The sequence below is a fragment of the Streptomyces sp. NPDC005791 genome, assembly GCF_042871485.1.
In the GTDB taxonomy this organism is placed as follows: domain Bacteria; phylum Actinomycetota; class Actinomycetes; order Streptomycetales; family Streptomycetaceae; genus Streptomyces.
Map to the genome: position 1 here is coordinate 1 of NZ_JBIAIP010000010.1, position 114,163 is coordinate 114,163.

Here is a 114,163-nt window from a genome sequence, read left to right on the forward strand (position 1 = left end):
CGACCACGACCGCCACGGAGTCAGCCCGTCCTCGGAAATCCCGTACGAGGCCTCGGCCTTGCGCTGCCACCACACAGCCGTGACATGGGCCACCGTCCAGTTGTACGCGGCCCGCGCCCCACCCGCATGCGCATGCAGACGGCCCATAGCGGTGGCGTTCGGATCCAGCGCCAGCTTGTATGCCAGGACAGTGAAGCCCGGCTGTGGCGTGAACCTCTTCACACGCTCACCCCCACGGGCCATGGCAATGGCAATGGCAACGGATCTTCACGACATTACGGTATTCACAGACAACACCACATACCCACTGAAAAAAATAGGAACAGTTGTTTACCCCTCGACCGTCCGCGACCACCGAGAGGTGCGGGCGTAGCCTCGGGGGATGGATCTGCGACTGGCGGCGTACGCCGTGTGCGTCGAGGACGGGCGGGTGCTGCTCGCTCATGCCGTACGGCCGGACGGCGACAGGACCTGGACCCTTCCGGGCGGCCGGGTCGAGCACGCCGAGGATCCGTTGGCCACGGTGATCCGGGAGGTCGCCGAGGAGACCGGTCTGAACGCCGTGGTCGAGCGTCTGCTGGGCGTGGACTCAAGGGTGGTCCCCGCGGCAGAGCGTCGCCTGCCCGGCCGGCCCGAGCTCCATAACGTCGGGATCTTCTACCGCATCCGTATCATCGGCGGCCGGCTCAGGCCCGAGCCGAACGGTGAGACCGCCGAGTCGGTCTGGACCCCGATCCCCGAGGTCGCTCGCCTCGGCCGGTCCTCGCTTGTCGACATCGGCCTCGCCCTGGCACAGACCGTTCCTCCGACCGGACACGTCGAGTCCGTCCCGGTCGGCGGCCTGATCCGGCACTGAGGCCACCTCCGCGACCATGCCGCCCGGCTCACACGGTGGCCGGGCGGCTCCGGAACTCCGGGGCGATCTCGGCCCACACGGTCTTCCCCGACGGCGGGAAGGGCCGCACACCCCGGTCCGCGGCGAGCGCGTCCACGACGGCGATACCGAGACCGCCCGCACGCCTGGCCGGGAGGCGTTCCCCGCGCGGATCGGTGACCTCGATCCTCAGCCCCGCGCCCGGCAGGTGTACGGGCGTCAGCCGGAAGCCCCGCCCCTCCAGCCGCCCGTGCCGGACCGCGTTGGAGGCCAGCTCCGCGACCACCAGGGCGGCGGCGTGGATGGCCTCGCCGTCACGGAGCCATCCCCACGCGACGAGTTGCTCCACCGTCAGCAACCGCCCGAGCCGGGCGCCTCGCCGGGTGGCGCTGAGCAACTGCGTGAACTGCTGTGCGGCCAAGGGGGTCTGTGCGGATTCGCTCTTCACACCACCCAGCGTCGTCGTGTGACCGTGCGCTTATCAGGGGGGATGGCGGTACGTGACCAGCACGTACCGGTACGCACGGCGACGGGTACCGGAGGTACCGGTGGTTCTGGACAACACGATCGGCGACGACGACGGCCCGGAGGACGCGGCGGACCTGTTCCGCGTCATCGGCCGCCAGGTCCGGCTGCTCAGGGAGCGGGCGGGCCTCACCCAGCGGGAGCTGGGCGAGCGGCTCGGCTACAGCGAGGACCTCATCCGGTCCCTGGAGGGGGGCCGCCGCACGGCGCAGCCCGCATTCCTGGACGCGGCCGACGAGTTGCTCGGAGCGGGCGGGCTGCCGCGTGCCGCGAAGGACGACGTGGCCAGAGCGAAGGCTCGGGCGCGGGTGAAGCATCCGGCGTGGTTCCAGGACTACGCGCGACTGGAGGCGGGTGCGGTGGAGATCGCCTTCTTCAGCACACTGACATTCCCAGGTCTCCTTCAGACGGAGGGCTATGCACGCACCACATTCATGTCGCGGCAACCACCGCTGGACGAGGCAACCGTCGAGCAGCGTGTCAGCGCGCGGCTGGCACGCCAGGAGACGCTCACCAGGTGGCCGTCACCGATGGTCAGCGCGGTCATTGACGAGTCCGTCCTGCGCAGATCGGTCGGCGGACACGACGTGCGCATCGGTCAGCTCAAGCACATGCAGTACCTGGCCCGACTGCGCAGCACGACGATCCAGGTACTGCCCATGGCATGCGAAGACCATTCCGCACTGGAGGGCCCGTTCATCCTGCTCACACCGAAGGGGAGGCCACAACTCGCCTACCTTGAGGTGCAGAGCGCGAACCGACTGGTCGTCGACGCCGAAGAGGTACGTATCCTGGCCGCACGATTCGGAAGCATTCGCGGTCAGGCCCTCAGTCCTCACGAGTCCCTGGCGCTGATCGAGGAGTTGCTGGGAGAGCGATGAGCACCGAACACAAGGCGACCACCGGACTCAGCTGGTTCAAGACCAGCTACAGCGCCGGCGACGGTGGCGAGTGCGTCGAGGTCGCCCCCACCGATCACGCCGTCCTCGTCCGCGACTCGAAAGACGTCGCCCGCCCCCCACCTGGCCCTCGCCCCCGACAGCTGGGCCGACTTCGTGCGGTACGCCGCCGGGGTCTCGGCGTAGGTGCCGACGCAGCAAAAGGATCTTGGCGCACGCCGCAGGACGCGCCCACGGGCGAAGGGCCCAGAACCCGAGCTCGGATCCGGGCCCTTCGCGCGGTACACGTGGTCCGTCAGCTGCCGTCGCGCAGGTCGCCCGGCCCGGTGGGCCGGAAGGCGATCCGGTCGAACGTCGCCGTGCAGCCGTCGCCGGTCGGTGACTGGACGAGGAAGCCGATACGGGCGGCCGCCCGCTCCTGCTCCGTACCGAGGGTGAACACCCGGACGAAGGTCCACCGCTCGCCGTCCGCCGAGGCGTGGAAGGCGAAGGCTCCGCCGACGCGGCTGAGCCGCAGCCAGCAGCTGTTCCCCTCCACCTCGGCGGAGTTCACGTCGTCGGACTGACCCCGCGTGACGACGGTGCAGACCGTGGGGCGTTCCGGGGAGAGCTCCAGGCAGAGCTTCGCCCACTCCCGCTCCCCGACGTGGAGGTAGAGCACCCCCGCGTCGAAGGCGGCGGCGAAGCCGACGCGCACCCGGGCGATCAGCTGGAAGTCGCCCTCCGGCGCCACGCCCAGCAGGCGCGGCGCGTCGGTGGCCGGCTCCAGGGCGTCACCGCCCGGCGGGACGAAACGGTCCTGCTTCGCACCCGCCGTACCGGTCAGCACGCCGTCCGCGTACGTCCATCCGCCCTCGGGTCCGACGGGCTCCAGGTCGAAGGGCAGCCCGTCGGGCCGCACCGCCGTCATGCGCTGCGCCCGTCGACCCGGCGCGGCAGGTTCTGCGGGTTCGCCTCACGGAGCTCCGGCGGCAGCAGCGCCTCGGGGGTCGACTGGTAGCTGACCGGGCGCAGCCAGCGCTCGATCGCGGTGGCGCCGACCGAGGTGGAGGTGGAGGTGGTGGCCGGGTAGGGGCCGCCGTGGTGCTGGGCGGGAGCGACGGCGACACCGGTCGGCCAGCCGTTGACCAGGACGCGGCCGGCCACCGGGGTGAGCTCGGCGAGCAGTCCGGCGGCGCTGCCGTCGGCCTCCTCCGTGGCGATCTGGAGGGTGGCGGTGAGGTTGCCCGGCAGGCGGGACAGCACGGCGGTGATCTCGTCCGCGGAGTCGTAGCGCGCGACGACGGTGACCGGGCCGAAGCACTCCTCCAGGAGCGCGTCGTGCGGCCCCTCCTGGGCCAGCCGCTGCGCCGGTACGGTGAGGAAGCCCGCGGCGACCGTGTGCTCGCCGCCCGCGCCCGGGGTGACCGGGGCCTCCACGTCCGGGAGCGCGGCCCGTTCGGCCACTCCGTGGACGAAGGCGTCGCGCATCCGGTGGTCGAGCATGACCCCGGCACCCGTACCGCTCACCGTCTCGGTCAGCGACTTCAGCAGCCGGTCGCCCGCCTCACCGGTCGGGGCGAACACGAAGCCGGGCTTGGTGCAGAACTGTCCGGCGCCCATGGTCATCGAGCCACCGAGTCCGGCACCGATCTGCTCGCCGCGCTCGGCGGCCGCCGCCTCGGTGACGACCACGGGGTTGAGCGAACCGAGCTCGCCGTGGAAGGGGATCGGGGTGGGCCGGGCGGCCGCGGCGTCGAACAGGGCGCGGCCACCGCGGATCGAACCGGTGAAACCGGCGGCGGAGACGAGCGGGTGCTTGACCAGCTCGACGCCCGCCTCGAAGCCGTGGACCACGGTCAGGACGTCCTCGGGCAGACCGTGCTGCGCAGCGGCCCTGCGCAGGAGCGAAGCGCAGATCTCCGAGGTCGCAGGGTGGTCGGGGTGCGCCTTGACGACGACCGGGCAGCCCGCGGCGAGCGCGCTCGCGGTGTCGCCGCCGGGGACGGAGAAGGCGAGCGGGAAGTTGCTGGCCGCGTAGACGGCGACGACGCCGAGCGGGATCTTGTAGCGGCGCAGGTCCGGCCAGGGCGGGGTGCGGCTGCCGTCCTCGTGGTCGATGTGGATGTCGAGGTACGCGCCCTCGTCGACGACCTCCGCGAAGGCCCGCAGCTGGGCCGCCGTGCGGGCGAGCTCACCGGTCAGCCGGGCGGGGCCGAGGGCGGTCTCCGCGTCGGCCGCCTCGATGACGTGCTCCTGGGCCTCGGCGAGGAGGTCGGCCGCGGTACGGAGGAACGCGGCGCGTACGGTGCGGTCGGCCAGCGCCCCGCGGACGGCGTGCGCCGCCCGGACCGCACGGTCGACCTCCTCCGCTGTAGCCTCCACCGCAACCTGCTCACGCGGGTTCCCCGTCCGGGGGTCGACGCTCCAGACTGGTGCTGCTGCCACCGTGTTTCCTTCCGGTTCCACTGCCACACAGGAGAAGTTGTTCGGTATTCTGAACAGAGTTCCTGATCGTGAATACATGGGGACTCTATTTCCGGGCGCTCAGTGTTGGCAAGAAGTCACAGGGTCGTACAAGAAGGCTGGAAGGGGCATACGGCATGTCGGTAGGCGAGTCCGGTGGGGCACAGGTCAAGTCCGCGGTACGGACGGTGGAGCTGCTCGAATACTTCGCGGGGCGCCCCGGTATGCACTCGCTGGCCGCCGTGCAGGAGGCCGTCGGCTATCCCAAGTCCAGCCTCTACATGCTGCTGCGCACACTGGTGGAGCTCGGCTGGGTGGAGACCGACGCCACGGGCACCCGGTACGGGATCGGCGTACGCGCCCTGCTCGTCGGTACCTCGTACATCGACGGCGACGAGGTCGTCGCCGCCGCCCGCCCCACCCTGGACCGGCTCTCCGACGACACCACGGAGACCATCCACCTGGCCCGGCTGGACGGGACGAACGTGGTGTACCTCGCCACCCGCCAGTCACAGCACTATCTGCGCCCCTTCACCCGCGTCGGCCGCCGGCTGCCCGCGCACTCCACCTCGCTCGGCAAGGCGCTGCTGGCGACCCACAGCGACGAGCAGGTCCGCAAGATGCTGCCCGAGACGCTGCCGGCGCTGACGGAGCACACCCTGACCGACCGCGAGAAGCTGATCGAGGAGCTGCACCTCATCCGCGAGCAGGGTTACGCGGTGGACCGCGAGGAGAACACGCTGGGGCTGCGCTGCTTCGGCATCGCGATCCCGTACCGCACGCCCTCTCGCGACGCCATCAGCTGCTCGGTGCCGGTCGCCCGGCTCACGCCGGCGCACGAGCAGATGGTCAAGGACTCCCTGTTCGACGCCCGCGACCGGCTCACCCTGGCGACCCGCAGGCTCTGAGCTCCGGGCCGGGCGGCGCGCCGCATCTGAGAAACCGGTGAGAAGGAACACGGACGGGAACGCCCCCTGCGTCCCCGTTCGTCCCTCCAGCGGGATGAACAAGACGATCAGGCGCGCCTCGGTCTTCTGTCTGCTCATGGTCCTCGCCCTGCTGGTGCGGGCGACCTGGGTGCAGGCGTACGAGGCCCGGGGGCTCGCAGACGACGAACACAACCGGCGGAACACGATCGCGCAGTACGCGCAGCCGCCCGGCGACATCATCGTGGCCGGATCCCCGGTCACCGGTTCGAAGGAGACGGACGACGACGACCTCCGCTACGAACGCACCTACGCCCAGGGCGAGCTGTACGCGGCGGTCACCGGCTACAGCTCGCAGGCCTACGGCGCCACCCAGCTCGAAGGCATCTACAGCGATGTCCTCGACGGGACCGACGACCGGCTCAAGAACCCCGCCGACGTGATCACCGGCGAGCCGGCGGCCCCCGGTGACGTGCTGACGACCATCGACCCTGACGTGCAGAAGGCGGCCTTCGAGGCACTCGGGGACGACCGGGGCGCGGCGGTCGCGATGGACCCGGAGACCGGACGCATCCTGGGGATGGTCTCCTCGCCCTCGTACGATCCCTCCGACATCAGCGGGACGACGGACGGCGACGCCTGGCAGAAGCTGCTCGACGACGAGACCAAGCCGCTGCTCAACCGGGCGCTGCGACAGCCGCTGCCACCCGGCTCGACGTTCAAGCTGGTGGTCGCGTCGGCAGCGCTGGAGAACGGCCTGTACGGCTCCGTCGACGAGCCCACGGACAGCCCCGACCCGTACACCCTGCCGAACACGAGCACCGTCCTGTCGAACGAGAACCCCGCGGCGCCCTGCGAGAACGCCACGCTGCGCACCGCGCTCCAGTACTCGTGCAACAACGTCTTCGCGAAGGTGGCGGCCGATCTCGGCCAGGACGAGCTGAAGGCGATGGCGGACGCCTTCGGTTTCGACACGGAGGAACTGGACGTGCCCGTGCGGGCGTCCGAGAGCGTCTACCCGACCGGTATGGACGAGGCCCAGACGGCGCTGACCGGGATCGGGCAGTTCGAGGTGACCGCGACCCCGATGCAGATGGCCATGGTCTCGGCCGCCCTCGCCAACGGCGGTGAGCTGGCCTCGCCGCACATGGTCGCGAAGGTGACCGACGCCGACGGCTCCACCTTGCAGGAGTACCCGGACGGTGACACCGAGCGGGTCGTGAAGGAATCGACGGCCGAGCAGCTGCGCAGCGCGATGGTCACCGTCGTGGAGGAGGGGACCGGCAGCAACGCGCAGATCGACGGCGCCGAGGTGGGCGGCAAGACGGGCACCGCACAGAACGGCGTGGACAACAGCAACACCCCGTACGCCTGGTTCACCTCGTACGCGAAGGACGACGCCGACGGGAAGCAGGTCGCGGTCGCGGTGGTCGTCGAGGACTCCGGAGCGGCCCGCTCCGAGGTCAGCGGCAACGGCCTGGCGGCGCCCATCGCGCAGAAGATGATGAAGGCCGCCCTGGGGAACTGAGGAAGCGGGAAGCGTCGCGGCTCCACGACTCCGCCCGCCCGGGCGCCGCCCGGGCGGGCTTGCGCACCCGGTGGCTCGCGGAGCCCGGCACCACGTGGCCCGCAACGGTATTTCGGTACCGGGGGTTCACGTCCTCGCCGTGTTGCGCCTTACTGGGAGTCTCACACGCGCCGAAGCGCCTCCCGGTACACATTGGTACGCTCTCGCCCCGTCGACGGAGTTGGGAACGTACACAACCCCTTCGAGCGCGCAGGGATCCCGTGCAGAGAAGAGGTACCCGTGGGCACAGTCCTGGACGACGCCGCTGCCGCCGAGTTCCACGCGTTCTTCGAGGCGCACTACGCCGAACTCGCCCGGCTCGCCCACCTGCTGACGGGTGAGGCCGACGCTGCCGACGACCTGGCCGCCGACGCGCTCATGGCGCTCTGGCACCGCTGGGACCGGGTCAGAGGTGCCGACCACCCGGCGGCCTACGCGAGAGGCGTCGTGGCCAACCTGGCTCGTACGCGCATCCGCAGCGCGGTGCGCGAGCGCCGGCGGATCGCGCTGTTCTGGCCACCCCGGGGGGCCGGGGACGGCTACGCGGCGGACGGGCCCGACGTGTCGGCCGTGGTGGACGTACAGGACGCCCTGCGCCGGCTGCCGTTCCGCAAGCGCGCCTGCGTGGTGCTGCGGCACGCCTTCGACCTGTCCGAACGGGACACTGCTCTGGTCCTCGGCATATCGGTGGGTACGGTGAAGAGCCAGACCTCGCGCGGTGTGGCGGAACTCCAGCGTCTGCTCGGGCCCCGGTCGCCGGCGGCACAGGTACAGGTGGCGGCCGCCGGGCAGCGCACCGGAGGAAGGCAGTGATGGACGAGGACCTGCGGGAGCGGCTGCACAGGGCCGCCGCGTCGCACCGGCCCGACAGGGCACGGATGCTGGCCCGGATCGAGCGCGGCATGGCGGAGGAACCGCCGGCCCGTCCCGCCCGCGCCCCCCGCACGCCGATGCCCTGGTTGCGGGTCGTCGGCGCGACGGCGGCGGTGTGCGGGGTGCTGACGGCCGGCGCGTTCGCGGTCACCTCGGCAGGCCAGGAGGAGCCGGCGGGCGGGCAGCGGGTGGCCGCCGGGCCCGCGTCGCCTTCCGCGGCGGAGAGTGCGCCACCGTCCCCGGACCGCGGCGGTGAGCTGCCCGCCGGAAAGGGCCCCCTGTGGTCGGACGGTTCGCTGAACCCCAACAGCAACACGTACTGGGCGCAGAGCGAAGTGACGGTCAAGACGGACCGGACGCTGACCGCGCTCACCGTCGAACTGCGGATCGCGCTGAACGGCGGGGTCGACACCACCGGGTCCTGGCGCTCCCTGCCGGAGCAGGACTTCGCGGCGTCGGCGCGCGAGGAGGACGGTTTCCTCGTCTACCGCTGGACCCTGAAGCCGGGGCGGAGCGTTCCGACCGGTACGCACACCTTCGCTGGCCAGTACAACCACGCCTCGGGCGCCCGTGACACCGGGCGGGACGACTACACGGCGCGTGCGGTCGCGGCAGGTGGACAGACGTCGGTGGGCGGCGGCTTCACGCAGACGCACTGAGGCGCGGAGACACCGAGAGAAACAGACGCGGAACACAGCAACCTTTTCCCCGGCGGTGGCGACCTATGAGCGCGACACACTGCCCCCCACCCCCTAGGAAACGGGACCGACGAACATGAGCGAACGAGCGCACACCCACCGGCGCAGGCCCGGCAAACGCCGTATGGCCGCCGCCCTCACCGCGGCCCTGGGCCTCACCGGCGCCGCTCTGGCCACCAATGTGATGCTGCAGCCCGCCGGGGCGGCGGCCGCCGCGGTACCCGCCTGGCCCAGTGCCACCGGCACCCAGGCCGTCTCGAAGACCATCGCGGTCTCGGGGACGTACGACGGATCGCTGAAGCGCTTCCATGGCAGCGGTGACCTCGGCGGCGACGGTCAGGAAGAGGGCCAGGACCCGATCTTCAAGCTGGCCGACGGAGCGACGCTGAAGAACGTCATCCTGGGCACGCCCGCCGCCGACGGCATCCACTGCTCCGGCAGTTGCACGATCCAGAACGTCTGGTGGGAGGACGTCGGCGAGGACGCCGCGTCCTTCAAGGGCACGTCGACCGGCTCCGTCTACACGGTGTACGGCGGCGGCGCCAAGAAGGCCTCCGACAAGGTCTTCCAGTTCAACGGCGCGGGCAAGCTGGTCATCACGAAGTTCCAGGTCGCGGACTTCGGCAAGCTCGTCCGGTCCTGCGGCAACTGCTCCAAGCAGTACAAGCGCGAGATCATCGTGAACGACGTCGACATCACGGCGCCGGGCAAGTCCCTGGTCGGCATCAACACCAACTACGGGGACACCGCGGCGCTGCGTTCGGTGCGGATCCACGGTGACAGCAGCAAGAAGATCAAGCCCTGCGTCCGCTACACGGGCAACAACACGGGCGCCGAGCCGAAGGAGACGGGCAGCGGTCCGGACGGCACGTACTGCCGGTACACCGCCTCGGACCTCAGCTACGGCTAGGGCGTGTTTCGAAAGTAGCGCCGTCCGCCCGAAGGGCGGGCCTGGCGGCGTCTGGTGCGTGCGATCGCAAGGCGGAGGGTCGCCCCGATACTGGATGTACCGGGGTGATCCCGACAACGCGGCGAGCGTGCGTGCCAGGCGTCGCCAGGCAGGCGGGACTTTCGAAAAGCGCCCTTGCGCGCGACGCGGGTCCGGCGGACGCCAGGTGTACGAGGCGGGGACGCGGGGCAGGGGCCATGATGATCACCCCTCCCGAACGCCGGGGTGAGAGGGCGCGCCGAAACCTGGGGAGGTCGAGGCGCGCCCTTCCGCCCGCCGTCGGGCCGCTCGTTTCCGGCCCTTCTCACGGCAAGAAAGATGACAGGGGCATGATAAGTACGGCTGAGGGCATGCATCTGAAGCCCCTGGAGATCCCGCGGTCGGCTGCCCCGCCGCCGCGGCCCCTCCGCCCCACTCCCGGTTCCGAAGGTGAGCCGGGTCCCCCACGAGTGAAGGGACAGCAATGCCACACTCCTTATGGTTGAAGGCAGCCGGAACCGCCGCCGCGCTCACCCTGGCCGCGACGACAGCGGCGCACGCCGTACACATACCGGAGGCGGCCGCGGCGAAGAACGCGGCCGCGGTCGTGACGCTTTATTACGACGACAGCCGAGCAGCCGGCTGGGAAACGGCGATCACCACCGGAGTCGCCTCGTGGAACCGGAACGTAGACAATGTCAGGCTGGTGGAAGCCGCGCCCGGCACCCGGGCCGAGATCCAGATCGTCGCCACCAGCGGCTGGCCGCAGGCGACACTCGGACCGGTGCGCCCGGGCGGCCTGGCGCGTGTCGAACTCGGCAGTCAGGCGGTGTCCCAGGGCCATGACAAGGCCCGGATCGCCGCCCACGAGCTGGGGCACAGCCTGGGTCTGCCCGACACCAAGCCCGGCCCGTGCTCCCAGCTGATGTCGGGGTCGAGCGCGGGCACCGGTTGCAGGAACGCGGTCCCGAACGCGACCGAACAGGCCCGCGTCGAGTCCGCCTACGCCGGCGGCCTCGCCTCGCTTGCTCCTGCCGACGGCCGGACCCTGGTGGACGCGCCGTAGCTGACCCAGGCGCCTGTGCGGGAGGGGTGTGCTTCTTCACCCGACCCCGGAGTCGGTGGCTGGCCGGTTGCCTCCGGACCGTGTCGGATCCCGGGCGAGCCAGGTGTCCAGCCAGGCGTACACCGCCTCCTGCATGCCTGATGTGAAGACATGGCCCGTGTCCGGCCACACCGTGGTGGTGAGCCGGTCGCCCGCTCCCTGCGACTCCCAGACCGCGCGCAACTTCGTGTACGCCGCCGTCACGCCGACCAGGGGGAAGAGGTGGTCCCGCCCGCCCGCGAGGAAGAGCGCGGGCTTGGGCGCGGCGAGGGAGGCCACGTCCGGGATGTCGAGACGGCGGTGCAGTCCGGGGTGGAGCATGAAGTACGCGGACTGTCCACGCAGCGCGTTGTCGCCCGGGACCATCATCTCCTTGACCCCCGTCATCCAGCAGACGGCGGCAGCCGCCGCGATGTCGTCGGACAGGGCGGACAGCTGCCAGGCGCGGTAGGCACCCATGGAGAAACCCAGCGCGCCGACGCGCCGTTCGTCCACTTCGGGCAGTGAGGCGAGGAAGGCGGCGGCCCGGATGTCCTCGTGGGCGGCGAGGCCGGCCGGGGACGTGCCCAGCTGGTAGAGGTTGGCGGCCAGGGCCTGCTGGTCCTCGTACGCGAGCGGGCCCCTGTCGCCCCAGCCGAGGGTGTCCACGGCGAGCACGGCGTAGCCGCGGGCGGCCAGTTCGTCACCGACGAACCGGCCGTCGTAGTGCCGCTCGGCCCACACGGTGGCTCGTGCGAGACGGTCAGTGGCCGAGCGCGGCCGTACGGCCTTCTCCCGGCCGATGGTGAACTCGGACCCGTGGTCGTGCAGGACCAGCACCGCGGGGAAGGGCCCGGACCCGTGCGGCACCAGCAGGGAGCCGCGGGCCCGCCCGTAGCGGCTGAGGGCGAACTCCACGGTGCGCGAGGTGTACGGGCCCGCGTCGCACACGTCGACGGTCTCCGGGTCGAACGGCTCCGGTCCGGAAGCCGGAGGCTGCAGCAGCGCCTCCCCGACCACGGCGCGCGCCTCTTCGCGCCAGGCCGGGAAGTCACGCGTCGCGGACCTCCCCCAGGCGAGCGGGAAGGTGAGTTCGTCCCTCAGCCGCTCGTAGAAGGAGGGGAGCACACCTCGGGTGAGGCCCAGGGTCATGCGTGGGGGCGCCAGTCGCCCAGGTAGCCGGCCGGGGTGTGCGCGCGGGAGTCGGACGCGGTCAGCTGCGGACGGTTGGCGGGGACGGTGACGCGCGCACCGGGGCCGGTGTTGCGGTACTCGGCGAAGCGCTGGTCCTGCCAGGGGAAGCCCGAGGACATCGTGCCGTACGGCGTGACGGCGTCGATGCCCGCGCCGAGGTGGCTGTCGCGGACCGTCAGCATCGGGTGTGCGGTGAGGTCCGAGGAGGGCACCCAGGGACGGGCCAGCTTGTAGTACGCGTCGGGGGCGGTGCTGGTGACCCGGGAGCGCAGGACCAGGTAGCCGCGCGGATTGGCTCCGGCGGTGCTGGGCGCGAAGACGAAGCCGTACGGGGCCGATGTCAGGTCGGTGCGGGTCAGGGTGCGGAAGTGACAGCGGTCGTAGACGGCGGTGGCGCGGCCGAAGACGAAGTCGACGTCTCCCTCGACGTAGCAGTCGCGGTAGTACTGGCGGGCGAAGGCGGTGAGGGCGAGGGAGTCGGCGTACAGGGTGTCCTGGTGGCCGAGGAAACGGCAGCCGTAGAAGGCCGACCGGTCGCCCTGCACCTTGATCGCGACGGCCTGGGTGCCCGTGTACTCCGGATGGTCGGAGCGCAGCCAGTCGTTGGCGAACGTCACGTCGCGGGCGGTGAATCCGGCGGCCTGGACGGTGACGGTCGCCGAGCCGCTCGTGCCGTGGGTGCCGGAGCCGTCGGGTTTGGGCGTGCCGGCCGCGTTGTCATGGACGATGACGGTGTCGCGGGGGTCGCCGCTCGCGCCGATCAGTGTGAGCTCCGCCCGGGCGGCGGTGACCAGGACCGTGCCCCGGTAGGTGCCGGGGGCGAGCACCAGGGTGCGGCCGGTGCCGGTTGCCGCGTCGACGGCGGACCGTACGTCGGTGTGGTCGCCCCTGCCGTGCGGGTCGACGTACAGCGTCAGGGCGTCGAGCCGCCGGGACGGTGAACCGTAGCGGCCGAAGGGGCGGGGGCGCGGGGGCCGGGCGTGTGCGGTGGGTGTGCCGAGGGCGAGGGCGGTGCCCGCGCCCGCGAGCAGGGTCAGCGCACTGCGTCTGCTGGGCATGGCGGTACTCCTTGCGAAGAGGGGCGGGCCGGAGCGGCGCCTTCCGGGATGGTGGAAGGGTGCGGTGCCGCTCCGGCCGGTTCGGGGGTGGGTCAGCGGACCGACGTCTTGCCGGCCCCCGCCTTGAGCCCCACCAGCAGGGGTACGGCGAGCGGGTGGTCCACCTTCTTACGCAGTTCCGGGGTCCAGCCGGCGCCCTCGGTGAGCTGCTCGGCGGGCACGCCCGCGTTGTGCACGGCGATCAGGTCGGTCTTCCGCCCGTTGACGTAGTTGTTCTCCGCCGTGAGGGAGGACTCGGACCACTTCTTGAGGATGGCCGCCTTGTCGAAGCCCTTGGGCACGGTGAACGCGTTGTGCTCCGCGACGAGACGGGACTCGGCGCCGATGCCGTACGTGTAGCCGTAGGCGGCGTCCTTTCCGGCCACGAAGTGGTTGTTGTACGAGTCGACCTGGCCGAAGCGGACGCGCGGCGCGCGCTCCTTCACGTCCTTGAAGAGGTTGTGGTGCAGGGTGACGCGGAGCTTGCCCCGGTCGCTGGCCCCGGCGCCGTCGCTGTTGCCGATGAGCATGGTCTTGTCGTGGTCCTTGAGGACGTTCCACGACACGGTGACGAGGTCGGCGCCGCGCACGATGTCGAAGAGGCCGTCGTGCTGCTGGTACACCTGCCCGAAGTAGTGGGGCTGGCCGGCGTCGGGGCGGTCGCCGTCGCTGAAGGTGTTGTGGTCGACCCAGACGTGGCTGGCTCCGTGGACGACCAGGTTGTCGTACTCGGAGTTCCAGGCGCCGTTGTCACCGTCGGTGGGGTCCCACTGGGGGAAGCAGTCGTAGGTGTCCTCGAAGGAGATGTTGCGGACGATGACGTTGGAGACGTTCCTGACCTGGAGGCTGGCGCCGACGATGGTGGCGTCCTTGCCGACACCCACCAGCGTGGTGTTGGACGGGACGTTCACGTTGACCGCGGCCGCCTGCAGCTTCGCGGACGCCGCGCGGGCGTCCTCCAGCGGGCCCGACGGGACCTCGTCCGTGCCCCAGACGGCCGGGTCGTAGGCGGCGAGGTACTTCTCCAGGGTGTAGCCGTCCTGCTGGTACGCCTCGCAGCCGATCGGGGTGCCGGCGGCGTCGGAGTTGCCGTGGACGGTGCCGTCGATCCTGATGATCTTCGGCGCGTCCCCCGCCTCCTCGAAGGCGGCGATGAGCTCGGCCCGGTTGCTCACGGTGTAGACGTGGTCGGGGGTGGCGGCCGCCCCGCCCGTGGTGGAGCCGTCGGCGGCGGCCCAGCCGTCGCCCGCCGGGAGTACGGAGCGCTCGATCCCCTTGCCGTGGTACTTGGGGGACGCCTGGGCGGGGAGGGTCACGGCGAGGACCAGCGAGGCGCAGCCCGTCACCACGGCGGTGGCGCGGACATGTCTCATGCGTGCGGGCATGGCGAATCCTTAACTGTCGTGCGCGGGAGGAGGGGAAGAAGAGCGGGGCGGGCGCGGATCAGGCCTGCGGCCAGGTGATCCACGACCCGGGCACCGGCTCGTCGAGCCGGCGCACGTCGCGCGGGGCGAGCACACGCCCGGACCTCAGGGCGCGTGCGGTCATGCGGGCCACGTCGACGGCTCCGTCGGGCCGGAAGTGCGTGTTGTCCTGCTTGCCGTCGGGGTAGTTCGGCGACTCGCCGGGCTCCAGCCAGTTGAAGTACGCCTGGGTCCCGTCCGGGCCGAGTTCCTGCCATCGGGCGAGGGAGAGCGCCTGCATGTCGAGCAAGGTCACGCCCTCCTCGGCCGCCAGGGCGCGCATCGCGGCGGGGTACTCCCCGTGGGTGGGCCTCGCGGTGCCGTCCTCGGTGAAGCGGCGGCGCTCGACGGAGGTGATCAGCACGGGTTCCGCGTGCCGGTCCCGGGCGCCCTTGATGTACTGGCGCAGGTATCCCTGGTAGGTGGTGTACGGGTCGGTGCCGCGGGTGGGGTCCTCGGTCTTCTCGTCGTTGTGCCCGAACTGGACGAGGACGAGATCGCCGGGGCGGACGCCGTCCAGGAGGGCGGTGAGACGGCCCTCGTCGACGAAGCTCTTGGAACTGCGCCCGTTCACCGCGTGGTTGGCGACGGTGAGCGTACGGCCGAGGAAGAAGGGCAGGGCCGTGCCCCAGCCGGTCTCGGGTGCGGCGGCGGCGTACTTCTGGGCCGCCGTCGAGTCCCCCGCGATGTGGAGGGTCCGGGCCCTGGGCCGGCTTCCGCCGCCGTGCGCGAGTGCGGGGGTGGCGCTGAGGGCGAGGGGCAGCGCGAGGAGCGCGGCTGCCGTCTGTCTACGGGTGAGTGACACAGGATGACTGCCTCTCTCAAAGGACGAACGCGAGGTGGTGCGCCAGGAGAGGGACCGGCGGCGGGGTGCGACCCGGACCGCCGCCGGTCCCCCGCTCATGGGGGGGTGCCGCTGGGGTGGTGGGACGGCCGGGGTCAGCCGTTGCCCAGTTCCGTCCACTCCTTCTGTGCGGCGTTCAGCTCCTTGGCCATCTTGTCCAGGAAGTCCTTGGCCGTGACCTTGCCGAGGAGCAGCTTCTGGAACTCCGGCTCGTTGTCGGCCTTGCTGATGTTGTTCCAGTCGGGCAGGTAGTACGGCAGGTCGACGATCTTGGTGGAACCGTCGGTGAGGGCCTTCGCGGCGAGCGCGGTCGGCTCGGTCTCGTTGATCCACGGGTCCTTGGCCGCTTCGGTGTTGGCCGGGATGGCGCCCGCGGCCTTGTTCCACTTGCTGTTGGACTCGTGCGAGGCCGCGAACTCGATGAACTTCCAGGCCGCGTTCTTGTTCTTGCTGGAGCGGAACAGCCCGAGACCGTCGACGGGGTTGGAGACCTGGACGCGTGTGCCGCCCTCCCCGATGGGGGCGGGTATCCCGGCGAACTTGTCCTCGCCCAGCGCCTTCAGGTGGTCCTGGTAGGAGCCGAGGTTGTGGCTGAGCATCCCGATGGTGCCGGTGTCCCACTGGGCGACCATCTTGGTGAAGTCGTTGTTGACGTCGGCGGCCGGCGTCGTCTTCTTGAAGAGGGCGGCGTACTTCTCCAGGGCCGCGACGTTCTTCGGGTCGTTCAGGGTCGTCTTCTCGCCGTCCCAGAACTCCGTGATGCCGGTCTGGCCGTAGATCGCGTCCAGGGCCTGCGCGATGGAGCCGGCGCCGCCGCGGATCGTGTAGCCGAACTTGTTGTTCTTCGCGTCGGTGAGCTTGTCGGCGGCCTCGTAGAACTTGGGCCAGGTGGTGGGCGCCTCCAGCTTCGCCGCGTCGAACAGGTCGGTGCGGTACCAGAGCGCCCCGTTGTTCGCGGAGGTGGGCACGGTGTACATGTCGTCGCCACGGCCGGCCGCGGCTCTGACGCTCTCGACCATGCTCTCGACGAGCTTGCCCTTCAACGCCGACTTCTCCAGCCGGTCGCTGATGGGCTCCAGGGCCTCCTGGGACACGATGTTGGCCAGGTACGCGGTGCCGACGCCGCCCACGTCGGGCAGCCCGCCGCCCGCGATGGCCGTGTCGTACTTGGACTGGACGTCCGCGATCGGGATCGGGACGTACTTGACCTTGATGTCCGGGTTCTTCTTCTCGAAGTCCTTGATGATCTCGGTCCAGATCGCGGTGCGCGGGCCACCGTTGTTGTCCCAGAAGGTGATCTCGCCCTTTCCGCTGCCCTCCGTGCCTGAGCTGCTGCCGTCGTCGCCACAGCCGGTGGCCGCGAGTGCCAGGACCGCGGTGAGGGACACCGCGGTCGCGGTACGCCCCCGGAGCGTCTTCGAGATGTTCATGTCGGCTCTTCTCTCTCGGATCTGTGCGCGTGCGTGGGGGGAGGTCAGTGGTGTGTGCGGTGCGGCGCCGAGGTACTCGCGCACGCGGGGCGGGATCAGGTGGTGCGCGGTCCTCCGGTGGTGCGGAATGCGGTGAAGCCGGCGGTGCCGGACGGCCCGTCGCCGGCCGGTGCGGTGGCGAAGAGGCCCAGCAGCGCGCCGACCCAGCGCCAGGGGGTGGCGGCGAAGACCTGGCCGGAGGCCCGGAAGCCGGCCCCGTCGCCGGTGTCGGCGTGGAAGCGGCAGCGGGCGCCCCGGGTGACGTCGATCCGGACGCGGACGGAGGCTTCGGGGGCGGGGCGGGGGTGTTCGGCGTCCCGTTCGTGTTCGGCGACGCTCTCGGCGTACCGGTGCACGAGCCGGGCCGTCCCGTGGGGGCCGGCCTCCAGGCCGATCCACGAGAAGGCGTCCCCGAGGATGGCGAGTCCGGCCTTGGCCCCCGGCTCGTCGGTGTCCAGTGTGATGCCCACCTCGACGGAGAACTCCTCGGCGGGCAGCCGCTGCACGAGGACGCTGGGCAGGGCGCGCAGATCGTGCGCGTACGCGGTCCGTACGCAGCTGAGGCGCAGCCCGTCGTCGCCGTGCCCGACGGTCCAGCCGGGCCGGGGATTGGCCGTCCACTGCCACTGGCGGCCGTACCGCCCGCCGGGGAAGTCGTCGCTGGAGGCCGGTGCCTCGGCGGCCTGCTCCGGGGCCTTCGGCCGGCGGTGCGTGAGGACGGGCTCGCCCTCGTCGCCGATGACCGGCCAGCCCCCGTCGTCCCAGCGCATCGGCTGGAGGTGGACGACGCGCCCGTACGCCCCGCGGGACTGGAAGTGCAGGAACCAGTCCTCTCCGGCGGCGGTCCGGACCCAGGCGCCCTGGTGGGGACCGTTGACCTCGGTGCTGCCCTGGGCGAGGACGACCCGGTGCTCGTACGGGCCGTCGAACGTCCGCGAGCGGAAGGCGCCCTGCCAGCCGGTCTCCACTCCCCCGGCCGGGGCGAAGATCCAGAAGTAGCCGTCGTGCCGGTAGAGCTTGGGTCCTTCGAGGGTGAACCAGCCCGGGATCGTGTCGGCGTCGATCAGGGTCGTGCCCTCGTCGAGGAGCTCGCGTCCGTCAGGGCTCATCCGGTGGCCGGTGAGCCGGTTCTTGATGCCGGAGCGGGACTTCGCCCAGGCGTGCACCAGGTAGGCCTCCCCGGTCTCCTCGTCCCACAGGGGGCAGGCGTCGATCAGGCCCTTGCCCGGCTTGACGAGGTGCGGCGCGCTCCAGGGCCCCCGGATGTCCTCGGCGTTGATCTGCTGGATGCCGTGGTCGGGGTCGCCCCAGAAGATCCAGAAGCGTCCGGCGTGGTGGCGCAGCGAGGGCGCCCACACCCCGCAGTCGTGGCGGGGCACCGCGAATTCGGCTTCCGGTCCCAGCCGTTCCAGGGCGTGGCCGACGAGCGTCCAGTTGACGAGGTCGCGGGAGTGCAGCAGGGGCAGTCCGGGGGCGCGGCCGAAGCTGGACGCGGTGAGGTAGTGGTCGTCGCCGACGCGCACGACGTCCGGGTCGGACCAGTCGGCGTTCAGGACCGGGTTGCGGTAGGTGCCGTCCCCGAGGTCTGCCGTCCAGGGAAGCGTCATGCGGTGACCGCCTTACGGACGTGGGCGGCCGCGGTGTCCCGGTCGAGGCGTCCGTCGGCGACGACGGTGACGACGCGGCGTACGACGGTGGCACCGGCCGCGACGGGAAGCCGGCGGTCCGCCGCGAGGGAGGAACCGACCCCCGGGTATTGCGTGGTCCGTACGAACCACGGGTCGCGCCGGGTCTCCTCGGTCGCGCCGGCGAAGACCAGCGTCCAGCCGTCCCCCACGAGGGCGAGCCAGTCGGCGGCCTTGCCGTGCACGGCTTCCTCTCCGTCGAGCGTTCCGCTGAACACGGCGGGCGGAGCGGGCTCCTTGGGGGCGCGCCAGAAGAAGCCGCCGTATCCGGCGCCGGGGCGGCCGTTGGTGGCGGGGCTGCCGATGGAGAGGTCCGTGCCGCCGCGGTTGGTGAGGGAGAAGGAGAGGTCCAGCGCCCAGGCGGTGCCGGACAGTTCGGTCGCCGCGACCGTGCGGTGCTCACGCAGCAGCTCGGTGCCGTCGGCCTCCCAGCCGAGCTCCTCCACGAAGCCGTCCGGGTCGCGGAGTTTCCAGCCGAGGTGGCGCTGCACCCCGTGGTTGTCGAGCTCGGTGGGGCCCTGGTCGCGGACGTAGGTGCGCCCGCCCCAGAAGTTGCGTCCGGCCACGTCGGGCACCGCGACGGAGAGGCCCAGGTGGTGGATGTGGTCGGCGGGACGCTCCTCGGTGACGGGGGTGCCGGCGAGAGTGGTGACGGGATGCAGATACGGCCGGCTGCCCGCCTCCGGCCCGTAGCTGTAGCGGCCGACGGGGCGTCCGGCGCAGCTGAGGAGTGCGGTGGTCATGGGGTGCTCACCTCGCTGGGTCGCGCCCAGGAGGCGCCTAGTTCGGAGAAGAGGGTCAGGGTGTCGGCGGCGGCGGCGACCGTGCCGTCGATGCCGCGGACGATGCGCCGTACGCCGTCGCCCTGGTCGGCGGGCCGGGTGTGCCAGACCGTGTCGGGCAGCGCCGTGGGCTCGGGGGCGGTGCGTACGGCTTCGAGGACCCGCATGAACGCTCCGGTGCGCTCCGGCGGTACGAGGAGCGGGGTGCCGTGCTCCAGGTGGTCGACGAGGTTCTCCAGGAGGTCGGTCCGCCCGTGCACGGCCTCCTCGGGGCCGTGTCCGGCGCGCTGGACGAGGACCCGGTCCTGCTTGTACCAGAAGGTGATGCGTCCGCGGTCGCCGTGGACGATCACGTACGGCTCGCCCGCCTCCTCGGCGCAGAGGGTGACCGCGACGGTCACCGGCATGCCGTCGGTGGTGGTGACGCGGACGCAGCTGGTGTCGTCGGACTCGATGTCATGGGCCCGGAACAGCTCGGTCTCGATGGACGCGACGTCCTCGGCCGTCCCCCGGCCGGCCAGCTCCAGTGCGGTGGCGACGGCGTGGGCCAGCGGGTTGGTGAGCACCCCGTCGACCACGTCGGTCCCGCCCATCCTGCGGCGTCCTGCCCACGGTGCCCGTCGGAAGTAGGCGTCGTCGCGGACCCAGGCACCGGCGGCGCCGATGCCCCGCACGGTGCCGATGGCTCCGGAGCGTACGAGGTCCTCGATGGCCGGCACGGCGTGCGAGCCGAAGGACTGGAAGCCGACCTGGCAGGCGATGCCCGCCTCCCGTACGCCGTCGACCATGCGGGCGTAGTCGGCCCAGGTCGCGGCGGGCGGCTTCTCCAGGAGGAGGTGGACGCCCCGGGCCGCCGCCGTCAGGGCCAGCGTGGTGTGTGTGGGGATGGGGGTGCAGATGACGGCGGCGCGGGCGCCGGTGGAGTCCAGGAGGGCACCGAAGTCCGCGGACTGCTCGGGCATCTCGTCGGCGAACATCTCGAGTTCGCCGTCGGTCAGCGGACGCAGTTCACAGATCCCGGCGAGCCTGACGAGGCCCTGGTGCTGGAGGCGGCGGAGGTTGGCGAGGTGCCAGCGGCCGTGGCCGCGGGCACCGGCCAGGACGACGGGCAGGGGTGTGGTGCTGCTCATGCGGCCCTCCCCGCTCCGGCCTTGCGGGCGTCCTCCTGCGGTCCGGAAGGCTTGGCGCCACCCCACGTACGGGGGTCGTAGGCGGCGAGGTCGTAGCCGCCGGTGGCGTAGTCGGCGCGGTCCAGCCGCCGTCCCCGGTCGTCGGTGTCGGCGTCGATCGGGCCCGCCACCCGGATGATCTCGGGGACGGAGCTGCCGCCGTCGAGCGCCGCGACGAGCTGGGCGCGGTTGCGCACGGTGAGGACGTGGTCCTCGTCGGCGGCCGAGCCTCCGGTGGTTCCCGTGCCTTCGGCGGCCCAGCCGTCGTTGTCGGCGAGCACCTCCCGGCCGAGATCCCGGGCGGGAGCCCCGCCGGTCGCGGCCGCCTCAGGCTCCGTGTCCGGTGACACGGTGGCCGCCTGGGCACCTGGCGGGAGGGCCGGACCGCCCAGCAGGGCGAGCGCGGCTCCGGCGCGGCGCACCGTAGGGGGGCGGAGCTTCCAGGTCATGTGTGTCATCCCTTCACGGCGCCGGCGCTGAAGCCGGTGATGAGCCACTTCTGGATGAAGGCGAAGACGATCACCACGGGCACGGCGGCGATGACACCGCCCGCGGCCAGCGCTCCCAGGTCGACGCTGTCGGCGCCGATCAGGGTGTTGAGGCCGACCGGGATCGTCTGCTTGTCCTGTTCGCTGAGGAACATCAGCGCGAACAGGAAGTGGTTCCAGCTGTGGACGAAGGCGAACGACCCGACCGCGATCAGCCCGGGGCGCAGGAGCGGCAGGACGACGGCGCAGAAGGCCTTGAAGCGCGAGCAGCCGTCCACCCAGGCGGCCTCTTCCAGGGAGACCGGCACGTTCTTGATGAAGCCGCTGATCAGGATGATCGACAGGGGGAGCTGGAAGACGGTCTCCGCGATGACGACACTCCCCAGGGAGTTGATCATCTGGAGGTTCTTGAAGATCTCGAAGAGCGGCACGAGCATCAGGGCGCCCGGGATGAACTGCGAGCAGAGCAGCGCCAGCATGAAGGCGCCCTTGATCTTGAAGTCGAACCGGGCCAGGGCGTAGCCGCCGGCCAGCGCGACGAGGGTCGTGGCGATCAGCGTCGCGACACCGACGATCATGCTGTTCTGGAAGAAGAGGGCGAAGCTCCGCTCGTTCCAGACCTTGGAGAAGTGGTCCCCCGTCATGGGCCAGGGCACCAGCGAGGTGGAGCCGGCGGGCCGTACGGCGAAGAGGAACATCCAGTAGAACGGGATGAGCGTGAAGAGCAGGTAGATGCCGAGCGGCACGTAGATCTGCCAGCGCGGTACGTCGTCGAAGGCTCGCTCGCGCTTGGTGCGGCGGTGCGAGGAGGGCGGCGGGAGGTCGTTCCCCCCGGACGGTCCCGGCGTGCGGGCGTCCTTCTTCTCCACGAGTGCGGCGGTCACTTGTTGTCGCCTCCGAACTTGCTCAGGCGCAGATAGACGATCGAGCAGAAGAGGAGGATCACGAAGGCGACGGTGGTGAGCGCGGAGGCGTATCCGAAGTCGTGGCCCTCGATGCCTGTGTTGGCGACGTAGAGGGGCAGGGTGGTGGTCTCGCCCGCGGGCCCGCCGCCGGTGAGGGTGTAGAGCAGGTCGACGTTGTTGAACTCCCAGACCCCGCGCAGCAGGGTGGCCAGGATGATCGCGTCGCGCAGGTGCGGGAGCGTGATGTGGAAGAACTGCCGCATCCGGCCCGCGCCGTCCACCGACGCCGCCTCGTACAGCTCCCTGGAGACGGACTGCAGGTCGGCGAGGATGAGGATGGCGAAGAAGGGGACTCCGCGCCAGAGTTCGGCGATGGTCGCCGCCCAGAACACGGTCCCGGTGTCGGAGAGGACCGAGGTGCCGTACTCACCGATCCCTGCGTCCGCGAGGTAGCGGCTGAAGCCGGTCGAGGAGTTGTAGAGCAGGATCCAGATGGTGCTGGTGAGCACCCCGGAGACGGCCCAGGGCGAGAAGACCATGGCGCGGGATATGCCGCGTCCTATGAAGGTCTGGTTGACGATCAGCGCGAGGGCGAGGCCGAGTGCCAGCTGCAGGGTCACCTGGGTGAAGACCCACTGGGCGCTGAAGCCGAGCGTCGGCCAGAACTGCTCGTCCTCGGTGAAGATCCGGGTGAAGTTGTCGAAGCCCGCGAAGCCGTTCCTCCACGGCTTGGTGACGTTGTAGTCCTGCAGGCTGTAGTAGAAGACGCTGACCACCGGATAGGCGATGAAGCCCAGCATCAGCAGGCCCGCTGGCGCGATCAGCAGATACGGCAGGCGGCGGGGGGTGGCCGAGCGGCGCTTGGGCGCCTTCCCCTTGGGGGGCGGTGTGGCCACGGCTGCGGATTGGGCCATGACGCGTCTCCGATCTCTGGAAAGTGCTGGATGTGCCGTTCTTTCGGTGCGTGGTGCAAGCGCTTACCGTTAGCCGTTCGGCATCCCGGACGGGGCGGCGCGCGGAATTCTCTTCGCCCGGTTCAGCCCGCGTACGGGTCGGGCACTTCTCCCTGGCGGGCCAGGAACGCGAAGTCGCATCCGGTGTCGGCCTGGGTGATCTGGTCCTGGTAGAGCGCCCCGTAGCCACGTCCGTAGCGGGCGGGCGGTTCGGTCCAACCGGACCTGCGGAGCTCCAGCTCCTCGTCGGACACGTCGAGGTGGAGCAGCCGCGCCTCGACGTCCAGCGTGATCAGGTCACCGGTGCGGACCAGGGCGAGGGGCCCGCCGACGAAGGACTCGGGGGCGATGTGCAGGACGCAGGCCCCGTAACTGGTGCCGCTCATCCGGGCGTCGGAGAGCCGCACCATGTCCCGTACGCCCTGCTTCAGCAGGTAGTCCGGGATCGGCAGCATGCCGTACTCGGGCATGCCGGGGCCGCCCTTGGGGCCGGCGTTGCGGAGCACCAGCACATGGTCCGGGGTGAGGGCCAGGGCCGGGTCGTTGATGGTGCGCTGCATCTCCTTGTAGTCGTCGAAGACGACCGCGGGACCGGTGTGACGCAGCAGGTGCGGCTCGGCGGCGATGTGCTTGATGACCGCGCCGTCCGGGCAGAGGTTGCCGCGCAGGACGGCCACACCGCCCTCCTCCGCCAGCGGGTTGTCGCGCTCCCGGATGACGTCGGTGTTGTGGACGAGCGCCCCGTCGAGCTGTTCCCGCATCGTGCCGTGCGTGACGGTGGGCCGGTCCAGGTGGAGTACGTCGGTGAGCCGCGCCAGGAATCCGGGCAGCCCTCCGGCGAAGTGGAAGTCCTCCATCAGGTACTTCCCGCCGGGGCGGAGGTTGGCGAGGACGGGCACGGTGCGCGCGATGCGGTCGAAGTCGTCCAGGGTGAGCTTCACCCCGGAGCGGCCGGCCATCGCGATCAGATGGATGACGGCGTTGGTGGATCCGCCGAGCGCGAGCACGGTGGCGACCGCGTCCTCGTAGGCGTCCGCCGTGAGGATCTGCGACAGCTTCAGTTGTTGCCACACCAGTTCGACGATCCGGATCCCGGACTGCGCCGCCATCCGGTCGTGACCGGAGTCCACGGCCGGGATGGACGAGGCTCCGGGCACCGTGACGCCCAGCGCCTCGGCGGCGGCCGTCAGGGTCGAGGCGGTGCCCATCGTCATGCAGTGGCCCGGCGAGCGGGCGAGCCCGTTCTCCAGCTCGGCCATCTCGCAGTCGCCGATCAGACCGGCCCGCTTGTCGTCCCAGTACTTCCACATGTCCGTGCCGGAGCCCAGGACCTCGTTGCGCCAGTGGCCCGGAAGCATCGGCCCGGCGGGTACGAAGACCGTCGGCAGGTCGACGGACGCGGCGCCCATCAGCAGCGCGGGAGTGGACTTGTCGCAGCCGCCCAGCAACACGGCGCCGTCGACGGGGTAGGAACGCAGCAGCTCCTCCGTCTCCATCGCCAGCATGTTGCGGTAGAGCATCGGGGTCGGCTTCTGGAAGGTCTCCGAGAGCGTGGAGACCGGGAATTCGAGCGGGAAGCCGCCCGCCTGCCAGACGCCCCGCTTGACCGCCTGCGCGCGGTCGCGCAGATGGACGTGACAGGGGTTGATGTCGGACCAGGTGTTGAGGATCGCGATGACCGGCTTGCCCAGGTGCTCCTCGGGGAGGTAACCGAGCTGCCGGGTGCGGGCCCGGTGGCTGAACGAGCGGAGCCCGTCCGTGCCGTACCACTGGTGGCTGCGCAGCTCCTCGGGTGCGATGCGGCGGCTCTCCGTACCGTTGTCGGTCATACGGACCACCCGGCGACCAGGCCGGCGACCTCGGCGCGCTGTTCCTCGGGCAGCGCCCGGCTCGGCGCGCGTACGTCGCGGCGGCAGAGCCCGAGCGAGGCCAGGGCCTCCTTCACGACCGTCACGTTGTTGGCGGACTGCCGTTCGGAGCGCAGGTCCTCGAAGCGGCGGATCTGCTCCCAGACCTTCATCGCGGCGAGGTAGTCGCCCGCCCGCAGGGCCTCCAGCATGGTGAGCGAGACACCGGGTGCGACGTTGACGAGCCCGGAGGTGAAACCGGTGGCGCCGGTGGCGAAGTAGGAGGGGGCGTAGAGCTCGGCGAGTCCGGCGACCCACACGAACCGCTCAAGGCCGGCGTCCCGGGCGAACGCGCCGAAGCGGGCGGCGTCCGGGACCGCGTACTTCACACCGATGACGTTGGGGCAGCTGTCGGCGAGCTCGGCGAGGCGCTCACCGGCGAGCAGCGGGTTGCGGACGTACGGGACGACACCGAGCCCGGGAACCGCCTCGGCGATGGCCCGGTGGTAGTCGATCCAGCCGTCCTGCGAGACGTAGGGGTGCACCGGCTGGTGCACCATCACCATCTCGGCCCCGGCGTCCCTGGCGTGCTCGGCGGCGGCCACGGCGGTCGGCACGTCGTGGCCGACGCCCACCAGGACGGTGGCGCGGCCACCGGCCTCCTCGATGGTGAGCTCGGTGACGGTGCGCCGCTCGTCGGGGGTGAGTGCGTAGAACTCACCGGTGTTGCCGTTCGGGGTGACGATGCGGACGCCGCCGTCGAGCAGCCGCCGCAGCAGAGCGCGGTGCGCCGGGACGTCGATGCTCCCGTCCTCGGCGAACGGGGTCACCGGGATCGCCACAACGTCTGCGAGGGCCGCCTTCAGCGGGGAGAGGTCCATGCGGACCAGCCTTTCGTCGAGGTGCTGGTGTGTCAGGTCCAGCTGGTGGTTCACGCCGTGTCACCCCCGTCTTCGTCGTCGGGGAAGGCACGGCGTACGAACGATGCGATGTGGTCGTGCAGAGCCCCTACGGCGGCTGTCGTGTCGGCGGAGAGGGCGAGCCGCAGGATCTCGCGGTGCTCGGCCGCCTCGCGCTCCCAGGACGGGTTCGCCGACCAGGCCACGGTCGACACGAGTGCGGCCTGGTCGCGGATCTCGTCGAGCATCCGGGCGAGCAGCGGGTTGCCGCAGGGCAGGTAGAGGGCCCGGTGGAAGTCCCGGTTGGCGAGCGACCTGCCCGCCTGGTCGAACGCCGAGTCGGCCCGCTCAAGGGCCTCCTGGGCCGCTTCCAGCGAGACCTTGCGGGTGATGGAGCGGCGCAGCGCCTCCGGCTCGAGGAGCAGGCGCACGTCGTACACCTCCCGGGCCATGGTCGCGTCGACGAGCCGCACGGTGGCGCCCTTGTACTGGCTCATGACCACGAGTCCGGTCCCGGCGAGCGTCTTCAGCGCCTCACGGACGGGCGTCTTCGACACCCCGAACTGTGCGGCGAGTTCGGTCTCCACGAGCGCCTGCCCTGGCTTCAGCTGCGCGGTGAGGATCGCGTGCTTGATCGCCTCCAGCACGTACTGGGTCCTGGACGGAATCGGGGCAGGCGCAAAGGTCATGGGTGAAGAGCTCTCACATCTCGCGTATCGCGTCTCATATATGACGTACGAAGTACGACGCGATGAAGCTAGAGCGGTGGGAATGTTTCGTCAACGCTTCTGGCAAAAGAAGTTCCGTGGACATGGAACCGGCACCGGCCCCCGCGCGGCGCGGCGCACCCGGACGCGAAGAGCGCAGGCCCCCGGCGGCGTGCCGGGGACCTGCGCTCGAACAGCTGTGGACGCTGCGGGATCAGCCGCGGCGGAGGGCGCCGGCGACGGCGCTCAGGTCCGGCCCTGAGGCCAGGCCCGCGTGATACAGGCGCAGTTCGTTCGCGCCGAGCGAGGCCGCGTGCGCGGCGTCCCGTTCCAGGGTGCCCGGGTTGCCGCCCATGCCGCTGACCACGTTGAAATTGGCCGCCAGCACGCCGGAGAGCCCCGCGAACGGCCCGAGCACCGCCTCGCGTGCGGTGTCGCCTCCGGTGCAGGGCAGCACGACGCCGTCCGCCGTGGCCAGGATGTGGGCGGGGTCGACCCCCACGTTGGCGCCGGCGCGGTAGGGCGCGGGATCGGCGTGCAGCAGGACCTGGAAGTCCCGCCCCGCAGCCTCGGCCCGTACGGCGGCCACGGCTGCCTCCTGGAGGCCCCTGGCGACCTGGACGCGCCATCGCAGGGTGGTTTCGGCGAGTCCGGCGCCGAGCAGCTTCTCCACCCCGGACCAGCCCTGCTCGGTGGATCCGGCGCCGGCCCAGAGCGGCGCCAGGGCCTTGCGCACCGCGACGCGCAGCTCCTCGCCGTCCAGCCCCACCGAACCGTAACCGGCCTGGCAGTCGGCGCAGAAGCAGAGGGACATCAGATACTGCGCCGCGTCCCCGAGGACGATCCCGGAGGTCTTGTCGTGGGCGTGCAGATGCGCGAAGCCGTACCAGCCGAGTGACTCCAGCTCGGTGCCCGACGCCCCGGGTCGTACGGCCGCCTCCGCCGCGAGGTCCACCAGGAAGGCGTGCACGGCGGGCTGCGCGATGCACGGCGCCCAGGGGTAGCGGTCACCGTAGGCGTTGACCACGGAGGTGTCCGGATGCTCGGCGCCCAGGCGGGAGTTGTGCGCGAGGACCACCCAGGAGTGCACCTGGAGACCCGCCCCCGCCAGGGCCTCGGCCGCCTCGGCGTACGGATCCTCGCCCGCCACCCAGGACTGCGCGTACGGGTGCAGCGCACGCCCCGCCCAGCGCGTGGCGTCCGGCGGGTAGAGCACGGCGGCGTGCTCGGCGGTGACGATCCGGTGGTGCGGGTGGCGCGGGGTCAGGGCCCGGGTCGAGTGGTAGGCGGAGGCGAGCGTCACCTGCTGGACGCCGAGACCGGCGAGTCGGTCGGCCGCCTGCGGGTCCCCCACGACGTCCCAGGGGTACAGGAAGGCCGACGTCTTCACTTCACCCCCTCCGCGCCGCGGTGCTTCTCCAGCAGCGTGCGGCCGTTCGCGATGATCGCGGTCAGCTCCTCGACGTGTGCGGGCGGGAGGTCGGTGAGCGGGGTGCGCACCGGGCCGACGGCCAGGCCTTCGAGCCGGACGGCCGCCTTGACGAGCGCCACCGCGTAACCCCGGCCCTTCGCCCGCAGTTCGACGAGCGGCCGGTAGAAGTGGTCGAGCAGCGCGTTGACCTGGTCGTCGTCGCCGGATTCCAGTGCCCGGTAGAAGGCCAGGGCGATGTCGGGTGCGAAGGCGAAGACGGCCGAGGAATAGAGCGTGACGCCGATGCCCCGGTAGGCGAGCCCGGTGAGCTCGGCGGTGGGCAGCCCGTTGAAGTACAGGAAGTCCTCGCCGGGCAGACCGGTGCGCACGGCGCTGACGATGCGCTGCATCAGGTCGAGGTCGCCGTAGCCGTCCTTGAGACCGATGATCCCGGGGGTCCTCGCCAGGGCGATGACGGTCTCCGGAGTGAAGACCGCGTTGTCCCGCTGGTAGACGACCGTCTCCAGGGAGGTGGCGGCGGCGAGGGCGGTGTAGTGGGCCAGCAGCCCCTCCTGACCGGCGACGACCAGGTAGGGCGGCATGGCGAGGAGCCCGTCCGCTCCCGCCTCCTCGGCGAGCTTCGCGTACTGGATCGCGAGCGCCGTGCCGTAGCCGGCGCCGGCGACGACGGGCACCTGCCCCGCGGTCTCCTCGACGGCCGCCCTGATGACGAGCCGGAACTCCTCCGGGGTCAGGGCGTGGAACTCGCCCGTGCCGCAGCAGGCGAAGACGGCCGCGGCCCCGGCGTCGACGCCCGCGCGCACGTGCGCGCGGAAGACGTCGAGATCGACGGCACCGTCCGGCCCGTAAGCGGTGACGGGGAAGAAGAGCGGCCCGGCGACATCGGTGAGTCGGGCGGCAAGGGGGGCTGAGGTCACGGGCGCTCCCTGAACGGATTCCGGTGTGCACCATGGGTGTGCACAATTATGATCGGTGTCCATATTCATGAACGACGCCACGCTAAGCCAGCGTCGCGGCGCCGGTCAAGCCATGAGCACCCGACCCGAGGCGGACAGGTCGACCCCGAACGGCACTTGACGCGGTCGTCACGAGTTCTTACTTTGTCCACGCATGTGAATGCCGTCCCCGAAGCTGCTGTACCGGGCGGTCGCGTGACATCCGCGTGCCGCCGTTCCGTGATCTGGCGTACGCCCGGTCCCCGCAGCACAGCACCGCATCGCACCGTCCGCGCACGCCGTCCGCGCCCCGCGCCCGCACCGAGGAGATCCTCGTATGCCAGCTCCCCGCACCGTCCTCCTCACCGGCGCCGCCGGTGGTCTCGGCACCCTGATGCGGGGGCTGCTTCCCGCGTACGGCTACGACCTCCGGCTCTTCGACGTCGCCCCCGTCGAGGGCGAACCGGACGCCATCACGGCCGACCTCGGCGACAGGGCAGCGCTGCGGGAAGCGATGCGGGGCGTGGACGCGGTCATCCACCTCGCCGGCATCTCCCTCGAGGCCTCGTTCGACAAGATCCTGCGCTCCAACATCGAGGGGACGTACAACCTCTACGAGGCCGCGCGCGAAGAGGGCGTGGGCCGCATCGTGTTCGCCTCCTCCAACCACGCCATCGGCTACACCCCGCGCCCGCTCGACGGGGACCCGCTGATCCCCGTCGACACCCCTCGCCGTCCCGACACCCTCTACGGCCTGTCGAAGGCCTTCGGTGAGGACCTCGCCCAGTTCTACTGGGACAAGCACGGCATGGAGACCGTCTCCGTGCGCATCGGCTCCTGCTTCATGGAACCGACGTCGGTGCGGATGCTGTCCGTCTGGATGAGCCCCGGCGACGGAGCGCGCCTCTTCCACGCGGCCCTCACCGCCGAGGACGTGCGGCACACCGTTGTCCACGGCTCCTCCGACAACACCCGCCTGTGGTGGGACCTGACGACGGCCCGCTCCCTCGGCTACGACCCGCAGGACGACTCCGAGCAGTACGCCGACAAGCTCGTCGCCGAGCACGGCGAGCTGGACCCGGACAATCCCGACCACGCCCACCTCGGCGGCCACTTCGTCACGAACCCGCCCATCTGGCCTCACTGAGCTCCCGCGACCGGGCCCGCGGCGGGCGCTGGGCCGTACGGTGCGAGCCCCTGAAGGTAAGGGAACGGCAAAGCCGGGTCGTTCGTTACCCCGTGCATGACCGCAATGACCCCCGGCTCGAACATCCCTCTCTCCGCCGCCCGCGTGGCGGTGGACGTCGCCGCCCCGGTGCGGCTCGACGTCTCGGGCCTGCTGCTCACCGCCGACGGCAAGGTGCGCTCCGACGACGACTTCATCTTCTACAACCAGCCCTCGGGCCCCGGTGTGACCTACCGCTCCGGCGGCGGGTCCGCGCCCGACGCGATCGTGGTGGACACCACGGCGGTCCCTCCGGGCATCGAGAAGATCGTCGTCACGGCGAGCCCCGACGCGGCGGGCCAGACCTTCCAGGGCGTCGAGCCCACCGCCACCGTGCGCAACGCGGACGACGGCAGCGCGCTCGCCACCTTCACCCCGCCGCAGCTGGGCGGCGAGACGGCACTGGTGGTCATCGAGATCTACCGGCGCAACGGCGCCTGGAAGGCCCGCGCGGTCGGTCAGGGCTATGCGAACGGGCTGGCCGGCATCGCCACGGACTTCGGCGTCTCGGTGGAGGAGCCCGCGGCGGCGCCCGCGCCTGTCGCACCGCCCGTCGCACCGACGGCCGCGCCCGTCGACCCCCGGATCGCCCCGCCTGTCCCCGCCGCACCACCGGCACCGCCCGCACCTGTCGCCGCCGGCTCCGGCAAGATCAACCTCGACAAGGGGCGGGTCAGCCTCCAGAAGAACCAGACGGTCTCCCTGGTCAAGGGCGGCAGGCCGCTGCTCTCGCAGGTCAAGATGGGCCTCGGCTGGGAGCCCGCGTTCCGCGGCAAGGACATCGACCTCGACGCCTCGGTGATCGCCTTCGGCCCCAACCGCAATCACCTGGACAGCTGCTACTTCGGCAAGCTCTCCATCCTGAACGGCGCGATCAAGCACTCCGGGGACAACCTCACCGGCGAGGGCGCGGGTGACGACGAGGTGATCGTCGTGGACCTCGGCCGGATCCCCGCGGACGCGACCGGCCTGGTCTTCACGGTGAACTCGTTCACCGGACAGAAGTTCTCCGAGGTCGCCAAGGCCTACTGCCGGCTGATCGACGCGGCCACCGGCGAGGAGCTGGTCCGCTTCGACCTCACCGGTGCGGAGCCGCAGACCGGCGTGATGATGGCCAAGCTGATCAAGCAGTTCTCCGGCGAGTGGGAGATGACCGGCATGGGCGAGTTCGTGAAGTCGCGGACCGTCCGCGGCATGGTCAAGCCCGCCGCGAAGGCCCTGTAGCGCCACCGCCCGCCCCGGAAACGGCTTCCGGGGCACCCGCGCGGGTCTCCCCGTCAGGTGCCCCGGATCCGGAGAGTCTCCGGTGGGACGCTGTGTGTGCTCGTCCGCTTTCTCAGAGCTTGGTCAGCTTGGAGTACGGGCTCAGGATCCTCCCCTGTCGCCCCGAGAAGTCGATGAGCACTGCGTCGTTGTCGCCCTCGACAGCAAGGACTCGGCCGAGTCCGAACTGGTCGTGCGACACCCTGTCGCCCACATCGAAGCATTCGACCGGTGGGGCCGCCTGGGCCGGGCGGTTGAAGGGACTGGAAGGCAGGTGACGCCGGGAACCGGCTGACTGTTTCATTACGGTCGAGTATGCGCCCTGTAAGCGCCCGACGCCATGCCCGACCGCTCCGGAACGGGCAGAAGTGCCGCATTCGTAATCAGCGGTCCCGGGGCCGGTCCGTGCTCCCGCCCGCCTCCCGCAAGGGGCGACGGGCGGGACGCCTCGTCGGAAAGCCCCCCGAAGGTGTGGCGGTTCTCGCGTCCCGACGGCGTGTGACGGCCACCACGTCGACACGGTTCGGCCGGGCGGTGGCCCGGCGGCGTCCGCGTGCGCGGCGCGTGCGGGACGTCCCGTCGCGCGCCGCCGTGCGGGTGTCAGTGCTTGTTCGACTGACGCTTCCACGGGCCGGTGATGGCGACCATGATGCCGGGGTTCTGGATGTTGGCGAACAGCGTCTTGCCGTCCGGGGAGAAGGTGACCCCGGCGATCTCACTGTAGGAGGGGTCGTCCTCCGTGCCGGAGTTGAGGTCGTTGCGCGCGATCGGGTAGGTGCGACCGCTGTCGGTGGCGCCGAAGAGGTGCTGGATCCCGTTGCCGTCCTCGGATATCACGATGCCGCCGTACGGGGACACGGTGATGTTGTCCGGTCCGTCGAAGGCGCCGTCCACGGACGGGTCGGGGTTGACGCCGAGGAGGACCTTGAGGGTGATCGTGCGGCGCTTGGGGTCGTAGAACCAGACCTGGCCGTCGTGGGCCACGGGGCTCTCACCCCGGGCGAACGAGGAGACGAAGTAGGCTCCGCCGTCGCCCCACCACATGCCCTCGAGCTTGCGGCCGCGGGTGACCTCGCTGTCGGTGAACTGCTTGCGCACGGAGACGGTCTTCGCGTCGCGGTCGGGTACGTCGGCCCAGTCCACACCGTAGACGGTGCCGATCTCCGTGGCGCGGGACAGGTCGTCGACGAACGCGCCCTTCTTGTCGAAGCACTTCGCGGCCTGGAGGACACCGGCGTCGTCGGCGAGGGTGCGCAGCTTGCCGCGGCCGTGCTTGAAGCCGTGCGGCGGGACCCAGCGGTACAGCAGTCCGTTCGGGCCGGACGCGTCCTCGGTCAGGTAGGCGTGTCCGCGCTTGGGGTCGATGACGACGGCCTCGTGGGCGAACCGGCCGAAGGCCTTGACGGGGCGCGGGTCACGGTTGGCGCGCCTGTCGTACGGGTCGACCTCGAAGACGTAGCCGTGGTCCTTGAGGAGACCGTTCTTGCCGGCCCGGTCCTCGGTCTCCTCGCAGGTGAGCCAGGTGCCCCACTCCGTGCTGCCACCCGCGCAGTTGGTCGACGTACCCGCGATGCCGACCCACTCGGCGGTGCGGCCGTCGCGGCGGGTCTCCACGACCGTGCAGCCGCCGGCCGCGACCGGGTCGTAGACGAGGCCCTCGGTGAGCGGGACGGGGTGGGCCCAGCCGGCCCGGGTGCCGCTCAGCTCGTGGTTGTTGACCAGGAGGGTGACACCGCGGGGGCCTTCGAAGGCGGCCGTACCGTCGTGGTTGGAGGGGGTGAACTCGCCGCTCTCGAGCTTGGTGACACCACTGTGCGTGACGACCCGGTACGTGAATCCGGCGGGCAGCGCGAGGAGGCCCTTCGGGTCGTCGATCAGCGGGCCGTAACCCGGCTCCTTGCCGTGCCCGTGCCCATGGCCCTTCCCGTGGTCCCCGTCGCCCTGGTCGTGCCGTGCGTCGTCGGCGGCCAGCGCGCCGGGGGCGGTCGCCAGTGCCCCTACGGCTCCGGTGAGGGCGATGCCCGCGCCGGTGAGCGCGGACGATCTGGTGAATTCCCTGCGGGTGAAGGACATCGAGGACTCCTGCTGCGAAATGACCGAGTGGTTGGCGCGATCACGTTCCCTCCCCCGCACCAACTCCAGCTGAACACCGCCCGGCGCACGGGGGGCTTGTACCTCAACCCGTCCCCCGTACCAGGAAGAACCCGGACAGACATGCGAGCACCATCGGCCAGGCGCGGCCCGCGTCTGGCCGAAACACACCGGCCCGGTGGGCTGCTTGAGACGGTGGACTGCTGGAGACGGACCGGGCCGCCTGCACCGCTGGGGTGGAGGCGGCCCGGTCCGTCTCTCACGCACTCAGTCGCGGCCGAAGACCTTGCGTGCGGGGCCGAGGTCGAGGAAGACGGTCTCGCCCGTGGAGTCGTCCAGACCGTCGTTGTCGGTGACGGCGTAGACATGGCCGTCACCGCCCACGGTGAGGCCTTCCAGCTTCTCCTGGGTCCAGCCCTTCGTGGCCCGCAGGTCGGGCAGCACGTCGTGGGCGAGGGTCTTCGGCAGGACGGGGAGCGCGCCCCGCGGTGCGGCGGTCCTGGGCAGGTCGACCGTGTAGATCCGCTTGACCCTGGCCGCCGGTCCGTTCAGCTTGTCGCGTTCGATGACGGCGAGCCTGTTCCCGACCACGGTGATCTCGGACAGCCCGATCCAGTCGCCGTCCGTGGTGGTGGTGCCGAGCCGGTAGCCGTACCAGCTCCAGGTGCCGGCCCGGACGTCGTAGCGGCCGAGCCGGACCACGCCGGCCGGGTCGGTGCCGGCCTCGCGCTGGAGTGCCGCCCAGACGATCTCGCGACCGTCCCGGTCCGTGGTGGCGGTGACGCCTTCGAAGCCCTGCGAACCGAGACCCGAGGCGACGTCGGACGGGATCGGAACGACCTGCTGGGTGACGCCGTGACGGTCCAGGCGCACCAGCTGGTTACCGGGGCCCTTCTTGCCCTCGACAGCCAGCCAGAAGCCGCCCTGCGGGCGTGCGTGGATGCCTTCGGCGTCGTACCCCACGGGCTTGCCGGCGGCGTCCTTGACGGTGAGCTCGCGCTTGATGACGGCGGGCTCGCCGCCCGCGTCGACCGTGAGGACGCGGGTGCTGGAGTACGCGGCGTCGGTGACGGTGTACAGCTCGTCGGCGCGGCCCGGTACGGCCGACAGGGCGCCGAGCGCGCCCCAGCCGAGGGGGGCGCCGGTGGAGTCGTCGGCGGACACGAGCGAAGGCGAGGAGGGGACGCCCTTGCCCAGACGGAACAGGCTCACCGTGGCACGTACGCCGGCCTCGGCGTCGTCCTCCTCGCTGGAGACCGCGAGCAGTCCGCGCGAGGGGATCGGCAGCAGGCCTTCGGGGCCGTTGGTGGCGGGCAGCACCTGCTTGAACACCGGCCGGGTGGGCCTGCTGACGTCGTAGACGGCGACGAAGTTGCTGCGCTCGGAGCCGACGAAGGCGTAGCGCACCCCGTCGTACGTGGCGACCGCCAGCCCTTCGGGCTCGGTGCCCTTGTTCTCGGAGCGGTCGTCGTTCAGCAGGCCGTGGCGCGCCGCCAGGTGCTCGAAGGTGTTGCCCGCGTCCCAGGCCACCTTGCCGGTGCGGCTGTCGAAGACGGTCCAGCCGCGGGTTCCGCCCTTCCAGTCGCCCTCGTTGGCGGTGGCCAGGTAGCGGTCGTCGATCCAGCCGAGCGCGTCGGGTTCGCGCGGTACGTCGCTGATGGACCCGGTCCGGTCGATGACGCCGTCCTCGACGGTGTCGATGCCCTCGACGGAGGCAGTGCCGGCGGTGAACGCCTTGGTGAGGCGCCCCGACGCGAGGTCGATCAGGACGACGCCGTTGTTCTCCTGGAGGGTCACGGCGAGCTGACCCCGGCTGTTGACGGAGACGTACTCCGGCTCCGGGTCGGTGGGCTCGGCGATCCCGGCGGCCACCAGTGCGGGCAGCGCGGAGCCGTCATCCCCGGTCAGCGGCACCGCGCGGGTGGTCCACCGGGCGGGCGAGGGGTTCTTGAGGTCGACGATCTGCACGAAGCCGGCGGGTGCCTGGGGGAGGTCGCCCTCCTCGCCGCCGGCCGGCGTGGCCTCCTCGTCACGCTCGTTCTCGATGGCGACGGCGGCGTACCGCTCGTCCTTGCTGATCGTGATCGAGTCGGGCTGGCCGGCCAGGTCGTGGCTGGCCACCCGCTCACGCGTGGCCAGCGAGATGACGTCGAGGCGGCCGGACGGCCGGGTGTGGCTCGCGCTGGTGTTCACCACGACCAGCACGTACCGGCCGACGACGGACACCGAGGTCGGCTCGTCCTCGGCGTCGCCCAGTTCGGCCAGGGAGAGCGTGCCGAGCCCCTTCGGCCGGCCGGCGTCGCTGATGTCGAGGAAGCCGATCCGCTTGGCCGCGGCGTCCGTGTGGATGAGGGTGCGGCCGTCCTCGCTGGTCGCGGAGATCTCGGCGACCGTCTGCGCCGCGGCGTCCTCACCGGCCGGCCGGTTCCGGAAGACCGGGTAGGTGGCGGTACGTTCGAAGGCCACCGGCTTCGGTCCGCGGTCGCCGCCGTGCGGCTGACCCGCGTTCGCCGTACCTGCGCCCGCCAGGGTGCCCGCGGTCACGGCCAGAACCGCGAGTGCGGCACAGGTTCTCTTCGGGAGCATCGTTCCTCCGGTTCGGTTCACTGCGGAACCGGATGCTCGCAGCAGCGGGCCATGACCGATGGGCGGCCCGGTGAACGGACGGCGAAGATCAGGAACACCCCGGGAGACCGCCGGCGGACCGGCGCGACCGCGGCAGCCCGCCGCGGCCGTGCCGCACCCGCGCCTCAGCCCTTCTGCCTCGACCGCGCCTTGTACGCCGCCTTGCGGGCGGCCTTCGCGGCGCCACGGTCGCTGTGGATGCGGCCCATCGCCTCCAGGACCTCGGCGGTCGCGGGGTGGTCGACCCGCCAGACCTCGTCGAAGAAACCGCTGTGCTGGTCGGAGAGGCCCTCGACCAGCCCCTGGAGCTCGTCGAGTTCGCCGTCGGCGTCCAGTTGCGCGGCGATCGTGTCCACGGCCAGCCAGAAGATCATCGACTCCGGCGGTGCCGGCACGTCCGCCGAGCCGCGCTCCGCGAGCCAGACCCGTGCCAGCCCGCCCAGTTCGGGGTCACCGAGCACCGCGCGGACCGCGGGCTCGGCCTCCGGCCCGACCAGGGCGAGGGCCTGCTGGCAGTGGAGCCTGCGCAGGGGTGCGCGCCGGTCGCCGCCGCGCGCGGCGCCCAGGAGTTCCGCCGCCGCGGACTCCGCCCCGTCCGCCCCGCGGCGGTCGAGCCACAGACCGACCTCGGTGCGCGCGGCGTCCTCGGGGTAGTACGCGATGCCGTCGAGGAGGGCGTCGGCCCCCTTGTCGGCGAGGTCGCCGACGGCCGGCGCGTCCACGCCGGCCTCCAGCATCCGCTCGCGGATGCCGTAGAGGCCGAGCGGGGTCAGCTTCACCATGCCGTAGCGGGTGACGTCCTCGTCGTCGGCGGGCGGCGTCGCCTCCTCGCCCTCTTCCGTCAGCAACGTCTCGTCCACCGGCTGGTAGGCGACGATCCCGATGGGTTCGAGGACCCTGAACTGGTCGTCCAGCCGCATCATGGCCTCGGAGACCTGCTCCAGGACGTCGTCGGTGGGCTCGCCCATGTCCTCGGGCACCACCACGGACGCTGCGAGGGCGGGCAGCGGCACGGGGCCGTCGGAGGGCCCGGCCTCCGAGAGGGTCAGCAGATAGAGGTTGCCGAGCACCCCGTCCAGGAATGCGGCCTCCTCCTCCGGGTCCCAGTCCAGGGCGTCGAAGTCGACGCTGCCGTCCTCGCCGATGAGGTCGGCGAAGTCGTCGAAGGCCGGGGCGGTGGCGTCCGCGTGTACGGCCTCCAGGCCGTCGAGCCAGATCGCCAGGACGTCCTGCGGAGATCCCGAGGTGAGCAGGGCCAGGTTCTCACCGGCCGTGACGGTGCCCTCCGCGTCGCCGTTCCCGTCCTCCTCCCCCTCCTGCGGGTCCTCCACGTCGACGAGCCCGGTGTCGACGGCGAGGCGCCATGCCTCGCTGGCGTACGCCGCACCGTCCTCGTCGTCGCCGAGACCGAGGTGCTGGGCGGCTGCGGGCAGCTGCGCGTCGACGAGCTCGCCCCCGGGGCCCACCCGGGTGTCGGGGCCCGCCCAGCGAGCGAGGCGTGCGGCACGGGCGAGCAGCGGAGCGGCCAGCGCGTCCCGTGCCAGCTCGGCCTCGGTGTGCAGCCGCACCGGCGGCAGGGAGGGGCGCTCTGCGGACATCAGGGGGTCTCCTCGGGGCATGCGCGGGCTGTGTGCAAGGGGCCCGGCCCGGCGTGTAGCGGGGCCTTGGCCGCCGCCCCAGCGTAGACGCTTTTCGTCCCGTGCCGCCCGGTTCCCTGCAGTCCCGCATCGAGGCTGAACGCGGGCGTGTGACGGCGCACGCTACTGCCTTTCAGGCCGGGGTGGTTCTGGACCCGGTGCCATTGCGGTGTCCTCGATCCGATCCCGTCGCCCGAGGCGGCGAGTGCGTCGACGTGGGCCTGTGCGCACGCCCACTCGGCGTGGTCGAGCACCCGGGTCCCGTCCGTACTGACGTGGAAGTGCGCCGAGATGCCGCCGGGCGCCGGCGCCGCATCGGAGTCGAGCGCCTCGAACACGGCGTCCGCCCATTGCCGTTGACGGGTCCGGTCCGGTCCGTCGAACTCGATGTCGACGATCACGACGCAGCCCGGCTCCCGGGTGTCGTCCTCGTTCACCCCGGAGCGGTACGGCTCGAACGCGCGCAGGCCGACCCGCTCGATGCCGGGCACGGCCGCGTCGATCTCGGCGACACGCTCGTCACGGCCCGCACGGGCGAATTCCCGGTGGGCGTCCTCGTCGGCCCACCGGGAGTGGTCGAGCAGGGTTCTCCCGTCGTCACCGGTCAGGACGTTGTACGACAACAGCCCGGGGTGCGGCCACTCACGGGTCCCCCATGCGGCACGGACGGCCTCGACCGTCCGTCGCTGCCTTCGGGGGTGCCTACGTCCCAGGTGCCGACCGTGACGACGCCCCCGTCGGAACGGGTGAGATCGGGGCGGGAGTCGAACCGTACGGACGGCATGGCGTGATCCTCTCCGGGCGTGCCCCTCGGCGCGCCTCGCTCACACCCTCGTACGTCAGGCGCACGTGACGTCAAGGCCGGTCAGCCGGTCGTCCCCGCCCGCCAGGCCGTCGTGTTCAGCTCGTCCATCAGGCGTATGTCGTGGCCCTCCAGCGGAAAGACCCGCGCCCCCGTGTCCGGTGCGGCGGCGATCTCCAGGGCGTCGCCCTCGATGAGGTCGCCACCCTCCTTGGTGGAGACCCAGGCCAGCGTCGACCGGACGCTCGCGCCGGGCTTCAGCATGACCTCTTCAGGCCCCTCGTCGTTGCCGGACATCGATCCGCCGGCGTTCACGGGTACGGGGATGCGCTCGCCCTCGTCGCCCAGCGCGCGGACGGACGGGTAGCCGTACACGCGGTAGGGCTGCGTCCCGCAGTTGGTGAGCGTGAGGGTGACCGAGCGGTGGAACATCGCCGTCTGGACGGGGCCCATGTCCACGACCACCCCGGAGGCGGGGCAGCCGTCGGCCGACGGAGCGGGGGTGGGCGCGCCCTGGGCGGACGCGTCCGTCGTGATGCCGGCGTCCGCCGGCTCCGTCGTGCCGGTGGGGCTCGTCGTGCCGGTGGGGCTCGTCGTGGGGCCCGGTTCGCCCTCCCCCGCGGGCACCAGGAATCCGGCACAGCCGGACAGGGTCAGCACGGCCGCCGTGAGCACGGCTGCCGAGATCGTTCTCCGTACGCGCATGCCGAGTTACCCCACCCCTGGAACGTTCCGTCGCCACTGCGTTCGATCATGCCAGACCGTGCCCGCCGTCGAGCGTCTCCCTGCGTCCGGCCCCGGCCCGGTCCGCGAACCGTTGCAGCCCGCCGACCGCGAGGCGACCGACGGGCTGCGGAGGGTGCACGAGGAACTCCTCGCCGCTACCGACTAGGGCGTGTTTCGAAAGTGACGCCGTCCGCCCGAAGGGCGGGCCTGGCGGCGTCTGGTGCGTGCGATCGCAAGGCGGAGGGTCGCCCTGATACTGGATGTACCGGGGTGATCCCGACAACGCGGCGAGCGTGCGTGCCAGGCGTCGCCAGGCAGGCGGGAATTTCGAACACGCCCTAGTTGTGACTGTGCAGGATGTCGTTGAGCCCGCCCCACACCGCGTTGTTCGGGCGGGCCTCGACGGCGCCGGTGACCGAGTTGCGGCGGAAGAGGATGTTCGAGGCGCCGGACAGCTCGCGCGCCTTGACGACCTGCCCGTCCGGCATCGTGACCCGGGTGCCCGCCGTGACGTAGAGCCCGGCCTCGACGACGCACTCGTCGCCGAGTGCGATCCCGATGCCGGCCTCGGCGCCGATCAGACAGCGCTGCCCGATGGCGATGCGCTCCTTGCCGCCGCCGGACAGCGTGCCCATGGTGGACGCGCCGCCGCCGATGTCGGAGCCGTCGCCGATGACGACGCCCGCGGAGATGCGGCCCTCCACCATGGAGGTGCCGAGCGTGCCCGCGTTGAAGTTGACGAAGCCCTCGTGCATCACGGTCGTACCGGAGGCCAGGTGAGCTCCGAGGCGCACCCGGTCGGCGTCGGCGATCCGCACGCCCTTGGGCGCGACGTAGTCCGTCATACGGGGAAACTTGTCCACCGAGGTGACCTGGAGGTGCAGGCCCTCGGCGCGGGCGTTGAGCCGGACCTTCTCCAGGTCGTCGACGGCGACCGGGCCCAGCGAGGTCCAGGCGACGTTGGCGAGGAACCCGAAGATGCCGTCGAGGTTCTGCCCGTGGGGCTGGACGAGACGGTGCGAGAGCAGGTGCAGGCGCAGGTAGGTGTCGTGCGCGTCGAGCGGCTTGTCGTCCAGCGAGGAGATGACCGTGGACACGGCGACGACCTCCACCCCGCGGCGCGCGTCCACGCCGAGGGCCTTGGCCGCGCCCTCGCCGAGCCGGTTCACCGCCTCCTCGGGGCTGAGGCGCTGCGTTCCGGCGGGACCTGGCTCGGTGGTGAGCTCGGGGGCGGGGAACCAGGTGTCGAGGACGGTGCCGTCACCGGCGATGGTGGCGAGGCCGGCGGCGACGGCGCCGGTGGTGCGGGCGGAGCCCTGGGAAGTCGTGTCGGTCATGGACAAGAACTTATCCGCCGGAGCCCCGTGCGGGCGAACCGGTCTCGGCCGCCGGAGACCACAGGGCCTCCGGCTGCTCGTGGAGGGCCGGAGCAGCCGTGGGCGACTGGTGGACGCTCAACGACCCGCCCCGTCCACGATCCGGGCCAGCATCTCGCGGGTGTACTCGGCATCGAAGTCACCGCCGGTGAGCAGCACCTGGAGGCTGATGCCGTCGAGCAGGGCCACGAGGGCCCGCGCGGTCGCCGGGTCGGTACGACGGGCGAGCAGATCGCCCACACCGTCGGCCCACTCCGCGGCGACGACCCGCAGGGCGGGGCGGCGGAGGGCCGCCAGGTACAGCTCGTACTCCAGCTCCATCGGCCCCCGTCCGCCCGCGAACCACTCCCCCAGCAGCCGGGTCAGCCCGTCGGCGAGACCGGCCGCCGGGTCGGCGAGGTACGCACTCTCCCGCACGGTCCGCGCGAAGTTGTCGTTGCACCGGCGCAGCGCGGCGATCAGCAGCTCGTCGAGCGAGGCGAAGTGGTAGGTCGTCGAGCCGAGCGGCACGTCGGCCTCGGCCGCCACGGTGCGGTGGCTGAGCCCGGCGATGCCCCGGTCCGCGACGACGCGGATGGCGGCCTGGATGATGCGGTCACGCCGCTCGGGGTCGTACCGCCGGGCCATCAGTGGGCCCCTCCGAGATTGAGGACGACGACCCCCGCGATGATCAGCGCGATGCCGGCCATCTTGGCGAGCCCCGCCGACTCTCCCATCCAGAGGACGCCGATGGCGGCGACGGCCGCGGTGCCCACTCCGGCCCAGATCGCATAGGCGGTGCCGACCGAGAGCGTCTTGAGCGTCTGGGCCAGCAGCGCGAAGGCCAGCACATAGCCCACGACCGTGCCGACCGAGGGCCACAGTCGTGTGAAGCCCTCGCTGTACTTCATGGCCGTCGTCCCGGCCACCTCCGCCGCGATGGCCGCGGCCAGCAGTCCGTATCCCATGCGTACAAGCGTACACAAGGAAGCGTACGGCCGTACACATCAGACGGGTGGCCGTACCGCGACCGCTCGGGGCGGCATGGGCGAGCACTCGAGGACGCTACGGTGTCCGCACCGATAGGACCGGATGACGACCGGATGATACGAGCAACGGAGCAGTGGTGGCGCAGGACGCAGGATGGGGCGGGGGCGCCTACGGGGGCGCGGCGTACGGCGGGAGTCCCTATGGGGGCCCGCCCGGTTGGGGCGGCTGGGTGCCGCCGCCGAAGCCAGGGGTGATACCGCTCGCCCCGCTGAGGCTGGGGGACGTGCTGGGCGGGGCGTTCTCGACGATGGGCAGGTACTGGAAGCAACTGTTCGGCCTGGCCGCCGCGCTGTACGGCGGGGCCGCGCTCCTGATGGCGGCGGCGGTGGCCGTCGCCTACTCCGCCGTCTCCGACCACCTGGACCGGGTCGCCTCCCTCGACTACGACGAGGGGGCCTCGTCCACGGACGTCGTCCCGCTCGTGATCTCGGGCGGCGTCCTCGCGCTGCTGGGCATCGCCACCTTGGCGATCGTCTCCGGCCTGATGTACGCGGCGGTCCCGACCGTGCTGCAGGAGGCGGTCCTGGGCAGACCCATCACCTTCGCGACGGTGTGGCGCAAGGCCTGGTCCCGGGTCGCACCCGTGATCGGCACCCTGATCCTCATCGCCCTCTTCGCGATCGTGCCCGTGCTGCTCCTCCTGGCGGCCTTCGCCGCGGTGATCATCAGCCTCGTCACGACGGACAGCGGTGGCGGCGCCGCCGTCGCCACGTCCCTGGGCATCATCGGCGCCCTGCTCACCGGTCCGCTGGCCGTCTGGCTCTGGACGAAGGTCTGCCTGGCACCCGCCGTCGTGGTCTTCGAGGGGCAAGGGCCCGTCGCCGCGCTGCGCCGCTCGTCGCAGCTGGTGCGCGGCGACTGGTGGCGGATCTTCGGCATCACGCTGCTGGCCGGTGTGATGGCGGCCGTGGCCGGCTATGTCATCCAGATCCCGTTCTCGGTCCTCGGGGTGTTCCCGGGCATGATCGGGAGCGCGACCCTGGACGAGGACCCGAGCGCCGCGGCGGTGATCGTCGCCATGAGCGGCTATCTGATCGCGAGCATGCTGGGCGGCCTGGTGAGCCAGATCATCTCGACGACGTTCCCCCAGCTGGTCACCGGCCTGCTCTACGTCGACCGGCGCATCCGGACGGAGAATCTGGGCCCGGTCCTGGCCGAGGCGGCGGGCGTACCGCAGCAGGGGCCGATGGCACCGCCGTACGGGGGCGGGGCGCCGCAGTGGTGACCCGGCCGGGCCCGGTCGGCCCACCATCGAGTTCTTCGGCCTCAGCACACAGGACTCGTTACCCTCCGGATCGGCCGGCACCTCCCAGGTGACGTCGTCGCTCTGCCCGACGCCCGCCCTTCGCGCGCCGAGCGAGATGGTCCGCTCGACCTCGGCTGCCTGGTCGTCGGGGGGAAAAGATCGATGTGCAGCCGGTTCTTGCCGGTGTTCTCCTCCAGTACGGGGAGTCCAGTACGGGGAGAAAGCACGTGCCCGGCATCGTAAACGCGTCGGCGCCGATGACGATCTCGTCCTCCGCCTCGAACAGCACCTGCCGGTCCAGCGCCCCGCACCAGAGGCGGGCCGGTGACGGCAGATCGTGGGCGACGACGGCGAGGTGGTGAAAGCGAACGGCCATGCCCGCCGGTCTGCCTGGCGTGCATGGCCGTTCGTCGTCCGAAACGGACAACGGCTGGAATCAGACGTTGAAGCCGAGTGCGCGCAGCTGCTCGCGACCGTCGTCGGTGATCTTGTCCGGGCCCCACGGCGGCATCCAGACCCAGTTGATCCGCAGCTCGTTGACGATCCCGTCCGTCGCCGACTTCGCCTGGTCCTCGATGACATCGGTCAGCGGACAGGCCGCGGACGTCAGCGTCATGTCGAGGGTGGCGATGTTGGCGTCATCGACGTGGATGCCGTAGATCAGGCCGAGGTTGACGACGTCGATGCCCAGCTCGGGGTCGACCACGTCGTACAGGGCCTCGCGGACCTCCTCCTCGGAGGCCGGCTTCGTCGTAAGAGTCTCGTTCTCGCTCATGCCGTCTTCCCTTCGGACAGCGCCTGCGCCGTCGCGTCCTTCCACGCCATCCAGCTGAGCAGCGCGCACTTGACCCGGGCCGGGTACTTGGAGACGCCGGCGAACGCGACCGCGTCCTCCAGCACCTCCTCCATCGCGTCGTCCGGCTCCAGCTGACCCTTGGACTGCATCAGTTCCAGGAAAGCCTCCTGGATCCTCTGCGCCTGGCCGAGCTCCTTGCCCACCAGCAGCTCGTTGAGCACGGAGGCGCTGGCCTGGCTGATGGAGCAGCCCTGACCCTCGTAACTGACGTCGGCGATTCTCTCGCCGTCGTACTTCACGCGGAGCGTGATCTCGTCGCCGCACGTCGGGTTGACGTGGTGCACCTCGGCGTCGCCGTCCCGCAGGCCACGCCCGTGGGGGTGCTTGTAGTGGTCCAGGATCACTTCCTGGTACATGGAATCAAGCTTCACCAGTCAACCCTCAGCCGCTCTGCCATCTAACCGAAAAAGTTCCGCACGTGCTCCAGGCCGTCCACCAGGGCGTCGACCTCGGCGGGCGTGGAGTACAGATAGAACGACGCTCGCGTCGTCGCAGGAATTCCGTACCGCAGGCAGACCGGCCGTGCGCAGTGATGTCCTACCCGGACGGCGATGCCCAGCTCGTCGAGCACCTGACCCACGTCGTGGGGGTGGATGTCACCGAGCGTGAAGGAGATCGTCGCCCCGCGGTCCTCGGCCGTCGCCGGACCGATGATCCGCAGGTCGGGGACCTCCAGGAGCCGCTTCACCGCGTACGCGGTGATGGCCTGCTCATGGCGGTGGATGTTCTCCATGCCGATGGCCGAGAGGTAGTCCACGGCCGCGCCGAGGCCGACGGCCTGCGCGATCGGGGGCGTACCGGCCTCGAACTTGTGCGGCGCGGGCGCGTACGTCGACGAGTGCATCGACACGGTCTCGATCATCTCGCCGCCACCGAGGAACGGCGGCAGGTCCTCCAGGAGCTCCTGCCGTCCCCAGAGCACGCCGATGCCCGTGGGGCCGACCATCTTGTGGCCGGTGAAGGCCACGAAGTCGGCCTGCAGCGCCTGCACGTCGAGCACCATGTGCGGGGCCGCCTGCGAGGCGTCGATGCAGACCAGCGCGCCGACCTGCTGGGCGCGGCGGACGATCTTCTCCACCGGGTTGTGCGTGCCCATGATGTTGGAGACCAGGGTGAAGGAGACGATCTTCGTCTTCTCCGTGATGACCTCGTCGATGTTCGACAGGTCGAGGCGGCCGTCGTCCGTGATGCCGAACCACTTCAGCTTCGCGCCGGTGCGCTGCGAGAGCAGCTGCCACGGCACGATGTTGGAGTGGTGCTCCATCTCGGTGGTGACGATCTCGGTGTCACTGTCGACCCGGTAGGGCTCGTCCGCCCAGCCGAGCATGTTCGCCACGAGGTTGAGCGACTCCGAGGCGTTCTTGGTGAAGATCACCTCGTTGCGGCTGGGTGCGTTGATGAAGGCCGCGACCTTGTCACGCGCGCCCTCGTACAGCGCGGTGGCCTCCTCGGCGATCGTGTACACACCGCGGTGGACGTTGGCGTTGTGCCGCTCGTAGTACTCGTTGAGCGCGTCGAGCACCTGGCGCGGCTTCTGCGAGGTCGCCGCGCTGTCCAGGTAAACGATCTTCTTGCCGTCGTGGACCGTGCGGTCCAGGATCGGGAAGTCCTTACGGATCGCCTCGGTGTCGAGGAGGCCGGAGAGCCCCTGTCGGGCGTCAGTCACGCGACCGTACCTCCTGAGTTCGCTCCGCTCACGGGGCCGCCCTTCGTGTAGGCCTCGTAGCCCTCGTTCTCCAGCTTGTCGGCGAGCTCGGCGCCACCGGAGGCGGCGATCCGGCCGTTGGCGAAGACGTGCACGTAGTCGGGCTTGATGTACTTGAGGATGCGCGTGTAGTGCGTGATCAGCAGGGTGCCGACCTCGCCGCTCTCGCGCACGCGGTTGACGCCTTCGGAGACGGTCTTCAGCGCGTCGACGTCCAGACCGGAGTCGGTCTCGTCGAGGATCGCGACCTTCGGCTTGAGGAGCTCCAGCTGGAGGATCTCGTGGCGCTTCTTCTCACCGCCGGAGAAGCCCTCGTTGACGTTGCGCTCGGCGAAGGCGGGGTCCATCTGGAGCTGGGCCATCGTCTCCTTGACCTCCTTCACCCACGTCCGCAGCTTGGGGGCCTCGCCGCGGACGGCGGTGGCGGAGGTGCGCAGGAAGTTGGAGACCGAGACACCGGGGATCTCGACCGGGTACTGCATGGCGAGGAACAGGCCGGCGCGGGCCCGCTCGTCCACGGACATCTCCAGGACGTCCTCGCCGTCCAGGGTCACCGTGCCACTCGTGATCGTGTACTTGGGGTGACCCGCGAGCGAGTAGGCGAGGGTGGACTTGCCGGACCCGTTCGGGCCCATGATGGCGTGGGTCTCGCCCTGCTTCACGGTCAGGTCGACGCCCTTGAGGATCTCCTTCGTGGCGTTGTCGGCCTCGACGGAGACGTGCAGGTCGCGGATTTCAAGCGTTGCCATGGGTGACTCAGGACTCCTGGGTGACGGAGACGAGCACATCGTCCCCTTCGATCTTTACGGGGTATACGGGGACGGGGCGCGTCGCGGGAAGACCGGACGGCTTGCCGGTGCGGAGGTCGAAGCTCGATCCGTGCAGCCAGCACTCGATCGCGCAGTCCTCCACCTCGCCCTCCGACAGCGAGACGTTCGCGTGCGAGCAGATGTCATTGATCGCGAACACCTCACCCTCGGTGCGGACGACGGAGACCGGCGTGCCGTCGAGCTCCACCCTCTTGGGGGTGTCGTCCTCCAGCTCGCTCAGCGCACAGGCTCTGACGAAGGCCATCTCAGACCGACGCCTTCAGCTCGGCCTCGATCTTGTCGAGGAGACGGGCTTCGACGTCGGGCAGACCGATCTGCTGGACCAGTTCGGCGAAGAAGCCGCGCACGACGAGCCGGCGGGCCTCCTCGGCCGGGATGCCGCGGGACTGCAGGTAGAACAGCTGCTCGTCGTCGAAGCGGCCGGTCGCCGAGGCGTGGCCGGCGCCGACGATCTCGCCGGTCTCGATCTCCAGGTTCGGTACGGAGTCGACACGGGCACCGTCGGTGAGAACCAGGTTGCGGTTCATCTCGTAGGTGTCGGTGCCCTCGGCTGCGGCCTGGATGAGCACGTCGCCGATCCATACGGCGTGGGCGTCGTCGCCCTGGAGCGCACCCTTGTACACCGCGTTGGACTTGCAGTGCGGGGTGTTGTGGTCGACCAGGAGGCGGTGCTCCTGGTGCTGGCCCTTGTCGGTGAAGTACAGGCCGAAGAGCTCGGCCTCGCCACCGGGGGCCGCGTAGGCGACCCGCGGGTGGAGGCGGACGAGGTCCCCGCCGAACGTCACGATGACCGACTTGAAGGAGGCGTCGCGGCCGACCAGCGCGTTGTGCTGGCCGACGTGGACGGCCGTGTCGTCCCAGTCCTGTACGGAGACGACGGTCAGCTTCGCACCGTCGCCCAGGACGTAGTCGACGTTGGCCGCCAGCACGGCGTCACCGGTGTGGTCGATGACGACGACGGCCTCGGCGAAGGCGCCCAGCTCGATGAGCTGGTGGCCGTAGGCCACACCGCCCTCGCCGTGCACGGTGATCCGGACCGGCTCGGTGAGCACGGCCTCCTTGGCGACCGTGACGACCGAGGCGTGCTGGAAGGACGAGTACGCCTGTGCGGCGACCCGGTCCACCGGGATGCCCGCCGTCCCGAGCCGCGCGTCGTCGCGGCCGACGGTCTCGACCGTGACGCCGGAGGGCGCCTCGACGACGACCTTGACACCGTCACCGGTGGCGACGGCGGAGCCGTCGTGCAGGCCGCGCAGCCGCTCCAGCGGCGTGAACCGCCACTCCTCCTCGCGGCCGTGCGGGACCGGGAAGTCCGCGACGTCGAAGGACGGGGGCGCGCTCATGCGCGTGGCGACGGTGGACTCGGCCGCCACCGCGATGGACCCGGCGGTGGTGGAGCCCACCGGGGAATTCTGAGCCTCAGCCATGGCTGTCGTAGTGCTCGCTTTCTCAGTCAAGAACTCTTCGGGACGCGGTCGGCGGGCGTACTAGCCGACCGAACCCTCCATCTGCAGCTCGATCAGCCGGTTGAGCTCCAGGGCGTACTCCATGGGCAGCTCCTTGGCGATCGGCTCGACGAAGCCGCGCACGATCATCGCCATGGCCTCGAACTCCGTCATGCCGCGGCTCATCAGGTAGAAGAGCTGGTCCTCGGAGACCTTGGAGACGGTCGCCTCGTGACCCATCGACACGTCGTCCTCGCGGACGTCGACGTACGGGTAGGTGTCGGAGCGGGAGATGGTGTCCACGAGCAGCGCGTCGCACAGCACGTTGGACTTGGCGCCCGGCGCACCCTCGCCGATCTCGATGAGACCGCGGTAGGAGGTGCGGCCACCGCCTCGCGCCACCGACTTGGAGACGATGTTGGAGGAGGTGTTCGGAGCCATGTGGACCATCTTGGCGCCGGCGTCCTGGTGCTGGCCCTCGCCCGCGAAGGCGATGGACAGGGTCTCGCCCTTGGCGTGCTCGCCCATCAGGTAGACGGCCGGGTACTTCATGGTGACCTTGGAGCCGATGTTGCCGTCGACCCACTCCATGGTCGCGCCCTCGTATGCCACGGCGCGCTTGGTGACCAGGTTGTAGACGTTGTTCGACCAGTTCTGGATGGTCGTGTAGCGGCAGCGGCCGCCCTTCTTCACGATGATCTCGACGACCGCGGAGTGCAGCGAGTCCGAGGAGTAGATCGGCGCGGTGCAGCCCTCGACGTAGTGGACGTAGGCGTCCTCGTCGACGATGATCAGCGTCCGCTCGAACTGGCCCATGTTCTCCGTGTTGATACGGAAGTAGGCCTGGAGCGGGATCTCGACGTGCACGCCCTTCGGCACGTAGATGAAGGAGCCACCGGACCACACGGCGGAGTTCAGCGAGGCGAACTTGTTGTCACCGACGGGGATGACGGTGCCGAAGTACTCCTTGAAGAGCTCCGGGTGCTCCTTCAGCGCGGTGTCGGTGTCCATGAAGATGACACCCTGCGCCTCGAGCTCCTCGTTGATCTGGTGGTAGACCACCTCGGACTCGTACTGCGCGGCGACACCGGCGACCAGGCGCTGCTTCTCCGCCTCCGGGATGCCGAGCTTGTCGTACGTGTTCTTGATGTCCTCGGGCAGGTCCTCCCAGGACTCCGCCTGCTTCTCCGTGGACCGCACGAAGTACTTGATGTTGTCGAAGTCGATGCCCGACAGGTCCGAGCCCCAGTTCGGCATGGGCTTCTTGTCGAACAGCTTGAGGCCCTTGAGTCGGAGCTTGAGCATCCACTCCGGCTCGTTCTTCTTCTCCGAGATGTCGCGGACGACAGCCTCGGAAAGGCCGCGCTTCGCCGCCGCGCCTGCCGCGTCGGAGTCGGCCCAGCCGAATTCGTACGTACCCAGACCCTCGAGCTCAGGGTGGGCAGTCTCCGTAGGGAGCGTCATGCGGGGTTCCTCCCGGCCGTACTTGCAGATACTGAATGGGTGGTCTGTGAAGCCTGTGGTGCTGCGGGGCTGCCGCGCGGAACGAACGTCGTGCACACCCCGTCGCCGTGGGCGAGGGTGGCGAGACGCTGCACATGGGTCCCGAGCAGACTGGAGAAGAATTCCGTCTCCGCCTCGCACAGCTGCGGGAACTGCTCGGCTACGTGCGCGACCGGGCAGTGGTGCTGGCAGAGCTGCTCGCCCTGCTGAGGAGCCGGCGCGCTACGCGCCGTAGCAGCGTACCCGTCGGCGGACAAGGCCTTGGCCAAGGCCTCGGTGCGCTTCTCTGGGCCCGCGGCCTCGACGGCGGCGCGGTACGTCTCGGACTGGGCGGCCATCCTGGCGCGGGCGAAAGCGACGAGTGCCTCGTCCCCCGCCGTGTCGGCGATCCAGCGCAGCGCGTCGGCGGCGAGCTTGTCGTAGGACTGGTCGAACGCGTCCCGGCCGCAGTCGGTGAGGGCGAAGACCTTGGCCGGACGGCCACGGGTCCGCGCTCCGTAGACCCGCTGCTCGCGGGCCTCGACCACGTCGTCGGAGACGAGGGCGTCCAGGTGACGGCGCACCGCGGCCTGCGTCAGGCCGACGCGCTTCGCCAGATCGGCGGCGGTGGACGGGCCGTGGTCCAGGATGGAGCGCGCGACCCGGTTGCGCGTCGAACGCTCACCGGTCGCGAGTTCCTCCTGAGGAGCCTCGCCAACGTATTTCACAACGCCATTGTTGCGTAATTCCTCGGGACCTGACAACCCACCTCCGAACCGGGCGCGGTGCCCTTCGTCACTTAGGCAGACCTAAGTTGACCTGCGGAAACAGGCGGCCGGAGCGGGCCGTCGCAGGTGGGCGCGGTCCGGGCCGGCCGGCGGACGGGCCGCCTCGAACGCTTCGAGGACGTCGGGGAGCCCGGCGCGCCGGACCCCTGACCGGCCAGCCTAGACTTGCCCGCCATGAGCAGCGAGCCCGTCGTACAGGCCAGGGGCCTTGTCAAGCGGTACGGCACCGAAGCGGCGGTCAACGGCCTCGATCTGGAGGTCGCCGCGGGCGCGGTGACCGCGGTCCTCGGCCCCAACGGCGCCGGGAAGACCACCACGGTCGAGACCTGCGAGGGCTACCGCCGGCCGGACGAGGGCACCGTACGGGTCCTCGGGCTCGACCCGGTCGCGGACGCCGCCGCGCTCCGCCCCCGCATCGGCGTGATGCTGCAGTCCGGCGGCGTCTACTCCGGCGCCCGCGCCGACGAGATGCTGCGCCACATGGCGAAGCTCCACGCCCACCCGCTGGACGTCGACGCGCTCGTCGAGCGGCTCGGACTCGGCAGCTGCGGCCGGACCACCTATCGCCGGCTCTCCGGCGGCCAGCAGCAGCGCCTGGCGCTGGCCATGGCCGTCGTCGGCCGCCCCGAGCTGGTCTTCCTGGACGAGCCCACGGCGGGCCTCGACCCGCAGGCCCGCCGCTCGACCTGGGAGCTGATCCGGGAGCTGCGCACCGACGGGGTGTCGGTCGTCCTCACCACCCACTTCATGGACGAGGCCGAGGAGCTCGCCGACGACGTCGCCGTCATCGACGCGGGCCGGGTCATCGCGCAAGGCAGCCCCGAGCAGCTGTGCCGCGGCGGCGCCGAGAACACCCTGCGCTTCACCGGCCGCCCCGGCCTCGACCTCGGCTCGCTGCTGAAGGCGCTGCCCGACGGCAGCGAGGCCGCGGAGCTCACCACGGGCGCGTACCGCATCACTGGGCGGATCGACCCGGAGCTGCTCGCGACCGTCACCTCCTGGTGCGCCCAGCACGGCGTGATGCCGGACGGCATCGCGGTGGAGCGGCACACCCTCGAGGACGTCTTCCTGGAACTGACCGGCAAGGAGCTGCGCGCATGAGCGCCGGTACGTACACCCCGCGCCCCGGCGCCGCCCCGCTGCACCGCATGATCGCCGCACAGGCCGCACTGGAGACCCGGATGCTCCTGCGCAACGGCGAACAGCTGCTGCTGACCGTGGTCATCCCGACGCTGCTGCTCGTGCTGTTCAGCGCGGTCGACATCGTCGACACCGGAGCGGGTGAGCCCGTCGACTTCCTGGCGCCCGGCGTCCTCGCGCTCGCGGTGATGTCGACCGCCTTCACGGGCCAGGCCATCGCGACCGGCTTCGAGCGCCGTTACGGGGTGCTCAAGCGGCTGGGCGCCTCCCCGCTGCCCCGGTGGGGTCTGATGGCGGCGAAGACCCTCTCGGTGCTGGTCACGGAGGTGCTGCAGATCATCCTGCTGACGGTGATCGCCTTCGCGCTGGGGTGGTCACCCGAGGGCAACCCGTTCGCGGTGCTGCTGCTCCTCCTGCTGGGCACCGTGGCGTTCTCCGGGCTCGGGCTCCTGATGGCCGGCACGCTCAAGGCCGAGGCCACGCTGGCCGCGGCGAACCTGGTCTTCCTGCTGCTGCTGGTGGGCGGCGGGGTCATCGTGCCGCTGGACAAGTTCCCGGACGTGGCGCAGTCGGTCCTGGGCCTGCTCCCGATCTCCGCGCTCTCCGACGGCCTCAGGGACGTACTGCAGCACGGCGCGGCGATGCCCTGGGGCGACGCGGCGATCCTGCTGGGGTGGGCGGTGCTGGGACTGGGCGCGGCGGCGAGGTTCTTCCGCTGGGAGTGAGCGGGCGGTGACCCACCGCTGAGTTCCCGGGCCCTCCCGGGACGGGCGACCCCTCGTGAAAACATGCACAAGCCGTTGCCTACGATGGTGGGCGTGGAAACCCCCATCTCCTACATCGCCAAGCGCTGGACACCGTCGATGAAGACGGCCAGGCGCGCCGCACTCTCCGCGGTGGTGATGAGCGTCTTCATCATCATCACCGGCGGCGCGGTGCGGCTGACCGGTTCCGGTCTGGGCTGCGACACCTGGCCCAAGTGCACCGACGACAGCCTCTTCGCCACGCCGGAGCAGGGTCTGCACGGCGCCATCGAATTCGGCAACCGGATGCTCACCTACGTCCTGTCGGCCGCGGTCGGCTGGGCGATCATCGCGTCGCGCTCCCTGAAGCCCCGTCGGCGTCATCTCACCCGCCTGGCGTGGTCGCAGTTCTGGCTGGTGATGGGGAACGCCGTCATCGGCGGGATCACGGTCTGGGCCGGCCTCAACCCGTGGTCGGTGGCCGGACACTTCCTGCTCGCCAACTGCCTGCTCACGGTGACCGTGGTCACCTGGGTGCGGATCGGTGAGGGCGACGGCGCACCGCGCCCGCGCGTCCCGCGCCCGGTGCGGCAGCTCTCCTGGGCCGTCGTCGCCACCACGGTGGTCCTGATCGTGCTCGGCACCACGGTGACCGGCTCCGGCAAGCACGCCGGTGACAGCAGCGACGTACCGCGCATGCCGTGGGACTGGAGTGCCGCCGCGCACGTCCACGCCATCGCCGCCTGGGTCGTCTGCGCCCTGGCCATCGCGATGTGGTTCGCGCTGCGCGTCGTCGACGCCCCCGCCGACACCCGGGCCCGTGCCCGTGACCTGCTGGTCGTGCTGGTGGCACAGGGGGCCATCGGATACGTGCAGTACTTCAACGACGTACCGGAGATCCTGGTCGGCCTCCACATGTTCGGCTCGGCCCTGCTGTGGATCGCGGTGCTGCGCCTGCTGCTGTCGCTGCGCGAGCGCCCTGCGGCCGATACCACCGGGCTTCCCGCGCCCACAGTGGGAGACCGGCCGGAGCACGCCGCCGCGCACTGAGCAAGAGCGCCTCCCCGGCACGGTTCGCCCGGCGTTTCGGCCATGGTGCTCCGCGCCTCTGGACCGACGCCGCCCCGCCCTTCACCATGGTCCCGGTCACCGACCGCGCGTCCGTCGGCGAAGGGTGGGGCGATGGGCATGTGCTCCGGGGAACACCGCATGAACTGTTTCTACGAGAAGGCCTTCCACGTGGGTGCCTTCCCGGAGCGCGCCCAGCCGTTGCGCCGTGGTGCACTCGCCGCGGTCCCGACGGCCGCACTGCTGCTCATACCGGTGGTCGCGGTGTTGCTGCTGGTGGCCGACTTCTCCTGGCAGCTGGTCGGACTCGAGCTCCTGCTCGTCCCCGCCCTGGTGTTCCTGGCGCGCCGACGGATCGGCGGAAGGCGCGTTGCCCGCGAGAAGGCGGCGGTGTTCGCCGAGCGCGCGTACCCGTCCGCCGGCAACGACCGCTCCGGCGCGGACATCCGGCACTGTTCCGGCTGTACACGCGTCCTCGTGCGGAAGAAGGACACCGACTCCCCGGAGGATTACGTCTCCCCCACCGACGCGGACGGCTGGGAGGCCTGGGCCCGCGCCCAGGGAGCGGAATTCGGGCCGGCGTCCGGACAGTCCGTGCCGGAGCCCGGGACCGGGCCCGCCAAGCCTTAGGCCGTGTCGTTGGACGGGCCGCCGACCTGGATCCCCGCCATCCGCGACCACTCGTACGGACCGGTGCGGACCTTGGCGGCGAATTCTCCGTCGAAGTCCTCGTGGACCGTGATGCCCGCCTTCCGCGTGGCACTCTCCGCGACGGCGTAGGAGGGTGCGACCAGGTCGCCCCAGCCGCCGTCCTCACCGACGAGCACGATGCGGGTGCCCACCTGGCCGAGGTGGGCGAGCTGCCCCTCCGCGCCGCCGTGCTTCTTGGCGAAGGCGCCGATCTGCTTGGCGAGCTTCGCGGCCTTGCGCTCGGCGCGGGCCGCGTGCTTGCTGTCGTCCGTCTGCTGGGTCCGGGTCTCTGCCGTCTCTGCCATGGACAGGATGCTACCGACGGGTAGATCGACTGGCGACGGGCGGGGGGCGTGGCATCGGCCACGTCCCCCGCCCGTCGGCGGAGCTTCGGTGCGCACAGGACGCGTACGGGCTACCTCAGGAAGGGGTCCACCGCGACGGCGACGAAGAGGAGCGAGACATAGGTGATGGACCAGTGGAACAGCCGCATCTCCTTGAGCTTGCCGCCGGTCACGCCGGCCTTCGCCCGGTTCTGCAGGCCGTGTGCCTCCCAGAGCCAGAAACCGCCGGTCAGGAGCGCCACCAGGGTGTAGAACCAGCCGGTGTAGCCCAACGGGGTGAGCAGCAGCGAGACGGCGACCATGACCCAGCTGTAGACGACGATCTGGCGGGCCACCACCTGGTTGGAGGCGACGACCGGGAGCATCGGGACACCGACCCGGGCGTAGTCCTCCTTGACCTTCATCGACAGCGGCCAGTAGTGCGGCGGCGTCCAGAAGAAGATGACGGCGAAAAGAATGACCGCGGCCCACGACATCGAATTGGTCACGGCCGACCAGCCGATGAGTACGGGCATGCAGCCGGCGATTCCGCCCCAGACGATGTTCTGCGAGGTCCGGCGCTTCAGCAGCATCGTGTAGACGACGACATAGAACAGAAGTGCGCCGAGTGAGAGCGCCGCCGAGAGCCAGTTGACGAGGAGTCCGAACCAGACCGTGGAAATCACCGCGAGGGAGATACCGAAGACCAGGCACTCACGCGGGCTCACCATGCCGGTGACCAGCGGCCTCTGCGACGTACGGTCCATCAGCGCGTCGATGTCACGGTCGATATACATGTTGAGCGCATTGGCACCGCCCGCGGAGAGATATCCGCCGATGGTGGTGGTGACCACGAGCAGCAGGTCCGGCACGCCCTGCGCGGCGAGGAACATCACCGGAACGGTGGTGATCAGCAGCAGCTCGATGATGCGCGGCTTGGTAAGAGCCACGAATGCCTTGATGCGGGCCCCGAACGGGCGTTGGCCCACTGGGCTCGGAGTCAAGGCGACCCCTGCGGGTCGGGACTCGACGGCCGTCACGCACACCCCTGACAGAGAAATCCCAGCAAGCTCCGGACGGGAAGGCCGCCCGGTAAAGACTTGCGCGAACCAGACCACTGTAGACGTTGGGCATACGCCGCTCTTCGCGGGGGTGGGGTCGTGTTGGGGTGGCGCAGAAGTGAACGGCAGCGCTCATACGGGAGGCGAACTCCGCAGGTCGCCCGCACTGTGGAAAGGGCAGAAGTACGGCCTTGTGACGGGGGTAGGCTCGACAATGCCCGGTGCGGTAACCAGTCACCGGTTTACGAACAGTGGAGAGGAGCCCTGACTCAGGGTGAGCACCAAGCCGACCACCACAGACCTTCAGTGGACCGAATTGGACCAGCGGGCCGTGGACACTGTCCGCGTCCTCGCCGCGGACGCCGTACAGAAAGTCGGAAACGGCCACCCGGGTACGGCGATGAGCCTGGCTCCTGCCGCGTACACCCTCTTCCAGAAGGTGATGCGCCACGACCCGGCGGACGCGGACTGGACCGGACGCGACCGGTTCGTACTGTCCGCGGGCCACTCCAGCCTGACGCTGTACATCCAGCTCTACCTCGCCGGGTACGGCCTGGAGCTGGACGACCTCAAGGCCTTCCGCACCTGGGGCTCCAAGACCCCGGGCCACCCGGAGTACGGCCACACCACCGGGGTCGAGACGACGACCGGTCCGCTGGGCCAGGGTGTCGCCAACGCGGTGGGCATGGCGATGGCCTCCCGCTACGAGCGCGGTCTCTTCGACCCGCAGGCGGCCCCCGGCACGTCCCCGTTCGACCACACCATCTGGGTCGTCGCCGGTGACGGCTGCCTCCAGGAGGGCATCTCGGCCGAGGCGTCCTCGCTGGCCGGCCACCAGAAGCTCGGCAACCTGGTGCTGCTGTGGGACGACAACCACATCTCGATCGAGGGCGACACGGAGACCGCGGTCTCCGAGGACACCCTGAAGCGCTACGAGTCCTACGGCTGGCACGTCCAGCGTGTGGACCAGCTGCCCAGCGGTGACCTGGACCCCGAGGGTCTCTACCGCGCGCTGCAGGCCGCCAAGGCCGAGACGGAGCGACCGTCGTTCATCGCGGCCCGCTCGATCATCGCCTGGCCGGCCCCGAACGCCCAGAACACCGAGGCGGCGCACGGCTCGGCGCTCGGCGACGACGAGATCGCGGCCACCAAGCGGGTGCTCGGCTTCGACCCGGAGAAGACCTTCGAGGTCTCCGACGAGGTCATCGCGCACACCCGTGAGGCGCTGGACCGCGGCCGTGAGGCCAAGGCCGAGTGGGAGAAGGGCTTCGCCGCGTGGCGCACCGCCAACCCGGAGCGCGCCGCCGACTTCGACCGGATCGCCGCAGGCGAGCTGCCCGCGGGCTGGGAGGACGAGCTCCCGGTCTTCGAGGCCGGCCACGGGGTCGCCACGCGCGCCGCCTCCGGCAAGATCCTGCAGGCCCTCGGTGGTGTCATTCCCGAGCTGTGGGGCGGTTCCGCCGACCTGGCCGGCTCGAACAACACCACGATCGACAAGACGTCGTCGTTCCTCCCGGTGGGCAACCCGCTGCCCGAGGCCGACCCGTACGGCCGGACGATCCACTTCGGCATCCGCGAGCACGCCATGGCCGCGGCCATGAACGGCATCGCGCTGCACGGCAACACCCGCATCTACGGCGGCACCTTCCTGGTGTTCTCCGACTACATGCGCAACGCCGTCCGCCTCTCCGCGCTGATGCACCTGCCGGTGACGTACGTGTGGACGCACGACTCGATCGGTCTCGGCGAGGACGGTCCGACCCACCAGCCGGTGGAGCACATCGCCTCGCTGCGCGCGATCCCGGGCCTGAACGTCGTCCGCCCGGCCGACGCCAACGAAACCGTCATCGCCTGGCGCGAGATCCTCAAGCGCGGCAAGAAGGACTACGGCAGGAGCGCCCCGCACGGCCTGGCGCTGACCCGTCAGGGCGTGCCCACCTACCCGGCGAACGACGACGCGGCCAGGGGTGGCTACGTGCTCTTCGACGCCGAGGGCGGCGAGGCGCAGGCCGTCCTGATCGCGACGGGCTCCGAGGTCCAGCTGGCCGTCGAGGCCCGCGACGAGCTCCAGGCAGCCGGCGTGCCGACCCGCGTGGTCTCCATGCCGTGTGTCGAGTGGTTCGAGGAGCAGGACCAGGCGTACAAGGACAGCGTGATCCCGCCGTCCGTGAAGGCCCGGGTCGCCGTCGAAGCCGGTATCGGCCTCACCTGGCACCGGTACGTGGGCGACGCCGGCCGGATCGTCTCGCTGGAACACTTCGGCGCGTCGGCGGACGCCAAGATCCTCTTCCGCGAGTTCGGCTTCACCGCCGCGCACGTGGCGGAAGCCGCCCGGGAATCTATCGCCTCCGCCGCACGCTGACGCGGTTACACGACTAGTAGGAGATGCAATTCTCATGACAGACGCACTCAAGCGCCTCTCCGACGAGGGCGTGGCGATCTGGCTGGACGACCTCTCGCGCAAGCGGATCACGTCCGGCAACCTGGCCGAGCTGATCGACCAGAGCCACGTCGTGGGTGTCACGACCAACCCGTCGATCTTCCAGAAGGCGATCTCCTCGGGTGACGGTTACGAGCAGCAGCTCACCGACCTCGCCGCCCGCAAGGTCACCGTCGAGGAAGCCATCCGCATGATCACGACGGCGGACGTCCGTGACGCCGCCGACATCCTGCGCCCGGTCTTCGACGCGACGGACGGCCAGGACGGCCGGGTGTCCATCGAGGTCGACCCGCGCCTGGCCCACAACACCCTGGCCACGGTCGCCGAGGCCAAGCAGCTGGCCTGGCTGGTGGACCGGCCGAACACGCTCATCAAGATCCCGGCGACGAAGGCGGGCCTGCCGGCGATCACGGAGACCATCGGGCGGGGCATCAGTGTCAATGTGACCCTGATCTTCTCGCTGGAGCGCTACCGCGAGGTCATGGACGCCTACCTGGCGGGCCTGGAGAAGGCGAAGGCCGCGGGCCTGGACCTCTCCAAGATCCACTCGGTGGCGTCCTTCTTCGTGTCCCGCGTGGACACCGAGATCGACAAGCGTCTGGACGCGGTCGGCAGCGACGAGGCGAAGGCCGCGAAGGGCAAGTCCGCCCTCGCCAACGCCCGGCTGGCCTACGAGGCGTACGAGGAGGTCTTCGCGGGCGACCGCTGGGCCGCCCTGGACAAGGCGCAGGCCAACAAGCAGCGTCCGCTGTGGGCCTCCACCGGCGTCAAGGACCCGTCCCTCAAGGACACCCTGTACGTCGACGACCTCGTCGCCCCCAACACGGTCAACACCATGCCGGAGGCGACGCTGGAGGCCGTGGCCGACCACGGCGACATCACCGGCAACACCGTCGCCGGTGGTTACGACCAGGCGCGCGCCGACCTCGACGCGATCAAGAAGCTCGGTGTCAGCTACGACGAGGTCGTCCAGCTGCTCGAGGACGAGGGCGTCGAGAAGTTCGAGGCGGCCTGGAACGACCTGCTCAAGTCGACCGAGGCAGAGCTCGAGCGCCTCGCTCCTTCGAAGGGCTGACCACCTTGTCTGGTGTTCCCGGAGCCAACCCACTCCGTGACGCCCAGGACCGACGGCTCCCGCGCATCGCGGGACCGTCGGGTCTGGTGATCTTTGGCGTCACGGGCGATTTGTCCCGTAAAAAGCTGATGCCCGCTGTCTACGACCTGGCCAATCGCGGCCTGCTGCCACCGGGCTTCTCGCTCATCGGCTTCGCGCGCCGCGACTGGGAGGACGAGGACTTCGCCCAAGTCGTCCACGACGCCGTCAAGGAGCACTCCCGCACCCCGTTCCGCGAAGAGGTCTGGCAGCAGCTCAGCCAGGGCATGCGCTTCGTCCAGGGCAACTTCGACGACGACGTGGCGTTCGAGACCCTGAGGGCCACGATCGAGGAACTCGACAAGGCGCAGGGCACGGGCGGCAACTTCGCCTTCTACCTGTCCGTGCCGCCGAAGTTCTTCCCCAAGGTCGTCGAACAGCTCAAGAAGCACGGGCTGGCCGACCAGACGGAGGGCAGCTGGCGCCGGGCCGTCATCGAGAAGCCGTTCGGTCACGACCTGGAGAGCGCGCAGGAGCTGAACCAGCTCGTGCACGACGTCTTCCCGCCGAACGAGGTCTTCCGTATCGACCACTACCTCGGCAAGGAGACGGTCCAGAACATCCTGGCGCTGCGCTTCGCCAACACGATGTTCGAGCCGATCTGGAACAGGTCGTACGTCGACCACGTCCAGATCACGATGGCCGAGGACATCGGCATCGGCGGCCGGGCGGGTTACTACGACGGCATCGGCGCGGCCCGTGACGTCATCCAGAACCACCTGCTCCAGCTGCTGGCGCTCACGGCGATGGAGGAGCCCGGCTCCTTCCATCCCAAGGCGCTGGTCGCCGAGAAGCTGAAGGTGCTCACGGCGGTGGAGCTGCCCGACGACCTGGGCAAGCACACGGTGCGCGGCCAGTACGCGCATGCGTGGCAGGGCGGCGAGGAAGCGCTCGGCTATCTGGAGGAGGACGGTATCGACCCCAAGTCGAAGACCGACACCTTCGCCGCGATCAAGCTGACGATCAACAACCGCCGCTGGGCGGGCGTGCCGTTCTACCTCCGCACCGGCAAGCGCCTCGGCCGCCGGGTCACCGAGATCGCGGTCGTGTTCAAGCGCGCGCCGTATCTGCCCTTCGAGTCCGGTGCGACGGAGGAGCTCGGCGGCAACGCCCTGGTCATCCGGGTGCAGCCGGACGAGGGGGTCACGGTCCGGTTCGGTTCGAAGGTGCCGGGCACCTCCATGGAGGTGCGGGACGTCACGATGGACTTCGCCTACGGCGAGTCCTTCACCGAGTCCAGCCCGGAGGCGTACGAGCGGCTCATCCTCGATGTGCTGCTCGGCGACGCCAACCTCTTCCCGCGCCACCAGGAGGTCGAGCTCTCCTGGAACATCCTCGACCCGATCGAGGAGTACTGGGACAAGCACGGCAAGCCCGCCCAGTACCCGGCGGGCACATGGGGACCGGCCGAGGCCGACGAGATGCTCGCACGCGACGGACGGAGCTGGCGCCGGCCATGAAGATCGATCTCACGGAAACCACGTCCAGCAAGATCAACCAGGCCCTGGTCTCGGCGCGCCGCTCCATCGGCACGCCCGCCATCGGCATGGTGCTCACCCTCGTCATCGTCACCGACGAGGAGAACGCCTACGACGCGCTCCGGGCGGCGAGCGACTCCTCCCGCGAGCACCCGTCGCGGATCATCGCGGTGATCAAGCGGGTCAGCAAGTCGCCGCGCGCCCGGCGCGACGCACGGCTCGACGCCGAGATCCGGGTCGGTTCCGACGCGGGCTCGGGCGAGACCGTCGTCCTGCGGCTGCACGGTGAGCTGGCGAACCACGCCCAGTCGGTCGTCCTGCCGCTGCTGCTGCCGGACGCCCCGGTCGTGGTGTGGTGGCCCGAGGACGCCCCGGCGGACCCGGCCAAGGACCCGCTGGGCGCGCTCGCGCAGCGCCGCATCACCGACACCTACTCCGCCGAGCACCCGCTCGACGAGTTGTCGGTGCGCGCGGCGACGTACCGGCCCGGGGACACCGACCTGGCCTGGACGCGGATCACGCCATGGCGCTCGATGCTGGCGGCGGCGCTCGACCAGCAGCCCGCGCAGGTCGTATCGGCGAAGGTCGAGGGCGAGTCCGACAACCCGAGCTGCGAACTGCTGGCCATGTGGCTCGCGGACCGGCTCGGGGTCCCGGTGGAGCGCACCCACTCCGGCGGCCCCGGTCTGACGGCCGTTCGGATGGAGACCAAGAACGGCACGATCGTCCTGGACCGGCCCGACGGTTCACTGGCCACGCTCTGCATGGCCGGCCAGCCGGACCGTGCCGTCGCGCTGAAGCGGCGGGAGACCGCGGAGCTCCTCGCGGAGGAGCTCCGCCGTCTGGACCCGGACAACATCTACGAGGCCACGGTGAAGTTCGGCGTGGAGCGCCTCGGCGGACCCACGGAGCCGTCGTCCGTCGGTACGGGTCAGAAGCGGCCGGAGCCGGCGGGTTCCGCCGCCCCTGCCGCGAAGAAGGCGGCGGCCAAGAAGGCGGCGTCGAAGTGAGCACACCGCAGCTCGTCGTGCACCGCGACAAGGAGCTGATGGCTCAGGCCGCGGCGGCCAGGCTGATCACGAAGATCGTGGACGCCCAGGCCGCCCGCGGTGGTGCCTCGGTGGTCCTCACCGGCGGGCGCAACGGCAACGGCCTGCTGGCCGCTCTCGCCACTTCGCCCGCCCGGGACGCGATCGACTGGTCGCGTCTCGACCTGTGGTGGGGCGACGAGCGGTTCCTGCCCGAGGGCGATCCGGAGCGCAACGTCACGCAGGCCCGCGAGGCCCTGCTGGACAAGGTGCGGCTGGACCCCTCCCGGGTCCACGCGATGCCCTCCTCCGACGGACCGTACGGCGCCGACGCCGACGCGGCCGCCGCGGGGTACGCGGCGGAACTCGCCGCCGCGGCGGGCCCGGAGGACCACGGGTCCGTACCGGCGTTCGACGTACTGATGCTGGGCGTCGGCCCGGACACCCATGTCGCGTCGCTCTTCCCGGAGCTGCCCGCGGTGCGGGAGACCGAGCGCACCGTGGTCGGTGTGCACGGCGCTCCCAAGCCGCCGCCCACCCGCGTCTCGCTCACCCTGCCCGCCATCCGGGCGGCGCGTGAGGTGTGGCTGCTGGCCGCGGGTGAGGACAAGGCGGAGGCGGCGGAGATCGCGCTGTCCGGGGCCGGGGAGATCCAGGCACCGGCGGCGGGAGCGTACGGCCGCAGCCGCACCCTGTGGCTGCTGGACGCCGCGGCGGCCTCGAAGCTGCCTCGGGCGCTGTATCCGCCCGCGTCCGCGTAACACGTCACGGAAGGGTCCGGCCCCGCTCGATCGAGCGGGGCCGGAGCCTTTTCCCGGCGTCCCCCGTGCATGAGGTCCCCGCCCGGGATCAGAGGACGATCTGGTCCGGCCCCTGCTCCAGCTTCGTGATCGCGGCCCGGCAGGCGCCGACGAAGCGGTCGAAGACCTCGGTCGTGCTGCCGGCCCGGCCCGCACGGGTGTTGACCGTGAACATGGCGGCGCGCAGCTCCGTGGTGAGCTCCAGCTGACCGCCCTTGGCGAGCATGGTGCGGTTGCACGGGTTGTCGGTGTTCACCCCGGCCAGGTCGGGCACCTCGTCGCCGTCCCGCCAGACGATGCCGACGGCGTCGAACTCGGCCTTGAGCAGGGTCTTGAAGCGGGTGTTCAGTCCCCCGACGACCACGGCCTGCGGGACGGTACCCGCCTGCGCCGCCGTACAGCCGTGCAGGCTGAGGACGTTGAGACTGCTCGCCGACATGGAGAGGGCGACGTGGTCGTCGCAGTTCTTGGCGGTGACGTGCAGGTCGCGGTTGCCCGAGGAGCGCAGACCCTCGAACATCCAGTAGTCGAACGCCCCGTGGCCGTCCTCCAGGGGGGCGAGTGTCGCCGGGTGGTAGCCGGCTATGGCAAGGCAGAGCTCGGAGGTGCCGGTCTCGATACCACCGCCGTGCATGGCCATGACGGTGGTCCGGTTGTACGGGTACCTCTGGGCGAGCGAGTGGTCGGCGTACTCGTGTCTCCGGTAGCGGCGGGCGAACTCGACGCCCTCCTGACCGGCGAGCTTCGTGTAGAGGTCCGTGTTGGAGGTGTAGAGGTCCAGATCACCGGTGGCGAGGGCGGGGCTCGCGGTGACGGTGCCGAGCAGCGGGCCACTGACGGCGGCGGTGGCGAGGGCGGTGAGGACCGTACGACGGCTGGTGGGATTCATGATCGGTATCGTCGCCGACCCCGGCCCTGTTGCACAGAAGGCCTCCTGTGCCGCGCGTCACCGACCAGGATGTCCGGTGCGCTCCAGGAAGGGCTCCAGAAGCCCCGGGACGGCGTCGGCGGCGAAGACGAGGCCCTCGGACGCGTCGGTGTCGTGCGCCGTGTAGGCGCCGCCTCCGGCGGCCGTCGTGGCCGTGACGCTCACCAGCCCGGCCCGGCGCTGGAAGAAGGACTGCTTCACCGTCCAGCCGATGACCCCGGACCGCTGAAGGGCCGCGGTGGAGCGCCGGAACGTGCCGGAGCGGGTCACCAGATAGCCGCCGCTGAGTGTGTGCCCCAGTGAGCGGTACGCGTCGACGGACAGGAGCACGGCGCAGGGCACCGACACCACCGCGCTGCCGAGCGCGGTCCACAGCAGCACGGGCGTCAGCAGGGCGCCCAGGAGGACCTGTACCAGCACGGGCGCCAGGGCCAGCGCCAGGGCACGGCGCAGCCGACGCCCCAGGGCCGCCCGTGGGTGCGCCGTGAGTGGGGCGCCCGTCGGGGTGGCCGGCTCACGCAGCACGTCCGCGGCGATGCTGTCGGCCAGTACGCGGGGCACGGCCGGCAGCAGGGTGTCGTGGTCGGCGCTCCGCGACTCCTCGTCCCTGCTCAGACCGGTGGTGATCGCGTCGACCCGGGCGGCTCCCGCCAGCCGCACACCGAGGGGTTCCACGAGGTCCACCCCGCGCAGCCGTCGTTCCTCGACGGACAGGGAGCGCGAGGTGAACAGTCCGCGCCGCACCCGCAGGGTGCCGCCCGCTTCGCGCTCCAGGCGGTAGTTCCACCAACTCTCGATCCACAGCCCGAGAGCCCCGACCACGCCGGCGACCAGGGCCGCCACCACCAGGACGACGATCATCCAGATCAGCGGGGTGTCCCGGAAGAGGTCGGCGATCCAGTGGATCACCTCGGCCTGCGCCCCGACCCATTCGCTGATCTGCATCACACCGCCGGCGGCGGCGCCACCGAGCATGGGCGCCACGAAGGAGACGGGGGCGTAGCGGATCCATCGGGGATCGAGCGTGGCCAGTTCACCGTCGCGGTGCGTTGCGGACGTCTCGACGACGGCACGGTCGAGGAGGTCACGGCGCAGCCGCTCGCCCTCGGCGCGGGCGACCGGGTCGAGTTCCAGCGTGGAGTCGCCGCCCGTGTGCTCCCCGGTGCCGATCCGGACCGTGACCAGCCCGAGGATCCGCAGCAGCGGATGGGCGGTGAGGTCGACACTGCGGATCCGCTCCCGCGCCAGCGAGCGGCGCTTCACCAGGAGGAGCCCGGTGTGCAGATCGACGCGCTCGGTGCCGACCCGGTACCGGGTGCGTCGCCACCGTACGTGGTCGCCGACGGCGGCGCAGCCGATCAGCAGGGCGGCTCCCGCCAGCGCCCAGCCGACGGCTGCCGCGTACCCGAGACGGCCGGCCAGCGCGACCGTGACCGGCACGGCCGCGCCCACGGCCACTCCCGCCGTGACCAGCGCGGTGACCAGGACCGTACGGGGATGGAGCCGCCGCCAGTCGGGTCCGCTGTCGGCGGCCGTGCTCATGTGGCGTCCCCGGGGGTGTCCTGGGTGATCCGGGTCAGCCGCTCGGCGAGCTCGGCGGCGGCCTCGTGGGTGAGCCCTTCGATCCGCAGGGCGCCCTTGGCCGACGCGGTGGTGACGGTGACCGTGGCCAGTCCGAAGAGCTGTTCCAGCGGACCCCGCACGGTGTCAACGGTCTGGATGCGGGACATCGGCGCGATGCGCCACTGACGCAGCACGGCCCCGGTGCTCACATAGACCGCCTCGTCGGTGACCTCCCAGCGGTGGGTGCGGAACCACCAGAGGGGGAAGAGGACGGCGCCCAGGAGGCCGACGGCACCGAGCACCGCGGCGGGCATCAGCAGCCAGAACCTGGCGGGCGCGATGAGCGCGCCCAGGATGCCGAGGACCGCCACCGGGGCCGCGGTCAGCAGCAGCCACTGGGCCCGCCACCAGCCGACGGCCCGGCGGGCCGGTGCGTTGCGCGGCGGCCTGAGCCGTGCCGCCCCCTCCCCCGTGGTCATCGCTCAGCGGCCCCGCAGCGAGCGGTACGTCGAGACGAGCGCGGCGGTGGAGCTGTCCAGCTGGTCGCCGCCCGTGCCCTCCGTCAGGACCGGCTCGATCTTCTTGGCGAGGACCTTGCCCAGCTCGACGCCCCACTGGTCGAAGGAGTCGATGTTCCAGACGGCGCCCTGGACGAAGACCTTGTGCTCGTACAGCGCGATCAGCTGGCCGAGCACCGAGGGGGTGAGCCGGTCGGCGAGGATCGTCGTCGTCGGGTGGTTGCCCTGGAAGGTCTTGTGCGGCACGAGTTCCTCCGCGACGCCTTCCGCCCGTACCTCGTCCGGCGTCTTGCCGAACGCGAGAGCCTGGGTCTGGGCGAAGAAGTTTGCCATCAGCAGGTCGTGCTGGGCGATCAGCCCGGGCAGCAGGTCCTGGACCGGCGACGCGAAGCCGATGAAGTCGGCCGGGATCACCTTCGTGCCCTGGTGGATCAGCTGGTAGTAGGCGTGCTGCCCGTTGGTGCCGGGAGTGCCCCAGACGACCGGTCCGGTCTGCCACGCGACCGGATCGCCGTCGCGGTCCACGGACTTGCCGTTGGACTCCATGTCCAGCTGCTGCAAGTACGCGGTGAACTTGGACAGGTAATGGCTGTACGGCAGGACCGCGTGGGACTGCGCGTCGAAGAACTGGCCGTACCAGACGCCCAGCAGGCCCAGCAGCAGCGGAGCGTTCTCCTCGGCGGGCGCGGTGCGGAAGTGCTCGTCGACGAGGTGGAAGCCGTCGAGCATCTCGCGGAACCGGTCCGGTCCGACGGCGATCATCAGCGAGAGGCCGATCGCCGAGTCGAAGGAGTAGCGACCGCCGACCCAGTCCCAGAACTCGAACATGTTGGCCGTGTCGATGCCGAAGTCCGTGACCTTGTCCGCGTTGGTCGACAGTGCCACGAAGTGCTTGGCGACGGCCTCCTGACCGGCCCTCAGCCCGGTGAGCAGCCAGTCGCGGGCGGAGGTGGCGTTGGTGATGGTCTCGATCGTGGTGAAGGTCTTGGACGCGACGATGAACAGCGTCTCGGCCGGGTCCAGGTCACGGACGGCCTCGTGGAGGTCCGCACCGTCGACGTTCGAGACGAAGCGCACGGTGAGCGAGCGGTCCGTGAAGGAACGCAGCACCTCGTAGGCCATGGCCGGTCCGAGGTCGGAACCGCCGATGCCGATGTTCACGATGTTCTTGACCGGCTTGCCGGTGTGGCCGGTCCACTCCCCGGCCCTGATCCGGTCGGAGAAGCCGGCCATCCTGTCGAGCACGGCGTGCACCGCCGGCACCACGTTCTCGCCGTCGACCTCGGTCACCGCGCCGCGCGGGGCGCGCAGCGCGGTGTGCAGGACGGCGCGGTCCTCGGTGGTGTTGATCTTCTCGCCGCGGAACATCGCGTCCCGGAGCCCGGCGACGTCCGTCGCGGCGGCGAGGTCACGCAGCAGACGGAGCGTCTCGTCGGTGACCAGGTGCTTGGAGTAGTCGATGTGGAGGTCGCCGACCCTGAGGGTGTACGCGGCCCCGCGGCCCGGCGCGTCCGCGAACAGCCGGCGCAGATGCGTGTCGCCGAACTCCTCACGGTGCTTGCAAAGAGCCGCCCACTCGGGCGTCTGGTTGAGCTTGGTTCGGCTTTGTGCGTTCATCCCGGAAATCGCCCACTTCTTCTTGTACCTGCAACCTTCCCCGCTGCCCCTCCAACCTAATTGATCCGGGGGGTGCGGCGGGGCATCGGCGGGCTGGGGGGCGACCTACGGATTCCGGCCGGACACCCAGGGGGTGGCCGGCCGGTGAACAACGACTTCTAGATCTCGCCGCGGAGCTTCGCGAGGGCTTCGGCGAGGATCGCCTCACCGTCCGCGTCGCTGCGCCGCTCGCGCACGTACGCCAGGTGCGTCTTGTAGGGCTCGGTACGCGGCGGAGCCGGCGGGCTGTCCCGGTCCTGTCCGGCCGGGAAGCCGCAGCGCGGGCAGTCCCAGGTCTCCGGTACCTGCGCGTCATGGGCGAAGCTCGGCTGCGTCTCGTGCCCGTTCGAGCACCAGAAGGAGATGCGGAGGCGCGGCGCGGACTCGCCTCGCTCGGCCTCCCCCATCGGCCCCGCTCCGACCCGGCTTCCCCGGATCGCGTTGCCACTTGCCACGGTCGTAACTCCCTGCGTGATGGTGCTCGAAGATGCCCCAGTCTACGTAAGGCCCAACGCGCGTCCAGTGAAAGGAGTTACACCCTCACCGGGAATCGCCGACGACGGGTCAGCTGTCCAGCTTGATGAGCAGAGCGAGGACGACGATGCACGCGAACCAGGCCAGCCCGACCACGACGGTGATGCGGTCGAGGTTCCGCTCGGCGACCGAGGAGCCACCCACGGAGGACTGCATCCCGCCACCGAACATGTCGGAAAGGCCACCGCCCTTTCCCTTGTGCATCAGCACCAGCAGCATCAGCAGCAGGCTGAAGACGATCAGGGCGATCTCGAACGCCAAAATCACGGCTGGTCCCTACTTTCCGGAATTCCTAGGACTGCATGTACGAACAGCGGGGGCCTGGGGGGTAGACCCCCCTCGGCCCCCGCAAGGGTACGACGGATCCGCGCTACCGCATACTCACTGGTCGCGGAAGCGGACGATCTTGACGAACTCGTCGGCGTCGAGCGCGGCGCCGCCGATCAGGGCACCGTCGACATCGGGCTGCGCCATGATGGCCGCGACGTTGCCGGACTTCACCGAGCCGCCGTACTGGATGCGCACGGCATCGGCCAGCTCCTGCGAGTACAGCTCGGCGAGCCGGCCACGGATCGCGCCGCAGACCTCCTGGGCGTCCTCGGGGGTGGCGACCTCGCCGGTCCCGATGGCCCAGACCGGCTCGTAGGCGATCACGATGGATTCGGCCTGCTCGGCCGGGATGTCCTTCAGTGCTCCGTCGAGCTGCGCGAGCGTGTAGGAGACCTGGTCACCGGCCTTGCGGATGTCCAGGCCCTCACCGACGCAGAGGATCGGGGTCAGGCCGTGCTTGTAGGCGGCCTTCACCTTGGCGTTGCAGATGTCGTCGTTCTCGCCGTGGTACTGGCGGCGCTCGCTGTGGCCGACGGCCACGTACGTGCACTTCAGCTTGGCGAGCATGGGGCCGGAGATCTCACCGGTGTACGCACCGGAGTCCTGGGCCGAGATGTCCTGGGCGCCGTACTTGATCTTCAGCTTGTCGCCGTCGACCAGGGTCTGCACGGAACGCAGGTCCGTGAAGGGCGGCAGGACGGCGACCTCCACCGCGTCGTAGTCCTTGTCGGCCAGGGCGAAGGAGAGCTTCTGGACGTGTGCGATGGCCTCGAGGTGGTTGAGGTTCATCTTCCAGTTGCCCGCCATCAGCGGGGTGCGGGTGCTCATCAGGGTCAGTCCTCCAGTGCGGCGAGTCCGGGAAGCGTCTTGCCCTCGAGGTATTCGAGGCTGGCGCCGCCACCGGTCGAGATATGGCCGAATGCGTTCTCGTCGAAGCCCAGGATACGGACGGCGGCCGCGGAGTCCCCGCCGCCGACGACGCTGAAGGCCTGGGAGTCGACGAGGGCCTGGGCGACCGCCTTGGTGCCCTCGGCGTAGTCGGGGTGCTCGAAGACGCCCATCGGGCCGTTCCAGAACACGGTGGCCGCGTCGGCGAGCTTCGCCGCGTACAGCGCACGGGTCTCGGGCCCGATGTCCAGGCCCTCCTGGTCGGCCGGGATGGCGTCGGCGGCGACCGTGGTGGGATGGGCCGGGGCCTTGGTCTTCAGGTCCGGGAACTCCCGCGCGACGAGGACGTCGACGGGGAGCACGAACTCCACACCGAGCTTCTCCGCCCGCTCGAGGTACCCCTGGACGGCCGGGACCTGGTCCTCCTGGAGCAGCGAGATGCCCACCTCGTGGCCCTTGGCCTTGAGGAAGGTGTACGCCATGCCGCCGCCGATCAGGATGCGGTCGGCCTTCTCCAGCAGGTGGTCGATGACGCCGAGCTTGTCGGAGACCTTGGCGCCGCCGAGGACCACGGCGTACGGGCGTGCGACGTCCTCGGTGAGCTTCTTCAGGACGCCGACCTCGGTGGCGATCAGACCGCCGGCGGCGTGCGGCAGCCGGGCCGGGAGGTCGAAGACCGAGGCGTGCTTGCGGTGGACGGCGCCGAAGCCGTCGCCCACGTACACATCGGCGAGCTCGGCGAGCTGGTCGGCGAAGGCACCGCGCTCGGCGTCGTCCTTCGACGTCTCACCGGCGTTGAAGCGGAGGTTCTCGATGACGGCCACCTGGCCGTCGGTGAGTGCGGCGACCGTGGCACGGGCGGACTCGCCGACGGTGTCGGTCGCGAAGGCGACCTCGACACCGAGCAGTTCACCGAGGCGCGCGGCGGCGGGGGCCAGTGAGAAGGCCGGGTCCGGGGCACCCTTCGGGCGGCCGAGGTGCGAGGCGACGATGACCCGCGCACCGGCTGCGGCGAGCTCGGCGACCGTCGGCTGGACGGCGCGGATGCGGCCGTCGTCGGTGATCGTGGTGCCGTCCAGCGGCACGTTGAGGTCGGCGCGGACGAATACCCGCTTGCCCGCGACCCCTTCGGCGAGAAGTTCGTCGATCGTCTTCATCTGTTCCCATACTCCTTGGAAGGACTGATGAGCATGCGAGGGGGCTCGAACGGCGCCGCGTCGCGCCGTCCGAGCCCCTCACATCACACCTGGATGCCTGCCGATCCTAGGATCAGAGCTGGCCGCCGACGAAGACGGTCAGGTCGACGAGGCGGTTGGAGTAACCCCACTCGTTGTCGTACCAGCCGAGGATCTTCACCGAGTTGCCCTCCTGGACCATGGTCAGGGAGGAGTCGAAGGTGCAGGACGACGGGTCGCCGACGATGTCCGAGGAGACGATCGGGTCCTCGGTGTAGGTCAGGAAGCCCTTGAGGTCGCCGTCGTCGGAGGCCTTCTTGAAGGCGGCGTTGACCTCGTCCTTGGTGACCTCGCGCTGCAGGGTCACGACGAGGTCGGTGGCGGAACCGGTCGGGACCGGGACACGCATCGCGATGCCGTCGAGCTTGCCCTTGAGCTGGGGGAGGACCAGGGCGGTCGCCTTCGCGGCGCCCGTCGTGGTCGGGATGATGTTCTCGGCGGCGGCGCGGGCGCGACGCAGGTCCGAGTGCGGGAAGTCCAGGATGCGCTGGTCGTTCGTGTACGCGTGGACCGTCGTCATCAGGCCCTTGACGATGCCGAAGTTCTCGTCGAGGACCTTGGCCATCGGCGCCACACAGTTGGTGGTGCAGGAGGCGTTGGAGATGACGTGGTGGTTGGCCGCGTCGTACTTGTCCTGGTTGACGCCCATCACGATGGTGATGTCCTCGTCCTTGGCCGGAGCCGAGATGAGAACCTTCTTGGCGCCACCGGCGATGTGCTTCTCGGCGTCGGCCTTCTTGGTGAAGATGCCGGTCGACTCGATGACGATGTCGACACCCAGCTCACCCCAGGGGATGTCGGCCGGGTTGCGCTCGGAGAGCACCTTGATGGTGTGACCGTCGACGGTGATGGTGTCGGCGGTGTGGCTGACCTCTGCCTTGAGACGACCCAGAATGGTGTCGTACTTCAGCAGGTGAGCCGTGGTCGCAGTGTCACCCAGGTCGTTGACAGCCACGATCTCGATGTCCGCACCCTGCTCCAGCAGCGCGCGGAAGTAGTTACGACCGATGCGGCCAAAGCCGTTGATGCCTACGCGGATCGTCACGAACCGATCTCCTCGTTAGGAACGCCGGTTTCGATGCCGGCGAGTTTTATAGGGATGTCCCCGACCGCCTCCGACCCTACCTCTCCGAGGGCTCCGGAGTGACATCGAGAGGGACGCCGCGAAGAGAGATGCCCTTACTCCCGAGTAGAAATGAGGAAATGAGGCCGGACGGGCAGGTACGGACGACCGCTGTCCGCCGCATGACCACCGAGCGTCAACTGCGGCCACCCCGGGGGTCCTTGCGGATACGGGCCGAGACCCGCTCCGGTTCACGCGACGTCACCGGCAGTCACCACCGTCGGTCACCGACGCCGGTCCGGGGCCCGCGGCCGGACCCGCCGCCCGTATCCGGGAAATACCGCCCGGCGAGACGCTCGCTCAATTGGGCGGAGTGACTCTCAATCGATAAAAGTGCCGGGTGCATATTTCGGGGCGCGTCGACACGGAACCGCGGAACTCCCCCGCGCCGCTCAATCGTGCAGGGTGGCGCTCAATCAATCTGGCGGGCAGCCCCGGCCCATTCCGATAAGACGCTGCGGCGCATTCCGGAATGGGCCCCGCCCGGCGGGAAAACGGTCCGCGCACCTCCTGGCGCCCGGCCGCGCCCAGGGGCGGGCCGGGTGACCTCCAGTCGGCTCTCAGCCCACGAGGCCGTCGGCCAGCTCCTCACTCAGGGTCGATTCCGTGCCCGGGATACCGAGGTCCTGGGCCCGCTTGTCGGCCATGGCCAGCAGACGCCTGATCCGGCCCGCGACCGCGTCCTTGGTCAGCGGCGGGTCGGCAAGCGCTCCCAGCTCCTCCAGGGATGCCTGCTTGTGCTCCATGCGCAGCCGTCCTGCCGCCGCGAGGTGCTCCGGGACCTCCTCGCCCAGGATCTCCAGCGCGCGCCCCACCCGGGCACCCGCGGCGACCGCGGCGCGGGCCGAGCGACGGAGGTTGGCGTCGTCGAAGTTGGCGAGCCGGTTGGCCGTGGCCCGGACCTCGCGCCGCATCCGGCGCTCTTCCCAGGCGAGCACCGCGTCATGGGCTCCCAGGCGGGTCAGCAGGGCGCCGATGGCGTCACCGTCACGGACGACGACCCTGTCCACTCCCCGCACCTCGCGGGCCTTGGCGGCGATCGAGAGTCTGCGGGCCGCGCCCACCAGGGCGAGGGCGGCCTCGGGGCCGGGGCAGGTCACCTCCAGCGAGGAGGAGCGGCCCGGCTCGGTGAGCGAACCGTGTGCGAGGAAGGCTCCGCGCCAGGCGGCCTCCGCGTCGCAGGTGGCCCCCGAGACCACCTGCGGGGGGAGCCCGCGGATGGGACGGCCACGGCCGTCCACCAGGCCGGTCTGACGGGCCAGCTGGTCGCCTCCCGCCACCACGCGCACGACGAAACGCGAGCCGCGGCGCAGTCCGCCGGGGGCCATCACGATCAGCTCCGAGCTGTGCCCGAAGATCTCCAGGATGTCCCGCTTGAGCCTGCGTGCCGCGCTCCCCGTGTCCAGCTCGGCCTCGATCACGATCCGGCCGCCCACCAGGTGCAGCCCGCCCGCGAACCGGAGAATCGCCGAGACCTCTGCCTTTCTGCAGCAGGTCCGGGTCACGGGAAGCCGAGAGATTTCGTCCTTCACCGCTGGCGTCATCGCCATGGGCCGATCCTTCCATGCATCCGAAAAATACGGTCGTACGCGGCGGCCAACAGCTCCGGATCATGAATCGGAACGCCGTCGGGTGAGGCCACGGGGGCCAGCTCGACCGCGGCTCCGAGCCGCTGTGCGGCGTCGGCGAGGGACTCGCGGTCGGGCACGGCGGCCTCGTCGGCCAGCACCACGTCCATGGCGAGTTTAGGGGCGTGTCGTCCCAAAACCTCCAAATGACGCTGCGGTGAGAACCCTTCTGTTTCACCGGGCTGTGGTGCGAGGTTCAGCGAGAGGACCTTACGGGCCTTCGTGGTCACCAGTGCGTCGAGCAGCTCCGGCACCAGCAGATGCGGAATCACGGACGAAAACCAGGACCCCGGACCCAGAACCACCCAATCGGCGTCCAGGACGGCGGCAACCGCCTCGGGGACCGCCGGCGGGTCGGCCGGCACGACGTGGACCGACTGCACCTCCCCCGGGGTGAGCGCCACCGTCGCCTGCCCGCGCACGGTGACCGTGTCCTCGGGGCGCTCCGGGTCGTGCCCGCGTACGAGCGCCTGGAGTTCCAGGGGCACGGCGGACATCGGCAGCACCCTGCCGTGCGCTCCGAGCAGCTTGCCGACGAGGTCGAGGGCCTGGACGTGGTCGCCCAGCTGTTCCCAGAGGGCGACGATGAGCAGATTGCCCACCGCGTGCTCGTGCAGGTCACCCTTGGACTCGAAGCGATGCTGGATGACCTGGGCCCAGGTCCGGCCCCATTCGTCGTCGCCGCACAGCGCGGCCAGCGCTTTGCGCAGGTCGCCGGGCGGGAGGACGCCGAGTTCCTCACGGAGCCGGCCGCTGGAACCGCCGTCGTCGGCGACGGTCACCACGGCCGTGAGGTCGCCGGTGATCCTGCGCAGCGCCGTGAGCGACGCCGACAGGCCCATGCCGCCGCCGAGGGCGACGACCTTGGGTGTGCCGCGATTACGGCCGGAGAGCGCGGCCGTGGCCCTGCTCAACCGCCGCATACGCAGATTGCGACTGGTCACTCGCGCCCCATGTCCCGGTGGACGAGGACGGTTTCGATTCCTTCGGTGGCCAGCCGTGCGGCGAGCTTCTCCGACATCGCGACGGAGCGGTGCTTGCCGCCCGTGCACCCGACGGCGATGGTCACGTACCGCTTGCCCTCGCGGCGGTAACCGGCGGCGATGAGCTGCAACAGCTCCGTGTACTGGTTGAGGAACTCCTTGGCGCCCGGCTGGTCGAAGACGTAGTCGGACACCTCCTCGTTGAGCCCGGTGAAGGGACGGAGCTCCGGGACCCAGTGCGGATTGGGCAGGAAGCGGCAGTCGACGACGAGGTCGGCGTCGACCGGCAGCCCGTACTTGAAGCCGAACGACATCACCGTCGCCCGCAGCTCCGGCTCTTCGTCGCCGGCGAACTGGGCGTCCATCTTCGCCCGCAGTTCGTGCACGTTGAGGCTGGAGGTGTCGATGACCAGGTCGGCGTCGCCCCGCAGCTCGCGCAGCAGGTCGCGCTCGGCCTCGATGCCGTCGACGATACGGCCGTCGCCCTGGAGGGGGTGCGGACGGCGGACCGATTCGAATCGGCGAACGAGGGCGTCGTCGGAGGACTCCAGGAAGACGATCCGCCGGGTGACGAGCTTGGCCTCCAGGTCCGCGAGGGACTCCCGGAGGTTGTCGAAGAAGCGCCGGCCGCGCACGTCGACGACGACGGCGATGCGGGCGACGTTGCCCTGGGACCGGGCGCCGAGCTCCACCATCGTGGGGATCAGCGCGGGCGGAAGGTTGTCGACGACGAACCAGCCGAGGTCCTCCAGACACTTGGCGGCGGTACTGCGCCCGGCGCCCGACATCCCGGAGATGATCACCAGCTCGGGGATGGCGGGCTGGGCGGCCTCGGCCTTCTCCGGGGTGCTTCCCGTACTCACGTCTGCTACTCCGTCTGCTCGGCCGCGGTCGTCCTGGTGTTCTTGCGCGTGCTCGGTCATGTCCTGCTGCCCCCGTCGTCCTCTTCGATGATCTCTCCAGTGGCGGTGTTCACGGCGGGTGCGGCCGGGGCGGCCGCGGCGAAGGCGACAGCCACCGATTCCGCGGTCCTGCGCCCTATCCCCGGCACCTCGCAGATCTCTTCGATTGTCGCCTGCCTCAGCTTCTTGACGGAACCGAAATGCTTGATCAGCGCCTGCTTCCGGGTCTCGCCGAGGCCCGGGACGTCGTCCAGGGGGCTGCTGCGGATGCGCTTGGCCCGCTTGGCCCGCTGGTAGGTGATGGCGAAACGGTGGGCCTCGTCCCGGATGCGCTGGAGGAGATAGAGGCCCTCGCTGGAGCGGGGCAGGACCACCGGGTCGTCGTCGTCGGGCAGCCAGACCTCTTCGAGGCGCTTGGCGAGACCACAGACGGCGATGTCGTCGATGCCCAGCTCGTCCAGAGCGCGCTTGGCGGCGGCGACCTGGGGCTGCCCTCCGTCGACGACGACGAGCTGCGGCGGGTAGGCGAAGCGCTTGGGGCGGCCGTCGTCCTCGCGGGGCTCGTCGCGGGCGGAAGCGGGGTCCTGCGCGTCAGGGGCCGCGGGGTCCGGGGCGGCTGGCCCGGCGGACGCGGGCTCGGCGGATGCGGGTCCGCCCGCGGAAACGCCGGGTGCCGCGAGCTCCGCGGGCGCGGGGACGGGGCCGGTGAGCGCCGGGGTCTCCTCCCACTCCCCGGTCCGCTCCTTCTCGTGGAGGTAGCGCTTGAAACGACGGCCGATGACCTCGTGCATCGACCGGACGTCGTCCTGGCCCTCGAAGCCCTTGATCTGGAAGCGACGGTATTCACTTTTGCGTGCGAGTCCGTCCTCGAAGACCACCATGGAGGCGACGACGTCGTCCCCTTGGAGGTGCGAGATGTCGAAGCACTCGACGCGCAGCGGTGCGGTGTCGAGACCGAGCGCCTCGGCGATCTCCTCCAGGGCGCGGGAGCGCGTCGTGAGGTCGGAGGCGCGCTTGGTCTTGTGAAGCCCCAGCGCCTGCTGGGCGTTGCGCTGGACCGTACCCATCAGGTCCTTCTTGTCGCCGCGCTGCGGGATGCGCAGGCTGACCTGGGACCCCCTGCGGCCCGCGAGCCACTGGGACACGGCGTCCGGATCCTCCGGGAGCGCCGGGACCAGCACCTCCTTGGGGACGGAGTCGCCCGACTCCTCCCCGTACAACTGCTGGAGCGCGTGTTCCACCAGGCCCGCCGTGTCGACGGCCTCCACCTTGTCGGTGACCCAGCCCCGCTGGCCACGCACCCGGCCGCCCCGGACGTGGAAGATCTGCACCGCCGCCTCGAGTTCGTCCTCGGCGACGGCGATCAGGTCGGCGTCGGTGGCGTCGGCGAGGACGACGGCGCTCTTCTCCATGGCCCGCTTCAGCGCCCCCGCGTCGTCGCGCAGCCGGGCCGCCCGCTCGTACTCCATCTCCTCGGCCGCCTGCATCATGTCCTTCTCGAGGCGGCGGATGTAGGTACCGGTGCGGCCTGCCATGAAGTCGCAGAACTCCTCGGCCAGATCCCGGTGCTCCTCGGGGGTGACCCGTCCTACGCACGGCGCGGAGCACTTGCCGATGTATCCGAGGAGGCAGGGCCGGCCGGTCCGCTCGGCGTTCTTGAAGACACCCGCTGAGCAGGTACGCACGGGGAAGACCCGAAGCATCAGGTCGACCGTCTCGCGGATCGCCCAGGCATGGCCGTAGGGGCCGAAGTAGCGCACGCCCTTCTTCTTGGCACCGCGCATGACCTGGACGCGCGGGAACTCCTCGTTCAGCGTGACCGCGAGGTAGGGGTAGCTTTTGTCGTCGCGGTACTTGACGTTGAACCTGGGGTCGAACTCCTTGATCCAGGAGTACTCCAGCTGCAGCGCCTCGACCTCGGTGGAGACCACGGTCCATTCCACGGAGGCGGCGGTGGTGACCATCGTGCGGGTGCGCGGGTGCAGACCGGCCAGGTCCTGGAAGTAGTTGGCCAGGCGCTGACGCAGGTTCTTCGCCTTACCGACGTAGATCACCCGCCGGTGCTCGTCGCGGAACTTGTAGACCCCCGGGGAGTCGGGGATCTGTCCCGGCCTGGGTCGGTAGCTGGAGGGGTCTGCCATGTCTCACACCCTACTGGCGGGCAGTGACAGGGCGGCGATTCCGTGGCCACGGGCTCCCGCGACGGACCGGCCCGCCGGTCAGGCTCCGGGGCCCACGACGAGCTTTCCGCCCTCGAGCTTCAGCGGGACGGAGGGCAGCGGCACGGTGGCGGGACCCTGCAGTGCCTTGCCCGTGGTCATGTCGAAGCGGCTGCCGTGGCAGGGGCAGTTGCCCTCGTTGCCCTCGACCTTGTCCAGCAGGCAGCCGGCGTGGGTGCACTGCGCGCTGAAGGCCTTGTACTCACCGGCGGCCGCGCAGCTCACGACGACCCGCTGCTCCCGGTAGAGCTTCGCCCCGCCGACCGGGACCTCGTCCGCGGCACCGAGCTCCACGGGTGCGGTGGGCGTGGGCGTCTGCGCATGGCCGAGCTTCGACTCGGTCGAACAGGCTGCCGCTCCCAGCCCGGCGGCACCGGCGAGAGCGGCGCCCTTCAGTACGGTACGGCGGGCGGCGGGCAGGCCGGACATGCGGTCTCCACAGGTCGGGGGGACAGAGAGCCGCCGTCACCGTCCGGGGCACCGGGTGCCACGGATTCCGGGCACGGGCCACATCTGATGGCATGGGCGACAGACCCGACGATACCGACGGAGAACACCGGCCCTTCGACCGGCCCCGGGGAGCGCCCCGGCGGACGAGCGCTCTCCGGATCTGTGCGGACCCGGCCGGGGCGGCTCCCCTGTGCGGAGCGCCGCCCCGGCCGGTCGGTGTCAGGCCTTCCGCGTGCGGGCGGCCCTCGCGGCGACGGCCTTCTTCGCCGGTGCCTTACGGGGCTTGCGCGCCGTGGGCATCGCGGTCTCACCGATCCGGTCCGCACCCAGGATCTCCTGGAGGAACTTCCCGGTGTGGCTGGCAGGAACCGAGGCGATGTGCTCCGGGGTGCCTTCGGCGACGACCAGACCGCCGCCGTTGCCTCCCTCGGGACCCATGTCGACGACCCAGTCGGCGGTCTTGATGACATCGAGGTTGTGCTCGATGACGATCACCGTGTTGCCCTTGTCGACCAGGTCCGACAGCACCGCGATGAGCTTGCTGATGTCCTCGAAGTGCAGACCGGTCGTCGGCTCGTCCAGCACGTAGACCGTGCGGCCGGTGGAGCGCTTCTGCAGCTCGCTCGCCAGCTTCACACGCTGCGCCTCACCACCGGAGAGCGTCGGCGCGGACTGGCCGAGCCTGACGTACCCGAGACCCACCTCGTTGAGCGTGCGCAGGTGGCGGGCGATCGTCGGCACGGCCTCGAAGAACTCCAGGCCCTCCTCGATCGGCATGTCCAGCACCTCGGCGATGGACTTGCCCTTGTAATGGACCTCCAGCGTCTCCCGGTTGTAGCGCGCACCGTGGCAGACCTCGCACGGGACGTACACGTCGGGAAGGAAGTTCATCTCGATCTTGATCGTGCCGTCGCCGGAGCAGTTCTCGCAGCGGCCGCCCTTGACGTTGAAGGAGAAGCGGCCCGGCAGATAGCCGCGCACCTTCGCCTCCATCGTCTCGGCGAACAGCCTGCGGACGTGGTCGAAGACTCCGGTGTACGTGGCCGGGTTGGACCGGGGGGTACGGCCGATCGGCGACTGGTCGACGTGGACGACCTTGTCGACGAGGTCGTCGCCGTCGACCCGGGTGTGCCGGCCGGGGACCGACTTGGCGCCGTTGAGCTCGCGTGCGAGGTGGGTGTAGAGGATGTCGTTGACCAGGGTCGACTTTCCCGAACCGGAGACACCGGTGACGGCGGTGAGCACGCCGAGCGGGAAGGAGACGTCGATGTCCTGGAGATTGTTCTCCCGGGCGCCGTGCACCGTGAGACGGCGCTTCGGGTCGACCGGACGCCGGACGTCCGGCATCTCGATCGCCCTCCGGCCCGAGAGGTACTGACCGGTGATCGACTCCTTGTTGGCCAGCAGCTCCTTGAGCGAGCCGGAGTGGACGACCTTGCCGCCGTGCTCCCCCGCTCCGGGGCCGATGTCGACGACCCAGTCGGCGACCTTGATCGTGTCCTCGTCGTGTTCGACCACGATGAGCGTGTTGCCCATGTCCCGGAGCCGGACCAAGGTCTCGATCAGCCGGTGGTTGTCGCGCTGGTGCAGGCCGATGGACGGCTCGTCCAGCACGTACAGCACGCCGACGAGCCCGGAGCCGATCTGGGTGGCGAGCCGGATGCGCTGGGCCTCGCCGCCGGACAGGGTGCCCGCGCCCCGGTTCAGCGAGAGGTAGTCCAGGCCGACGTCGACGAGGAACTTCAGCCGCTCGTTGACCTCCTTGAGGACCCGCTCGGCGATCTTCTTGTCGCGGGCGTTCAGCTTGAGTCTGCCAAGGAATTCGGCGCACTCGCTGATCGACATCGCGGCGACCTCGGCGATGGACTTCTCCATGACCGTCACCGCGAGGACCAGCGGCTTGAGCCGGGTGCCCTCACAGGTCGGGCAGGCCACCTCACGCATGTAGCCCTCGAAGCGCTCCCGGCTGGAGTCGCTCTCCGCCTCGGAGTGCCGCCGCTTGACGTACTGGACGGCTCCCTCGAAGCGGGGAGTGGTGTAGGCGCGCTCACGCCCGTACCTGTTGCGGTAGCGCACCTCGGTCTGGATCTTGTGACCGTGGAGCAGCGCCTTCTTGGCACGCGCCGGAAGTCCGGCCCAGGGGATGTCCGTGCGGAATCCGAGAGCGTCGGCCAGCGCCGTGATCTGGCGGCCGAAGTACTCCTTGGTGTGGCCGTGCGACCAGGGATGGATCGCGCCCTCGTCGAGGGACTTGTCCTCGTCCGGGACGATCAGCTCCGCGTCGACCTCCATCCGGGTGCCGATGCCCGTGCAGTCGGGGCAGGCCCCGAAGGGGGAGTTGAAGGAGAAGGAGCGTGGCTCCAGCTCCTCGAAGGAGAGGTCGTCGTACGGACAGTAGAGGTGCTCGGAGTACATCCGCTCACGCTCGGGGTCGTCCGCCTCGAGGTCGACGAAGTCGAGCACCACCATGCCTCCGGAGAGGCCGAGCGCCGTCTCCACGGAGTCGGTCAGCCGGCGCTTGGCGCTCTCCTTCACCGTGAGGCGGTCGATGACCACCTCGACGGTGTGCTTCTCCTGCTTCTTCAGCCTGGGCGGCTCGGACAGCTGGATCGTCTCGCCGTCTACGCGGGCCCTGCTGTACCCCTTGGTCTGGAGATCGGCGAACAGGTCGACGAACTCGCCCTTGCGTTCGCGCACCAGCGGGGACAGGACCTGGAAGCGGCTGCCCTCGGGCAGACCGAGCACCTTGTCGACGATGGCCTGCGGCGACTGGCGCGCGATGGGCCTGCCGCACTCAGGACAGTGCGGCTTGCCGATCCGGGCGAAGAGCAGCCTGAGGTAGTCGTAGACCTCGGTGATGGTGCCGACCGTCGAGCGCGGGTTGCGCGAGGTCGACTTCTGGTCGATGGAGACGGCGGGCGAGAGGCCTTCGATGAAGTCCACGTCCGGCTTGTCCATCTGACCGAGGAACTGCCGGGCGTACGAGGAGAGCGACTCCACGTAGCGCCGCTGCCCCTCGGCGAAGATCGTGTCGAACGCGAGCGACGACTTGCCCGATCCGGAGAGCCCGGTGAAGACGATGAGGGAGTCACGGGGGAGATCGAGCGAGACGTTCTTCAGGTTGTGCTCGCGCGCGCCACGGACGATGAGACGGTCGGCCACGCCGGTCCGCACCTTTCTGGAGAGAAATGGGGAACTGAGCCCCTGTCCCAGGGTATGGGGGGCGCTTCAGCGATGTACGAAGCTTGTCGACTCCGAGCGTATAGCACGCGCATTCGATTTACGGACGACCGAAGACTCCATCACCCGAACGAGTGGTGAGGTCTACGCTCGGCTCATGACTGATCATGCGCGCGACCTGGAAGCAGTACGTGAAGCGACCGATCGGCTGCTCGGAGCGACGGGAAAGATGGACGACGGCGCCGTTGCCGAGCCGTCGCGCCTGCCGGGCTGGAGCCGCGGCCATGTTCTCGCCCACCTGTCACGTAACGCCGACGCCCTCGTAAATGTTCTCCAGGGGCGCCCGATGTACGCGAACAGCGAAACCCGGGACGCCGACATCGAACGGGACGCGCCTCGGCCCGTGGCCGAACAGCTCGCCGACCTGCGCGCCAGCGGAGCGGCCTTCCTGGCTGCGGCGGAGGCGCCGGCCGACTGGTCACGCACGGTAACGATGCGCAACGGCGTGACGGACTCGGCGTCACGGATTCCCTTCCGCCGCTGGGTCGAGGTCGAGCTGCACCACGTGGACCTGGGGGTGGGATACGAGCTGGAGGATCTGCCGGAGGAGTTCGTGATCCGCGAGAACGACTTCCTGGCCGAGCGGTTCGCCGGGCACCCCGGGGTCGTCCCCACGACGGCGGTCACCGCGGACGGCCGGCTGTGGACCACGGGCGGCGGGGCCGAGGGCGCTCCGGTCACCGTCCGGGGCGCCGCCCCCGACATCCTCGGCTGGCTGTGCGGACGCCGTGACGGCTCCGCGCTCACCGTCGAAGGCGGCAGCCTTCCCGCGCTGCCCCCGCTATAGGCTGCGTCACATGACGTACAGCGGAACGGTCAAGGTCGGCGGAGCTGCGGATGTGCACGAGCTGACGGATCTGATGATCTCCAAGGTCGCCGTCGGCCCGATGAACAACAACGCGTACCTGCTGCGCTGCCGGGCGAGCGGGGAGCAGCTCCTCATCGACGCGGCCGACGAGGCCGGGACCCTGCTGCGGCTCATCGGCGAGGACGGCATCGCGTCCGTCGTCACCACGCACCGGCACGGTGACCACTGGCAGGCGCTCGGTGAGGTCGTGGCGGCCACCGGGGCACGGACGTACGCCGGGAGGTACGACGCCGAGGGTATCCCGGTCCCGACCGATGAGCTCGTCGAGGACGGCGGCACGGTCCGGGTGGGCCAGGTCGCACTGACCGCCCGGCATCTGACCGGCCACACTCCGGGATCCATCGCCCTGGTCTACGACGACCCGCACGGGGCCCCTCACCTGTTCACCGGGGACTGCCTCTTCCCCGGCGGCCTGGGCAATACGCACAAGGACCCGAAGGCGTTCGCGAGCCTGCTCCACGACGTGGAGACCAAGCTCTTCGGCCGGCTGCCGGACGAGACGTGGGTCTACCCGGGCCACGGCCATGACACCACGCTCGGTGCCGAGCGGCCGCACCTGCCGGAGTGGCGCGAGCGCGGCTGGTGAACCGGTGAACGCCCGACGGCCGGGTGCCCCTCACGGGGCCCCGGCCGTCGGTGTGTCCGTGCGGCGTTACTTCTCCACGCCGACGTTCTCGCTGTCGCTCTTCTTCTCGGCCTCCAGGGCCGCCGTCTTCTTGTTGGCGATGAGGCTGGTGATCGTGGTGATCACCAGGACACCGCCGATGACGGCGAGGGAGAACCCGATGGAGATCTCCGGGACGTGCACCCCGGACTCGTGCAGGGCGTGCAGCACCAGCTTGACGCCGATGAAGCCGAGGATCACCGAGAGCCCGTAGCTGAGGTGGACCAGCTTCTTCAGCAGACCGCCGATGAGGAAGTACAGCTGACGCAGGCCCATCAGGGCGAAGGCGTTCGCGGTGAAGACGATGTACGGGTCCTGGGTCAGGCCGAAGATCGCCGGAATCGAGTCCAGCGCGAAGAGCACATCGGTGGTGCCGATGGCGAGCATGACCACCATCAGGGGGGTCATGACGCGCTTGCCGTTGTTCCGGATGAAGAGCTTCGTCCCGTGGTACTTGTCGGCGACACCGAAGCGGTGCTCGATCGACTTCAGGAGACGGTTCTCCTCCCACTCCTCCTCGTCCTCGCCTGCCCGCGCCTCCTGGATCAGCTTCCAGGCGGTGTAGATCAGGAACGCGCCGAAGATGTAGAAGACCCACGCGAAGTTGGCGATGACCGCGGCGCCGGCCGCGATGAAGATCGCACGCAGCACCAGGGCGATCAGCACACCGATGAGCAGCACCCGCTGCTGCAGGTGGGAGGGCACCGAGAACTTCGCCATGATCAGGATGAAGACGAAGAGGTTGTCGACACTGAGCGACTTCTCCGTGATGAAGCCGGCGAAGAATTCGCCCGAGGCCTGGCTCTCGCCGAAGACCAGCAGGCCGAGCCCGAAGAGAACGGCTAGTGCGATCCAGACGAGGGTCCAGATCCCTGCTTCCTTGGTCGACACGTCATGAGGCTTACGCCCGATGAAGAAGTCGACCGCGATGAGGGCCACCAGACCAAGAATGGTCAGCAGCCAGAGAGTCCATGAAACGTCCACTGCGCCTCCGGCAGTTCGCTACGGCTATAGATCAGCGTCGTCGCTGCCGGAGGTCTCTTCCACCCGGACGCGCGGGCTGCGCGCCGGGCCGACGCCCCGGGACCGGTCACAGTCCGTACTGACGGGAACGCCGCGATCGGGAGTACTCCCCTCCGCACGAAGAACAGTACATGAAGCACCAAGAAACAGTAAAGTCCTGACCAAGGCATGATCAAAGTGCCAGCTCAGGACCTGTAGCGAGCGATCTGACCTTCCGTCGTCCGGCTCAGCTGAGGGCTGTCCCGTCATCCGTGGTGGATCAGCGCGCGGCGTCAGATGCGGTGCATCGCACGGCGGAGGGACGTCCGCATACTGGATGCCTTCGGGCGTTCCGACAACGTAACGAGGTGCCGTAGCTGTCGTCGTGCGCCCGCCACGGATACGGGACAGCCCTAGCCCGCGCGCCGCGCTGCGGCCACCCGTGCGAGGACCTGCTCCAAAACCCGGCTGCCCTGGGGCGTTCTCAGCGGCTCGTACGTCCACGCGTGGCCCACCCAGGGGTCGGCGAGGTGGTCGTCGGCCACGGGGGTGATCCGCAGCAGGGACCGCCACAGCGGGTCGAGGACCGGCCCGTAGGCGCGGGCGTCCTCACGGTCGGCCACCATCAGCAGATGCACGCCCACCGCGGGCCCCTCGTCGGCCAGATAGCGCAGCTGGGCGACGGCCTTGTCGTCGAAGCCGTGCGGGAAGTCGTTGACGATCAGCAGGTGCTCCCCCGTGTCGAGGTCCGGGGGCAACGCGTCCGTGGCGCCGGCCCTGACCGCCATCTGCACCAGGTCGACACGCCGGGTGAGGTGGGCGAGGACCGAGGCCACGCCGTGCGCCCCGGTGGCGGGCGGCCCGGCGAGCACGCCGGAACCGACCAGGGGTGAGAGGGGGCCTGCGGCGGAACCGGCCGGGTCGATGACACGGACGGAGAACTCGTCCGCCGGGTGGACGGCGAGCAGCCGCGCGGCCAGCGCGACCGCCGTCTCCATGGCCTGCCCGCGCAGCTGGTCCCCGTCGGTCGCCGCGGCCGCCTCGGAGGCGGTACGGCCGCTGTCGACCCAGATCCCGCGCTCCAGGGGGAGCCGCACCAGGAGCGGGATGCGCAGACCGGTGTCCTCGGGAAGGTGGACGTCGCCGATGCGCAGGGCCATCGGCATCTCCGTCGGGACCCGGTAGGCGTGCCAGACGGGGTTGCCCCAGCCCGCGTACGCGGCGGGCAGGGCCGGTTCGATGACCGCGGACTCGGCGGCGAGCTGGGTGAGATCGCGCTCGAGCGCCTCGCGTGCCCGGCCGGTCAGTTCGTCGCGTTTGGCCCGGGCCGCCTCCCGGGCACGGTCACCCGCACCGCCGATGCGGCTGCGCGGGTCGGACAGGGTCCGGTCGAGTTCCTGGTCCATCCGGGACTCGGCGAAGTCGGCCGCGCTGCGGTAGGCGGCGACGGCGCGTGCGAGGTCCTCGAACATGCCCCAGATCTGGTTGTAGAGACGCTCGTCCATGGACCAGCCGGGAGCGTCACCGGCGACGGGTTGCGCGGGCTGTCCCGGCGCTGCGGGCGGAGCCGTCGGGGGCGGCGGGGGCGGGGCCGAGGTCCGACGCCGCGGGTGCGCGTAACTGACGGGGCCGCCGGGAGAGTCCGTGCGCGGGAACGTGGGGCCGGTCGGCGGCTCGGACGGCTGCGCCGAGGCGGGGCCCTGCGCGGAGGCTGGCGGCCTGCCGCTGTTCGCGGGGGCTGCGGGGGCCGCCGGGCCCGCGGAGTGGTCCGCCCTCTCCCCGCCGGGTGTACGGGGCGGCGGCGTCACGGAACGGACGAGCCCTGAGGCGACGGCCCCCTGGATGGAGGCGGCCAGCTCCGCCGCTCCCGCCACACCCTGGTCTGCGAGCATCTCGGCGAGCCCGGCGGCGTAGCCCTGCCCGACGGCGCGGACCTTCCAGACGCCCTGGCGTCGGTAGAGCTCCAGCGCCGACACGGCGGACTCGGTGTCCAGGCCGGTGAGGGTGAACGTGACGATCTCGGCGCCGTCGAGTCCGGTGACGGCGACGAAGGGCGCGGCGACCGCACCGAACCTGCCCGGCCGCCCTGGCCCCGTCGGCAGGGCCAGGAGGACGGTGACACGGTGGACCGCGTCGGGCAGGGCGTCCAGGTCCACGGCCAGCCGGTGGTCGGCCGTCGCCTGCCTGGACACCTCCAGCCCGGGCACCCGGGGTGAGGCGGGGTGCGCGATCCACTCGGCGCCTCGGACCGTGCCCCGCTCGTCCGCGAGGGTGGCCCCGGCCACGACGGCTGAGCTCGCCGACACCCTGATCTCCAGACGGGTCTGGGGCAAGGTGTGGTTCTGCCCCCGGACCAGCTCGGCCGTCAATGCCCTGTCCCCTCGACGTTCGGTGTGGTGCCCTGCCATGGGTGCAGCTCCCGGCGGCCGGTGCCTCCGGGAGCTGCTCGTGCGGGTCCGTGGCCCAGGTGCAGCCCGTGCCGCGTCTACAGGTGCGGCAGGATCGACGGCATCAGGTCCTGGAAGGTCCGGCCGTTGGCCGGGTTGCCGAGGGCTGTCATCTGCCATCCGCTGCCCGCGCGGTGCACCTTGGCCATGATCTGCGCCGTGTACTGGCCGCCGCCGTCCAGCGTGTAGCGGGCGAGCTCCTGGCCGTTGGTCTCGTCGACGATGCGGCAGAAGGCGTGACGCACCTCCTGGAAGGTCTGGCCGGTGAACGAGTTCACCGTGAAGACGATCTGGTCGATGTGAACCGGGATCCGCTGCAGGTCGACCAGGATCGCCTCGTCGTCGCCGCCCGAGCCGGCGCCGCCGACCAGGTTGTCGCCGGTGTGCTTGACCGAGCCGTCGTCGCTGACGAGGTGGCGGAAGAAGACGACGTCCACGGGCTGCTTGTCGGCGAAGAGCACCGCCGAGGCATCCAGGTCGATCTCCCGGGTGCGCGAGCCGAACAGCCCGCGGCGCGGGGCCGCCTGCCAGCCGAGCCCCATTCGTACCGCGGTCAGGGTCCCCCCGTCGCCCTTCTGCAGGCTGATGGCCTGGCCCTTGGTCATGTTGACCGTCACGCGCTGTCCCCTCTCCGCATTGCCCCGCACCCGTCGGTGTGCGGTTTCCCCGCACCCTACGCAGTCCTCACGGGCGAGAAGGAGTGATAGGCCGTTTCTGTGTCGGTCCTGCAACACTGCGCGCCCCACGGGATCAGGCCAGCCCCGCCTCCCTCATCTGGCGCAGCTCCTTCTTCAACTCCCCCACCTCGTCACGCAACCGGGCGGCGACCTCGAACTGCAGGTCGGCGGCGGCCGCCCGCATGCGGTCCGTCATCTCCTCGATGATCCCCGCGAGCTCGGCGGCGGGCCGGTCGGTGACCACCGCGCCGCCCTTCTTGGCCTTACTCCCGGCAGCCTTGCCCCCGGCGGCCTTGCCCCCCAGCGAGGGAACAGGGGCCTTGGTGTCCTTCGCCTGCCGGTAGCCGCTGCCGAGCAACTGCTCGGTGTCGACCTCCTCGCGGGCGATGGACGCGACGATGTCGTTGATCTTCTTACGGAGGGGCTGCGGGTCGACCCCGCGCTCGGTGTTGTAGGCGATCTGCTTCTCGCGGCGGCGGTTGGTCTCGTCGATGGCCTGCGCCATGGCCGGGGTGATCTTGTCGGCGTACATGTGGACCTGACCCGAAACGTTACGGGCGGCACGTCCGATGGTCTGGATCAGTGAGGTGCCGGAGCGCAGGAAGCCCTGCTTGTCCGCGTCGAGGATGGCCACGAGCGACACCTCGGGCAGGTCGAGGCCCTCGCGCAGGAGGTTGATGCCGACCAGGACGTCGTACTCACCGGAGCGCAGCTCTCGCAGCAGTTCGATGCGGCGCAGCGTGTCGACGTCGCTGTGGAGGTAGCGGACCTGGATGCCCAGCTCGAGGAAGTAGTCCGTGAGGTCCTCGGACATCTTCTTGGTGAGGGTGGTGACCAGGACGCGCTCGTCCTTCTCGGTCCGCTCGCGGATCTCGTGGACCAGGTCGTCGATCTGACCCTCGGTGGGCTTGACGACGACTTCCGGGTCGACGAGTCCGGTGGGCCTGATGATCTGCTCGACGTAGCCGTCGCCCCGGGACATCTCGTACTTCCCTGGTGTGGCGGAGAGGTAGACCGTCTGATTGATGCGACCCAGGAACTCCTCCCATTTCAGCGGGCGGTTGTCCAGGGCGGACGGCAGCCTGAAGCCGTGGTCGACGAGGGTCCGCTTGCGGGACGCGTCGCCCTCGTACATCGCGCCGATCTGCGGCACGGTGACGTGCGACTCGTCCAGGACGAGGAGGAAGTCCTCGGGGAAGTAGTCGAGGAGGGTGTGGGGGGCGGTGCCGGGAGAGCGGTCGTCGAAGTGCATCGAGTAGTTCTCGACGCCGGAGCAGGTGCCGATCTGGCGGAGCATCTCGATGTCGTAGGTGGTGCGCATCCGCAGACGCTGGGCCTCCAGCATCTTGCCCTGCTTCTCCAGCTCGGCGAGGCGCTGCTCCAGCTCCTGCTCGATACCGCTGATCGCCTTCTCCATGCGCTCCGGGCCCGCCACGTAATGGCTGGCGGGGAAGACGTGGAGCGCGGTGTCCTCGGTGATGACCTCGCCGGTGAGCGGGTGGAGGGTCGAGAGCGCCTCGATCTCGTCACCGAACATCTCGATGCGGACGGCGAGCTCCTCGTACACCGGGAAGATCTCGATCGTGTCGCCGCGGACCCGGAAGGTACCGCGCGTGAACGCGAGGTCGTTGCGGGTGTACTGGATCTCGACGAAGCGGCGCAGCAGCTGGTCCCGGTCGATCTCGTCGCCGACCTTGAGCTGGACCATCCGGTCCACGTACTCCTGCGGGGTGCCCAGGCCGTAGATGCAGGAGACGGAGGCGACCACGACGACGTCTCGCCGGGTGAGCAGGGAGTTCGTGGCGGAATGCCGCAGGCGCTCGACCTCCTCGTTGATCGAGGAGTCCTTCTCGATGTAGGTGTCCGACTGCGGGACGTACGCCTCGGGCTGGTAGTAGTCGTAGTACGAGACGAAGTACTCCACGGCGTTGTTCGGGAGGAGCTCCCGGAACTCGTTGGCCAGCTGGGCGGCGAGCGTCTTGTTCGGCGCCATCACCAGGGTGGGGCGCTGCAGCTTCTCGATCATCCAGGCGGTCGTCGCCGACTTACCCGTACCGGTCGCGCCGAGCAGGACGACATCCTTCTCACCTGCACGGACGCGACGGTCCAGCTCGGCGATGGCCGCGGGCTGGTCGCCGCTGGGCTGGTAGGGACTGACGACCTCGAAAGGCGCCACCGAACGTTCGATCCTCGAGACTGGCCGCATGCAACCACCGTACGACCCTCCACCGACAACGGCGGAGGATCAGCGGTTCCGCGGCAGCCGGTCCTCCCTGCGTGAGGCCCCTGGGACGGACTCGTAGGGCGGGGTGGGGCGGCGCTGGACCGGGACCGAGGTCAGCGGCCCCCGCCTGGAAGGGTGAGCAGGCAGCCGGTCGCCCCTTTCCGTCACCACCAGGGGGTCGATCATCACGACCGCTGCGGCGAGCAGCAGGAAGCAGCCCGGGCCGATCATCATGGGCAGCAGCAGCGAGGTGGGGGACTCGCCGGGCGGCGTCGGCACGGCGTCCGGGTGGAGGTGCACCTCGAGCGCGGCCATTCCCGTGTAGTGCATCCCGCTCACGGCCACTCCCATGACCACGCTGGCGCCGAGGCTGGGGAGGAAACCGTGGACGGAGACCGCCGCCCACAGCGAGGCGGTCGCGGCCACCACGGCGATGACCACGGAGAACGCGACGGTGAGCGTGTCGTACTCGAACAGACCTTGGAAATTCATCCCGGCCATGCCGAGGTAGTGCATGGAGGCGACGCCGAGGCCGGTGATCGTTCCGCCCGTGACCAGCGCCATGGGGGTGGCGCCGCGGTAGCCGACGAGGAAGATACCGATCCCGACCATCACGACCGCCACGGCGAGGCTCGCGAAGGTGAGGGGCCTGTCGTAACTCACCGGCGCTTCCCGGACGGTGAAGCCGAGCATCGCGATGAAGTGCATCGTCCAGATGCCGGATCCTATGGACGTCGCGCCGAGGGCCAGCCAGCCGGCTCTGGACGCGCCTCGTGTGCGCAGGGACCGCGCGGTGCAGCGAAGACCCAGAGCGGCACCGAGGCATGCCATGAGGAACGCCGTGACGGGGGTCACGAAGCCGTAGGTGAATCCGTCAACTGTGCCCTGCATGCTGGTACGCCCTTCGCGGTGTGCCCGGGTTCGGGGTGACCCTAGAGGGCAAGGCCCGGCAAGCAAACATAAGGACGGCATTTTATCCGTCTCCGGGCCCCCCGGGGCCCGGCACCCGACATCGCGTTCACAACTCGGCCATCATCATCCTCCCGTCCGTTGGGGATCGGATGGCAGGCTCTGCCCTGTCCACACCCCGACGCGAGGAGTACACGTGTCCGTACGCACAGCAACCGCCACCGGCGCCGTCGCCACCCTGCTCGGCGCCTGCGTCCTGCTGCCCGCCACCCAGGCGCAGGCCTCGGCCAACCAGGACGGCCCGGTCGTCTACGCCCACCGGGGAGCGTCCGCCTACGCCCCGGAGAACACCCTGGCGGCTGTGGACGCGGCCGACGACCTGGGCATCGCGTGGGTGGAGAACGACGTACAGCTCACCAAGGACGGCGTGCTGGTCGTCGTGCACGACACGACTCTGAGCAGGACCACCGACGTCGAGCAGGTCTTTCCCGACCGCGCGCCCTGGGCGGTCAAGGACTTCACCGCGGCGGAGATCGCGAAGCTGGACGCGGGCAGCTGGTTCGGCGCCGGATTCGAGGGAGCCCGGGTGCCGACGCTCACGCAGTACCTGCACCGTGTCGAGCGCAATCGCCAGAAGCTGCTCCTGGAGATCAAGAGCCCGGCAACCTACCCGGGGATCGAGAAGGAGACCCTGCGCGTCCTGCGCGAGGAGGGGTGGCTCGACCGCGGCCACGTCAAGAACAAACTGATCATCCAGAGCTTCGGTGCAGAGAGTGTGAAAACTGTCCACGCCCAGCGTCCGGACGTCGTCACGGGCTTCCTCGGCACCCCCGCCGTGGCCGATCTGCCGTCGTACGCGGCGTTCACCGACCAGATCAATCCCTCGTACACCACGATCAGCGCCGGCTACGTCGCCGCAGTGCAGAAGCTGAAGGGCGCCCACGGCAAACCGCTTCGGGTGAACACCTGGACGGTGAACACCGCGGCGAAGGCGGCGGAGGTGGCCGGCTTCGGCGTGGACGGCATCATCACCAACAACCCCGACACCGTCCGGGACGCCACCCGCTGAACGGTCCGGCGAGCGGGCGTTGTCAGCGGCCGGTCGTACGGTGGGGCGCATGGAGAGCAACGAGCAGGTCCTGGAGTGGTCCGTCGTGCCGAGCGACATCGGCCCGCTCCTGCTCGCCGCGACCCGCACGGGCCTGGTGACGGTGGTCTTCCACGCGCGCCCCGCCGTCCGGGAGAGGGCGCTCGGACAGGTGCGGACCCGGCTGGGCGTGGAGCCCGTGGAGGCCCCGGACTCCGCGCTGCTGGCGGAGCCGAGGCGTCAGCTCGCGGCGTATTTCGCCGGAGGGCTGCGGGAGTTCTCACTCGCCCTGGACTGGTCGCTGAGTTCCGGCTTCCACCGCGAGGTGCTGCGCGAGCTGGCCTCCGGCGTGCCCTACGGGACAGTCGTGGGTTACGGGGCCCTGGCGGGCCGGGTCGGTCAGCCGGGCGCCGCCCAGGCCGTGGGGGCGGCCATGGGCTCCAACCCGCTGCCGGTGGTGGTTCCGTGCCACCGGGTGGTGGAGAGCGACGGAGGGCTGGGCGGGTTCGGCGGGGGGTTGGAGACGAAGCGGCAGCTGCTGGCGCTCGAGGGGATACTCCCCCAGCCGTTGTTCTAGGGCGTGCCGCGGTCACCGCGCCTGCGCGCCGGTGTCGTCCCGACCGGCCGGCCCCGTCCAGGCGGGGTGGTTCGGGTCGTCGGCCCGCACGACCGCGTCCGCGCGTTCGGCCGGGGCGACCTCGTCCTCGTACCGCGCGAAGGCGGGAAGCGTCCACCGCTCCCCCTCCCCGGTACGCCGTCGCAGTGCGCCCGGCGAGAGGCTCAGGTGGATCGCCAGGTCGAACGGGAACCAGTGCCCGAGGAGCAGTGGCCCGTGCAATATCAGCACCCCGCCCTCGGGGAGCACCCGGTACGGGCTGCGGGTGGCCCGGTCGGTCAGGGGGTCCCAGAGGTCGGGCAGCACCCGCCCGCTGCCACCGGGCTCCAGCGGACGGAACACCTCGCGCCACAGCGCTCCGGTGTCGAACCAGCTGTCGGCGTACGAGTCCGGGTCCTCCTTGCCGTATTCGTAGCGCAGGCTCGCCGGCCGCAGGAAGCCGCCCGTGGAGACGGTGAGTACCGGTCGCCCGCGGGCCCGCAGCGCTTCGGCGAGTTGCGCGGCGTGCACTTCGGGCCGGGCAGCGGGAGCGCCGTCGATGCCGACCCTCGACCAGGGCCCACCGTCGGCCGGTTCCATCCTGTCGGCGTGCCCGGCGAGGGTTTCGGCCAGCCGTTCCCAAGTGATCGGTTCGAAGCGCACGCGTCCATCATCGCCCCGCGGACGCTCGCAGTCGCGCGCCCGGTCGGAACGGTCACCCGCCGCCGCGGAGTTCAACGGCAAGCGGGCCCTCGCCCAGGACTTCGGCCCGGCCCTCCTTGACGGCCTCCGCGAGGGTGCTCTCACCGCGCCCGACGGCCAGGGCGGCGTCCTCGTCCAGCACGAGGCACGCGTCCGGTTGTTCGGCGGGACCGTATCCGTACGCCTCGCCTGCCGCCGCCTCCGCACCGGTGCGGATGTGGAACTCGCCCTCGGCAAGCCTGACTTCGATGACGCCGCTGTGAGTGAGGCCGTCCAGGACCCGCAGCAGCGGCAGGGCGAACCAGTGGGCCCTGACCGCGTCCGTGGGCCGGCGTTCGCCGAGCGCGGGCGCGCCCCACCCGGCGAGCGCGGTGAGGACCGGGAGCAGCCCGCGCCCGCGCTCGGTCAGTTCGTAGACCGCTGCGGCCGCCGGGGGTGGCAGGCGGCGGCGCACGGCCAGACCGCCCTGCTCCATGTCCTTGAGCCGGGAGGCCAGCACATCCGTGCTGACGCCGGGCAGATCGGCGTGCAGATCCGTGTAGCGGCGCGGCCCGGCCAGCAGCTCACGGACGATCAGCAGGGTCCACCGGTCGCCGACGGAGTCGAGGGCACGGGCGGTGGCGCAGAACTGGTCGTAGCTCCGACGGCGGACGGGGCGTGCGGGCTGCTGCTGACGTGGCATGCGACGCAGTCTAGACATGTTGTTGGACTTTCCAAGCCCGAGCTTGGTAAAACCAAGTAACGCACATTCAGGGTCGGGGAGGCACCGCATGGAGTTCCGGCAGTCCAGCAAGCTCAACGAGGTCTGCTACGAGATCCGGGGCCCGGTCATCGAGCAGGCCAACGCCCTGGAGGAGGCGGGCCACAGCGTGCTCCGCCTCAACACGGGCAATCCGGCACTGTTCGGGTTCGAGGCCCCCGAGGAGATCGTCCAGGACATGATCCGGATGCTGCCTCAGGCGCACGGCTACACCGACTCGCGCGGCATCCTGTCCGCGCGCCGCGCCGTAGCGCAGCGCTATCAGGCGATGGGGCTGGCCGATGTCGACGTGGACGACATCTTCCTCGGCAACGGGGTCTCCGAGCTGATCTCCATGGCTGTGCAGGGGCTCCTGGAGGACGGCGACGAGATCCTGATCCCGAGCCCCGACTATCCGCTGTGGACCGCTGTCACCACGCTCGCGGGTGGCAAGGCCGTGCACTACACCTGCGACGAAGGAGCGGACTGGAACCCCGACCTCGCCGACATGGCCTCGAAGATCACCGACCGCACCCGGGCCATGGTGATCATCAACCCCAACAACCCGACGGGCGCCGTCTACTCCCGCGAAGTCCTCGACGGCATGCTCGACCTGGCGCGTCGGCACGGGCTGATGGTGTTCGCCGACGAGATCTACGACCAGATCCTGTACGACGGCGCCGAGCACCACAGCGTGGCGGTGCTGGCTCCCGACCTGCTCTGCCTCACCTTCAGCGGGCTGTCCAAGACGTACCGGGTCGCGGGGTTCCGCTCCGGCTGGATGGTGGTGTCGGGCCCCCAGCAGCACGCCCGTAGTTATCTGGAGGGGCTCACCATGCTCGCCTCCATGCGGCTCTGCCCCAACGCCCCCGCGCAGTACGCGATCCAGGCGGCGCTCGGCGGCCGGCAGTCGATCCGGGATCTCGTAGCGCCGGGGGGCAGGCTCCACGAGCAGCGCGACCGGGCCTGGGAGCGGCTCAACGAGATCCCCGGGGTGTCGTGCGTGAAGCCGAAGGGCGCGCTGTACGCCTTCCCGCGCATCGACCCGAAGGTCCACCACATCGTCGACGACGAACGGTTCGTCCTGGACCTGCTACTGCGGGAGAAGATCCAGGTGGTGCAGGGCACCGGCTTCAACTGGCCGCGCCCGGACCACTTCCGCATCCTCACCCTCCCGCACGCCGACGACCTGGACGCCGCGATCAGCCGCATCGGCCGCTTCCTGAACGGATACCGCCAGTGACCTGCGCGACCTGCCGTACGCCCGTGCACACGCATTTCGCCTCGCCCGACCTGGTGGAGGCGATCGTGGAAGGCGGGCCCGATCCGGCCGAGGACCCCGGCTGAGCGGAATCGGGCGCGTCCTCGCCCTCCGAGTACGCGCGCTGGGCAGGCCATCTGTGCGGCGTGACCTGCCTGCGCATGGCGCTCGGCACCGGGACACCGTGCCTGTTCGCCCTGCGGGACGGGGCGTTGAAGTACGACGCCTACACCGAGGACGCCGACGGGGTGATCAGGGGCCTGGTCTACGCCCCCTTCGCCCGTTACGCCTCCGAGGTCCACGGGCTCGACGCGGTCGTCCACCGGCACCTCTCCCCCGCCGGAATCCTGGACCTGCTGGACGAACTGATCCTGCTGTACCCGGTGCCGGAGGCCCGCCTGCGCGACCCGCAGATCGAGCGGATCCGCACCGCGTATGAGCATGCCCACGCCCAGGACTCGGTGGCCCGGCTCGACGAACGCACCCTCGCCGACTTCTGAGGCCCGGACGCTCCCTGCCCTTCAGCGCCTCCTGCTCAGCAGACGGGCGATCCCCTGCACCCCACCGGCGACGACCGGGAACAGCGCCAGACCTGTGGCCCGAACGTCCTTCCCCGACGGGCACACCACCGGACGCCGCCGCACGGCCCAGACCGAGTACGGGATGACGACCAGCGGGGCGGTGACGACACCCGGGGTGTAGCCGCGGTACACCGCGAACAGCCCCGCAGCCGGGTTCATGGACGGCGCTCACGGACGGACACGAGCAGGGGAGCAGTCGACATGGGTGCGGCCGATGCTGCCGTGTGCGCGGCGTTGCTCATCGCTCTGCCTGTGTTCCTGCAGAGCTGACGGGCCCTTGCGGGCATCAGCCCCGCAGGGCCCTGAGGGCGGCGACCGGGTCGGGGTCCGGCGACGCGCGGGGCCACCAGTCGTCCTCACCCGGGTCGGACTCGTAGCCGTACCAGCGGCTGTCGTGGCCGAAGCGGAGCTGGAGGGTGCCGCCGGCGTTGGTCAGCTGGTTGCGCCAGGGCTGGAAGCGCGGGAAGTCGGCCGCCGCGAGGGCCGGCCTTGCCCGGTCGAACGGACCGGCGGGCGGGTCCCACGGTATTTCCAGCACCTCGAGCCCCTCCGCCCCGCCCTGCCGCCAGGCCGCGACGGCTCGGGCGAGCTCCGTGGTGCTACGCCCGGTGGCGAAGGCCAGCTCACGGTAGAGCGCCCGTGTCGTGGCGGTGAGCCCGGCGGTGGGGCGGGACGCGGCGATCCGTACGGCGTCCTGCCAGGTGCTGAGCCCGGCGAGCGGGTCGGTCCCGGTGGTGAGGAGCACGTGGGCGCGCGCCGCCGCGTCCGTGGCGAGGTGGTCGAGGCCCAGCGGGTCGCGGGCGCCCGGCAGCTCAGGGTAGGACGGCGGCTCGCCGGGGTACGGCGGGACGGGCAGGGGCGCCGGCAACGGCGGAAGGAAGCGGTCGGCCAGGGCCTCGGCGGCCGCGACCGAGGGCATCGCGGGGGTCTCCGGGCGCTCCCGCGCGGAGTGCTCGGCGTTGCGCCGGCCCAGCTCGTCGAGGAGCTCACGCTCGCCCCTGCCGCGCATCAGCAGGAGGACGAACGGATCGCTGTCCAGGAGGCGTGCCGTCTGGAAGCAGAGCGCTGTCACGTGCTTGCAGGGCCAGCCCCGGTCCGGGCAGGAGCAGTCGGGGTCCAGATCGCCGGCGGCGGGCAGCAGCCGTATGCCGGCCTCACCCGCCGTGTCGACCAGGGAGTGCGGCATCTCCTTGTCGAGGAGCGCGGACAAGTGCCCCGGCCGGGCGGCGACGGCGTCCAGGAACGTGTCCCAGTCGGACGCCGAGAACGTACGCAGGCGCAGCTCCGCGCGGTAGGGGCGGGGGCGGCTGCCGTGGACGTAGGCGATGACCCGGCCGGGGGTGACGGTGATCGCGGCGACATGACCGCCGTCGGCGTACGTACGGCCGCGGGCGAGGCGCCCTTCGTCCATGGACAGGGATTCCAGGGCGTCCACCCAGGCGCGGCCCCACCAGCTGTCCGCGAAGGGCCCTTCGGCGTCGGAGGCACGGGCCGGTACCGCCTCGAAGGTGCGCCGCAGGTCGTCGGGGCCCGGGCGGGCGGCGGGGCTCCCACCGCGGCTCATGACGTCCTCCGGAGCGAGACGAGGTCGGCCAGGTCACGGTCGCTGAGCTCGGTCAGGGCGGCCTCGCCGGAACCGAGCACCGCGTCGGCGAGGGCCCGCTTGGACTCCAGGAGCTCGCTGATCCGGTCCTCGACGGTGCCCTCCGCGATCAGCCGGTGCACCTGCACGGGCTGGGTCTGACCGATGCGGTACGCACGGTCGGTGGCCTGCTCCTCCACCGCCGGGTTCCACCAGCGGTCGTAATGGATGACATGGGCGGCCCGGGTGAGATTCAGTCCGGTGCCCGCCGCCTTGAGGGAGAGCAGGAAGACGGGGACCTCGCCGGACTGGAAGCCGTCCACCATCCGCTCCCGCTCGGGCACCGGCGTGCCGCCGTGCAGCAGCTGGGAGGGGATGGCGCGCGAGGCGAGGTGGGCGGAGAGCAGCCGGGCCATCGACACGTACTGGGTGAAGATCAGGACGGAGGCGTCCTCGGACAGGATCGTGTCGAGGAGCTCGTCCAGCAGGGCGAGCTTGCCGGAGCGTCCGGTGAGCCGGGTCGGCTCCTCCTTCAGATACTGGGCGGGGTGGTTGCAGATCTGCTTGAGCGAGCCCAGCAGCTTCATGATCAGTCCCCGCCGGGCGATGCCCTCCGACTGCTCGATGAACGCCATCGTCTCGCGGACGGCCGCCTCGTAGAGCATGGCCTGCTCCCGGGTGAGGAAGACGGGATGGTCCGTCTCGGTCTTCGGCGGCAGCTCCGGCGCGATGCCGGGGTCGGACTTCTTGCGGCGCAGCAGGAAGGGACGGACCAGCCGGGAGAGCCGCTCGACCGCCTCCTCGTTTCCCAGGCCGGCGGCGGTGCCGGTGTTCTCGACGATCCTGGCGTGCCGGGCGCGGAACGCCTTGAGCGAGCCGAGCAGGCCGGGGGTCGTCCAGTCGAGCAGTGCCCACAGCTCGGAGAGATTGTTCTCGACGGGGGTGCCGGTCAGGGCTACGCGGGCCGGGGCGGGGATCGTGCGCAGTGCCCGTGCCGTCGAGGAGTGCGGATTCTTCACATGCTGCGCCTCGTCGGCGACGACCAGTCCCCAGGTGTGTCCGGCGAGCTGCTCCGCGCTGGAGCGCATCGTGCCGTAGGTCGTGAGGACGAAGCCGCCCTCCTCGAAGCCTCCCAGTGCGCGGTCGGTGCCGTGGAAGCGGCGCACGGGGACGCCGGGTGCGAAGCGGTTGATCTCACGGTGCCAGTTACCGAGGAGCGAGGCAGGACAGACGACCAAGGTCGGGGCCGCGTGGGCGCGGTGCAGATGGAGTGCGATGACGGTGATCGTCTTACCCAGGCCCATGTCGTCGGCGAGACAGCCGCCGAGGCCGAGCGAGGTCATACGGTCCAGCCAGGCCAGGCCGCGGAGTTGGTAGTCGCGGAGGGTGGCGTCGAGACCGGGCGGCGCGGGGAGGGTGGCGTCCTCGTCCAGGATGCGTGCGCGGAGCACGGCGAGGGCTCCGGCCGGGACGGCCTCGACCTGTTCGCCGTCGACCTCGGCGCTGCCGGTGAGGGCGACGGCGAGCGCGTCCACCGGGTCCAGGAGACCGAGCTCGCGTTTACGCGCCTTGCGGACGAGGTCGGGATCCACGACGACCCACTGGTCGCGCAGCCGCACCACCGGCCGGTGGGCTTCGGCCAGCGTGTCCATCTCCGCCTCGGTGAGCCGGTCGTCGCCCAGGGAGAGCTGCCAGTTGAACGCGAAGAGCTGCTCGGCGTCGAAGAAGGAGGTGCCGTCGGTGGCCGAACCGGGCGCGGGCCGGACGACGGCTGCCGCGGTGAGTGAGCGGGCGAGCTCCCGGGGCCAGTGGACCGCCACCCCTGCCGCGGCCAGCCGCGCTCCGGCCGCGCCGATCAGCTCGTAGAGCTCGTCCTCGGTGACGGCGAGCACATCGGGGACGGGCTGGTCCAGCAGCCGCTCCAGCGGCGGCCAGAGGCGGGCGGCGCGGCGCAGTGCGAGCACGGCGTCGATCCGGGCCCTCGGTCCGAAGGGCTCGCCCGCCCCACCGCTCCACAGCGTGGCCGCATCGGTGACGTACGTCGGGTCGGCCAGGCTGTGCACCTGGGTGATGGCCGCGGCGGCATGGCGGGTGGCCTCCGGAGTGCTGGGCGGATCCTCGTCCCCGGCCGCTTCCCCGGTGGCGCCGGAGGAGTCGAAGAGGTCGTACGCCGAGAGGTCGAGCCGGAGCGAGATCCGCACTCCCGCGTCGAGTCCGGCGGCCACCTCGACGGCCCAGGCGCGGGCGTCCGGCAGGTGCTGTGCCTCCCGGGCGGCGAACGGCGCTCCTATGGCGTGCACGGCGGCGGGTGTCCTGGGCAGGGTGTCGGCGACGGCGTCGAGGAAGGCGCCGATCAGCGCGCGCGCTTCCGGGACGCGCAGGGGGGTGCCGTCCAGCGGAACGGCGTGTCCCTCGGGCGGCATCGCCGCGGCGACGGCCCTCAGGTGGGCGATGTCCTCCGCGTCGCGCGGTCCGGCCCGCCAGGCGTCGTGGTCGCCGGCGGTCAAGCCGGGCAGGAGCTTGCCGCGCGCCACGAGGGTGAGGGCGTGCAGGGCCGCCGCTCCCCACGCTCGGGTGGCGGGGTGGGCCACGGCACGGTGCCGGGCGCGCGCGAGCAGGGGCACCGCGTCCCCGACGGGCAGCACCACGGCGGGCACGGTGCGAGTACGGGCACCGTCCGTGTCATGCCTGACGACGACCGTGAGATCGGTGAGGGTGTGCGCCGGTCCGTCGGGGCCTGTGAGGCCCGTGAGGCCGACGGCTTCCTCAGGGTCCCAGAAGGCGATCCGGCCCTCCCGGGGCAGCGCTCCCTGGAGGAACACCGCGGCGCAGCGCAGCAGCCGGTCGGCGATGGTGTCCTGCGTCCGCCGCGTCATGTCCATCGCCCCCTCCTGCCTCGGTCCTGCCGCGCCTCTTCTGTCTTCGCGAGTCTAGGCGGGGGGTGTGACAGCGCCCGCCCCGGCCGCGGGGCGGGGGGTGTGACAGCGCCCGCCCCGGCCGCGTTGTCGCAAGCGGAGGGGGCGGATGACGGGGTCCGTGACAGGTACCGGGCCTACGGGCCCGCGGGCGGCGCGTCCGGAAGCGGCTGGTCCGTGAAGGTCTGCAGCGTGACCGAGGGATCCATGAGAGACGGGTCCGGAGCCGCGGGATCCACGAGCGACGGGCCGGAAGCCGTGGGATCCACGAGGGACGGGTCCGGAGCCGGCGGCCCCCCGGAGGGCAGGTCCGCCCCGGACGGGTCCGCCGGCCGGCCGTGATCCGGCGGCCCGGGCGCGCCCTGCGACTGCCCTGCCTCGCCGGGTGACTGCGGCTGCGGCCCCTGCTGTGCTCGTTCCAGGAAGCGGAGCAGCTCCACCGGGAAGGGGAGGACCAGCGTGGAGTTCTTCTCGGCCGCGACCGCGACCACCGTCTGCAGCAGCCTCAACTGCAGCGCCGCCGGCTGGGTGGACATCTGCTGCGCGGCCTGGGCGAGCTTCTTCGACGCCTGCAGCTCCGCGTCGGCGTTGATGACCCTCGCACGCCGCTCACGGTCGGCCTCGGCCTGCCGGGCCATGGACCGTTTCATCGTCTCCGGCAGCGAGACGTCCTTGATCTCGACCCGGTCGATCTGGACGCCCCAGCCCACCGCAGGGCTGTCGATCATGAGTTCCAGTCCCTGGTTGAGCTTCTCGCGGTCGGACAGCAGGTCGTCCAGGTCGCTCTTGCCGATGATCGACCGCAGGGAGGTCTGCGCCATCTGCGAGACCGCGAACCGGTAGTCCTCCACCTGGATCACCGCGCTCGCCGGGTCGACCACCTTGAAGTAGATGACGGCGTCCACCCGCACGGTGACGTTGTCACGGGTGATTCCGTCCTGGGCCGGGACGGGCATCGTCACGATCTGCATGTTGACCTTGCGAAGCCGGTCGACGCCCGGGACGATCATGGTGAAGCCCGGTGAGCGGACCGCGTCGTGGAGCCTGCCCAGCCGGAGCACCACACCGCGCTCGTACTGCTTGACCACCCGGGCCGCGGCCATGGCGTACAGCAGGCCACCCGAGAGCACCGCCACCAATGCGATCAACAGCTCCTGGACCATCACGGCCCCCTGCCTTTGGGGGTACGTTGCCGCACCCACTCGTCAAGACGCCCCTTTACCACGATATGCCCTGTTTGCCCACCCTCGAACCTCCGGCCGGGTGTCAGTGGCCCCGGCCGGCCGCGCACCGGATGCCGGCGCCGCAGGGACCGGGCAGGGTGGCCAGCGCCAGCACGTCCCTGTGACGTACCGATGAGCCGGACGAGCAGACGAGGACCCGCCCATGTCCGTAACCGCGCCACCCGGCGTTCTCCGCCGACGTACCCGCATCGCCGCCGGAGCCGTCCTGCTCACCCTGGCCCTCGCAGGCTGTTCCGGCCTGGGACGTACGGCGGTGGGGCCGGTCTCCTACCACACCGGACAGGACAAGGTCGTCACCGTGCACAGCCCTTCGGTGAAGGGCTGCCACATGCTGGAGCCCCCCGGTGCCGACAAGGTCGACAACCGGACTCTGGTCGACATGATCCTTTACACCACCCGCGACTGCTCCGGCCGCGGGACGGCCTACGTGGCCACCACGTTCTCCGACACCAACTCCCCGCGCGCCCTGCCCTGGCGCAGCTACAGCTTCGTTCACTGACCGGCGCGGGATGCGCTTCCGCGCCCGCGGAGCAGCGCGGACAGCTGTGCGGTTCGCTCCCGCCAGTCCCGGGCCACGAGGACGACCAGGACGATGAGCAGGGCGGGCATGACGGCGTTCGGAGGGTCGAGCAGCGTCAGCTGGACGACGGACGCGCCTGCCAGCAGTCCGACGAGCGCGAGGGCGGCAACGCCCGCGAGCAGCCGCGCTTCAGCGCTGCTTGCGGTGGTGCGCGCCGAGCGCCGGGCAGGCCGTCGCGGACCGCGCCCGTGAAGTCGTTGTCACCTGACGTCCGCCCCGGTTTCCTCACGCCGCGCCGCGGGGTCATGCTGGACACGAGGCGATGGTGATGCGTACCGGAAGTGAACCGTCCACCGCGCGCAGCCCTCTGCGGATGCGACTCTGGCTGAGTCTGTGGGGCATTCTCTGGGCCCTGCTCGGCCTGGTGGCCTTCGTGGCGACCGGACGCGCGGGGTGGGCTACGGCCTGCGGCCTGCTGCTGGTGGTCGCGGTCACCGACCTGTGCGTCGTCGTCCACAGGCTGCGGCAGGGGCCCCACTATCAGCCCGGCCGGGACATCCCGCCGTACGAACCCGACCGGGGCGGGCGCGGCCGCTACGGCCGCTGAGTGCCGCCGGAGCGGGCAGCAGCCGCCGCACGCCGTCAGGGCCGGTCGTCGAAGCGGGCGGCCTGAAGGTACTCGGGGTTCGGGTCGAGCGCGGCGGCCAGCCGGAAGTGGCGGGTGGCCTGTTCGGACCGGCCGGCCCGCTGGAAGGTGCGGGCCAAGGCGAAGTGGGCGAAGGCGTTGTCCGGCTCACGCTCCAGGACCAGCTCGAATTCCAGCTCGGCCGGGCGCAGTTGCGCGGCGGCGAAGAAGGCCCGGGCGCGCAGCAGCCGGGCCGCCGTGTTCTCCGGGTGGGCGGCTATCACCGAGTCGAGCAGCTTGACCGCACCCCGCGGGTCCCGTGCGGCGAGCAGCTGCTCGGCCGCGCGGAAATCGATGACGTGCGTTTCCGGGTTCCTCTCGGGCACGGTCGTATCCTTCCCTTCACCTTCCGCTCTGCAACATCCGGCCGGGCACCCGTATTCCGTCCGGGCACCGGGTCAGCCGGTGGCGGTCCGCGCGGTGAGCTCCGACCAGACCCGGCGGACCTGGGGTTCCAGGTCCTCCAGCGGTCCGTCGTTGTCGACGACGATATCGGCGACGGCCAGTCGCTCCTCGCGCGTGGCCTGCGCCGCCATCCGGGCGCGGGCGTCGGACTCCGTCATGCCGCGGAGCCGGAGGAGACGGTCGAGCTGCGTACCGGGCTGCGCGTCGACGACCACCACCAGGTCGTACAGCGGGCCGAGGCCGTTCTCCGTGAGCAGCGGCACGTCGTGGACGACCACCGCGCCCGGCCCGGCGGCCCGCTCCAGCTCGGCGGACCGCGTCCTGACGAGCGGGTGGACGATGGCGTTGAGCGTGGCCAGGCGTTCGGGGTCGGCGAAGACGATCGAGCCGAGCGCCGGCCGGTCCAGCGAGCCGTCCGGGGAGAGGATTCCGGGACCGAACGCCTCGACGACGGCCGTGAGCCCGGGGGTGCCCGGCTCGACGACCTCACGGGCGATCCGGTCCGCGTCGATCAGCACGGCTCCGTAGCGTGCGAGCAGCCGTGACACTTCGCTCTTGCCGGCGCCGATCCCGCCGGTCAGGCCCACTTTCAGCATGCGCCGAGCCTAGCCTCCGGCCGGGTGACGGCCGGAGGTCCCTTCAGGAATCCCCCTCACGCTCCGCGAGAAAGCGTTCGAATTCGAGGCCGATCTCGTCCGCCGAGGGCAGATCGACCGGCTCCGCGACCAGGTTGCCCCGGGTCTCGGACCCCGCGACCGCGTCGTACTGGTGCTCCAGCCCCTCGACGAGCGACACCAGCTCCTCGTCACCCTGGCCGACCTGCCGGTCGATCTCCGTCTGGGTGCGGTGCGCCTCGGTGCGCAGGGTGTGCGCGACGCTGGGAAGGACCAGTCCCGTCGCCGCGGTGATCGCCTCCAGGGCGGTGAGCGCGGCGTCAGGGTAGGACGACCTGGCGACGTAGTGCGGCACATGGGCGGCCACACCGAGGACGTCGTGCCCGGCCTCCATCAGCCGGTACTCCACGAGCGCCTCGGCGGAACCGGGCACCTGCGCCTCGTCGAAGGGGCTGCGGTGTCCTGGCATCAGGTCGGTGCGGTTGCCGTGCGGGGTGAGGCCGACCGGGCGGGTGTGCGGGACGCCCATCGGGATGCCGTGGAAGCTGACCGCGAGGCGGACACCGAGCCTCTCCACGATCTGTTCCACGGCCGCGGCGAACCGTTCCCACTCGACGTCGGGCTCCGGGCCGGAGAGGAGGAGGAACGGAGCGCCCGTGGCATCCTGGACGACCTTCACCTCCAAGGTGGGCGCCTCGAACGCCGTGTACCGGTCGCGCCTGAAGGTCAGCAGCGGGCGGCGCGCCCGGTAGTCGACGAGCCGGTCGTGGTCGAAGCGGGCAACGGTCTGGTGCGGCAGCGTCTCGATCAGGCCGTCGACGATCTGCTCGCCGGTCTCACCCGCGTCGATGTACCCGTCGAAGTGGTAGAGCATGACCAGGCCGGCCGACTCCTGAGCCAACGCCATGTCGACGACGGCCAGGCCCTTCGGCTCCCATTCGTACAAACTCTGCGGATCAGGCACGGTTACCGCTCCTCCTCGTGTTCCTGGACAAGAACATCCCGCCGGGCCACGGCATTCCCGCCCGCGCGCTTTCGCCCGCGTGTTTCGCTCGGGTCCTTCCGCTCGCGTGCTTTCGCCCGGGTCAGGCGAGGGCCCGGCAGCCGAGGCGGCCGCCCGCGAAGTACACATGCCCGGCAAGGCTGTTGAGCAGCACGAAGGCGGGGGCGTCGGGCTCGCCGGACAGGGAGTGCAGGAAAGCCTCCACGTCCAGGGCCTGACGCCGGTGAACGGCCTGGCTTCCTTGTGACTGCGGCGATACGCCGATCCTGGCAAGCGCGTGTTACACACCGTCAGTTACGCGTGTATCACGCACGTTTCTTCTGTACGGCGCCCCTGGCCGCACGGCGGCGCCGCCCTTGACATGCCTGTCCACCGCGCTTCGCGTCACGGGGGCGACCCGCGTCCGGACACGAGTAAGGCCCGCCCCTCGAAGGGGACGGGCCTCACCTACAGCTCTACGACTACTGCAGCCGATGAGCGACTGGGGTCAGAGCGTCAGCTCTGGCCGCCGGCCAGCTTCTCGCGCAGGGCAGCCAGGGCCTCGTCCGACGCCAGGGCGCCGGAGTTGTCCGCGGACTCCGAGGAGTACGAGCCGCCGCCGCCACCACCGCTGCCGCCGGAGGCAGCCGGGGCAGCGCCGGCCGGGGCGGCAGCGCCCTCGGCAGCGGCAGCCTCGTCGGCCTCGCGGGACTTGATGACCTGGGCCTGGTGCTGCTCGAAGCGCTGCTGCGCCTCGGCGTACTGCGTCTCCCAGACCTCGCGCTGCGACTCGAAGCCCTCAAGCCAGTCGTTGGTCTCGGGGTCGAAGCCCTCGGGGTAGATGTAGTTGCCCTGGTCGTCGTACGACGCGGCCATGCCGTACAGCGTCGGGTCGAACTCGACCGAGGCCGGGTCGCCACCGAAGGCCTCGTTGGCCTGCTTCAGCGAGAGGCTGATGCGGCGGCGCTCGAGGTCGATGTCGATGACCTTGACGAAGATCTCGTCGTTGACCTGGACGACCTGCTCCGGGATCTCCACGTGGCGCTCGGCCAGCTCGGAGATGTGGACCAGACCCTCGATGCCCTCGTCGACGCGCACGAACGCACCGAACGGAACGAGCTTGGTGACCTTACCGGGAACGACCTGCCCGATCTGGTGCGTACGGGCGAACTGCTGCCACGGGTCTTCCTGCGTCGCCTTGAGGGACAGCGAGACGCGCTCGCGGTCCATGTCGACGTCGAGGACCTCGACGGTGACTTCCTGGCCGACCTCGACAACCTCGGAGGGGTGGTCGATGTGCTTCCAGGACAGCTCGGAGACGTGCACGAGACCGTCGACGCCACCCAGGTCCACGAAGGCACCGAAGTTGACGATGGAGGAGACGACGCCGGAGCGGACCTGACCCTTCTGCAGGGTCGTGAGGAACGTCTGGCGAACCTCGGACTGCGTCTGCTCGAGCCAGGCACGGCGGGACAGGACCACGTTGTTGCGGTTCTTGTCCAGCTCGATGATCTTGGCCTCGAGCTCCTTGCCCACGTAGGGCTGGAGGTCGCGGACACGACGCATCTCGACGAGCGACGCCGGGAGGAAGCCACGGAGGCCGATGTCGAGGATGAGACCACCCTTGACGACCTCGATGACGGTACCGGTGACGATGCCGTCTTCTTCCTTGATCTTCTCGATGGTGCCCCAGGCACGCTCGTACTGAGCGCGCTTCTTCGAGAGGATCAGGCGGCCTTCCTTGTCCTCCTTCTGGAGAACCAGGGCCTCGATCTCGTCGCCGACCTTGACGACCTCGTTCGGGTCGACGTCGTGCTTGATCGAGAGCTCGCGGCTCGGGATGACGCCTTCGGTCTTGTAACCGATGTCGAGGAGAACCTCGTCCCGGTCAACCTTGACGATGACACCGTCAACGATGTCGCCGTCGTTGAAGTACTTGATCGTCTCGTCGATCGCCGCGAGGAACGCGTCCGCGTCGCCGATGTCGTTGACCGCAACCTGCGGAGTGGTGGCGGTGGTCTCGGTGCTGCTCGTCATGTGGGAAAGGGCTCCGGTACGGACAGTGAGTCGTAGGTACTGCTACGCCGTAAGCCCGTATCGCCTCTGCAGAAGCCGGACAGCTTGGAAAGCACCGATCCGTTAACCGGAAGGCGCCTCGACAACCGAGGGGACATGCAACAGACGCGAGCGCGGCCTGCTAGGTCTGAAGCGCGCAGGCTCGCGGCGCAACTTGTAGCATACGTGGGCAGCCGGACAGGGTCAATGCGCGAAGGCGCACACCCTGGGCACAACAGCCCAATCCCGGCACAACTCACGTCCGCCGAGGCCACATCGGCCACATCGGTGTGTCGCGCACACACGGGCCGCACTCACCCGTACGGCCCGTGGAGGCACCCGCGCGAGGCGGGTGAAGGCAAACTACAACGACAGGCACGATGAGCCAAGAGATCCACGACTCCGAGTCCGAACCCGAAGCGACCCGGCGCGAAGCCGACGAGACGGAGAGCAGCCGGGCGAGCCGCGGCTGGTGGGACCGGAACGCCGACGCGTACCAGAGCGACCACGGGGCCTTCCTCGGGGACGACCGCTTCGTCTGGGGCCCGGAAGGGCTGGACGAGGCCGAGGCCGCCCTGCTCGGCCCGGCCGCGGACCTGAAAGGGCTGCACGTCCTGGAGATCGGGGCCGGCGCCGCCCAGTGCTCACGCTGGCTGGCCGCCCGTGGCGCCCGCCCGGTGGCCCTGGACCTCTCCCACCGCCAGCTCCAGCACGCTCTGCGCATCGGCGGTGACGTCCCCCTGGTGGAGGCGGACGCCGGGCGGCTCCCCTTCCGGGACGGCTCCTTCGACCTCGCCTGCTCCGCCTACGGCGCGGTGCCGTTCGTCGCCGACCCCGTCCAGGTGTTCCGCGAGGTGCACCGGGTGCTGCGGCCCGGGGGCCGCTGGGTCTTCTCGGTGACCCACCCGGTCCGCTGGGCGTTCCCCGACGAACCGGGGCCGGAAGGCCTCTCCGTCGCCGCCTCCTACTTCGACCGTGTGCCGTACGTGGAGCAGGACGAGCACGGCGAAGCGGTGTACGTGGAACACCACAGGACGCTGGGTGACCGGGTACGGGACGTGGTCGCGGGCGGCTTCCGGCTGGTCGATCTCGTGGAGCCGGAGTGGCCGGCCTGGAACGACCAGGAGTGGGGCGGCTGGTCCCCGCTGCGCGGCAACCTGATCCCCGGCACCGCGATCTTCGTCTGCGAGCGGGACCACCGGTCGTCGTGAGGGACCGGGACCACCGGCCGGCATGAGGGACCGACGTACGACACTGGGAGCGTGATCCGTACCGACGCCCTGGACCAGTTGCCCGTACGCACCGCGGTGCCCGCCCTGGAGCGGGCGCTCGACGAGCGGGGGGCCGCGGTGCTCTGCGCGCCTCCCGGGACCGGCAAGACGACCCTCGTGCCCCTGGTGCTCGCCGGGCTGACCGGCGGCGGCCCGGCGCGCCGCGTACTCGTCGCCGAGCCCCGCCGGATCGCCGCCAGGGCCGCCGCCCGGCGCATGGCCTGGCTGCTCGGCGAGCGGACCGGCGGGCGGGTCGGGTTCACGGTACGCGGCGAACGGGCCGTGGGACCGGAGACCGTGGTGGAGGTCGTGACCACAGGCGTGCTGCTGCAGCGGCTGCAGCGCGACCAGGAGCTGACCGGGGTCGATGTGGTGATCATCGACGAGTGCCACGAACGCCATCTGGACGCCGACACGGCGGCCGCATTCCTCCTCGACGTTCGGGCGACGATCAGGCCCGATCTGCGTCTGGTGGCGGCGTCGGCGACCACGGACGCCGCGGGCTGGGCCCGGCTGCTGGGCGAGGCTCCCGTGGTGGAGGCGCAGGGCGTGTCCCATCCGGTCGAGGTGGTGTGGGCGCCGCCCGCCCGGCCCGTACGGCCGCCGCACGGAATGCTGGTGGACCCGGTCCTGCTGACACACGTGGCCGCGGTGGTGCGGCGGGCGCTCGCCGAGCGGGACGGTGACGTCCTGTGCTTCCTGCCGGGTGTCGGGGAGATCGGCCGGGTGGCCGGACAGCTCGCGGGTGTCGACGCCGAGGTGCTCCAGGTGCACGGGCGCGCCCCGGCGGCCGTGCAGGACGCGGTGCTGGCCGGGCCGTCCGGCGGGCGCCGGGTGGTGCTGGCGACATCCGTGGCGGAGTCGTCGCTGACGGTGCCCGGGGTGCGGGTCGTCGTGGATTCGGGCCTCGCCAGGGAACCGCGCACCGACCACGCGCGCGGGCTGGGCGCCCTGACGACCGTACGGGCGTCCCGGGCCGCGGGCCGGCAGCGTGCGGGCCGTGCGGGGCGTGAGGCTCCGGGCGCGGTGTACCGCTGCTGGGAGCAGGCCGAGGACGGGCGCCTCGCCGCGTTCCCCTCCCCCGAGATCAAGGTGGCCGACCTCGCGGCGTTCGCGCTGCAGGCGGCGTGCTGGGGGGAACCGGACGCCTCCGGGCTCGCGCTCCTGGATCCGCCGCCCGCCGGCGCCATGGGCGCGGCACGGGAGGTGCTGACGGCGGTCGGCGCGGTCGACGCCGGAGGACGCGCGACGAGCCGGGGCGTACGGATGTCCCGGCTCGGCCTGCACCCCCGGCTGGCCCGTGCCCTCCTGGACGGCGCGGGCGAGGTCGGCGGGCGCCGCGCCGCGGAGGTGGTCGCGCTGCTCAGCGAGGAACCGCCACGGGAGTACGGCGACGACCTGGCACACGCCCTGCGTACGGCCCGCCGGGGCGGGGACGGTTACGCGGCGCGCTGGCGTCAGGAGGTGCGGAGGCTCTCGCAGTCCCTCGGCTCCTCACAGCCCCCCGGCTCGTCACCGGACGCCGGTGGGGGCACGGACGACGCCGCCGTGGGGCTGGTGGCGGCACTGGCATTCCCGGAGCGGGTGGCGCGGGCCCGGGGCGAGGGGGCGTTCCTCATGGTGTCGGGCACCGGCGCGGAGCTGCGGGACGGCTCCCGGCTGCGCAGCGCCCCCTGGATCGCCGTCGCGGTCGCCGACCGGCCCTCCCATGCCGCCTCCGCCCGGGTGCGGCTCGCGGCCGTCGTCGACGAGGGCACGGCCCGGCTGGCCGCCGGACACCTGCGGTTCTCCGGCGAGGAGGTCCGCTGGGCGGACGGCGACGTGGTGGCGCGTTCCGTGGAACGTCTCGGGGCCGTCGAACTCTCGGTGCGCGCGCTGCGCCGGCCGGCCCCGGAACTGGTGCGCGGAGCGCTGCTGGAAGGACTGCTCCGCGAGGGTCCGGGGCTGCTGCGGTGGAACCGGGACAGCGAGCAGCTGCGGCTGCGGCTCGCGTTCCTGCACCGGGTGCTGGGGTCGCCGTGGCCCGACGTGTCGGACGACGCGCTGCTGGAGCGGGCCGGCGTATGGCTCGAGCCCGAGCTCTCGCGGGCCGCGCGGCGTTCGGACCTGGCGCGGATCGACGCGGGGCAGGCGCTGCGGCGGCTGCTGCCCTGGACGACGGGCGAAGCCGCCCGGCTGGACGAGCTCGCGCCGGAGCGGATCGAGGTGCCGAGCGGGTCCAGGATCCGGGTGGAGTACGGCGGCGAGCAGCCGGTGCTCGCGGTGAAGCTCCAGGAGCTCTTCGGGCTGAGCGAGACGCCCAGGCTGGCCGGGGTTCCCGTCCTGGTCCACCTGCTGTCCCCCGCCGGACGCCCGGCGGCGGTGACGGCGGACCTGGCGTCGTTCTGGCGGGAGGGGTACAGGGATGTCCGGGCGGAACTGCGCGGCCGCTACCCCAAGCACCCGTGGCCCGAGGACCCGGCGACGACGGCGGCGACCCGCTTCACCTCCGCACGGCTGCGACGGAGCTGACGGTCAGGGGCGGCCCGGCCCTTGAGCCGGACCGCCCCTGATCCGTACGGGTCAGGCCGCAGGAGCCTCGACGACCTTCAGCTCGACGGTCAGCGTGGCGCCGCTCGCGGTGGTGAGCCGCAGCCGGTAGGTGCCCGCCGTGTCGTCGGCGCGGATCGCCGGGAGCACCAGGAGCCCGTCGGCGCCGGTCGTCAGGTCCAGGGTGCGGACGGGCTCGCCGTTCGCGCCCTCGAAGTACGGGCCCTTGTCGTTCGCGGCCGGGGTCTCCGCATCGGTGATCATCGTGGCGGTGACGGCGGTGTCCGCCACCCCCACGCCCTTGTACGCCGTCCTGACCCCGACCCGCTCGGCGAACTCGGCGCCCGGGGCGGCCGTCAGCGCCTTGTCATCGGTCCGGACGATGGTGTCCGCGACCCGGGCGGTGACGTTCGCGGTGTAGGTGAGGGTCCGCGGCTTGGTGGTGCCGGCGACGGCCGTCACCTTGAAGGCGCCCGTCCGCTCGCCTGCCGTCAGCGCGGGGGCGGTGACCGTCCCGTCGGACCCGGTGGTCAGGGTCACGATGCGCTTACCGCCGGCGAAACGGGCGTCCGTGTCACCGACGACGGCGAAGGTGACCGAGGCCTTGGCGAGCGGGGCGCCGAGCGTGTTCCGCGCCCGGACCTTGACGCGCTCGGCGAACGCCTCGCCGGCTGTGGCGGTCAGGGTGCCGGTGCCCGCGTTCTCCAGGCTGCCGAAGGTGGCGGGCGGCGTGGTGGGCGGGATCGTCGGCGGGGTGGTCGGCGGCTTCGTCGTGGGGGGAGGCGTGGGGTCGGGGCTCGGCGTGCTGCCACCGCCGGGCTTCGTCGCCTCCGGGCCGGGGCTCGGGGTCGTACCGGCGCTCGGGGGGCTGGACGAGACAGGGGGCGTCGGCGCCGGTGTGGGGGACGGGGAGGTGGTGCCGCTGTCGCCCGAGTCCGCCGGGAGGACGCCCGTGCCGTCCGGGACCTCGTGGGTGCCGCGCTTGTAGTAGTCGAACCAGGAGCGCACCGTGCGCAGGTACTCCGTCGAGTGGTTGTAGCTCAGCACCGCCCGGTCCAGGTCCGTGGCCAGCGTGAGGTCACGGGGGCCGGCGCAGAGGTAACGCCCCGCGGCCAGCGCCGCGTCGTAGATGTTGTTGGGGTCCTTGCGTCCGTCGCCGTTGCCGTCCTGGCCCCAGGTGGCCCAGGTGGACGGGATGAACTGCATCGGGCCGACCGCACGGTCGTGGGTCGAGTCCCCGTCGTACGCCCCACCGTCGGTGTCCTTGATGAGGGCGAAGCCCTGGCCGTTGAGCGCGGGGCCGAGGATCGGGGAGAGGGTGGTGCCGTTCGCGTCGACCTTGCCACCTCGGGCCTGGCCGGACTCGACCTTGCCGATCGCTGCGAGGAGCTGCCACGGCAGACGGCACGCGGCGTCGGTGCTCGCGAGCTCCTGCTCGGCCTTCTTGTAGGCGGCCAGGACCGAGGCGGGTATGCCCGCCTCCGCGCTGCCGGTCACCGGCAGGTTCACCGACGCACCGGGCTTGTCGGGCGTGGTGAGCGGCGGAAGATCCGTGTGGTACGGCGAGTTGCCGGTGGCCGCGCTGTCGCCGGGTGGTGTCGCACCGGCCGCCGACTGGTCCCCCGCGGCACCATCGGTGTGCGGTGCCGCAGGAGCCTGGGAGGCGGAGAGGGCCGCCACGGCAGCCGCCGCCACCGCGGTGGTGGTGGCCCCCCTGCGTAGTCTGCGGCCGAATTGCGCTGCCATACGTGTCGGTCCCTCCCCGTCGACGGCTGCCCGCGCTCCCCGCGCGAGGACTCAGGCGACCCTACGACAACTCCCGCTGCCCGAACACTGGCTCACGACCGGTTCTTACCGATTTCTCAGCTTCCCTGCCGTCAAGTCACCCGGAGGTTCAAGGCGGTGACGCGAACTCACACATACTTCCGCCATGCCCTTCACCCTCAGCCATGCCGCAGCGGTGCTCCCAGCGATCCGGAGGAACGGCACCGGCCGTGGGCCTCTCGTGGCCTCCGCACTCGTGGCCGGGTCGTTCGCGCCCGATATGACCTACTACGCGGACACGGCCGTCCCCGGGGCCATGGAATTCGGCTCGGTGACACATGCCGTGTGGGGGGTGTTCACCGTGGATGTCCTCATCACCGGCGCCATGGTGGCACTGTGGCTGATGCTGCGCGAACCGCTCGTCGCGTTGCTGCCCGGGACGGCGCGGGGGCGCGTGCACACCTTCGTACGGGGAACGCCCCGGAAGCCCGGCGCCCCGTCACTGTCCGAGGCGTTGTGGTTCGTCGTGTCCGCCGTCATCGGCTCCGGCACCCACGTCGTGTGGGACGCCTTCACTCATCACGACCGGTGGGGCGTGGAGCTGCTCCCCCTCCTCGACCGGAGCGTCGGCGGACGCCCGGTGTTCCAGGTCGTCCAGTACGGCAGTTCGGCCGTGGCTCTGATGCTTTTGGCGTGGTTCACGTACACGGCGCTGCGGCTCACCGGGCCGGTTCCGGCGCCGGAGTCCGTGCCGGCGCTGAGCCGTGCCGAACGCCGGTGGGCCGGGGCGTTCCTCGTGCTGTGCGTCCTGCTGGGCGCCCTCCACCGGTGTGTCCGCTGGTACGCCCACTTCGGGCATGTCGGCACGCCCCTCGGCGTCATCCCGACCGCGTGCTTCGGAGCCGGGGCGGGCCTGGCGACCGGCCTGGTGCTCTACGGGGCGTGGACGCGACTGCTGCGGAAGCCGTCCGGGCCCCGGCCGCCGGACGGGCTCCGTGCGGACACCGCACGGAGCCGACCGGCAGGCCAGGACGTCGGCTGAGCACCGCTCCCGAGGAAACGGGAACTCAGTGCGCGGCCGTCTCCCAGTCCGTGCCGACACCGACCGAGACGTCCAGCGGCGCACGGAGCTCGACCGCCGTGGACATCTCACGGCGCAGGATCTCCTCGACCTGCTCACGCTCGCCCTTCGCGATCTCCAGGACGATTTCGTCATGGACCTGGAGCAGCATCCGTGACGTCAGCTCCGCCTCCGTCAGCGCCCGGTCCACCTTGAGCATCGCGACCTTCACGATGTCGGCGGCCGTCCCCTGGATCGGCGCGTTGAGCGCCATCCGCTCGGCGGCCTCGCGTCGCTGGCGGTTGTCGCTGTTGAGGTCCGGGAGGTAACGGCGGCGGCCGAGGATCGTCTCGGTGTACCCGGTGGACCTGGCCTCCTCCACGACCCGGTGCAGGTAGTCACGCACCCCGCCGAACCGCAGGAAGTAGGTGTCCATCAGGCCGCGTGCCTCGCCCGCCTCGATGTTCAGCTGCTGGGAGAGACCGAACGCGGAGAGCCCGTAGGCCAGCCCGTACGACATGGCCTTGATCTTCCGGCGCATCTCCGCGTCGACCGCCGACTTCTCGACACCGAACACCTGCGAGGCGACCGTCGTGTGCAGGTCCTCCCCCGAGGTGAACGCCTCGATCAGACCGGCGTCCTCGGAGAGGTGGGCCATCACCCGCAGCTCGATCTGACTGTAGTCGGCCGTCATCAGCGTCTCGAAGCCCTCACCGACGACGAAGCCCCTGCGGATCGCCCGTCCCTCGTCCGTGCGGACGGGGATGTTCTGCAGGTTGGGGTCGGTGGAGGAGAGCCGGCCGGTCGCCGCGACCGTCTGGTTGAAGGTGGTGTGGATACGGCCGTCCGCACCGATGGTCTTGATCAGACCCTCGACCGTGACCCGCAGCTTCGCCTGCTCCCGGTGGCGCAGCATGATGACCGGCAGTTCGTGCTCGGTCTGCGCGGCCAGCCAGGCCAGCGCGTCCGCGTCCGTGGTGTAACCCGTCTTGGTCTTCTTCGTCTTCGGCAGGGCCAGCTCGCCGAACAGCACTTCCTGGAGCTGCTTGGGCGAACCGAGGTTGAACTCGCGGCCCACCGCGGCGTGCGCCTCCTTCACCGCCTGCTGCACCGCTCCGGCGAACTGCTGCTCCATGCCTTCCAGATGCGCCCGGTCGGCGGCGATGCCGTGCCGCTCCAGACGGGCCAGCATGATCGAGGTGGGCAGCTCCATGTCGTGCAGCAGCTCGGTGGCACCGACCTCCTTCAGGCGCGTCGTGAACGCGTCGCCGAGGTCCAGCACCGCACGGGCCTGCGCCATCAGGGCGTCGGCCTCCGCGCGGTCGTCGGCGCCGAAGGCCAGCTGCCCGTCGGACGAGGCGGCCGGAGCCAGCTCACGGCCGAGATACTCGACGGCCAGGGCGTCCAGGGCGAAGGAACGGCGGCCCGGCTTGACGAGGTAGGCGGCGAGCGCGGTGTCCATGGTGATTCCGTCGAGCCGCCAGCCCTGCTCGGGGAAGACCCGCAGGGCGTTCTTGGCGTTGTGCAGGACCTTGGGCCGGCCGGCGTCCGCGAGCCAGGCGGCGAACGCCTGCTCGTCGGCCTCGTCGAGCTCGGCCGGATCCAGCCAGGCCGCGGCCCCGTCCGCTGCGGCGAGCGCGATCTCGGTGACAGAACCGGAACCCAGCGCCCAGGTGTCGACGCTCATCAGGCCGAGCGGCTGCCCGCCGTGGGCCTCCAGCCACGGGGCGACCTCGCCCCGCCCCAGCACCGCGCCGTCCAGCTCGATGCCGGCTGCCGGCTCCGGCGGACCGGCCTCCTGCGCACCCGGGTCGACGGCGAGCAGACGCTCGCGCAGGCTCGGGTTACGGATCTCCAGGATGTCCAGCACCCCAGTGACCGCCGTGCGGTCGTACGGAGCGCGCTCCAGCTCCGCCGGGACCTTCGGCAGCTCCACGTCACGGACCATCTCGGTCAGCACGCGGTTCATCTTCACCGCGTCCAGGTGGTCCCGGAAATTCTGCCCGGCCTTGCCCTTGACCTCGTCGGCCCGCTCGACCAGCTCCGCGAAGGAACCGAACTGATTGATCCACTTCGCCGCCGTCTTCTCCCCCACACCAGGGATACCCGGGAGGTTGTCCGACGGGTCACCGCGCAGCGCCGCGAAGTCCGGATACTGGCCCGGCGTGAGCCCGTACTTCTCCTGGACCTTCTCCGGAGTGAAGCGCGTCAGCTCCGAGACGCCCTTCGTCGGGTACAGCACGGTCACGTTGTCCGTGATCAGCTGGAACGAATCCCGGTCCCCCGTGACGATCAGCACCTCGAAGCCCGCCGCCTCGGCCTGCGTGGCCAGCGTCGCGATGACGTCGTCCGCCTCGAACCCGTCCACCGCGAACCGGTCCGCGTGCATCGCGTCCAGAAGCTCACCGATCAGCTCGACCTGGCCCTTGAACTCGTCGGGGGTCTTGGAGCGGTTCGCCTTGTACTCCGGGAACTCCTGCGCACGCCACGTCTTACGGGACACGTCGAACGCGACCGCGAAATGCGTGGGCGCCTCGTCACGCAGCGTGTTCGCCAGCATCGACATGAAGCCGTACACGGCATTCGTCGGCTGCCCCGTCGCCGTCGTGAAATTCTCCGCCGGCAGGGCGAAGAACGCCCGGTACGCCAAGGAGTGCCCGTCCATCAGGAGCAGGCGCGGTCGGTTGTCTGCCGTCTTCTTCGATGCCGTCTCAGCCACGCCCCCGATCCTGCCACGGACCACTGACAATCCGGACCGGCCGCCGCTCGACTCCGGCTCGAACACCACCGGCCCGCCGTCACCACGCTCCCCGCCCCGCCTCCCGGCCCGCCGCTTCCCGCCGGAC

102 protein-coding genes and 3 pseudogenes are annotated in these 114,163 nt (G+C 70.8%); 32 read left to right on the top strand and 73 right to left on the bottom strand.

Annotated features, from left to right (window positions below; all coding sequences use genetic code 11):
* On the bottom strand, positions 1–222 hold a 222-nt coding region (locus ACFYSH_RS20230; RefSeq protein WP_388754195.1), incomplete at its 3' end, for a helix-turn-helix domain-containing protein.
* 160 nt (positions 223–382) lie between these two features.
* Here ACFYSH_RS20230 and ACFYSH_RS20235 point away from each other — a divergent pair.
* The gene (locus ACFYSH_RS20235) at positions 383–856 is read left to right on the top strand and encodes an NUDIX hydrolase (protein ID WP_388754198.1); all 474 of its coding nucleotides are present in this window, start codon (positions 383–385) and stop codon (positions 854–856) included.
* Between the two features lie 28 nt (positions 857–884).
* Here ACFYSH_RS20235 and ACFYSH_RS20240 read toward each other — a convergent pair whose 3' ends face one another.
* Positions 885–1,322, bottom strand: a complete 438-nt coding sequence (locus ACFYSH_RS20240; RefSeq protein ID WP_388754201.1) for an ATP-binding protein — start codon at positions 1,320–1,322, stop codon at positions 885–887.
* Between the two features lie 52 nt (positions 1,323–1,374).
* On the opposite strand from ACFYSH_RS20240, the gene ACFYSH_RS20245 reads away from it, so the two are divergent.
* Positions 1,375–2,280 carry a helix-turn-helix domain-containing protein gene (locus tag ACFYSH_RS20245; RefSeq protein ID WP_388754204.1) on the top strand — a complete coding sequence of 302 codons (906 nt, stop codon included), beginning with the start codon at positions 1,375–1,377 and terminating at the stop codon, positions 2,278–2,280.
* Positions 2,277–2,366: pseudogene (locus tag ACFYSH_RS20250) on the top strand (DUF397 domain-containing protein); the annotation flags it as partial. The gene ACFYSH_RS20245 and the pseudogene ACFYSH_RS20250, both read left to right, overlap by 4 nt.
* Positions 2,367–2,593: 227 nt before the next feature.
* Here the strand turns inward: ACFYSH_RS20250 and ACFYSH_RS20255 are convergent.
* The gene (locus ACFYSH_RS20255) at positions 2,594–3,208 is read right to left on the bottom strand and encodes a DUF1349 domain-containing protein (RefSeq protein WP_388754206.1); all 615 of its coding nucleotides are present in this window, start codon (positions 3,206–3,208) and stop codon (positions 2,594–2,596) included.
* Positions 3,205–4,725: an aldehyde dehydrogenase (NADP(+)) gene (locus ACFYSH_RS20260; protein ID WP_388754209.1), complete on the bottom strand. Its 1,521-nt coding sequence runs from the start codon at positions 4,723–4,725 to the stop codon at positions 3,205–3,207. The genes ACFYSH_RS20255 and ACFYSH_RS20260 overlap by 4 nt, the downstream gene beginning before the upstream one ends.
* Before the next feature lie 155 nt (positions 4,726–4,880).
* On the opposite strand from ACFYSH_RS20260, the gene ACFYSH_RS20265 reads away from it, so the two are divergent.
* From ACFYSH_RS20265 to ACFYSH_RS20290, 6 genes are all read left to right on the top strand, one after another.
* Positions 4,881–5,651, top strand: a complete 771-nt coding sequence (locus ACFYSH_RS20265; RefSeq protein WP_359474745.1) for an IclR family transcriptional regulator — start codon at positions 4,881–4,883, stop codon at positions 5,649–5,651.
* Positions 5,652–5,745: 94 nt separating this feature from the next.
* Positions 5,746–7,197: a peptidoglycan D,D-transpeptidase FtsI family protein gene (locus ACFYSH_RS20270; protein ID WP_388754212.1), complete on the top strand. Its 1,452-nt coding sequence runs from the start codon at positions 5,746–5,748 to the stop codon at positions 7,195–7,197.
* A 279-nt stretch (positions 7,198–7,476) separates the two neighbouring features.
* Positions 7,477–8,049 carry a SigE family RNA polymerase sigma factor gene (locus ACFYSH_RS20275; protein WP_359474751.1) on the top strand — a complete coding sequence of 191 codons (573 nt, stop codon included), beginning with the start codon at positions 7,477–7,479 and terminating at the stop codon, positions 8,047–8,049.
* Positions 8,049–8,768, top strand: a complete 720-nt coding sequence (locus ACFYSH_RS20280; protein ID WP_359474754.1) for a hypothetical protein — start codon at positions 8,049–8,051, stop codon at positions 8,766–8,768. The genes ACFYSH_RS20275 and ACFYSH_RS20280 overlap by 1 nt, the downstream gene beginning before the upstream one ends.
* A gap of 115 nt (positions 8,769–8,883) precedes the next feature.
* Positions 8,884–9,717, top strand: coding sequence for a pectate lyase (locus tag ACFYSH_RS20285; protein WP_388754215.1), 834 nt, complete (start codon positions 8,884–8,886; stop codon positions 9,715–9,717).
* A gap of 502 nt (positions 9,718–10,219) precedes the next feature.
* Complete coding sequence (locus tag ACFYSH_RS20290; protein ID WP_359474760.1) at positions 10,220–10,801, top strand: snapalysin family zinc-dependent metalloprotease; 582 nt, start codon at positions 10,220–10,222, stop codon at positions 10,799–10,801.
* A 36-nt stretch (positions 10,802–10,837) separates the two neighbouring features.
* Here ACFYSH_RS20290 and ACFYSH_RS20295 read toward each other — a convergent pair whose 3' ends face one another.
* From ACFYSH_RS20295 to ACFYSH_RS20370, 16 genes are all read right to left on the bottom strand, one after another.
* On the bottom strand, positions 10,838–11,971 hold the full coding sequence (locus ACFYSH_RS20295) for a dienelactone hydrolase family protein (protein WP_388754218.1): 1,134 nt from the start codon (positions 11,969–11,971) through the stop codon (positions 10,838–10,840).
* Positions 11,968–13,071, bottom strand: a complete 1,104-nt coding sequence (locus ACFYSH_RS20300; protein WP_388754221.1) for a pectinesterase family protein — start codon at positions 13,069–13,071, stop codon at positions 11,968–11,970. The genes ACFYSH_RS20295 and ACFYSH_RS20300 overlap by 4 nt, the downstream gene beginning before the upstream one ends.
* A gap of 92 nt (positions 13,072–13,163) precedes the next feature.
* Positions 13,164–14,495: a polysaccharide lyase family 1 protein gene (locus ACFYSH_RS20305; RefSeq protein ID WP_388754225.1), complete on the bottom strand. Its 1,332-nt coding sequence runs from the start codon at positions 14,493–14,495 to the stop codon at positions 13,164–13,166.
* 58 nt (positions 14,496–14,553) lie between these two features.
* Complete coding sequence (locus ACFYSH_RS20310) at positions 14,554–15,378, bottom strand: rhamnogalacturonan acetylesterase (RefSeq protein ID WP_388754228.1); 825 nt, start codon at positions 15,376–15,378, stop codon at positions 14,554–14,556.
* Between the two features lie 134 nt (positions 15,379–15,512).
* On the bottom strand, positions 15,513–16,847 hold the full coding sequence (locus ACFYSH_RS20315) for a sugar ABC transporter substrate-binding protein (protein WP_359474775.1): 1,335 nt from the start codon (positions 16,845–16,847) through the stop codon (positions 15,513–15,515).
* A gap of 95 nt (positions 16,848–16,942) precedes the next feature.
* A complete protein-coding gene (locus ACFYSH_RS20320; protein ID WP_388754231.1) occupies positions 16,943–18,493 on the bottom strand; it encodes a family 43 glycosylhydrolase in 1,551 nt (516 codons plus the stop codon).
* A complete protein-coding gene (locus ACFYSH_RS20325; protein ID WP_359474781.1) occupies positions 18,490–19,314 on the bottom strand; it encodes a PmoA family protein in 825 nt (274 codons plus the stop codon). Before ACFYSH_RS20325 ends, ACFYSH_RS20320 begins: the two co-directional genes overlap by 4 nt.
* Entirely contained in the window at positions 19,311–20,483 is a 1,173-nt protein-coding gene (locus tag ACFYSH_RS20330) for a Gfo/Idh/MocA family protein (protein WP_388754234.1), read from the bottom strand. Before ACFYSH_RS20330 ends, ACFYSH_RS20325 begins: the two co-directional genes overlap by 4 nt.
* On the bottom strand, positions 20,480–20,971 hold the full coding sequence (locus tag ACFYSH_RS20335) for a hypothetical protein (RefSeq protein WP_388754236.1): 492 nt from the start codon (positions 20,969–20,971) through the stop codon (positions 20,480–20,482). Before ACFYSH_RS20335 ends, ACFYSH_RS20330 begins: the two co-directional genes overlap by 4 nt.
* 5 nt (positions 20,972–20,976) lie before the next feature.
* Positions 20,977–21,894 carry a carbohydrate ABC transporter permease gene (locus ACFYSH_RS20340; protein WP_104789980.1) on the bottom strand — a complete coding sequence of 306 codons (918 nt, stop codon included), beginning with the start codon at positions 21,892–21,894 and terminating at the stop codon, positions 20,977–20,979.
* Complete coding sequence (locus ACFYSH_RS20345) at positions 21,891–22,829, bottom strand: sugar ABC transporter permease (RefSeq protein WP_359474788.1); 939 nt, start codon at positions 22,827–22,829, stop codon at positions 21,891–21,893. Before ACFYSH_RS20345 ends, ACFYSH_RS20340 begins: the two co-directional genes overlap by 4 nt.
* A gap of 122 nt (positions 22,830–22,951) precedes the next feature.
* Positions 22,952–24,697 (bottom strand): L-arabinonate dehydratase, encoded by a 1,746-nt coding sequence (araD, locus tag ACFYSH_RS20350; RefSeq protein WP_359474791.1) that lies wholly within the window; start codon positions 24,695–24,697, stop codon positions 22,952–22,954.
* Positions 24,694–25,596, bottom strand: a complete 903-nt coding sequence (locus ACFYSH_RS20355; protein WP_359474893.1) for a dihydrodipicolinate synthase family protein — start codon at positions 25,594–25,596, stop codon at positions 24,694–24,696. The genes araD and ACFYSH_RS20355 overlap by 4 nt, the downstream gene beginning before the upstream one ends.
* A gap of 50 nt (positions 25,597–25,646) precedes the next feature.
* Positions 25,647–26,303 (bottom strand): GntR family transcriptional regulator, encoded by a 657-nt coding sequence (locus tag ACFYSH_RS20360; protein ID WP_359474794.1) that lies wholly within the window; start codon positions 26,301–26,303, stop codon positions 25,647–25,649.
* Between the two features lie 232 nt (positions 26,304–26,535).
* Positions 26,536–27,711, bottom strand: a complete 1,176-nt coding sequence (locus ACFYSH_RS20365; protein WP_388754241.1) for a hypothetical protein — start codon at positions 27,709–27,711, stop codon at positions 26,536–26,538.
* Positions 27,708–28,670 carry a 5-dehydro-4-deoxyglucarate dehydratase gene (locus tag ACFYSH_RS20370; RefSeq protein ID WP_359474800.1) on the bottom strand — a complete coding sequence of 321 codons (963 nt, stop codon included), beginning with the start codon at positions 28,668–28,670 and terminating at the stop codon, positions 27,708–27,710. The genes ACFYSH_RS20365 and ACFYSH_RS20370 overlap by 4 nt, the downstream gene beginning before the upstream one ends.
* A 355-nt stretch (positions 28,671–29,025) precedes the next feature.
* On the opposite strand from ACFYSH_RS20370, the gene ACFYSH_RS20375 reads away from it, so the two are divergent.
* Positions 29,026–29,835 carry an NAD(P)-dependent oxidoreductase gene (locus ACFYSH_RS20375; protein ID WP_359474803.1) on the top strand — a complete coding sequence of 270 codons (810 nt, stop codon included), beginning with the start codon at positions 29,026–29,028 and terminating at the stop codon, positions 29,833–29,835.
* Between the two features lie 96 nt (positions 29,836–29,931).
* On the top strand, positions 29,932–31,137 hold the full coding sequence (locus tag ACFYSH_RS20380) for a TerD family protein (protein ID WP_359474806.1): 1,206 nt from the start codon (positions 29,932–29,934) through the stop codon (positions 31,135–31,137).
* 112 nt (positions 31,138–31,249) lie between these two features.
* Here the strand turns inward: ACFYSH_RS20380 and ACFYSH_RS20385 are convergent, their stop codons facing one another.
* From ACFYSH_RS20385 to ACFYSH_RS20425, 9 genes and pseudogenes are all read right to left on the bottom strand, one after another.
* Positions 31,250–31,480 carry a hypothetical protein gene (locus ACFYSH_RS20385; protein ID WP_014156926.1) on the bottom strand — a complete coding sequence of 77 codons (231 nt, stop codon included), beginning with the start codon at positions 31,478–31,480 and terminating at the stop codon, positions 31,250–31,252.
* 296 nt (positions 31,481–31,776) lie between these two features.
* Positions 31,777–33,249: an alkaline phosphatase PhoX gene (locus ACFYSH_RS20390; RefSeq protein ID WP_359474809.1), complete on the bottom strand. Its 1,473-nt coding sequence runs from the start codon at positions 33,247–33,249 to the stop codon at positions 31,777–31,779.
* A gap of 285 nt (positions 33,250–33,534) precedes the next feature.
* Positions 33,535–35,853 carry an esterase-like activity of phytase family protein gene (locus ACFYSH_RS20395; protein ID WP_388754246.1) on the bottom strand — a complete coding sequence of 773 codons (2,319 nt, stop codon included), beginning with the start codon at positions 35,851–35,853 and terminating at the stop codon, positions 33,535–33,537.
* 164 nt (positions 35,854–36,017) lie between these two features.
* Positions 36,018–37,490 (bottom strand): hypothetical protein, encoded by a 1,473-nt coding sequence (locus ACFYSH_RS20400; RefSeq protein ID WP_388754249.1) that lies wholly within the window; start codon positions 37,488–37,490, stop codon positions 36,018–36,020.
* Positions 37,491–37,612: 122 nt separating this feature from the next.
* Positions 37,613–38,313 (bottom strand): annotated as a pseudogene (locus ACFYSH_RS20405) (antibiotic biosynthesis monooxygenase); the annotation flags it as partial.
* Between the two features lie 81 nt (positions 38,314–38,394).
* Positions 38,395–39,036 (bottom strand): DUF4232 domain-containing protein, encoded by a 642-nt coding sequence (locus ACFYSH_RS20410; RefSeq protein ID WP_388754252.1) that lies wholly within the window; start codon positions 39,034–39,036, stop codon positions 38,395–38,397.
* A gap of 359 nt (positions 39,037–39,395) precedes the next feature.
* Positions 39,396–40,394 (bottom strand): 2,3,4,5-tetrahydropyridine-2,6-dicarboxylate N-succinyltransferase, encoded by a 999-nt coding sequence (dapD, locus tag ACFYSH_RS20415; protein ID WP_359474822.1) that lies wholly within the window; start codon positions 40,392–40,394, stop codon positions 39,396–39,398.
* Between the two features lie 117 nt (positions 40,395–40,511).
* The gene (locus tag ACFYSH_RS20420; protein ID WP_359474825.1) at positions 40,512–41,060 is read right to left on the bottom strand and encodes a TetR family transcriptional regulator; all 549 of its coding nucleotides are present in this window, start codon (positions 41,058–41,060) and stop codon (positions 40,512–40,514) included.
* Positions 41,060–41,380: a multidrug efflux SMR transporter gene (locus ACFYSH_RS20425; protein ID WP_359474827.1), complete on the bottom strand. Its 321-nt coding sequence runs from the start codon at positions 41,378–41,380 to the stop codon at positions 41,060–41,062. The genes ACFYSH_RS20420 and ACFYSH_RS20425 overlap by 1 nt, the downstream gene beginning before the upstream one ends.
* 158 nt (positions 41,381–41,538) lie before the next feature.
* Here ACFYSH_RS20425 and ACFYSH_RS20430 point away from each other — a divergent pair, with 158 nt between their 5' ends.
* Positions 41,539–42,687 (top strand): hypothetical protein, encoded by a 1,149-nt coding sequence (locus tag ACFYSH_RS20430; protein WP_359474830.1) that lies wholly within the window; start codon positions 41,539–41,541, stop codon positions 42,685–42,687.
* Between the two features lie 24 nt (positions 42,688–42,711).
* On the opposite strand, the pseudogene ACFYSH_RS20435 reads toward ACFYSH_RS20430, so the two are convergent.
* The 9 genes and pseudogenes from ACFYSH_RS20435 to ACFYSH_RS20475 form a co-directional block, all read right to left on the bottom strand.
* Positions 42,712–43,084 (bottom strand): annotated as a pseudogene (locus ACFYSH_RS20435) (VOC family protein); the annotation flags it as partial.
* A 60-nt stretch (positions 43,085–43,144) separates the two neighbouring features.
* Positions 43,145–43,483 (bottom strand): metal-sulfur cluster assembly factor, encoded by a 339-nt coding sequence (locus tag ACFYSH_RS20440; protein WP_250970406.1) that lies wholly within the window; start codon positions 43,481–43,483, stop codon positions 43,145–43,147.
* The gene (sufU, locus tag ACFYSH_RS20445; protein ID WP_359474833.1) at positions 43,480–43,935 is read right to left on the bottom strand and encodes a Fe-S cluster assembly sulfur transfer protein SufU; all 456 of its coding nucleotides are present in this window, start codon (positions 43,933–43,935) and stop codon (positions 43,480–43,482) included. The genes ACFYSH_RS20440 and sufU overlap by 4 nt, the downstream gene beginning before the upstream one ends.
* A gap of 26 nt (positions 43,936–43,961) precedes the next feature.
* Positions 43,962–45,230: a cysteine desulfurase gene (locus ACFYSH_RS20450; protein WP_359474836.1), complete on the bottom strand. Its 1,269-nt coding sequence runs from the start codon at positions 45,228–45,230 to the stop codon at positions 43,962–43,964.
* The gene (gene sufC / locus ACFYSH_RS20455) at positions 45,227–46,018 is read right to left on the bottom strand and encodes a Fe-S cluster assembly ATPase SufC (RefSeq protein ID WP_359474839.1); all 792 of its coding nucleotides are present in this window, start codon (positions 46,016–46,018) and stop codon (positions 45,227–45,229) included. The genes ACFYSH_RS20450 and sufC overlap by 4 nt, the downstream gene beginning before the upstream one ends.
* Positions 46,019–46,025: 7 nt before the next feature.
* Positions 46,026–46,343 carry a bifunctional 3-phenylpropionate/cinnamic acid dioxygenase ferredoxin subunit gene (locus tag ACFYSH_RS20460; protein ID WP_275319171.1) on the bottom strand — a complete coding sequence of 106 codons (318 nt, stop codon included), beginning with the start codon at positions 46,341–46,343 and terminating at the stop codon, positions 46,026–46,028.
* Between the two features lies 1 nt (position 46,344).
* Positions 46,345–47,526 (bottom strand): Fe-S cluster assembly protein SufD, encoded by a 1,182-nt coding sequence (gene sufD / locus ACFYSH_RS20465; RefSeq protein WP_359474844.1) that lies wholly within the window; start codon positions 47,524–47,526, stop codon positions 46,345–46,347.
* Between the two features lie 60 nt (positions 47,527–47,586).
* A complete protein-coding gene (gene sufB / locus ACFYSH_RS20470; protein ID WP_356736269.1) occupies positions 47,587–49,008 on the bottom strand; it encodes a Fe-S cluster assembly protein SufB in 1,422 nt (473 codons plus the stop codon).
* The gene (locus ACFYSH_RS20475) at positions 49,005–49,754 is read right to left on the bottom strand and encodes a metalloregulator ArsR/SmtB family transcription factor (protein WP_359474848.1); all 750 of its coding nucleotides are present in this window, start codon (positions 49,752–49,754) and stop codon (positions 49,005–49,007) included. The genes sufB and ACFYSH_RS20475 overlap by 4 nt, the downstream gene beginning before the upstream one ends.
* 234 nt (positions 49,755–49,988) lie before the next feature.
* Between ACFYSH_RS20475 and ACFYSH_RS20480 the strand changes: the two genes are divergently transcribed.
* The 4 genes from ACFYSH_RS20480 to ACFYSH_RS20495 all read left to right on the top strand — a co-directional run bounded on the left by ACFYSH_RS20480 (position 49,989) and on the right by ACFYSH_RS20495 (position 53,395).
* On the top strand, positions 49,989–50,915 hold the full coding sequence (locus ACFYSH_RS20480; RefSeq protein ID WP_359474851.1) for an ABC transporter ATP-binding protein: 927 nt from the start codon (positions 49,989–49,991) through the stop codon (positions 50,913–50,915).
* Complete coding sequence (locus tag ACFYSH_RS20485; RefSeq protein ID WP_359474855.1) at positions 50,912–51,679, top strand: ABC transporter permease; 768 nt, start codon at positions 50,912–50,914, stop codon at positions 51,677–51,679. The genes ACFYSH_RS20480 and ACFYSH_RS20485 overlap by 4 nt, the downstream gene beginning before the upstream one ends.
* An 84-nt stretch (positions 51,680–51,763) precedes the next feature.
* Complete coding sequence (locus ACFYSH_RS20490) at positions 51,764–52,747, top strand: COX15/CtaA family protein (RefSeq protein WP_359474896.1); 984 nt, start codon at positions 51,764–51,766, stop codon at positions 52,745–52,747.
* A gap of 159 nt (positions 52,748–52,906) precedes the next feature.
* On the top strand, positions 52,907–53,395 hold the full coding sequence (locus ACFYSH_RS20495; protein ID WP_388754260.1) for a hypothetical protein: 489 nt from the start codon (positions 52,907–52,909) through the stop codon (positions 53,393–53,395).
* Here ACFYSH_RS20495 and ACFYSH_RS20500 read toward each other — a convergent pair.
* Both ACFYSH_RS20500 and ACFYSH_RS20505 read right to left on the bottom strand, forming a co-directional pair.
* Positions 53,392–53,760, bottom strand: a complete 369-nt coding sequence (locus tag ACFYSH_RS20500; RefSeq protein WP_359474861.1) for a hypothetical protein — start codon at positions 53,758–53,760, stop codon at positions 53,392–53,394. The two genes, ACFYSH_RS20495 and ACFYSH_RS20500, sit on opposite strands and share 4 nt — an antisense overlap.
* 110 nt (positions 53,761–53,870) lie before the next feature.
* Positions 53,871–54,824, bottom strand: a complete 954-nt coding sequence (locus ACFYSH_RS20505; protein WP_359474864.1) for a heme o synthase — start codon at positions 54,822–54,824, stop codon at positions 53,871–53,873.
* Positions 54,825–55,113: 289 nt separating this feature from the next.
* On the opposite strand from ACFYSH_RS20505, the gene tkt reads away from it, so the two are divergent.
* The 5 genes from tkt to pgl are packed head-to-tail and all read left to right on the top strand — an operon-like array spanning position 55,114 to position 61,699.
* Positions 55,114–57,201: a transketolase gene (gene tkt / locus ACFYSH_RS20510; RefSeq protein ID WP_359474867.1), complete on the top strand. Its 2,088-nt coding sequence runs from the start codon at positions 55,114–55,116 to the stop codon at positions 57,199–57,201.
* 34 nt (positions 57,202–57,235) lie between these two features.
* Complete coding sequence (gene tal / locus ACFYSH_RS20515) at positions 57,236–58,354, top strand: transaldolase (protein ID WP_359474870.1); 1,119 nt, start codon at positions 57,236–57,238, stop codon at positions 58,352–58,354.
* 5 nt (positions 58,355–58,359) lie between these two features.
* Complete coding sequence (zwf, locus tag ACFYSH_RS20520; protein WP_359474873.1) at positions 58,360–59,892, top strand: glucose-6-phosphate dehydrogenase; 1,533 nt, start codon at positions 58,360–58,362, stop codon at positions 59,890–59,892.
* Positions 59,889–60,920 (top strand): glucose-6-phosphate dehydrogenase assembly protein OpcA, encoded by a 1,032-nt coding sequence (gene opcA / locus ACFYSH_RS20525; RefSeq protein WP_359474875.1) that lies wholly within the window; start codon positions 59,889–59,891, stop codon positions 60,918–60,920. Before zwf ends, opcA begins: the two co-directional genes overlap by 4 nt.
* Complete coding sequence (pgl, locus tag ACFYSH_RS20530) at positions 60,917–61,699, top strand: 6-phosphogluconolactonase (RefSeq protein WP_359474878.1); 783 nt, start codon at positions 60,917–60,919, stop codon at positions 61,697–61,699. The genes opcA and pgl overlap by 4 nt, the downstream gene beginning before the upstream one ends.
* Positions 61,700–61,787: 88 nt before the next feature.
* Here pgl and ACFYSH_RS20535 read toward each other — a convergent pair whose 3' ends face one another.
* From ACFYSH_RS20535 to uvrA, 15 genes are all read right to left on the bottom strand, one after another.
* On the bottom strand, positions 61,788–62,627 hold the full coding sequence (locus ACFYSH_RS20535; RefSeq protein ID WP_388754270.1) for a poly-gamma-glutamate hydrolase family protein: 840 nt from the start codon (positions 62,625–62,627) through the stop codon (positions 61,788–61,790).
* Between the two features lie 57 nt (positions 62,628–62,684).
* Positions 62,685–64,208 carry a PH domain-containing protein gene (locus tag ACFYSH_RS20540; protein ID WP_388754273.1) on the bottom strand — a complete coding sequence of 508 codons (1,524 nt, stop codon included), beginning with the start codon at positions 64,206–64,208 and terminating at the stop codon, positions 62,685–62,687.
* Complete coding sequence (locus ACFYSH_RS20545) at positions 64,205–64,708, bottom strand: PH domain-containing protein (RefSeq protein WP_359474887.1); 504 nt, start codon at positions 64,706–64,708, stop codon at positions 64,205–64,207. The genes ACFYSH_RS20540 and ACFYSH_RS20545 overlap by 4 nt, the downstream gene beginning before the upstream one ends.
* A gap of 3 nt (positions 64,709–64,711) precedes the next feature.
* Positions 64,712–66,364, bottom strand: coding sequence for a glucose-6-phosphate isomerase (gene pgi / locus ACFYSH_RS20550; RefSeq protein WP_388754276.1), 1,653 nt, complete (start codon positions 66,362–66,364; stop codon positions 64,712–64,714).
* Between the two features lie 158 nt (positions 66,365–66,522).
* Entirely contained in the window at positions 66,523–66,858 is a 336-nt protein-coding gene (locus tag ACFYSH_RS20555; RefSeq protein ID WP_078598194.1) for an RNA polymerase-binding protein RbpA, read from the bottom strand.
* Between the two features lie 109 nt (positions 66,859–66,967).
* Positions 66,968–67,204 carry a preprotein translocase subunit SecG gene (secG, locus tag ACFYSH_RS20560; protein ID WP_359466186.1) on the bottom strand — a complete coding sequence of 79 codons (237 nt, stop codon included), beginning with the start codon at positions 67,202–67,204 and terminating at the stop codon, positions 66,968–66,970.
* Between the two features lie 114 nt (positions 67,205–67,318).
* The gene (gene tpiA / locus ACFYSH_RS20565) at positions 67,319–68,095 is read right to left on the bottom strand and encodes a triose-phosphate isomerase (protein ID WP_359466187.1); all 777 of its coding nucleotides are present in this window, start codon (positions 68,093–68,095) and stop codon (positions 67,319–67,321) included.
* Positions 68,096–68,100: 5 nt separating this feature from the next.
* On the bottom strand, positions 68,101–69,312 hold the full coding sequence (locus ACFYSH_RS20570; protein ID WP_388754280.1) for a phosphoglycerate kinase: 1,212 nt from the start codon (positions 69,310–69,312) through the stop codon (positions 68,101–68,103).
* 112 nt (positions 69,313–69,424) lie between these two features.
* Positions 69,425–70,435 (bottom strand): type I glyceraldehyde-3-phosphate dehydrogenase, encoded by a 1,011-nt coding sequence (gene gap, locus ACFYSH_RS20575; RefSeq protein ID WP_033303126.1) that lies wholly within the window; start codon positions 70,433–70,435, stop codon positions 69,425–69,427.
* A gap of 638 nt (positions 70,436–71,073) precedes the next feature.
* Positions 71,074–72,063, bottom strand: a complete 990-nt coding sequence (whiA, locus tag ACFYSH_RS20580; RefSeq protein ID WP_388754284.1) for a DNA-binding protein WhiA — start codon at positions 72,061–72,063, stop codon at positions 71,074–71,076.
* Complete coding sequence (gene yvcK, locus ACFYSH_RS20585) at positions 72,054–73,085, bottom strand: uridine diphosphate-N-acetylglucosamine-binding protein YvcK (RefSeq protein WP_359466191.1); 1,032 nt, start codon at positions 73,083–73,085, stop codon at positions 72,054–72,056. The genes whiA and yvcK overlap by 10 nt, the downstream gene beginning before the upstream one ends.
* A complete protein-coding gene (rapZ, locus tag ACFYSH_RS20590; RefSeq protein ID WP_359466193.1) occupies positions 73,082–74,047 on the bottom strand; it encodes an RNase adapter RapZ in 966 nt (321 codons plus the stop codon). Before rapZ ends, yvcK begins: the two co-directional genes overlap by 4 nt.
* Positions 74,044–76,167 carry an excinuclease ABC subunit UvrC gene (gene uvrC, locus ACFYSH_RS20595; protein WP_359466194.1) on the bottom strand — a complete coding sequence of 708 codons (2,124 nt, stop codon included), beginning with the start codon at positions 76,165–76,167 and terminating at the stop codon, positions 74,044–74,046. Before uvrC ends, rapZ begins: the two co-directional genes overlap by 4 nt.
* Before the next feature lie 78 nt (positions 76,168–76,245).
* The gene (locus ACFYSH_RS20600) at positions 76,246–76,674 is read right to left on the bottom strand and encodes a Rieske (2Fe-2S) protein (protein ID WP_359466196.1); all 429 of its coding nucleotides are present in this window, start codon (positions 76,672–76,674) and stop codon (positions 76,246–76,248) included.
* A 240-nt stretch (positions 76,675–76,914) separates the two neighbouring features.
* Positions 76,915–79,857: an excinuclease ABC subunit UvrA gene (gene uvrA, locus ACFYSH_RS20605; RefSeq protein WP_388754288.1), complete on the bottom strand. Its 2,943-nt coding sequence runs from the start codon at positions 79,855–79,857 to the stop codon at positions 76,915–76,917.
* Between the two features lie 175 nt (positions 79,858–80,032).
* Here uvrA and ACFYSH_RS20610 point away from each other — a divergent pair, with 175 nt between their 5' ends.
* Both ACFYSH_RS20610 and ACFYSH_RS20615 read left to right on the top strand, forming a co-directional pair.
* Positions 80,033–80,722: a maleylpyruvate isomerase family mycothiol-dependent enzyme gene (locus tag ACFYSH_RS20610; protein WP_359466199.1), complete on the top strand. Its 690-nt coding sequence runs from the start codon at positions 80,033–80,035 to the stop codon at positions 80,720–80,722.
* A gap of 10 nt (positions 80,723–80,732) precedes the next feature.
* Positions 80,733–81,389: an MBL fold metallo-hydrolase gene (locus ACFYSH_RS20615; protein WP_388754291.1), complete on the top strand. Its 657-nt coding sequence runs from the start codon at positions 80,733–80,735 to the stop codon at positions 81,387–81,389.
* Positions 81,390–81,455: 66 nt separating this feature from the next.
* Here ACFYSH_RS20615 and ACFYSH_RS20620 read toward each other — a convergent pair whose 3' ends face one another.
* From ACFYSH_RS20620 to ACFYSH_RS20640, 5 genes are all read right to left on the bottom strand, one after another.
* Positions 81,456–82,451, bottom strand: coding sequence for a TerC family protein (locus ACFYSH_RS20620; protein ID WP_388754294.1), 996 nt, complete (start codon positions 82,449–82,451; stop codon positions 81,456–81,458).
* 431 nt (positions 82,452–82,882) lie between these two features.
* Positions 82,883–84,838 carry a TerD family protein gene (locus tag ACFYSH_RS20625; RefSeq protein WP_388754496.1) on the bottom strand — a complete coding sequence of 652 codons (1,956 nt, stop codon included), beginning with the start codon at positions 84,836–84,838 and terminating at the stop codon, positions 82,883–82,885.
* Positions 84,839–84,954: 116 nt separating this feature from the next.
* Positions 84,955–85,533, bottom strand: coding sequence for a TerD family protein (locus ACFYSH_RS20630; RefSeq protein ID WP_359466204.1), 579 nt, complete (start codon positions 85,531–85,533; stop codon positions 84,955–84,957).
* A 133-nt stretch (positions 85,534–85,666) separates the two neighbouring features.
* On the bottom strand, positions 85,667–87,799 hold the full coding sequence (gene uvrB / locus ACFYSH_RS20635) for an excinuclease ABC subunit UvrB (protein WP_359466205.1): 2,133 nt from the start codon (positions 87,797–87,799) through the stop codon (positions 85,667–85,669).
* Between the two features lie 39 nt (positions 87,800–87,838).
* The gene (locus ACFYSH_RS20640) at positions 87,839–88,708 is read right to left on the bottom strand and encodes an MHYT domain-containing protein (protein WP_359466207.1); all 870 of its coding nucleotides are present in this window, start codon (positions 88,706–88,708) and stop codon (positions 87,839–87,841) included.
* Positions 88,709–88,922: 214 nt separating this feature from the next.
* On the opposite strand from ACFYSH_RS20640, the gene ACFYSH_RS20645 reads away from it, so the two are divergent.
* Both ACFYSH_RS20645 and ACFYSH_RS20650 read left to right on the top strand, forming a co-directional pair.
* Positions 88,923–89,795 carry a glycerophosphodiester phosphodiesterase gene (locus ACFYSH_RS20645; protein ID WP_388754297.1) on the top strand — a complete coding sequence of 291 codons (873 nt, stop codon included), beginning with the start codon at positions 88,923–88,925 and terminating at the stop codon, positions 89,793–89,795.
* A gap of 49 nt (positions 89,796–89,844) precedes the next feature.
* Positions 89,845–90,390: a methylated-DNA--[protein]-cysteine S-methyltransferase gene (locus ACFYSH_RS20650; RefSeq protein WP_359466210.1), complete on the top strand. Its 546-nt coding sequence runs from the start codon at positions 89,845–89,847 to the stop codon at positions 90,388–90,390.
* A gap of 12 nt (positions 90,391–90,402) precedes the next feature.
* Here the strand turns inward: ACFYSH_RS20650 and ACFYSH_RS20655 are convergent, their stop codons facing one another.
* Complete coding sequence (locus ACFYSH_RS20655; protein WP_359466212.1) at positions 90,403–91,071, bottom strand: uridine kinase; 669 nt, start codon at positions 91,069–91,071, stop codon at positions 90,403–90,405.
* A 52-nt stretch (positions 91,072–91,123) separates the two neighbouring features.
* On the bottom strand, positions 91,124–91,810 hold the full coding sequence (locus ACFYSH_RS20660) for a helix-turn-helix domain-containing protein (protein ID WP_359466213.1): 687 nt from the start codon (positions 91,808–91,810) through the stop codon (positions 91,124–91,126).
* Between the two features lie 70 nt (positions 91,811–91,880).
* Between ACFYSH_RS20660 and ACFYSH_RS20665 the strand changes: the two genes are divergently transcribed.
* Together ACFYSH_RS20665 and ACFYSH_RS20670 are read left to right on the top strand one after the other, a co-directional pair.
* Positions 91,881–93,092, top strand: coding sequence for a pyridoxal phosphate-dependent aminotransferase (locus ACFYSH_RS20665; protein WP_359466215.1), 1,212 nt, complete (start codon positions 91,881–91,883; stop codon positions 93,090–93,092).
* A 164-nt stretch (positions 93,093–93,256) separates the two neighbouring features.
* Entirely contained in the window at positions 93,257–93,610 is a 354-nt protein-coding gene (locus tag ACFYSH_RS20670) for a hypothetical protein (RefSeq protein WP_388754302.1), read from the top strand.
* Between the two features lie 21 nt (positions 93,611–93,631).
* Here the strand turns inward: ACFYSH_RS20670 and ACFYSH_RS20675 are convergent, their stop codons facing one another.
* The 4 genes from ACFYSH_RS20675 to ACFYSH_RS20690 form a co-directional block, all read right to left on the bottom strand.
* Positions 93,632–93,850 carry an HXXEE domain-containing protein gene (locus tag ACFYSH_RS20675; RefSeq protein WP_359466217.1) on the bottom strand — a complete coding sequence of 73 codons (219 nt, stop codon included), beginning with the start codon at positions 93,848–93,850 and terminating at the stop codon, positions 93,632–93,634.
* 127 nt (positions 93,851–93,977) lie between these two features.
* Positions 93,978–95,255: an SWIM zinc finger family protein gene (locus tag ACFYSH_RS20680; protein WP_359466218.1), complete on the bottom strand. Its 1,278-nt coding sequence runs from the start codon at positions 95,253–95,255 to the stop codon at positions 93,978–93,980.
* Entirely contained in the window at positions 95,252–98,155 is a 2,904-nt protein-coding gene (locus ACFYSH_RS20685) for an SNF2-related protein (protein ID WP_388754306.1), read from the bottom strand. The genes ACFYSH_RS20680 and ACFYSH_RS20685 overlap by 4 nt, the downstream gene beginning before the upstream one ends.
* Before the next feature lie 170 nt (positions 98,156–98,325).
* Positions 98,326–99,351, bottom strand: coding sequence for an SPFH domain-containing protein (locus tag ACFYSH_RS20690; protein ID WP_359466220.1), 1,026 nt, complete (start codon positions 99,349–99,351; stop codon positions 98,326–98,328).
* A 223-nt stretch (positions 99,352–99,574) separates the two neighbouring features.
* Here ACFYSH_RS20690 and ACFYSH_RS20695 point away from each other — a divergent pair, with 223 nt between their 5' ends.
* Together ACFYSH_RS20695 and ACFYSH_RS20700 are read left to right on the top strand one after the other, a co-directional pair.
* On the top strand, positions 99,575–99,931 hold the full coding sequence (locus ACFYSH_RS20695; protein ID WP_359466222.1) for a hypothetical protein: 357 nt from the start codon (positions 99,575–99,577) through the stop codon (positions 99,929–99,931).
* Positions 99,932–100,280: 349 nt separating this feature from the next.
* Positions 100,281–100,559 (top strand): DUF6343 family protein, encoded by a 279-nt coding sequence (locus ACFYSH_RS20700; protein WP_359466223.1) that lies wholly within the window; start codon positions 100,281–100,283, stop codon positions 100,557–100,559.
* A 35-nt stretch (positions 100,560–100,594) separates the two neighbouring features.
* On the opposite strand, the gene ACFYSH_RS20705 is transcribed toward ACFYSH_RS20700, so the two are convergent.
* The 5 genes from ACFYSH_RS20705 to rpsA form a co-directional block, all read right to left on the bottom strand.
* Positions 100,595–100,963 carry a tetratricopeptide repeat protein gene (locus tag ACFYSH_RS20705; RefSeq protein WP_359466225.1) on the bottom strand — a complete coding sequence of 123 codons (369 nt, stop codon included), beginning with the start codon at positions 100,961–100,963 and terminating at the stop codon, positions 100,595–100,597.
* A 72-nt stretch (positions 100,964–101,035) separates the two neighbouring features.
* Positions 101,036–101,638, bottom strand: a complete 603-nt coding sequence (coaE, locus tag ACFYSH_RS20710) for a dephospho-CoA kinase (protein WP_359466226.1) — start codon at positions 101,636–101,638, stop codon at positions 101,036–101,038.
* 43 nt (positions 101,639–101,681) lie between these two features.
* Positions 101,682–102,620, bottom strand: a complete 939-nt coding sequence (locus ACFYSH_RS20715; RefSeq protein ID WP_359466228.1) for a PAC2 family protein — start codon at positions 102,618–102,620, stop codon at positions 101,682–101,684.
* Positions 102,621–102,741: 121 nt separating this feature from the next.
* A complete protein-coding gene (locus ACFYSH_RS20720; protein ID WP_359466230.1) occupies positions 102,742–102,864 on the bottom strand; it encodes a hypothetical protein in 123 nt (40 codons plus the stop codon).
* A 290-nt stretch (positions 102,865–103,154) separates the two neighbouring features.
* Positions 103,155–104,675, bottom strand: coding sequence for a 30S ribosomal protein S1 (gene rpsA / locus ACFYSH_RS20725; protein WP_033303174.1), 1,521 nt, complete (start codon positions 104,673–104,675; stop codon positions 103,155–103,157).
* A 398-nt stretch (positions 104,676–105,073) separates the two neighbouring features.
* On the opposite strand from rpsA, the gene ACFYSH_RS20730 reads away from it, so the two are divergent.
* Together ACFYSH_RS20730 and hrpB are read left to right on the top strand one after the other, a co-directional pair.
* Positions 105,074–105,904, top strand: coding sequence for a class I SAM-dependent methyltransferase (locus ACFYSH_RS20730; RefSeq protein ID WP_359466231.1), 831 nt, complete (start codon positions 105,074–105,076; stop codon positions 105,902–105,904).
* Positions 105,905–105,955: 51 nt separating this feature from the next.
* Positions 105,956–108,475: an ATP-dependent helicase HrpB gene (hrpB, locus tag ACFYSH_RS20735; protein WP_359466233.1), complete on the top strand. Its 2,520-nt coding sequence runs from the start codon at positions 105,956–105,958 to the stop codon at positions 108,473–108,475.
* Between the two features lie 51 nt (positions 108,476–108,526).
* Here hrpB and ACFYSH_RS20740 read toward each other — a convergent pair whose 3' ends face one another.
* Positions 108,527–110,239 (bottom strand): lytic transglycosylase domain-containing protein, encoded by a 1,713-nt coding sequence (locus ACFYSH_RS20740; protein ID WP_359466235.1) that lies wholly within the window; start codon positions 110,237–110,239, stop codon positions 108,527–108,529.
* A 184-nt stretch (positions 110,240–110,423) separates the two neighbouring features.
* On the opposite strand from ACFYSH_RS20740, the gene ACFYSH_RS20745 reads away from it, so the two are divergent.
* Positions 110,424–111,299: a DUF4184 family protein gene (locus tag ACFYSH_RS20745; protein ID WP_359466236.1), complete on the top strand. Its 876-nt coding sequence runs from the start codon at positions 110,424–110,426 to the stop codon at positions 111,297–111,299.
* Positions 111,300–111,324: 25 nt separating this feature from the next.
* Here ACFYSH_RS20745 and polA read toward each other — a convergent pair whose 3' ends face one another.
* The gene (gene polA, locus ACFYSH_RS20750; RefSeq protein WP_359466238.1) at positions 111,325–114,036 is read right to left on the bottom strand and encodes a DNA polymerase I; all 2,712 of its coding nucleotides are present in this window, start codon (positions 114,034–114,036) and stop codon (positions 111,325–111,327) included.
* Positions 114,037–114,163: the final 127 nt, after the last annotated feature.

Bases quoted from the DNA above. Each gene is read 5' to 3' on its own strand.
- ACFYSH_RS20390 (WP_359474809.1), bottom strand. From the start codon at position 33,249: ATGTCCTTCACCCGCAGGGAATTCACCAGATCGTCCGCGCTCACCGGC.
- ACFYSH_RS20420 (WP_359474825.1), bottom strand. From the start codon at position 41,060: ATGGCCCGGCGGTACGACCCCGAGCGGCGTGACCGCATCATCCAGGCC.
- ACFYSH_RS20540 (WP_388754273.1), bottom strand. From the start codon at position 64,208: ATGAGCACGGCCGCCGACAGCGGACCCGACTGGCGGCGGCTCCATCCC.
- ACFYSH_RS20355 (WP_359474893.1), bottom strand. From the start codon at position 25,596: ATGGACCTCTCCCCGCTGAAGGCGGCCCTCGCAGACGTTGTGGCGATC.
- ACFYSH_RS20255 (WP_388754206.1), bottom strand. From the start codon at position 3,208: ATGACGGCGGTGCGGCCCGACGGGCTGCCCTTCGACCTGGAGCCCGTC.
- ACFYSH_RS20300 (WP_388754221.1), bottom strand. From the start codon at position 13,071: ATGCCCAGCAGACGCAGTGCGCTGACCCTGCTCGCGGGCGCGGGCACC.
- ACFYSH_RS20290 (WP_359474760.1), top strand. From the start codon at position 10,220: ATGCCACACTCCTTATGGTTGAAGGCAGCCGGAACCGCCGCCGCGCTC.
- ACFYSH_RS20650 (WP_359466210.1), top strand. From the start codon at position 89,845: ATGGAGAGCAACGAGCAGGTCCTGGAGTGGTCCGTCGTGCCGAGCGAC.
- ACFYSH_RS20490 (WP_359474896.1), top strand. From the start codon at position 51,764: ATGGTGGGCGTGGAAACCCCCATCTCCTACATCGCCAAGCGCTGGACA.
- ACFYSH_RS20375 (WP_359474803.1), top strand. From the start codon at position 29,026: ATGCCAGCTCCCCGCACCGTCCTCCTCACCGGCGCCGCCGGTGGTCTC.
- rpsA (WP_033303174.1), bottom strand. From the start codon at position 104,675: ATGACGAGCAGCACCGAGACCACCGCCACCACTCCGCAGGTTGCGGTC.
- ACFYSH_RS20285 (WP_388754215.1), top strand. From the start codon at position 8,884: ATGAGCGAACGAGCGCACACCCACCGGCGCAGGCCCGGCAAACGCCGT.
- uvrB (WP_359466205.1), bottom strand. From the start codon at position 87,799: ATGCGGCCAGTCTCGAGGATCGAACGTTCGGTGGCGCCTTTCGAGGTC.
- ACFYSH_RS20320 (WP_388754231.1), bottom strand. From the start codon at position 18,493: ATGACGCTTCCCTGGACGGCAGACCTCGGGGACGGCACCTACCGCAAC.
- ACFYSH_RS20480 (WP_359474851.1), top strand. From the start codon at position 49,989: ATGAGCAGCGAGCCCGTCGTACAGGCCAGGGGCCTTGTCAAGCGGTAC.
- coaE (WP_359466226.1), bottom strand. From the start codon at position 101,638: ATGCTGAAAGTGGGCCTGACCGGCGGGATCGGCGCCGGCAAGAGCGAA.
- ACFYSH_RS20745 (WP_359466236.1), top strand. From the start codon at position 110,424: ATGCCCTTCACCCTCAGCCATGCCGCAGCGGTGCTCCCAGCGATCCGG.
- uvrC (WP_359466194.1), bottom strand. From the start codon at position 76,167: ATGGCAGACCCCTCCAGCTACCGACCCAGGCCGGGACAGATCCCCGAC.
- ACFYSH_RS20345 (WP_359474788.1), bottom strand. From the start codon at position 22,829: ATGGCCCAATCCGCAGCCGTGGCCACACCGCCCCCCAAGGGGAAGGCG.
- ACFYSH_RS20360 (WP_359474794.1), bottom strand. From the start codon at position 26,303: ATGACCTTTGCGCCTGCCCCGATTCCGTCCAGGACCCAGTACGTGCTG.
- ACFYSH_RS20265 (WP_359474745.1), top strand. From the start codon at position 4,881: ATGTCGGTAGGCGAGTCCGGTGGGGCACAGGTCAAGTCCGCGGTACGG.
- rapZ (WP_359466193.1), bottom strand. From the start codon at position 74,047: ATGACCGAGCACGCGCAAGAACACCAGGACGACCGCGGCCGAGCAGAC.
- dapD (WP_359474822.1), bottom strand. From the start codon at position 40,394: ATGACCGACACGACTTCCCAGGGCTCCGCCCGCACCACCGGCGCCGTC.
- ACFYSH_RS20665 (WP_359466215.1), top strand. From the start codon at position 91,881: ATGGAGTTCCGGCAGTCCAGCAAGCTCAACGAGGTCTGCTACGAGATC.
- ACFYSH_RS20545 (WP_359474887.1), bottom strand. From the start codon at position 64,708: ATGACCACGGGGGAGGGGGCGGCACGGCTCAGGCCGCCGCGCAACGCA.
- ACFYSH_RS20600 (WP_359466196.1), bottom strand. From the start codon at position 76,674: ATGTCCGGCCTGCCCGCCGCCCGCCGTACCGTACTGAAGGGCGCCGCT.
- ACFYSH_RS20330 (WP_388754234.1), bottom strand. From the start codon at position 20,483: ATGAGCAGCACCACACCCCTGCCCGTCGTCCTGGCCGGTGCCCGCGGC.
- ACFYSH_RS20640 (WP_359466207.1), bottom strand. From the start codon at position 88,708: ATGCAGGGCACAGTTGACGGATTCACCTACGGCTTCGTGACCCCCGTC.
- ACFYSH_RS20235 (WP_388754198.1), top strand. From the start codon at position 383: ATGGATCTGCGACTGGCGGCGTACGCCGTGTGCGTCGAGGACGGGCGG.
- ACFYSH_RS20615 (WP_388754291.1), top strand. From the start codon at position 80,733: ATGACGTACAGCGGAACGGTCAAGGTCGGCGGAGCTGCGGATGTGCAC.
- ACFYSH_RS20280 (WP_359474754.1), top strand. From the start codon at position 8,049: ATGGACGAGGACCTGCGGGAGCGGCTGCACAGGGCCGCCGCGTCGCAC.
- ACFYSH_RS20325 (WP_359474781.1), bottom strand. From the start codon at position 19,314: ATGACCACCGCACTCCTCAGCTGCGCCGGACGCCCCGTCGGCCGCTAC.
- ACFYSH_RS20610 (WP_359466199.1), top strand. From the start codon at position 80,033: ATGACTGATCATGCGCGCGACCTGGAAGCAGTACGTGAAGCGACCGAT.
- ACFYSH_RS20295 (WP_388754218.1), bottom strand. From the start codon at position 11,971: ATGACCCTGGGCCTCACCCGAGGTGTGCTCCCCTCCTTCTACGAGCGG.
- tal (WP_359474870.1), top strand. From the start codon at position 57,236: ATGACAGACGCACTCAAGCGCCTCTCCGACGAGGGCGTGGCGATCTGG.
- ACFYSH_RS20305 (WP_388754225.1), bottom strand. From the start codon at position 14,495: ATGCCCGCACGCATGAGACATGTCCGCGCCACCGCCGTGGTGACGGGC.
- ACFYSH_RS20385 (WP_014156926.1), bottom strand. From the start codon at position 31,480: ATGAAACAGTCAGCCGGTTCCCGGCGTCACCTGCCTTCCAGTCCCTTC.
- ACFYSH_RS20380 (WP_359474806.1), top strand. From the start codon at position 29,932: ATGACCGCAATGACCCCCGGCTCGAACATCCCTCTCTCCGCCGCCCGC.
- ACFYSH_RS20440 (WP_250970406.1), bottom strand. From the start codon at position 43,483: ATGAGCGAGAACGAGACTCTTACGACGAAGCCGGCCTCCGAGGAGGAG.
- ACFYSH_RS20335 (WP_388754236.1), bottom strand. From the start codon at position 20,971: ATGACCTGGAAGCTCCGCCCCCCTACGGTGCGCCGCGCCGGAGCCGCG.
- ACFYSH_RS20485 (WP_359474855.1), top strand. From the start codon at position 50,912: ATGAGCGCCGGTACGTACACCCCGCGCCCCGGCGCCGCCCCGCTGCAC.
- ACFYSH_RS20695 (WP_359466222.1), top strand. From the start codon at position 99,575: ATGTCCGTAACCGCGCCACCCGGCGTTCTCCGCCGACGTACCCGCATC.
- ACFYSH_RS20410 (WP_388754252.1), bottom strand. From the start codon at position 39,036: ATGCGCGTACGGAGAACGATCTCGGCAGCCGTGCTCACGGCGGCCGTG.
- tpiA (WP_359466187.1), bottom strand. From the start codon at position 68,095: ATGAGCACCCGCACCCCGCTGATGGCGGGCAACTGGAAGATGAACCTC.
- ACFYSH_RS20685 (WP_388754306.1), bottom strand. From the start codon at position 98,155: ATGGACATGACGCGGCGGACGCAGGACACCATCGCCGACCGGCTGCTG.
- ACFYSH_RS20460 (WP_275319171.1), bottom strand. From the start codon at position 46,343: ATGGCCTTCGTCAGAGCCTGTGCGCTGAGCGAGCTGGAGGACGACACC.
- whiA (WP_388754284.1), bottom strand. From the start codon at position 72,063: ATGGCGATGACGCCAGCGGTGAAGGACGAAATCTCTCGGCTTCCCGTG.
- ACFYSH_RS20700 (WP_359466223.1), top strand. From the start codon at position 100,281: ATGCGTACCGGAAGTGAACCGTCCACCGCGCGCAGCCCTCTGCGGATG.
- araD (WP_359474791.1), bottom strand. From the start codon at position 24,697: ATGACCGACAACGGTACGGAGAGCCGCCGCATCGCACCCGAGGAGCTG.
- ACFYSH_RS20315 (WP_359474775.1), bottom strand. From the start codon at position 16,847: ATGAACATCTCGAAGACGCTCCGGGGGCGTACCGCGACCGCGGTGTCC.
- ACFYSH_RS20730 (WP_359466231.1), top strand. From the start codon at position 105,074: ATGAGCCAAGAGATCCACGACTCCGAGTCCGAACCCGAAGCGACCCGG.
- ACFYSH_RS20500 (WP_359474861.1), bottom strand. From the start codon at position 53,760: ATGGCAGAGACGGCAGAGACCCGGACCCAGCAGACGGACGACAGCAAG.
- ACFYSH_RS20675 (WP_359466217.1), bottom strand. From the start codon at position 93,850: ATGAACCCGGCTGCGGGGCTGTTCGCGGTGTACCGCGGCTACACCCCG.
- ACFYSH_RS20395 (WP_388754246.1), bottom strand. From the start codon at position 35,853: ATGCTCCCGAAGAGAACCTGTGCCGCACTCGCGGTTCTGGCCGTGACC.
- ACFYSH_RS20495 (WP_388754260.1), top strand. From the start codon at position 52,907: ATGAACTGTTTCTACGAGAAGGCCTTCCACGTGGGTGCCTTCCCGGAG.
- ACFYSH_RS20690 (WP_359466220.1), bottom strand. From the start codon at position 99,351: ATGGTCCAGGAGCTGTTGATCGCATTGGTGGCGGTGCTCTCGGGTGGC.
- pgi (WP_388754276.1), bottom strand. From the start codon at position 66,364: ATGAACGCACAAAGCCGAACCAAGCTCAACCAGACGCCCGAGTGGGCG.
- sufC (WP_359474839.1), bottom strand. From the start codon at position 46,018: ATGGCAACGCTTGAAATCCGCGACCTGCACGTCTCCGTCGAGGCCGAC.
- ACFYSH_RS20400 (WP_388754249.1), bottom strand. From the start codon at position 37,490: ATGTCCGCAGAGCGCCCCTCCCTGCCGCCGGTGCGGCTGCACACCGAG.
- ACFYSH_RS20740 (WP_359466235.1), bottom strand. From the start codon at position 110,239: ATGGCAGCGCAATTCGGCCGCAGACTACGCAGGGGGGCCACCACCACC.
- sufB (WP_356736269.1), bottom strand. From the start codon at position 49,008: ATGACGCTCCCTACGGAGACTGCCCACCCTGAGCTCGAGGGTCTGGGT.
- ACFYSH_RS20660 (WP_359466213.1), bottom strand. From the start codon at position 91,810: ATGTCTAGACTGCGTCGCATGCCACGTCAGCAGCAGCCCGCACGCCCC.
- ACFYSH_RS20570 (WP_388754280.1), bottom strand. From the start codon at position 69,312: ATGAAGACGATCGACGAACTTCTCGCCGAAGGGGTCGCGGGCAAGCGG.
- sufD (WP_359474844.1), bottom strand. From the start codon at position 47,526: ATGGCTGAGGCTCAGAATTCCCCGGTGGGCTCCACCACCGCCGGGTCC.
- ACFYSH_RS20270 (WP_388754212.1), top strand. From the start codon at position 5,746: ATGAACAAGACGATCAGGCGCGCCTCGGTCTTCTGTCTGCTCATGGTC.
- ACFYSH_RS20535 (WP_388754270.1), bottom strand. From the start codon at position 62,627: ATGAATCCCACCAGCCGTCGTACGGTCCTCACCGCCCTCGCCACCGCC.
- opcA (WP_359474875.1), top strand. From the start codon at position 59,889: ATGAAGATCGATCTCACGGAAACCACGTCCAGCAAGATCAACCAGGCC.
- ACFYSH_RS20680 (WP_359466218.1), bottom strand. From the start codon at position 95,255: ATGAGCCGCGGTGGGAGCCCCGCCGCCCGCCCGGGCCCCGACGACCTG.
- ACFYSH_RS20425 (WP_359474827.1), bottom strand. From the start codon at position 41,380: ATGGGATACGGACTGCTGGCCGCGGCCATCGCGGCGGAGGTGGCCGGG.